Here is a 115343-nt window from a genome sequence, read left to right as displayed (position 1 = left end):
ATCCAAGTCATCAAGCAGCTCGTCAGCATAATCGGTGATATTAAAGTAATACATCGGGATGTCGCGTTTTTCGACCGCTGCACCACTACGCCAGCCTTTACCGTCGATAACTTGCTCGTTGGCTAAAACTGTATTATCAATCGGATCCCAATTGACCGTCGCCAGCTTCTTATAGACCAAGCCTTTTTTGTATAACTGTAAAAACAACCACTGCTCCCACTGATAATACTCAGGGCTACAAGTGGCAAATTCACGCGACCAGTCAATCGACAAGCCAAGCAATTTTAGCTGCGCGCGCATGCTATCAATGTTAGCGAACGTCCATTTGGCAGGCGGCGTCTGATTGGCAATCGCGGCATTTTCAGCGGGCAAGCCAAAACCGTCCCAGCCCATTGGCTGCATAACTTCATAGCCCTTGAGGCGATAGTAACGGCTCAGCACATCTGAGATGGTATAGTTACGCACGTGACCCATGTGCAGCTTGCCACTTGGGTAAGGGAACATCGACAGCATATAGCGACTTGGCTTATCGCTAGGCTCGTTGCCCACTTCATAACGCTTATCCGTTGCCCATTTGGCTTGTTGCGCAGCTTCAATTAGCTGCGGCTGATAGTAGGTGCTGTCATTGGTATGATTAGTATTAGAAGGTTCTGCTGTCACGGCGTTGCTCATAGTCGGCTCGAAATTGATTAATACGAATAAATTGGGTGAAATTTCACAATGCCATAGCATAGCGTAATTTGGCAAAAATTGCGACGATATGATGGTGCGCTTGCTCGATATGTTTGATGTTTTAAAAACTAACGATGGCTAAGTTTCCGCTCTCATGCTCGGTAGTGTTCGGTATAATAAAGACAATAATGATAATTGACTTGGAGCTTATATGACCATCACCATTTACGGTATCAAATCTTGTAGCACGATGAAAAAAGCTTTTACTAAGCTTGATGAGCTGAATGTAGGTTATGATTTTCATGACTATAAAAAGCAGGACATCGATAAAGAGAGTGTAGAGCGCTGGGTAAAAGAGTTAGGTATTGATAAAGTGCTCAACAAGCGCGGCACCACATGGCGCAAACTAACCGATGAGAAAAAGCAAACGGCTGATGCCAGTGTGGACAATGCGATTGATTTGTTGGTGGAAAATACCAGTATGATTAAACGTCCGATTATAGAAGGTCAGATCGACGATAAAAATCAAGCTCAGCAAATACTGCTATGCGGCTTTGATGCCACTGAATTTGAGGCAAATTTTCAATAAAAAGCTATCACTTTGGCAAATTATAAACTATGCTACTTATTAGTAGAATTAAGTTTGTTCGTTTGTAATAGTCAAGGATAAGATTATGAAAAATTTATTGTTAATGGCAGCGTTGGCGGTGAGCCCTTTAATGGTGACGAGTGTGCAAGCAGCTGACTCGTCTACCAAAATTACCTTTGCAGATAATAGCTATTGCGGCAGTTTTACCGGTAATATTAAAAATGGTAAAGTGTTTCGCTTGTGGCTCATGCCAGATCAAAATCTGGTCATTCGCAATGTGGGTGACGATCGTATCAATGTTGCTTATGTCACAGGGCCAAATGGTCGCCTCGATGGTGACCGTTACGAAGATAGCACTTCTTATTTTACCGAGCGTAAAGGCAATCACCATATGAAAGTATACGGGAATAGTAGTTATAGTTCCGTAGAGTTCTGCGCTTATTAAGGTCTGTTTAGCAATCAGCAGTCCTAATATTTGAATGTTCAACAGACCCTAAACTTGTTTGACTATGATTTGATTTCATAGCATTCAATCAATAAAGCCCGAACTTAGCATTGTCTAGGTTCGGGCTTCGTTTTTTGTACATCTGATTTGGTTAGTTGCTTGTTAGATCACCGTAGAATCTATCTCACGACTAATCAGCGTGCCGACACCTTCGTTGGTGAAAATCTCTAACAGCGTCGCATGAGGCACACGACCATCAACGATAACCGCACTTTTTACGCCACTGCGCACCGCATTGAGCGCACATTGAATTTTCGGAATCATACCACCTGAGATAGTACCGTCTTCAATCAAGCTGTCCACTTTCTTTGGCGTTAGTCCGGTGACGACTTCACCGTCACGACCCAATACCCCTTTGATATTGGTCAACAACATGAGCTTTTCCGCTTGCAAAAATTCAGCAACTTTACCCGCGACCAAATCGGCATTGATATTATAGGTATTGCCTTCGCTGTCGACCCCAAGTGGGGCAATCACAGGAATGAAATCAGAAGCAATTAGCATATTAATCACGTCTTTATTGACGCTGACCACATCACCGACAAACCCTAAATCGACAGGCACAGCGATACCATCTGCGCCAATTTTTTCCATCATTAGTTTTTTGGCTAAAATTAAATTGGCATCTTTACCCGTCAGACCAATCGCGCGGCCACCGTGCTTATTGATTAAGCTGACGATAGATTTATTAACGCCGCCGCCTAGTACCATCTCGACAATATCCATGGTGCTTTTGTCAGTGACTCGCATACCATCAATACGCTCAGATTTGCGTCCGAGCTCCTTTAATAAATTATCGACTTGCGGTCCACCGCCGTGTACCACTACCGGATGCAAACCCACTGTCTTTAATAATACAATATCACGTGCAAAAGAGCTCTCAAGCTCAGGATCAGTCATTGCATTACCGCCGTATTTTACGACGATGAGTTTACCGACGTAGCGTTGGATATAGGGCAACGCTGTAGTCAATACTTCAGCGGTGATTTTGGCTTCATCCAAATTAAGCGTCATGACAAGCTCCTAAAATTTAGTTCGAAAAGAGATGGGTTTAAAAAGTTGGTTTATTACGGCTGACTATCGTTAGACAGGCTTATCTTAGGGCGTGTTGAATATTCACAAATAGGCACTGCTGATTGCGAAAACTGTTCTAGACAAGGCGTAAAACGACGGTAATGCTCATGCCTTAACTAGGTTTACAACGCAGCATAGGACAGTTTTCGCATCAGCTCGAAGAGACAGGTCTATTTTTTGCCATTTCATGGTTAAAAATAGACGCTTAGAATGACTAAACTTACTGTTTTAACGTCGAACTGTCTAAAAAATAGTCTCTGTCAGTGCCATGGTCGAATGTTCAATACGCCCTAATTATTCTCAGATATGCTGGTCTTTATAATGATAAAAAACAATTTATACAAGGATTGGTAGCGAGATTTTATGTCAGCGGCTAGGCAATGATGATAATGAAACAAGTTAATTCAATCAAAGTCAGCTCAAAGAGCTATTCAGAGAGAAGTGCTGCAATCTGCTCTGCCAAGTTTTTATCAAATGGGCGACACAGCGCGACGAAGCGGGCTTGTATGTCTTTCAAATCTGTAAGGCTGTCACCAGCAAAGCGCACGGTCAAATGATGACTGGTGTTTGATTGGCGTAATACACCAAAACCATGAGCAAAATCTAAGCGCACGCCGTCAATACAGGTCAGCTGCGTGCCGCTCGGTAATAACTGCTTTGCTTGTGCTAACGTTGTGTGCTTGACGCTCGATGATACACAAGTGCATTGTGATGAGACATAAGCCGCAGTCAGTGTGCTGTCGAGGTCGTCAGAAGGCGCGGCAACCAAACACTGCAAATAACAACAAAATTCTGCCAATTGCTGCACGATTGGGCACTGCAAAGGCGCTCTACTGGGTAAAGGTAAATAATGATCTGCTGTACTGACCAACATCGGTAATTGATGGGTAATATCAGTCAAGCGAATAGGGCGTGACTGCTCAATCGGCTCACCCCATAAACCTACAGCAGCCGATGATTTGTCACGATGCGTTGCTGTATAGGCCAACCAATGTAGTAGGCGCAAGCCCGCGTACATCGCATCATCATGAGCAGTAAAATAACCATCGTTAAAAATAAAGTGCCCAGACAATTCGCCTGCGAATAAGATTTGACTGTCATCGGCCTGTAGCTGTTGACGCATTAAACTACTGCCAGTTTTACTCAGGATTGGAGTCGCTCCCAAATCGCTCAAGAGAATAGGCAGATGGTGTGAGCATTTGATATCGAACAGCACTTGCGGGGATGCGGTATGAGTTTGCCACGTCTCTGGACGCTCGCTCATGGCGACTGAGGCGAGCAAATACAGCAGATGATCGGGCATGACTATTTTACCACTGTTATCGACGATCATCAGTCTATCGCCATCACCGTCGAATGCTAGACCAATATCAGCAGTATTAACGATGACATTTTGTTGCAACTCTGCCAATCGATTCGGCTCAGTAGGGTCAGGGTTACCCATGGGGAAGTTACCATCAGGGATGTCATTGATGATGATGACGCGCTGGCAGAAAGTGGTAAATAAGGGCAGGGCAATCCTGCTAGTGGCCCCATGCATACAATCAATAACGATGGTGAGATCAAGCTTTTTAAAGGTTCGTTTGTTACTAGCCGATAGGTTTTGCTCTGGATAAATACTGACAAATACCTCGGCAATGGCATCAATATAAGGCGTTGCCACAGTGTCAGTCGGCAAGCCAATGACCGATAGCATTGAAGTTGCCTGTTTGTCATTACTTTGGCTAGCACTTGGAAGCTTAAGGCTGTCACTATGATTGTCTATTTGATTGTGGTGTTGGTTGGTATCAAACGCTATCAAATCTTGATAAAGCACCTGAATATCTTTAGCACTAGGAGAAGTATTGCCGACCAGCCATTTGAGACCTAAGATGCCTTTTGCAGAATGACTGGCGGTGACCATGATGCCATGACCAGCGTATTGCTCGGTCCAAAATGCCATCATCGGTGTCGTAATCAACCCTAAGTTAATCACTTGGAGGCCTTGCTTTTGTAGGATCGATGCCAACGACTGAGCCATACTGTCACTATCACAGCGCACATCATAGCCGATGATGACCGTGGTTTCTTTCGGCTTATGATGCGGTTTAACGTTGCTGCTAGCAATGGGGCTGTTAGAAATATGGCTATTAGCAATGGGGCTACTAGAAATGGGTTTGCTACGTTGTTTCGCATTATGGTTTTTATAAAGTCGCACAAATGCGGCGCCCAAAGCCTGTATAAAATTCGGAGTAAAGTACTGCTCGTCGCCGCGAATATCGTAAGCACGAAATAAGGATTGCTGCGTCGCAAAAAACGGCATGGCTTTACTCTCCTTATCGTCGTGGTTGATATTTTCGTGATGCATGCAAAATTGCTAGCCAGTGATTGTCTATACAGTGATTATCTATACAGTGATTATCTATACAGATTAATCGTTCTAGTGACGACCCGAATGTCCAAACCCGCCAGCACCGCGTACGCTTTCATCACTGAATTCTGCGACAACTTCAAACTCAGGACGGACAACAGGCACCACGATATATTGCGCCATACGTTCTGCTGGATTGAGCACAAAGTCGTCTCCACTACGATTCCAAATACTAACCATCAGCTCACCTTGATAGTCCGCATCAATCAATCCGACCAAGTTACCCAAAACGATACCGTGCTTATGCCCAAGCCCTGAGCGCGGCAAAATCATACCAGCATAGTTGGGATCTTGAATATACACAGCGAGACCAGTACCGATCAAATGCGTTGCGCCTGCTTTAATGGTCAAAGGCTCATCAATGCAAGCACGTAAGTCGATACCAGCACTGCCATCGGTGGCACGAGTCGGTAAGGAAAACGCTTTATCTTCAACGATTTTAGGATTTAACACTTTTACTTGTACAGCTTGCATAACGCACTCACTTAACGATTTGATGGTTTTTAAATTGTGATTTTGAACAAAAGTTATTCAAGATTCTTATGTAACAAGACCTCTATGTAAATAGCATTTCTATATGTTGACTGGGTAATTATTGATTCAGTCACTTAATATCCAATTAAAGTATCAGCACACTCGCCAAGCCCAAGAATGACATAAAGCCAACGATATCGGTTACTGTGGTCAAAATAACGGAAGCAGATAGCGCAGGGTCGATATTCATCCGCTTTAGCATCAGCGGTATACTAATACCTGAAACGTTAGCGGCGGTCATGTTAATCGCAATCGCAAAGCCAATCACGGCGCTGATTTTGATATCATCAAACCATAATTGAGCAATAAATGCCATGATTATCGCCCAAATGATACCGTTTATCGCACCAACCCACAGTTCTTTGTTTAGGAGCCAGACACGGTTAGAACCACCAATTTGACCCATTGCCATACCACGGATGACAACCGTGAGTGTCTGCGAGCCAGCGATACCGCCCATACTGGCGACTACTGGCATGAGGATTGCCAGTGCTACCACCTTTGCCAATACTTCCTCAAACTGTCCAATCACCGCTGCCGCTAAAAGCGCGGTACACAAGTTGATACCCAGCCAGACACTACGGCTTTTGGCACTGGTTAGGATGGGTGCAAATAACTCTTCATCTTGACTGACACCAGCGAGGTTTTTCATGGTGCTATCGACATCATCTTGGATGATTTCCATGATATCTTCGCCATTTAACTGACCAACCAATTCGCCATAACTGTTAATCACAGGCGCGAAACGAATGTCTTCTGAACGAAAAATCGCGGCGGCATCTTGAATGTCTAAACGATCATTGATCGTAATGGCTGTATCAATCAGCGCTGACACCAACGTGTTTTGCTCATGCTTAATCAAATCGACCAGACTCAGCAGTCCAAGTAATTGCTGGCTTTGATCGACGACCAGTAGCTCTTGGCTTTGGTCATCAAGCAAGTCGTCGTTTTCGCGTAGCCAATGCTGTACATCAGAAAGGTGGATATCATCTCTTATCTGGATAATGTCAGGATCCATGTAACTTCCCACTTCCCAGTCGGCATAAGTATCCAGTTTATTAACTTGGACACGAGTCTCTTCATCCAGCGTTGCCATGACTGAGGTACGCACGCTCTCAGTAACGGTGTCCAAAATTTCTGAGATGTCTTGGGCATCAAGGTCTTGGGTAAATAACGAGATTTCTTGAGAAGAGATATTCTCCATCAACGGCTGGCGCGTATCGTACTCTAGTTCTGCAAGCACTTCACCTTTGATGTTTTCTGGTACTTGCTCCCAGATTAGTAGACGGTTTTGAGTGGGAAAAGACTCGAGTAGGTTGGCAATTTCATATTCCGACTGCTTTTCTAAAAACTCAGTAATCGCCTCATAAGCTTTCTCAGCAACTAAACCCTGCAAGTACAGCAGTTTATATTCGGCGCTATATTCTGCCGGATTATAATCTCCTGATAGCATAGAGGGGCGTTCCTGATTGGGCGTCTGGGTAGGCATAAGGGTTCCAATGTTTTTAGAAGATAGAAATGATATCGTCAAAGTATCTGTAAATGATTACAGCGTTAACTTTGTTTAATGTGCTAATTGATGACACGCCCTAATATTGCTTTGCAGCCATCAATGGTGCTAATGCTGCGGTTAGCGCTTACCCAGTAACGCTCGAATATTGGCCAAATATTCATCAGCAACCGCTTCTGGGTCTTTAGTCGCCTTTTTCTTTTTCGCCTTGGCAGGCCAATCAATATGATCCTCAGGCAGCTCATCCAAAAATCTTGATTCTGAGGTGACGCGCATCTGTCCGCCAGCACGGCGCTGGGTCGCGAGCGTCAGTGTCAGCTCACGGCGTGCACGGGTAATGCCTACGTACATCAGACGGCGCTCTTCTTCGACCGTCTCGCTCATGATAGAGTTGCGATGCGGCAGCATTTCTTCCTCAAGCCCCATGATGTAAACAAAATCAAATTCCAGACCTTTTGCCGCATGCAAGGTCATCAAGTTAACTTTATTAGTGTTTTCTTCTTCTTGCTGCTGCTCAAGCATATCGAGCAATACTAGCTTACGAATAATGGTATCAATCGTCCGATCTTCATCTTCTTCAGCACGATTGATTAACGACTGAATACTGGTATAAAGCATATCAATATTATCGATACGGTTCTTTTCTTGTTGTGGCGTTTTGGCATCGCTACGAACAAAGTCAATATAACCGGTCTCATCAATCATCTGGCGCACGATTGGCACGGGGTCAGGATGTTGATCTAACTCGCGAGTATAATGCTCGATGAATTCACCAAACTCTTTTATCGTGCCATAAGCTTTAGACGGCAATACGTGAGCAAGACCAGCGTGCGTGCAAGAGGCCAATAATGAGATGCTATGCTCTTGCGAAAACAAACCAAGCTTTTCGAGGGTTGCAGGTCCCATACCGCGCTTAGGCGTATTGATAATACGCAAAAACGCGCTGTCGTCTTCGGGGTTCAAAATCAGACGCAGATAGCCCATGATGTCTTTGATTTCACTACGCGCAAAGAAAGACTGACCGCCGGACAACTTATAAGGCACTTGCAACTGACGCAATTGTGCTTCCAACATGCGCGCCTGAAAATTACTGCGGTAGAGGACAGCGTACTGTTCCCACTCATTACCAAAGCGCAGTTTATGGGTGACGATCTCTTTCGCCACGCGCTCGGACTCGTCGTCATCATTACGACAGTTGATAATGCGAATTTTTTCGCCTTGACCTTTGTCTGACCAGAGTTTCTTTTCGAATAAATGCTCGTTATTCATAATAACAGCGTTAGCAGAGGTCAAAATACGCGTGGTCGAGCGATAATTTTGCTCAAGCATGACGATTTTTAGTTTCGGAAAGTCTTCTTTGAGCAGCGCCATGTTTTCAGGCTTAGCACCACGCCATGCATAGATAGATTGGTCATCATCACCCACGACGGTAAAACGTCCTTGCGGTCCGACCAGATATTTAATCATTTCATACTGCGCAGTATTGGTGTCTTGATACTCATCGACCAATAGATAGCGAATGCGATTTTGCCATTTATCACGCAGCTCTCTGTTTTCACGCAATATTTTGGTGGGCAGTACAATCAAATCATCGAAATCGACGGCATTATAAGCGCGCAAATTACGCTCATAAAGCGCATACAAGGTCGCAAAAATCATATCTTCTGGATCGTCTAAGGTTTCCATCGCCTTGTCAGGTTCAATCAGATCGTTTTTCCAATCAGAAATCATTTTAATGGCTTTACCAACCAGCTCGCGACTTTCAGCCCCGCTTAAGTTATCGCGCATCATCAGCTCCATCAACAAGCGCTTACTATCGTCGCTGTCCATGATGGAGAAGTTGCCTTTTAGCGGCGTATGAATCAGCTCATAGCGCAAAAACTGCAAGCCAAACTGGTGAAAAGTTGACACGGTCAGTCCGCGCATTTTTTCACTTGGTAGCAGCTTGCTCACCCGCGCTTTCATCTCACGTGCCGCTTTATTGGTAAAGGTCACCGCCGTGATGCGCTCAGCTGGCATGTTGCATTCTTCGATCAGGTAGGCAATCTTACGCGTAATCACTGAGGTCTTACCGGATCCGGCACCTGCTAGTACGAGTAATGGACCAGATACGTAGAGCATCGCTTCTTGTTGTTTGGGATTAAGTTGACTCATAACGTGACCTGTAAGACAAAAGCAAAAAAGAGGGTAGAGCTGATAGTATCGTGGCTAAACGAACGCGGCGTGTATGATTAAAGTCGATATCGTGGCAATATTTTTAATCAAATTAATCAGTTAATTAAAGTAATAGAGTGTGCTATTTATTGAAAATGTGCCATTAAAATTGGCTGGGCTATTATAAAGCAAAAACCATAACTTTGGGTAAGGAGTTGGCTGATGACAATGGCATGATAAAGCATGCAATATTTAGCATCAACGCTACTGATGACGGTTGGTAATAAAAAGTAAGGATTTGGTGTTAATATAAGGTAACGTCTATATCATAATTTATAGATAAAAAAATATGTTTTTTTTGCTTATAAAGTGACCGTCCAATGCAGTTAAAAACTAGCTTTTGAACCATGATATGCGTATAGTACGTAAATAATTTATGCCAGTTGTCACGTCACTATTGACCACGTGTAATGAGCTATTAAATCAATTAAATAAAACATCAAATATGATATTGATTTAATACGTTGATCTTACGTTGTTAGAAGATGCGTTAGGCGACCAGCTTTCTCCGCGCGCGTATCGGGATTCTACAGTTGGGCACGTCTGACACCGTCGTCAATAAGCTTGATAATTGGTTATTACCAGCACAGTACCTATAATCATCATCGAATTACTGATAAAAAGTGACTCGATGACAGTTACTTTGTGTTTTCGTCTGCGTTACGCCTGTCGCAAAATTGCCTTAATGGGTGTATCTGCGCTGCGCTTGACACTCGATTGGGTGAGGAGCACGTATTATCATGTCTGCTTTTAATTGGTCAGCAGTTGCGTTTATTTTAGCCGCTATTGGGCTAGTTGTTTTTATGCTGGTCGTTCCGCGCTTGCTTGGCGGTCGCTCTCAGGGCTCACAAAAAGAAGAAGTATTTGAAGCGGGTGTTGTCGGATCTGGCAACGCCCGTATTCGTTTGTCTGCCAAATTCTACTTGGTCGCCATCTTCTTCGTCATCTTTGACTTAGAGGCGTTGTACTTATACGCCTATGCGGTCTCCGTTCGTGAAACTGGCTGGGCTGGGTTTATTGCGGCGGCAACCTTCATCATTGATTTGTTAATCGGTCTGGTATACGCTTTAAGTTTAGGGGCGCTAAACTGGGCGCCTGCTGACAAACTGCGTAAAAAAGCACGTCTCTATGCTGCGCCTGCGCCCTTTAATTGGGCGGATATCACTAAGTTTGATGGTGTCGATGAGCTGATGGTCGACCCGACGGGTAAGATACCAGCGCAGTCTTCAGGACAGATTAACGTCTCTAACAATATTGAGACCAATCGCCGTCATTTACAGAACATCGATCATATTAATACCACGGGTAACGTTACTTCTGTGGACTTTGCGACGTCTGCACAGCCAGACAAAGCGGGGCGTTAATGCCAGCTGTTGATCTTAGCTTATAGCGTTCGTAAAAAAGATGAGCAGCCAGATATAAAAACGTTTGTTTATATTGATGATCGTTGATGATTAGCCACTTATTAATAATAGAAGTTATGGCGCTAGTGCTGGCAAGATGATTGCCCTGCTGAGCCTAATATAAAGGTTGTATGTTATGAAATACACATTAACAAAAGCCAACCCTGATGCAGATGTCTATCCTGCACAGACCAGTCAAACGGTCAACGATCCTATCGAAGACGAAGTCAATAAAAACGTCTTTATGGGTCGCCTAGAAGACCTCGTTCACTCGACTGCAAACTGGGGGCGCAAGCACTCACTGTGGCCATTTAACTTTGGTACCTCTTGCTGTTATGTCGAATATGCCACTACTCTGACGGCGGTTCATGATTTGTCACGCTTTGGGGCAGAAGTTATTCGCGCCTCACCGCGTCAGGCAGATGTGATGATCGTCGCTGGTACTTGCTTTGTCAAAATGGCACCCGTTATTCAGCGTCTTTATGAGCAAATGCTTGAGCCAAAATGGGTTATCTCGATGGGCGCTTGTGCCAACTCAGGCGGCATGTATGATATCTACTCGGTCGTACAAGGCGTGGATAAAATCATCCCTGTCGATGTCTATGTACCAGGTTGCCCGCCGCGTCCAGAAGCGCTGATTCAAGGCTTGATGCTGCTACAAGAGTCTATTACTAAAGAGCGTCGTCCGCTGGGCATTCATGTCAATGAGCAGGGTATCTACAAGCCACAAATGACCCCTGAGCGTGACCGTAAGCAAGCCGACCGTATTGCGGTCAAAAACTTGCGTAGCCCTGACAGTATTTAGATTCTAGATAGTATTTAGATTCACAGTAACAACCTCAACGTTTTATACGCTCATCACAGTGTAGTTATGATGAATCAGTTATGATTAATGAAGGAATACATCATTCATGGTCACGGTAGTCGAAAACATAGATCCTAAGATTAAGCCTGTTCCAGCCGTCATCAAAGAGCTGGAGCATAAATACGCCGGTAAGTTCGTGGTACAGCACACTGTTGATGAGATTCCAACGGTTTGGGTAGCGCGTGCTGATTTGCTGGATATTCTCTTATTCCTACGTAAATTGCCTAAGCCTTACGTCATGCTATTTGACTTGTCAGCGATAGATGAGCGCTTGCGCCAACATCGCCAAGGCATGCCTGACAGTGATTTTACGGTGTTTTATCATTTAATGTCGTTTGAGCGTAACAGTGATGTCCGTATCAAGGTCGCGCTGAGCGAAGACGACGTCAATGTACCGAGCGCTACGCAGATTTGGCCAAATGCCAACTGGTACGAGCGTGAAGTTTGGGACATGTTCGGTATTGTCTTTACGGGACATCCGCATTTGACCCGTATTTTATTACCGAAATACTGGGAAGGTCACCCACTGCGCAAAGAGTATCATGCGCGAGCGACTGAATTTACCCCGTATTTCTTGAATACGGCTAAGCAGCAATACGAGCAAGAAAACCTGCGTTTCGTCCCAGAAGAATGGGGCATGAAGCGTTCAGGTCGTGATGAAGACTTTATGTTCTTAAACATCGGTCCTAACCATCCCTCTGCTCACGGTGCCTTCCGTTTGGTACTACAGCTGGATGGTGAAGAAGTCGTCGATTGTATCCCTGATATCGGCTATCACCATCGCGGCGCAGAAAAAATGGCGGAGCGTCAAACGTGGCACTCATACATTCCTTATACCGACCGTATTGATTATCTCGGCGGTGTGATGAACGAGCTACCGTACATTATGTCGGTCGAAAAGCTTGCTGGGATTACGATTCCACCGCGCGCTGAAACCATCCGCGTGATGATGAGTGAGTTTTTCCGTATTACCAATAACTTGCTATTCGTCGGTACTTTCATTCAGGATGCGGGTGGTATGACCCCTGTATTCTATATGTTTACCGATCGCCAAAAAGCCTATGACGTCATTGAAGCGGTGACTGGCTATCGTATGCATCCCGCTTGGTTCCGTATTGGCGGTACTGCTGCTGATTTGCCACGTGGCTGGCAGCGTCTGGTGCGTGAGTTCCTAGATTGGATGCCAAAACGCTTGGACGAGTATGTCAAAGCGGCATTACAAAACAGTGTGCTCAAAGGCCGTACTCAAGGTGTTGCACAATATAATGCCAAGCAAGCATTGGCTTGGGGCGTCACTGGCGCTGGTCTACGTGCCACTGGTGTGGATTTTGATCTACGCAAAGCACGTCCCTATATGGGCTATGAAAACTACGACTTTGAGATACCAGTTGGCTACAACGGCGATGCTTATGATCGCTGTATGGTAAAAGTTGAAGAGATGCGCCAGTCGTTACGCATCATCCGTCAGTGTATGGATAACATGCCACAAGGTCCATACAAGGCAGACCACCCATTAGCCGTGCCACCACCAAAAGACCGTACGCTAAACGATATTGAGACCTTGATTAATCACTTTATCTCCGTATCTTGGGGTCCTGTGATGCCAGCGGGTGAGTGTACGACGATTGTAGAAGCGACTAAAGGTCTGAATAGTTATTACATTACCTCAGATAAGGCGACGATGAGCTATCGCACCCGTATTCGTACACCGACATTTGCGCATTTGCAGCAGATGCCATCAGTCATTAATGGTTCGCTCGTCTCTGATGCCATTATGTATTTGGCATCGATTGATATTGTGATGGCGGATTGTGATCGCTAGTGCTTTAATCTAAACAGTGCTTTAATCTAAGAATAGTGCTTTGCTCAAAGAATTATAGTTTTGAAAAAAGATAAGTTAATCAATATATTACTGCCAAATGGCACACCAAAATGCTGTAATATTTCAGTGCAATGATAGTCAGTGTTTAGACCGTCAATGTAGTGTGATAAAGCGTGATGAGTGAGGAAAGATAGAAGATTATGAAAATTGTTTCCGACAAAATGCCAAAAGTAGATGTGGCAAGTATCCTCACTGCTGAGGAAATTGCTGCCATTCATGAGTTTATGCATCATTACCCACAGGCGCGTGCCGCCTCGCTAGATGCGCTGAAAATTGTGCAAAAGCGCAACGGCTGGGTCGATGATGCGCAAGTGAATGCTATCGCTAATATCTTAGATATTCCGATGTCAGATATGGACGGCGTTGCCACGTTTTTCAACCGTATCTATCGTCAGCCTGTCGGTCGCCACGTGATTCTTATTTGTGATTCAGTGGCTTGTTATTTGACCGGTTATGAGGCGTTATCGGCTGAAATCAGATCGCAACTAAATATTGAGTATGGTCAGACGACCACTGATGGTCGTTTTACGCTATTACCGATTTGCTGCTTAGGTAACTGTGATAAAGGGCCTGCGGTGCTGATAGACGAAGACACTTATGGCCCTGTCCAGCCCTCCGAGGTCGCGCAATTATTGGAGCTATACGCATGAGTTTAACGATTTCAGAGCAAATTGCTCGTCGCGGTCAAGGCCAAGCGCCAAGCCAGCTAAATGCACAGCGTGTTCCAATCTATGGTGATAAAGAGACAGCTACCAGCGAAACCAAGCCTTTGACTTGGCGTTTGGCGCATCATGATGCCGTGCTTGATTTATCCACTTATGAATCTCTAAAAGGCTTTACTGGTTTAAAAGAAGCCTTATCTAAGTCGCCTAAAGCAGTCGGTGATATGATTAAAGCTGCCAACGTCAGAGGTCGCGGCGGTGCGGGCTTTAACGCTGGTTTGAAGTGGACGTTCATGTCGCCGCCAGACGGTTTACCGCGTTATCTTATCTGTAATGCTGATGAGATGGAGCCGGGTACGTTTAAAGACCGTCTATTAATGGAGCGTCTACCACTTCAGCTTATCGAAGGTATGCTTATCACTGCGCATGCTATCGGGGCGACTGACGGTTATATCTTTATCCGCGGTGAGTACATTTTAGCTGCTCAGCGCTTGGTTACTGCTATCGAAGAATGCTTGGCCAATAATCTAATGGGCGATAACATTCTTGGCTCAGACTTTAGCTTTAATCTGCATGTACATACTGGCGCTGGGCGCTATATATGTGGTGAAGAGACAGCATTGATTAACTGTCTAGAAGGTCGCCGTGCTAACCCACGTACCAAACCACCTTTTCCGCAAATCTCTGGTGCATGGGGCAGACCAACGGTTGTCAATAACGTTGAGACTTTATGTAATATGCCAGCCATCCTGAATCATGGCGTTGAATGGTATCAGTCGTTGTCTGATGTTAAAGGTAAAAGTAAAACGCCAGGCACGAAACTGTTTGGTTGCTCAGGCTTGGTCAATGACCCCGGTTTGTGGGAGCTACCATTTGGTTATACCGCTCGTGAAATCATCGAAGATTTGGCTGGTGGTATGAAAGATGGTAAAACACTGAAAGCTTGGCTACCGGGCGGCGCCTCGACTGACTTTTTGACCGCAGAACATTTGGATGTGGTGGTAGATTTTGACACCATTCAAAATGCGGGTAGCCGTATGGGTACTGGTCTGATTATGGTTGTTGATGAATCACAAGACATGGTGCCATTACTGCGCAACCTTGAGATTTTCTTTCAACGCGAATCGTGCGGTTGGTGTACACCATGCCGCGATGGTCTGCCGTGGGGTGTCAAATTGCTTACCGCTATCAATGATGGTGAAGGGCAAGTGGGCGATGTTGAAAAACTAGAAGGCCTAACGCGTGACTTATGGATTGGTAAAACATTCTGTGCGCATGCGCCGGGCGCGATGGAACCACTGATGAGTGCGATTAAATATTTCCGTCCTGAATTTGATCAAAAAATCGCGCAGGCGGTTGGTGTCGATGTCATTGATGCGGCAGCCAATCAACAGCCAGAAGTGAAATAAGGAGAGCGGCATGGCAGTCATACATATTGATGGAACCACTGTCGAAGTAGATAGCGCAGATAACTTGCTACAAGCCTGCTTATCACTCGGCATTGATGTGCCGTATTTTTGTTATCATCCAGCCCTTGGCTCAGTAGGCTCGTGCCGTCAGTGTGCGGTCAAGCAATTTCAAAATAAAGAAGACATGGAAGCAGGTCGCGGTCGTCTCGTGATGTCATGTATGGTCGCTCCTGGCGATGACATGTACATCTCGGTCACTGACGATGAAGCCAAAGCATTTCGCAAGTCGATGGTTGAGTTACTCATGACTAACCATCCACATGACTGTCCAACCTGTGAAGAGGGCGGCCATTGTCATTTGCAAGACATGACTTATATGTCAGGTCATAGTCGTCGTCGTTACCGCTTTACCAAACGCACGCATCATAACCAAGAGCTTGGTCCATTCATCGCGCATGAAATGAACCGTTGTATCGCTTGCTATCGTTGTGTACGTTTTTATAAAGACTATGCAGGCGGCGAAGATTTGGGCGTTTATGGCTCAAACAATCGCGTCTATTTTGGTCGTGATAAAGATGGTCAGTTCGAAAGCGAGTTTTCAGGCAACTTAACGGAAGTCTGCCCAACAGGCGTCTTTACCGATAAAACGCATTCTGAACGTTATAACCGTAAATGGGATATGCAGTATGCGCCTAGCATCTGTCATGGCTGCTCGGCTGGTTGTAATATCTCACCGGGCGAGCGATATGGTGAATTGCGCCGTATCGAAAACCGCTATAACGGTGAAGTAAACCGTTACTTCTTGTGTGACCGTGGTCGCTTTGGTTATGGCTATGTCAATCGTGATGATCGTCCAACGCAAGCGCTTGAGCGTATCAATGATAAGCATGTCAAAATCAATATTGACTATGCACTTGATGAAACCATCAAGCGTATCAAAGATAAAAAAGTCATCGGGATTGGCTCACCGCGCGCCAGTCTAGAGACTAACTTTGCGCTAAAAAATCTCGTTGGCTTTGATAACTTCTCAACGGGTTTGAACCATCAGCAGCAAGCACTGGTCAATAAATGTATCGAAGTGCTCAGCACTGAAGGCATCTATAACCCAAGCATGACAGACATTGAAAGCCATGATGCGGTATTAGTATTGGGTGAAGATATCACGCAAACCTCATCACGTGTTGCACTATCAGTACGCCAAGCCGCAAAAAATGAAGGCCTTAAAATGGCAGCGGCATTGCAAACGCAACCTTGGCTTGCTGAACCTGTTAAGCGTATCGCGCAAGATGCGCTAAGCCCAGTTTATGTCATTGACGTGACGCAGACTAAGCTAGAAGACATCAGTAAAGTGAGCGTGGTCGCGACCCCTGAAGACATTACTAAACTTGGCTTTAAAGTCGCTGATGAGATTACCAACTTTGCTGATGATCTAGCAGAAATAGCAGATCCGCAAGCGGCTGAACAAGATGCCAATATTGATACCAGTACTGAGACTGACGGTATGCAAGCGTTAGCGAAGCAAATCGCTTATGACTTGATTCAAGCAGACAAGCCACTGGTCATCTCAGGTAGCAGCTTGTCTTCTACCGCATTGATAGAAGCGGCTGCACAGATTACTCAGGCATTAACGCAAAAACGCTCGGCTATCAAAGCGACTGAACAGCATCAAGTTGAGACGCATAACGCTAAAGTCAATGCGGCAACGCAACAAGCACAAACAGATCAGCCTGAAGAAGACCAAGAGCTATCAGCTAAGCCAAATAAACCTGAAACGGGTGTGAATACAGAAGTGCAGGACGATATAGAACGCGCCCCTGCTGAAAAACTTGAGCTGAAAGAAGTAAACAATAAGTATCAGGCACAAGCAGGTATTTACTTAACGGTTACCGATGCTAATAGCATGGGTGTTTGCATGCTCGGCGGTCAATCAGTAGAAGAGTTGTTAGCGACTGATTTCGATGTGGTTATCGTCGCTGAAAATCAGCTGACTGATGCCATCGATGCCAATAAACTGACGCAGTTATTATCTGATAAAACCGTCATTGCACTCGATCATCAGTTGCTTGATTGGCATAAAGATGTCGATATCGTATTGCCAGCCGCTAGCTTTGCAGAAGCAGACGGCACATTGATATCTGCTGAAGGCCGTGCTCAGCGCTTCTTCCAAGTCTATGATAACGAATATTATCATCCGATGAGCAGTATCAAAGAAGGCTGGCGCTGGTTGCATGCAGTGCATAGCAGCATCGAAGGTCGTGATGTCGATTGGACGCAGCTAGATGATGTCATCAATGCGTTGATTGCCACGCATCCTAAGCTTGCTGGTATCAAAGGCGCTGCGCCTGATGCTGATTACCGTATGACGGGTCTGAAAATTGCTCGTCAGCCACGTCGTTACTCAGGTCGTACCGCTATGCGTGCGCCGATTTCAGTGCACGAGCCAATGCAGCCAAAAGATTTGGATACTGGCTTAACCTTCTCAATGGAAGGTTATAGCGGTAAAGAAACGCCAAGCTCGATGATTCCTTTTGCCAATGCGGCAGGCTGGAACTCACCGCAAGCGTGGAACAAATACCAAGACAAAGTCGGCGGTCATCTGAAAAATGGCGATCCAGGTGTACGCTTATTTGATCAGCTAGCACGTTTAGAAACACGTCAATATGTTGCGCCAGAAGCGATGTCTGCGACGACGACTGATATGCAGCAAGGCCAAGCGAAGCTAGTGCCTATCTATAATATCTATGCCAGTTCAATGATGGCTTCTCGCAGCCCAATCGTCGCTGAGCAACTACCTGTTGCCGCATGGCGTATCGGTATGGATGATGCCAAAGACTGGAATATTGCTGCTGGTGATTACTTGGCGATTGAAATCGATAAACAACAAATTACCTTGCCAGTACAGATTGTTGGCTATTTAGCGGAAGGTTGTATCGGTTACCCAGTCGGGCAGGTGAGCATCATTCACCCATCGATGCCAGCGTCGGTACGTAAAGTTGATGCGCCAGTGACCATGATGGGTAGTATGGCTGACGATAGTTCTTTGATAAATAATGATGCTGGAAACGGCATGAACGATAATAGTGCCGCGCAAATGAATACAGCGCCGACCATCACACAGGAGGTGTAATATGCAAGTTACCCGTATTATCCCTGATGTGCCAAGCTTTTTGGCGAGTAGCATGAGCTTTGATGCTTGGTCTATTCTTTTTTTGGTCAGCCAATCGCTGGTCATCTTTTTGGTAGTGGTCATCGTTGCCGCTATGATGATTGTCTATGAGCGCCGCATGTTAGCTTTGTGGCAAGACCGTTACGGTCCAAACCGAGTTGGGCCTTTTGGCTCATTGCAGCTGGTCGCAGATATGCTCAAAATCTTCTTTAAAGAAGATTGGACGCCAAATTTTACCGATAAGTTTATGTTTACCTTGGCACCTGCGGTCGCAATGTTTACCGCATTGGCCTCATTTGCCATTATTCCTATCTCACCAACACTTGGTGTGGCTGATTGGGATATCGGTATCCTGTTCTTCTTTGCTATGGCAGGTATTGCTGTCTATGCAGTGATGTTCGGTGGTTGGGCTTCTGCCAACAAGTTCTCGTTATTGGGTGGCTTACGTTCAGCGGCGCAAACCATCAGCTATGAAGTCTTCTTGGGTTTGTCATTGATGGGCGTCGTCGCCTTGACCGGTTCTTTTAATTTACGTGAGATTGTCGAGTCACAAATTGACGGCTGGTATATCATTCCGCAGTTTTTTGGATTTTTAACCTTTGTGGTCGCTGGTGTGGCTGTGACGCATAGACATCCATTTGATCAACCAGAAGCAGAGCAAGAGCTTGCCGAAGGTTATCATGTCGAATATTCTGGCATGAAGTTCGGGATGTTCTTTATTGGGGAATATGTCAACGTCGTATTGATTTCGGCATTGATGACTTGTCTGTTCTTTGGTGGTTGGCTTGCCCCTTTTAATTTAGATATTCCATTTATTCCACCAGCTTTTTGGTTCATGATTAAGACGCTGTTCTTTATGACCATGTTTATTTTGGCTCGAGGCTCACTCATGCGTCCGCGCTATGATCAGGTGATGAACTTTGGCTGGAAAGTCTGCCTGCCAGTAACGTTGATTAATTTATTGGTTACTGCCGCAGTCATTTTGATCTTTTCGCCAACGTTGTAATCATTACTAGCCATCATTGATGAACTAGGGTAAAGCTGATAAGGATAATAATCCCATGTTTACTAGCATAAAAAAGATCGTCATTGGCCTATTTACCATTGTCCGCAGCATGTGGATGGTCAATAGTCATGCGATTAGACCGCGTGACACCATTCTTTATCCTGAAGAGCCGGTACCTGTACCACCGCGCTTTCGTGGACGTATCATATTGTCTCGCGACCCTGATGGTGATGAGCGCTGCGTTGCTTGTAACTTATGCGCCGTGGCATGTCCGGTCGGCTGTATCTCATTACAGAAAGCGGAACGTGAAGACGGTCGTTGGTATCCGGAGTTTTTCCGAATTAACTTCTCGCGCTGTATCTTTTGCGGCCTATGTGAAGAAGCCTGTCCGACAACAGCGATTCAAATGACGCCCGACTTTGAGCTGGGTGAATATAAGCGCCAAGATTTGGTCTATGAAAAAGAGCATTTGCTGATTTCAGGACCAGGTAAGTATCCCGATTATAACTATTATCGTGTGACGGGTATGGCAGTCGCGGACAAACCAAAAGGCGCGGCACAAAACGAAGCTGCACCGATTGATCTAAGGAGCTTGCTGCCATGATGAATATTTTGAATAGTCCTGAATTGGCAGGATTTTATGCACTTGCTGCCGTGGCTATCTTTGCCAGTCTACGAGTAGTCACCCATGCCAATCCGGTACATGCAATTTTGTCGATGATTGTGTCTTTACTAGCAGTCGCTGGCATATTTTTCGTGCTTGGTGCGCCATTTGCTGGTGCGCTAGAGATTGTCGTATACGCTGGGGCAATTCTGGTGCTTTTCGTTTTTGTCATCATGATGCTCAATTTGGGCATGCGTAATGACGAGCGTGAAGAGCGCTGGCTCGATGCGGGCACTTGGGCCGTACCGACAGGATTGACCATTATTATCGCGGTTGTGCTTTATGCGATGATTGGTCTCAATCACGACGAAGCTGCTGTTATTGGCGGGGTCAGTGTTTCCTCTAAAGCGGTAGGTACTGCATTATTTAGCAAATATATTATGTTGGTAGAAATCGCTGCTTTACTATTACTAGCGGCGCTAGTGGCTGCTTATCATGTGGGTAAAGAGTCATCTGATGATGAAATTGTCGGTAATGACAGTCAAGACTTTAAGCCCAGTGTGGGCAGTATCAAGCAATACGATAACGAAAGCACTCATACAGAATATGATGCGGTAAAAATGGCTAAACCCTACGAATATAAAGATGTCGATCCGCATGACTACGTTGGTAAGAAGGTAAGTATGCAAGTGGGTATGAAGAAAGTCACGCGCAAGGAGTCAGACTGATGGTACTAGCAGCAAGCGTGGCACAAGATGTGTCGAACGTGCCGTTTGCCCACGAGGTGGCAGGCTTAGTACAGCCGGTTGCTGAGGCGCAGAATGTACTGGGTATGATACCCATGAGCCATGGACTGATTTTGGCGGGTATTTTATTCGCCATTGGTCTGTGCGGTGTCATGGTACGGCGTAACTTTTTATTTATGCTAATGAGCCTTGAGATCATGATGAATGCAGCAGCATTAGCATTTGTGGTTGCAGGCAGTCGCTGGGTCGATCCAGATGGACAAATTATGTTTATCTTTATTTTGACGTTGGCTGCCGCTGAAGCCTCTATTGGTCTGGCAATATTATTGCGTTTTTATCATCAGCGTGGGCATCTCGATGTCGATAGCGCCAATGAGATGAAAGGATGATGTCATGAGTTTATTACCATTAACCTTTATATTCCCGCTCGTTGGCTTTTTAATTTTAGCCTTTATGCGTGACAAATTATCAGAGCAAGTGGCCGCGATGGTCGGTGTTGGCAGTATGCTGCTATCAGCACTATGCACATTGGTGGTCAGCTATACCTTTTTAACCAGCAATCCAGCAGGTACGGTCATTGAGATTCCGCTATGGACATGGTTCCAAGTGGGAGACTTTGCACCAAACTTTGGCTTGAGCTTTGACGGTTTGGCATTGACGATGACGGGTGTTATTACCGGCATTGGTTTTTTAATCCATCTGTTTGCCGCTTGGTATATGAAAGGCGACACTGGTTTTGCCCGTTTCTTTAGCTATATGAACTTGTTCGTCGCCAGCATGCTATTGCTGGTATTGGCGGACAATTTATTTTTGCTTTATCTCGGTTGGGAAGGCGTCGGTATCTGTTCTTACCTTTTGATTGGTTTTTATTATCATGATAGAGCCAATGGTCGCGCAGCGATGAAAGCCTTTACCGTCACGCGTGTTGGCGATGTGTTTTTAGCGTTTGGTTTGTTTTTATTGTTCCGTGAATTTGGCACGCTTAATATTCAAGACATTATTACGCGCGCGCCAGAAGTCTTTGACATCAATAATCCAACGATGATGCTAACCACCATGATGTTGGTCGGCGGCGCGATGGGTAAATCAGCCCAGTTGCCATTACATACTTGGCTTGCTGATGCGATGGCAGGTCCGACACCGGTATCAGCGCTGATTCATGCGGCAACGATGGTAACAGCAGGCGTTTATTTAATCGCCCGTTTGCACCCTCTGTTTGAGCTGACACCAGGTATTTTATTGTACTGGGTTGGCGGTGTAGGAGCATTGACGTTAGTCGTTGCTGGATTCTGTGCGCTGGCGCAAACTGATATTAAACGTATCCTTGCCTATTCAACCATGAGCCAAATTGGCTATATGTTCCTAGCGCTCGGTGTGGGCGCATGGCAAGGTGCTATCTTCCATCTGATGACGCATGCTTTCTTTAAAGCCTTATTATTCTTGTCATCAGGTGCGGTCATTCTTGCAGTACACCATGAGCAAAACATCTTTAAGATGGGCGGCTTACGTAAAAAGATACCGTTGGTATTTTGGTGTTATATCGTTGGTGGCGGTGCACTTGCAGCGATACCTTGGGTCACCGTTGGTTTTTATTCTAAAGAAGCGATTCTTTGGGAGACCTATGCAACCGGTCACATGGTCTTATTTTATATGGGTGTGTTCGGTGCTTTCTTAACGGCACTTTATACGTTCCGTATGATTTGGATCATATTCTTTGGCGAAGAAAAAACGCCTGCGCACAAGTTGTCAGGGATATCTTATTGGTTGCCGCTGACTGTATTGCTGGTGTTATCAACTGCGGTTGGCGCATTGATTACGCCACCATTGCAAGGGGTGCTGCCAGAGAGCGTTGGTCATTTATTAGAAGTTGCTGGTCAAGCGCATGCCAAGCACACCGCAGAGTATATCGCGATGGGTGCAATGGCGGCAGGTTTGATATTGGCGGCACTATTATATGTCGTGGATAAAGGTCGTCTGCTTACCAGCTTTAAGCGCTCACGTATTGGTGGGGCGCTATATCACTGGTGCTATCACGGTCTAGGCTTTGACGCGCTATACGATATAATTTTTGTAAAACCCTTTTTGTTCATCGGCCGCTTATTTAAAGCCGATCCTGTTGATAAAACGTGGCTTTTATTACCTAAGCTGGCTTCAGCAGGTAATAAGATATTGTCTGCGACGCAAACAGGGTCACTTCGAGGCTACGCTACAAGCTTTGGCTTGGGTATTGCTGTATTGCTGGTGCTGGTAATGATGACGGTGGTATAAGATGATAGAGTTACAACAAACGTGGATGCTACCAGCATTGATTGCGATTCCGTTTATTGCAGGATTGCTATGTTGGTTGGTAGAGCGAGTTAATAAACGTCTGCCGCGCTGGATTGCTTTAATCGGTATGACGTTGACCTTTGTATTGTCACTGGTACTGTGGCAATACGGTGATTTTGGCGGTATGAGCAAACAGGTGATTGCACCAGATTCGGCTGTGCCTTGGGTCGCTGAATTTAGTGTGCCGTGGATACCGACTTTTGGTATTAGCTTTCATTTAGCCTTAGATGGCTTGTCGCTCATGATGGTGGCCTTAACCGGTCTACTGGGTATTGCAGCGGTTGCCTGTTCGTGGAATGAGATCCAACGTCGTGTTGGTTTCTTCCATCTGAACTTGCTATGGAGCTTGGGCGGTGTCATCGGTGTTTTCTTAGCCATTGATCTGTTTTTGTTCTTCTTCTTTTGGGAGATGATGCTGGTTCCTATCTATTTCTTGATCGCCATTTGGGGTCATGATGTGGTTGGTGGCAAGACCAAAGAATACGCGGCAACCAAGTTCTTTATCTATACTCAAGCGTCTGGGCTTATCATGCTCATTGGCATATTGGTATTGGTCATTATCAGCTACGCGCAAAAAGGCGTGGTCAGCTTTAATTACAATGATTTGCTCGGTACGTCGCTCGGCGGTTGGGAATACCCCATCATGCTATGCTTCTTTATTGGCTTTGCGGTCAAGCTGCCGATTGTTCCTTTTCACGGCTGGCTACCTGACGCGCATGCGCAGGCACCAACGGCCGGTTCGGTTGATTTGGCAGGGGTACTGATTAAGACGGCTGCTTATGGTTTGATTCGTTTTGTCTTACCGTTATTCCCAGCAGCATCACAAGATTTTGCGCCGATTGCGATGACTTTAGGTACGATTGGCATCTTCTATGGTGCTTGGTTGGCCTTTATGCAAACCGATATGAAGCGTTTGCTGGCTTATACCAGTATCTCGCACATGGGTTTTGTGGTCTTGGCAATCTATGCTGGCAGCTTACTCAGCTTGCAAGGTTTGATGATTCAGATGTTAGCGCACGGCTTAAGTTCGGCAGCATTGTTCATCATGGCAGGGCAGTTATACGAGCGTCTACATACTCGTGATTTAACCTTGATGGGCGGCATGTGGGGACAATTCCGCTACTATGCACCCATATTGATGTTCTTCTGTGCCGCCTTATTGGGTATCCCAGGTACAGGGAACTTCATCGGTGAGTTCATGATTTTACTAGGCGCATTTGCCCAGTATCCTGTGTTTGTGGTATTAGCCACTTTTAGCTTGGTATTGGCAGGATTGTACTCGCTGATCTTGATCCATCGTGCATTATTTGGTACCAATAATATTGAAGCATTGGCCATGCGCGAGACCAAGTCACACGGTTTGCCGAACCGCAAATTAAAAGATTTAGGCAAACGTGAGCTGTCGTTATTACTGATGTTGGCCGCTGGTTTGGTCTGGCTCGGACTGTATCCACAGCCGTTCCTTGATACCTCAAGCCACGCTATGCAGTGGATCAATAATGCCTATATATATAGTCAAGTGACACAAGTAGATGCATCACAGCTGCTTGATGCAATGGAGGCACGTTAAGTCATGAATGAATTTACGATGAATGATTTGATGGGACTGATGCCTTATGCACCGATCATTGCCGTCGTCATTACGGTATTGCTGGTAATGATCGCTATCACCATTAAACGCTCACATATTGTGACGGGTACTATTACGGTCGTCGGCCTAAATATTGCTCTGTTTACCTTAATTGGGCAAATGGCAGGCATAATCACCAGTGGCTCGGAGTTGCCAATCGCTGAACAGCTTTTTGTGATTGATAACTTCGCGCAGTTCAATATGGTGGTAATACTGATCTGTGCGCTGGCTTGTTGTACTTTATCTTACGCCTATTTGGCCGATTTTAAAGACAATAAAGATGAGTTGTACTTGCTGATGCTGCTATCGACCACGGGCGCGCTGCTCATGGTGTGTGCTCAGCATATGGCATCGTTCTTTATGAGCTTAGAGCTGCTCTCAGTACCATTGTACGGTCTGCTGTCTTATACTTACATGCGCAACCGCTCGCTGGAGTCAGGGCTTAAATATCTGGTACTGTCAGCGACGGCATCGGCCACCTTGCTGATGGGCATGGCCTTTATCTATGCACAAGTTGGCTCATTGGCTTTCAAGCCGATTAGCATCATGCTGGTCGATGTATTTGAATCGCCACTATTAATACTTGGCGCGGCAATGATGATGTTCGGTATTGCCTTTAAACTGTCAGCAGCACCGTTTCATATGTGGACGCCTGATGTTTACGAAGGCGCACCTGCACCTATCGCGACTTTCTTAGCATCGGTATCCAAAGTTGCTATGATGGCACTGGCAGTACGATTCTTAATCGATACCTCTTTATTGGCGTTACCGTCGGTACAAATGCTATTGATGGTTATGGCGACCTTATCGATTTTGGCAGGTAACTTGTTGGCGGTTCGTCAAACCAGCCTCAAACGTCTATTGGGTTATTCTTCAATTGCGCATATGGGTTATGTGCTGATCGTGATCGTCAGTATTGGTTCAGCCGCAGATAGTATCTCTAGCATGTATATGGCGGTTTATGCCTTTACCTCTATCGGTGCCTTTGGTGTCGTGACCTTGATGTCAAGCCCGTATCGCTTGGCTGGTGAAGCGGATGAGCTGACCCACTATCAAGGACTGTTTTGGCGTCGTCCAGTGTTGACTGCTGTCATGACGATTATGATGTTGTCATTGGCTGGCATTCCACTAACAGCAGGCTTTATCACGAAGTTATTTGCTATATTAGCTGCTGTACAAGGAGCCAATTGGTTCTTAGCAGCGATGATTATTTTAGGTAGTGCGATTGGCTTATTCTATTACTTACGTGTCTTACTTACGCTGTTCAAACGTCCTAAGCAATTCATTGAGTTTGATGTTTCTGGGCAATGGGGTATTCGCACCGGTGGTATTATGGTGATAGCGGTGACTGCGATGATAGTCTTCTTTGGTATCTTGCCGAACACGCTGATTGAATGGGCAAGTCTGGCACGTATTTGGTAATACCATTATAGATGTAAGATAAGTCGCCGCATTTGTATGGTGCTGCTTATCTGCTGTTACGCTTAGAAAACCCAGGTGCGCCAGCTTTATGATAAGCTTGGCGCATCTTTTTTTATTGTTTAAATTCTTATAAAAATAAATTTAATAAAGTATAAGTGACGAATGATTATGAGTGACAATATCCAAACCGTAACTGTTCTGAGTAAGACTACTTGGACACCGAACCTGTTTAGCTTTACCGTTAGCCGTCCTGATAGCTTTAAATTTACGGCGGGGCAATTTGTACGTTTGGGTGTCAACCCGAGTCAATTACAGTATTATCAGCAGCAAGATGAGGCCTCTAGCGATGTATCTGATGCTGCATTAAATGAAGATATTTTTCGTGCTTATTCGATTATTTCCTCTCCCTTTGACGAGATATTAGAGTTTTTCTCTATCGTCATTCCCGACGGTGCGTTTACTTCGCAGCTGCAACATTTACAAGTGGGCGATGAGCTATTGCTCAATACGATGCCGTTTGGTTTTTTAACCTTAGCGCGCTATCAAAAACCATTGCCCAAGAATTTATGGCTGCTCGCAACAGGTACTGGCCTCGCACCGTTTTTATCCATGCTACAAGACTTGCAAACATGGCAGGACTACGAGCACATTGTATTAGCCTATAGTGCGCGGTCGATAGAAGAGCTGGCTTATGTGGACAAAATAGAAAGTCTACAAGAAGACTTTGGCACGTTAGTAGATAATCCAGCCAAATTAATCTTTATCCCCATCGTTACCCGTGAGCCAGTTGAGGGCGCACTGGCAGAGCGTCTACCAAAACTGTTATTAGACGGCACGCTACAAGAACGAGCAGGCATAGCGTTAGACACTGATAGCACGCATGTCATGCTGTGCGGCAATCCAGACATGGTAGAGGATACCAAAGAGACGCTAAAGTCATTAGGGTTGGTGATGAATCGTCGCGGTGAGGGTAATATTGCGGTCGAAAACTACTGGTAGTCGTCTTATTTTTTTACGCTAATGAAAATTGGCTCAATAAAAACAAAAACGCTGACTCTTAAAAGACCATAGTCTCCAAGAGTCAGCGTTTTTTTGTGAGCTAGAAGTATAGTCAGTGAAAAGTAATATTGATATCAGCAATACCGTAACGTTTTTAGGATATTTTGACCATAGTGGGTTCTAAACTTGACTCGGTTCGGTGGCATCATCAATCGGGTTGATTGGACCTTGCATGAGTTCAGGCTCATCATCGTCGCCAATGATGTCCTCGTTGCTGCTCGCTGCCAATAGATCGCGATAATTGATTTGCGTTTTCAAAATCATTTGCTCTTCTTCAATTTCGCCATAATTCACTTGTACCTTATGCAAAGCACTCATGATTTTTTTGTTCTTTTTTAGCCAGCGATTGATATCGAGATAAATAACTTCATCTTTTGCGCGCGCGATATTGATATAAGACAAAATAAAACCTAAAGGATCTTTTTTTAGGATGCGATGGTAGAACCAAATGAACAGCTTGACGCCTTGACGTTTGATAAATGACTCACAGCGTAAGTTGAGCACATCGGTATAAGTTTGTTGCCCAAACACAAAGCGCTGTACATTACGATCAAGTTGCACATGAACCAAACTGAAATTACTGGCGATTTCTACATAAATACCGGCTACGTTGATGGTGCAGTACAAGCGAAACCAATCATCATACATCTCAACACGCAGCTCTAAGATGGCTTTGACATTGTCGGTCACGAACTTTTGCAGAGCATCATTGACATAGCTCTGAGCGACTGGCAGAGACAGCTCATCTTCAAGTTTATCAGTCGTTCTATCGTATAGGTTCTTGATGGTTTGGGTTATGCGATCCCAACCATCGCTGAATGACTCGTCAAAACGATAGCCGATACTATCGAAAAAGTCATCAAAACTGTCTGAATTATTCACGTTATCAAAATCACTCAAACTTATTATCCTTATAAATATAGGGCAGCAACATCAAAGGCGACGCAAAGAATCGTTTATGAAGTATGGATGGTCAATGATGGTTTTTTAGTTGTTAGGCATACTAATAGTAGTCAAAAACACGACGCCATGGAACTTGCTTGGTTACAGCATTTTTTACTAAGCTCGCCGAGTGCTAGGTACTGCCTTAGCAAACACAAATGAAAAAGTCATGCTTAATAGGGTAATACCTAATAGTTGATAATGTTGTCATTAGAAACAGTATATAACAAAACAGAAGCATGCAAAATGAACACATGCGTTTTGTCGGTATTCATTTGATAAGCATACTTAATATCAATGAACCAATCACATAATCTTGTGGGGTTATTTTTTCTATACGACTAGGGTGTGTGATGACCCTAGTACCGCAAAATGATGCATAGGTGGCATAAGGTTGGTCAGCCACGGTTATGCTAGCGACATAATTATATGTCATGTTATGATAGCGCCAACATGTGCCACAGATAACGCGCCTTACTTTTATTCAGCATATTGTCTGCTGCCTTTATACTTATAAGCTTATATTCAGAAGCTGAGACCAATTGTGGCCTATATCAAAGACTCACAAAGCTACCACTTTTCAGCGCAAGCACCCAAGCGTGATATTAGTTTGCCTGTTGCTATTGCCATCGCGGTAGCCGTCCATGCGTTGATTATTTTTGGTATCAGCTTTTCTATGGGTAAAGATCCTGCAGCGATGATGCAAGACGTGGCTAAGGCGCTAGCCGATAATATGCAGCCAAATGAAGATGCCCATTTTATTGCCAATGCCTCTCAAGAGGGCGGTGGTACGGTACGTGAGCTTTTGAGGCAAGAGACCGATCAGAGCAGTCCATTGTCTGCTGAGCAAATGAGCGAAACCCAAGATGTGATCAGTTTGCAGCGTCAAGTTCGTCAGCAACGCTATCAAGAAAGCTATCTGCGTACCACGCTAAGCTGGCGGCAGGCTACGGTAGAGTCTGATAATGACAGTAAGCAAGTAAAAGATGATCTCATGGCACAAGAAGAGCGACTCCGTAAGCAAATTGCCACCCTAGAGGCGCAACTGTCTCAGCGTCAGCAGCTCTATGCAACCAAGTCGAAAGTAGTGACGGTCGATAGTAATTCAACGACGCGTGGTGCAGCCGCTGACTATATCAATACTTTTCGTGAACATGTCGAGCGCGTTGGTAATTTACAATATCCTGCTCAAGCACGTGCGCAAGGTATCACGGGTGAAGTTCGCCTCATGGTCATTATCAGTCATGATGGTAATATTAAAGCCATTCGCCTGCTTGAAAGCTCAGATTCTACGATATTGGACGAAGCTGCTAAGCAGTCAGTACGGCAAGCCGCGCCCTTTGGTAAGTTCACTAAAGACATGCATGATATAGTCGAGTTGCGTTTGATACGTACCTACCGTTATAGTGACAAAGTAGATGTGACTTATTAGGATAACAAGTTAAGATAACAAGAATCAGTTCGAATCCCTAATAGTACATACCCAAATTCATAAAATACAGCGATAGAATAAAGAGTCATTATGGAATTTTTAGGTTTTACAATAGATGTGGCCACGCTAACCAGCACTGCAATAGAGTTAGTCATCAAAGTGGCTTTGGCAATACTCATATTCATCATCGGACGCTGGCTGGCCAAAAAGGCAGTTGCTTTCTCTAATCGTCTTATGATGCGTAGCCATCTAGACGAGACAGTCGCTGGCTTTTTGAGCCGTCTGTTGTATGGCGTGTTACTGGTCGTGATTACCTTGGCTGCGCTAAGCAAAGTTGGTGTGCAAACCACATCAGTTGTCGCTATCTTGGGTGGTGCCGCCGTTGCCATTGGTCTGTCACTAAAGGATCAGCTATCGAACTTTGCCGCTGGTATTATGATTGTGACTTTTCGCCCGTTTGTACGCGGTGACTATGTCCAGATCAGCAGTTATACCGGCACGGTGACTGAGATTAGCTTGGTCAATACCCATTTAACGACCATTAACAATCACGATATCATCATTCCTAATAGCGATATCACCACGTCAGCCGTTGTCAACTATACCGCGCTACCCAATCGCCGCGTCGATATTACGGTTGGTATTGGCTACGATGCCGATATAAAAACGGCCAAAGAGGTGATGCTAAGTCTCGCAAGAAACAATGCATTGGCGTTTACTGATCCTGAGCCTATCGTGCGGGTGACCAATTTGGGTGATAATTCAGTGGATTTAACCCTAAACGTTTGGACGACCAATGCTGACTGGTGGTCGATGCAATGCGAGCTACTAGAGCAGTTCAAACATGCGCTTGATGATGAAAAAATTGAGATTCCATTCCCGCAGCGCAGTGTCCATGTTAAAGGCTTAGATCATATGATTAATCAGATGGGGCAAGCGCAGAAACTGCCATTGGCTAAAGACTAGTCCATAACGCCCTAGTGAGTAAAAGCGCCATATATTTAAATATAGGGATTTGGTAGGCTCAAGCCTGCCAAAATCTCAATCTCAAAGCTTTCCATCTCATCTTGCTCGGCTTGCCCAAGCTCATGATCAAACCCTAATAAGTGCAGTACACCATGTATCAATAGGTGACTAATATGCTGCGCGACGGTTTTGTCTTGCTCAGCGGCTTCACGTACCATGACTTCATGACAAATGATTAACTCACCCAGTGGCAGCGTTGGCATCAGCTCAATGATGGCAGCTGGCATATCGCTTGGGTAGGATAAAATATTAGTCGCATAATCTTTGCCACGCGCTTCCAGATTCAACTCGCGTCCTTCTATCTCATCCGTAATATATATATCGAGTGCTTTTGGCTTCTCTTGCCATTGCTCAGAGTCAATATCTGCAAAGTAGGGCAAAGTCATACCAGTGTTAATACGTTCATCGATATAATTCAGCGTTGCCATTATGACTGGTAACAGATTATCTGCACTATAAAAGCGATCAATCAAATTATCATCAATACTGTCAATCGCGCTGACATTGAGAGCTGCGCTGGTCAGATTATTTGCAGCTGTTTCAGTCATACTATTATCATTAGCTTGGTTCATTTTTCTATCCTTTAAAAAATAACACGCCCTAATAAAAAACCGAACGACTGTCTTTAGTAATCCGGTTTTCATTGTTTTGAAAGCTAATGTTTTAAAGCTTAACGTTTCATTACGGCTACAATTTATCAGCCATAGCTTCTCACTTATAACTTAGCAGTCGCGTTGCTGATCGCTTGTCTACGTTCTTGCTCAGCTAAGCGTTCTTGTTTGCGCTTTTCTTCTAGGATCAACTGCTCAGTGTCAAACACTTCATAAGCTTCAACGATTTGTTGTACCAATTGATGGCGTACCACATCTTTTGAATCGAATTTAGTGATATGAATCTCTTCGATACCGCTTAAAATTTCGAGCGCTTGCGTCAGTCCTGATTTGGTACCGCGTGGCAAATCGACCTGAGTAATGTCACCAGTGATGACCGCACGTGAGCCAAAACCTAAGCGTGTCAGAAACATCTTCATCTGCTCAGGTGTGGTGTTCTGCGCTTCATCCAAAATAACAAACGAATTGTTCAAGGTACGACCACGCATATAAGCAAGTGGCGCAACTTCAATGATTTGCTTTTCAATCATTTTGCCGACTTTTTCAAAGCCAAGCATCTCGTATAACGCATCGTATAACGGGCGTAAGTAGGGATCGATTTTTTGTGACAGGTCACCCGGTAAAAAGCCTAGCTTTTCGCCTGCTTCTACCGCAGGGCGCACCAATAAAATACGCTCAATCTCATTACGCTCTATCATATCGACCGCACAGGCAACAGCAAGATACGTCTTACCCGTACCCGCAGGCCCAATACCGAAGGAGACATCAGAGCTTAAAACGTTTTTCACATAACTTTGTTGATTGCCACCGCGCGGAATGATTTTACCTTTGCGCGTGCGCAAGCTGATCGGGGTAAACTCACTAGCGGTTTCTAAGTTGTTCTCATTTTCTTCAGCAGTAGCTTGCTCATCTTCCTCGTTATCTTGATCGCGCGCGATGCTTGACTGGATAATGAGGTGCAGCTCTTCTGCGCTAATATCTTTTGAGTTTTGAGCTTCATCGACCATTTTGTAAATGATGCGTTCGCCACGCTCAACGCCAGTGATATCACCACTCAGGCAAAAATCCCCTTGGCGTTGGCTGATTTTGATATCGAGGCGTTCTTGGATATATTTCATGTGGTTGTTATATTCACCAAGCACGGTTTTGAGCTGTGCTGGGGTCAATGATTCGAACTTTATACGGCGGCTCATGGAATCAGTCAATCGATTATCCTTATATTGGTAGCCCGATGCTATTCTTATTTATTGATAGAAGCATGGGTGTAATAGATAAAATAGTCAGTAATACTTTTAGAGAGTAGAGACAACAATGACGGTAAAATTATTATGTAATTTATCGATAGTAACAAGTGAATGGCCTTCCTTTATTATGGTAGATAGATTTTAAAATTCAAGCCATAGATGGCATGGACAGCCTTGTTTTTGTATGGCGATTGCAACCGCTGTGCCAATATTTTGCAAGCACTGCCGTTTAAGCTGATTAACTTTGTGCCTTAAGTAAGCTGGCGCTGTTATTTTAGATAGTCGATGCTTTTTGTACACGCTGTCTGTACCGTCAAGAGCACAGAATGACGGACAATTTGTGGTAATCTATCAGCCATATCATCACTATTTACATCGCTGTCTAAATAGCAAACTTAATACTGAGCTTCACCTCTTAATAGAACGATGGCGTTTTTATATAGAGTAATATAACTTCTATAATAATAAAGTTTTTGCTGATGACGGATAGCCAGCCAGCATACCAAACAGATCACAATAGGAATAATCATGATGCAAAATATGGATTCAAATTTATCGAATGCCAAAAACAAATTTGGCAATTCAAGGGCAGTCACTGATCAGAATGTTCTTATCGTTGGCGGTGGGCACGTGGGTTTGTCTTTTGCGTTGCTACTAGCGCATCATGGTATCGCCAGTACTTTGCTCGAAAAGATGGGCTATCCAACCATTAGCCCAAATGATGACAGTAATCGAAGCCATTATTTAGACAGCCGCAATACGGCACTATCACGGCGTACGGTACAGATTTACCAAGAGATTGGTCTATGGGATAAGCTACAAAGTCATGCTTGTCGCATTGATGCGGTGCAGATCAGTGAGCAAGGTAGTTTTGGACGCGCGCAGCTGAATAAAGACGAAGAAAAAGTAGAGTCATTTGGTCAAGTCATGGAAAATGCTTGGCTGGGACGTAAGCTATTGCTTGCCGCTCAGCAAGAGCCGCTCATTGCCTTGATTGATCATGCGAATGTCACGGCAGTTGCTCAGAAAAACGACATGGTGACGTTGAGCTTTAGCTACTATGGTAAAGAGGAACATGAGCAGCAGTTGCAAGCTAGCGTCTTGGTCGCTTGTGATGGTCGCGACTCTACGGTGCGTCAGCTATTAGGTATCGGCACGACGACTTATGATTATCAGCAAACCGCTATCGTCGGTGTGGTAGAGACTGATAAACCACACGGGCATGTCGCGATTGAGCGTTTTAGCCCAGCAGGGCCACTGGCGGTATTGCCATTGACAGATCCAGATGGCGATGGCAATGATGAGTATCAAACAGGTTATAGACGCTCGGTGGTTTGGGTCTGCCCAACAGGCGAAGAAAATAAATATTTAGAAGACGATGCGCATTTTTTAGCAACTTTGCAGAAAGCCTTTGGTGAGCGTGCTGGCACGTTTGTCACAGCTGGTCGTCGCGGTGCTTATCCACTAACACGAGTATTGGCAGACAAACAAGTCGATGGTCGCTGTGTGGTTATGGGCAATGCGGCGCATACCTTACATCCTGTCGCCGGTCAGGGCTTTAACCTCTGTATGCGTGATGCTCATGTGCTGGCGCAGATGATGAGTACGCAAGTGCTAAAAGGCGCAGACATTGGCGATACGCAATTATTAAAACGCTATGAAAAGGCACGTCAAACCGATCAAAAACGCGTCATTCGCTTCTGTGATGCCGTGGTACATGGCTTTACGCATCCTAACCCCGCCATTAAGCTGGCACGGAATGTGGCCTTGGTTGCCTTTGATAAACTGCCCAATATTAAGCCGCTAATCGCCAATTACGCGATGGGCTTGAAGTCGTAGTTTGTCATAGCACGAGCACGTTATATAAATTGTCTATACAAATGTTCTATACGATAGCACTTAAATGTAGGAATAACTTATGAAAAATAATCATACGCTGATTATCGGTAGCGGTATTGTTGGGGCGACATTGGCGTTAAAACTGGCACAAGCAAAAATGCCCGTGACGTTGATTGATGCACGCCCTGAACGTGATGAGTCAGAGTGGCAAGACATATTGAAGCAACGCGACGCTCGCGTTTATGCACTAAGCGTGGCCAGTATTAACTTGCTCAACGATGTCGGCGCGTGGCAAAAAATTGCTGCCTCTGAGCGTAAAGCGGACTACTCACAAATGCAGGTGTGGCAACTGAACGGCATGGGCGAGCTATTATTTGGCGACAGTGGTGATAATCATTCTAATACTACGCTACCGCAAATGCTCGGCAGCATGGTTGAGCCTGCCGTCATTGAACATGCGTTATGGCAGCGTTTATCTGAGGATGATGTCAGTGACTATCTAACCGTTATCGCTGGACATAAAGTTATCAATATGGATTGGCTGGGTACGCAGCAAGGCTACCGTGTGACTTTAGACGATCATACTAATATCGATGCAATGCTGCTGGTCGGTGCTGATGGTCGCGGCTCATTTGTGCGCCAGCAAGCAGCCATTGGGCTAGATACACTCGATTATAATCAAACTGCTGTTTGCTGTGCCATTCACACTGAAAAGCCGCATCAAGCAACCGCCCGCCAAGCGATGTTGCCTACAGGTACGCTGGCACTATTACCATTAGCGGATATCACTGATGAAGACAAAGCCAAGCCGCAACACTGGCAGTCGATCGTGTGGACACTACCACGCAATCAAGCATTGGCATTGATAGAGGAAGATGCGCGCTTTGTCGCTGATAAATTGGCTGCTGCCAGTAACTATGAGCTAGGTGCTATCACTCAGATTGAGTCCATCGCCAGTTTTCCATTGACTGCGCAACAAGCGAAAAGTTATGTCGCAGATAATTTGGTCTTAATCGGTGATGCGGCGCATGGTGTCCATCCGCTAGCAGGTCAAGGGTTGAATTTAGGCATGCTCGATGTGCAGACTTTAAGTGAGCAATTGGCACACGACTTTGAACGTAGTGGTGGAACCAGTTGGGGTAGCAATCAAACGTTGCGTAGCTACGAGCGTTTGCGCCGTCCGCATAACAGTCTAATGATGCATAGCTTTTCCGCGCTTAACTGGCTATTTGCAGGGTCGCTTGCACAGATGCGTCCTATTCAACAAATCCGCAGCGAAGGTATGTATCGAGTTGGCAAAATTAAGCCATTGATGAGACTGTTTGCTAAGCAGGCGAGTGGGGTTTAGGGTTTTGACTTAAAGAGTGAGTGATGCAAACTAAGTTATGGACAACTATTGTAGTTATGGTAAGCGCTTTGACATTGTCAGGGTGTCAAGCTCTCTCAATGCCTTCTTCTGAGCCAAATCCCGTACCTAAAAGTGCTAATAATTATGGTAATGAAATTTATGAAACTCTTACAACCTTAATTCCGCCTATACCAGATTCAGATGGTGATGGCGTTTTAGATGATATTGACAACTGTCCAAAAACACCAGTTAATACTGTAGTAGATAATGATGGTTGTCCTGTAACAAAGAATTTAATGGGACCTTTTGCATTAGAAATTAAAACTTACTTTGAACAGGGTAGTGCAGAGTTTTTGCGTGAAGGTTATGCTACAGATATAGACAAGCTTGCTGATAAATTTGCAGCTTATTCCTATTTACCAATTATTATCTTAGGGCATATCTCCAAGCCTGAAGCGCTGCTTATCCAAACTGCTAATAGTAAGCAAGCCACCAATAAGACTCCTATAAATAAGCAATTAGCACAGGATCGCGCGCAGCTTGTCAAAGATCGTTTAGTGAGCCAAGGTATCTCTGCAAGCAAAATATTTACTTATGATTGTGGAACGAGTTATCAGGTTATTTCAGATGATGCTGAGGCAAACATATTCATGAATCAGCGAGTATTCGGTTGGTCCGCTGTTGAGGATGAGAAGTACATTGTTCGATCCTATGGTTTGGAAGGCTATAAAGAGAAGTGTAAAGCTTTTCAAAGGTGATCAATTATGAAAGCTAAGTTAAGATTAACTATTGCGACTATTATAAGCGCTTTAACACTATCCGCGTGTCAAACGTCCAATCAAACGCCTGATTTGTCTAATCAAACAAGTCAAACTATCAACATGCCAACGGTTGTGGTTAATTTGGATAGCGATGGTGATGGCGTGCCTGATGAGCTGGATCAATGTCCAAACACGACAGAGAGCGTGGTAATAGACGAAAGGGGCTGTGCTGAAATTATGAGTCTTGTTGGTATGCCTCCAATGATGGAGTATCGTGCTTTTTTTACCAAGGACAGTAGTGAATTATTGCCAGAGTATCATGATGAGCTTGATAGAGTAGCAAAACAGATGAATAACTATGATACGGCTACTATAAAAATTGAAGCTCATGTCTCAGAGGACGAGGTCAGTAAAGCTTCTACCTCAATGTTGCAATCAAACTCACTGGCTAAGAATAGAGCGCTCATTGTTAAAAATTACCTAATTTTAAATCACCAAATCGAGTCTAGTCGTCTGACTACTCTCGATTGCGGTATTAAAGGTTCTATTGCACCTTCTGATACCGAGGAAGGTAGATCTATGAATCGTAGAGTTTATAGCTTAGTAACCGATTCAAAAAACCACAAAGCTGATTATTATCAAAATGACCTAGGCTCAAACAGATGTATCGAGTTTTAAAGGTAAAATACAATGAAAATTAAATTAAGAAATACAATTCTAGTTTGGGTAAGCGCTTTGGTATTAACAGGCTGTCAAACCGCCGACTTGTCTAATCAAGCAACTCAAATTATTGATATACCAGTTGTTGAAGCTATTTTAGATAGCGATGGCGACGGATATTCTGATGATATAGACATGTGCCCAGGTACTCCAATGAACATAGTAACAGATGAAAGGGGTTGTCCCTTTACTGGCATGGGGATAGGTCTAAAAATGGAATATCGTGCCTTTTTTGCCAAGGGTAGCAGCGAGCTATCGCCAGAGTATCAGCTTGAGCTTGATAAAGTAGCAGCAAAGCTGCAAGAGTACTATACGGCAACTATGCGTATTGAAGGGCATGCCACCACAGATGAAATATCCGCTACTGATACAGCCCTGCAACCTAATTCTTTAGCAAGGAATAGGGCGCTTATCGTCAAAAACTATCTGATAATGCAGCATCAAATTGATCCTAATCGTTTAAGTGCCTTTGGTTTTGGTGCTGAACAGCCTATTGCATCCTCTGATACTGAAGAAGGTAAGTCTATGAATCGCCGAGTTTATGGGGTAGCTACTGCAGATTTTGATACCGAAGAGGAGATGTCTATGCACCGCCGAGTTACTAGTATAACTACGGAGCCTGAAGATTAATTATTTAATATTCCATCAGCAGACTTTAGTTTAAAACAACTATCCAAAGGCAAACCGCATGCTTATCCCAAAATACTGGGCGCAACATAAACAGCGCTTTGAATCGCTAGAGACGTCTAGTAACTCCTCCAAGCAAGCCACTATTAAACGTTACGGTTGGTCAGATATCAGCCAGGCAGAGGCGTTAAGCCATGCTAAATCTCGCGTGAGTGAGGCGCATAACTGCTGGCTGGCAGGTGAAGATATCTTACGCCGTGAGCGAAGGGAAGAATATAACGCAAGTAATGGTATTCCCATTCGTGAAGAGATTATTTCTGAGCATGATCTTCCAGAAAATGAATTATCCAATAATAGTGCAGCAGTGACGAAGCTTATCGTTACGCGCAACAGTTACGGCGCACAGGTTGCTAACGTCGATAACATCGCAATCATTGATGTTGATAATGAAGATCTACTAGGCCATTTATATCCCGAACATTACAGCCCTAGTGGTTTTATGCCTGCTATACCCACTTATCAAAGTAAACCATCAAGCAAATTAAAAATTTGGGTTTTTATCCTTGTGTTTATTCTTATCGCCAGTGTCATCGCTTGGCTAGGATTGTCTTGGTTGTGGCTATTGGCAGTTATGTTTGGTGTGACTGCTTATCTATGGCAACAGGCCAGCCAAAGAGACAAAGCACACGCACAAAAATATACCGATGATATCGCCTCATTACTGCCTTACATGACGGATTTAATCAAAAAACGTGTTGCCAATCATCCTACCGAACGCTTTCGTTTATATCAAACGCCAGCAGGATTTCGCATTATTGCCACACACGATACCATTTCGCCAAGTGATGAGTTGGTCGCGGAGTGGTTTGAGTATTTTCATGCGGATGCCAATTACGTGCGTCTGAGTCAGGTGCAGCAGTGTTTTCGAGCGCGGCTCACTGCTAAGCCGTGGCGTATGAGTGAGGTTGAAAATAAGAAGTTGGCTAAAGATATCCCTGCTAAAAACTTTTGGTTTGGCTCTGATAATACCGATGTAGATAGTAGCATTGAGCAACGTCAAGATGAGTTAAAAGCGCGTAAACAGTGGATTGTTGACTATGATCGTTTTGCAAAAGGCTATCGTGCTTGTCATTATGTCGAGAGTTTTGCTGGCAAGGAAGCCAGCCATCAATTAGAGTCTGTAGCGATAAAGGCTTTTGTCGATTGGCATGATAGGGCTTGTCGAGTGGATAAAGCGTTACCGATGGCTTGATTATTAAATTTAAGATATTATCGGAATAATGTTTGCTTATTATTAGTAAAGTCTGTGAGGCCGTTATGATTATTAGAATACCAGTGTACTTAGCGATAGTAACTACTGTCTTAATAGGCTGCCAAAACACTACAACTGTGCCGTCTAAAGTTATACCTCAACATGAAGAAATCAGGACGATGCAAGCAGATAGCGATTTAGATGGCGATGGTGTACTTGATGCGATAGATGAATGCCCAGAAACACCGCTAAATGTGGTAGCAGATAAAAGGGGCTGCCCTGTATCTGTCTCTGCACCTATGGGACATTTTTATGGAGGCAGTTATTTATTTCCTATCAATAGTAGTCAACTTGACACTAGTGCTTATGAGGCGAATTTAAAAACATTTGCAAAGGTGATAACGCCTGACTGTGTGGTTAGACTGAGCGGGCATATAAGTAGGTATGAGAATACGGCGCGCAATAAAACGCTAGCAAGCGACCGCGTTGAATTTGTCAAAAATTATCTTGTGATGCAGTACAATGTCAATCCTGAGCAAATCATGAGGGCGCATTATGGTGATCAAAGACCTATAACCCCGCCTGATGCAAGCTATGAAGACAGTAAACTTGATCAGAGAGTGGATGCGGATATGACGTTTGATGATAGCTGTCCTAGAACAGCTGACTCTTAGTCAGCAACCCTTTTATATAGAAAAACAGACATTGAGGCACGAATGAAAAATTATAACTGCCATTGGGTGGCTTTATTATGTCTAAGCAGTTTGAGCCTTCTAGGCTGTCAAACCAGTACAACTGCGCCTTCTAAAGATTTACCTAAAGATGAAAATATCAGGACGATGCAAGCAGATATCCCTGATTCAGATTGTGATGGCGTATTTGATGCCATAGATGAATGCCCTGAAACGCCGCGTAACATAGTGGTCGATGTTAAAGGCTGTGAAATAATAATTGAGGGAGGCGAGGCACTGGAAATGGAGTTTAGTGGATTCTTTCCGCCTATGAGCAGTCAGTTACCTGCTACTTATGATGCAGATTTTGTAAAAATGGCAGAAAAAATCAATGAGTATCCAGAAGCCAGTGTTTTTATTTTTGGTCATGCAGCTACCAATGAAATTGATAAAGATGCTTTAGCGACGCTTAGTTTCGATTCTTTATCACGCAATCGCGCTCTTATTATTAAGAACACTTTAGTATTTCAACATCATATTGATGCTGAGCGTATCCGTACTTATGAGTGCTCAAATAAGATTCTAGTTACAGATGCAGCGTTTATAGATCCAAGTTTTGAAAAGCTTAATCTTAAAAATATTGAGGCAAAACAACGCCGCGCAACTTTAATGGCAAGTAGTACAGTCCATTATTTGATGAGTCTTGAATATGATTCCGATATACACAAATATGGTGAATATGCCAAGCACTGTGAACTGTTTGAGTAGTGATATCAATGGTGTAAGCGAGGGTTAGCCATTATTAAATATTAAAACTTATGGCTACCCCAACGCCGAAAATACCACCATCAACACTGGCGAGACAATATTAATAATAAAGCCAAAGCTAATCGCCAGTGGCACGACTTTTAGACCGCCGGATTGCTGGATAATTGGTAAGGTAAAGTCCAAGCTCGTCGCGCCGCCAAGTCCTACCGCTGCTGAGGGATATTTACGCATAAACACAGGGATAAATATCAGCGCAAAAAATTCACGTACCAAGTCGTTAAAGAGTGCCACACTGCCCCAAACCGCGCCATAGGCATCGGTCATGACGATTGCTGATAGCGAGTACCAACCAAACCCTGATGCTAGTGCCATTCCTTTAGTCCACGATACCTCACTGAACATCAGCGCAAATAGTAAGCCACCAACCAATACCGCTAGCGTAAAGATGACACTCATCTCAACGCCGCGCTTATTCAGCAGCACTTCTTTTAGAGTAATACCCGAGCCTTTTAAGCCAATACCGACCAGCAAAATTAATATCATTAACATCACCGTCATGGTGTTTTCGGGTGGCATATAATTGTCTGGTAGGAAATATCCAATCACCATACCAATGACCACACAAATCACTTGTGCCAAGCTACCACGGATGCTGACGCGATGTTCTTTAGATTTTACGCTGGGTTTTTTGGCGTGCCATGGGCGCAAATGATCGAACAACATCAGGGAAAATAAGCCCGTACCAATCGTCAGTATCGACAGTATAGTTACATACAGTGCAATCTCACCTATCTGACTGCCAAGCCCTTCCACTTGCGATAGCTCAATCCCAATCAGCGCTAAGATGATAAAAACCAAATAAGACAAGCCTTTATCCGCAAGCTTGGTCATTTTAGGATTAGAAGGAATGGCAAAACCAATAAACATTGGCATTAATACCAGAACAAGGGTAATCAGGCTTTGCATGGTGGCAGGCTCGTAGCATTTTTAAAGGTGTTTTTGAGAAGGTATTTCTAAGAAGCTGAGGATTGTAGCATATCAAGCGATTAATACTGACATGAGCGACTAAGATTCCTTGTGAAAACTGACTGTTTAACTATTAAATGTTGGCTTATAAGGTGAGCACCTTTGTAGCGAGATGGTAGGATAGGGTTTTATGCATGATAATACAGCTAACAGCAATACTTAAGTATTTACCTAACCAACTTTTGTTGCTACATTAAAGGACTGAATATATTTGGCTCGCCTTATGTCGCTCTATCAGCTCAAATCTCAGTTTCAAGATCAATTGCGCCCAATTAGCGATGCATTGGTCGAGCAAAAGGTTAACGCTAACCAAGTGACGGTATCAGCCATCTTATTGAGCCTTGGTACGGCTTATGTGATTGCCAAGCCTGCAACTGAGAAGCATGAATTATGGCTTTTATTGCCTTCATCATTGTTTGTACGCATGGCGCTCAATGCTATCGATGGCATGATGGCGCGCGAGCATGGGCAAGCCTCTAAGATTGGTGAAGTGCTCAATGAGGTGGGCGATATTGTGGCTGATACGGCGCTTATCGCAAGTCTTGCTCCGCATGTTGCGAATGCTAATTGGCAAGATTCGGCAGTCAATTTACCAAACCGTATATCAATTCATCAACCACATATTGTCGGTCTAATCGTGCTTAGTATCGGCACTGAATTGCTAGCGATAATTAGTAATAAAAGCTTAAATGTTCGGGCGAATCAAGGGCCTTTGGGTAAAAGCGATCGTGCTTTTGTGCTCGGTGTGCTTGGCACTTTTATGGCAAGTAAAGTACCGCCCGCGTTATTTCATATCAGAGTAGGGCAATTATTTATACTGACAGAGGCGCTGCTACTAAAAACTTGTCTCAATCGACTGCGTTATATGGCAGACTTATATTTGATGCGTAAACCACCTGTGTTACGCTCAAACCGCTTAGACAATATTGAATCAATAGCAGAATCATCGTATCAATCTATATTATCTATCGATTGCCAAGCGATTATTGATCAACCTGATACGCTATCTCCCAATACCTTTTCATCGAACTCTCTCTTATTAAATGCTCCTTCATCAAATTTCCCTTCATTAAATGCCCCTTTATCAAATTTTGCTGCTAAAACTTCCATTTTGGAGTCAAAGATAATGCCTGCTATTTCCAAAAATCCCCAGTCTACCACTGCCAAAGCTGCCCCAAACAAGGTTAGCGATGACCTTAATTTATTATCGTCCGAAGTTGTTAGCGGTGAAAGTTGCTACAACGCGTATGATGGCACGGCAATCTATTATCGCTATTGGTTGACGATGCCTTTAGAGGGTATAAAAAAAGCCAGTCAGCAACACACACAACAGCGCCAAGTCATTCTGTTACATCGTGGTCACGAACATTCTGGACGCTTAGCAGAACTTGGGGAACAATTTGCAAAAGCGGGCTATCAAGTATTTGCTTGGGATGCGCGTGGTAATGGGCGCTCAGGTGGTATCAAGGATCATGCTGAAAGCGTCACCGAGCTTGAGCGCGATCTAGACGGCTTTGTACAATTGATCATCGGGCAAACGGGCATTGCTATTGAGGATACATTAATCGTCGCCAGCAGTATCGGCGCGGTACTCGCAGCAGCATGGGTACATGATTACGCCCCCAGTATTCGCGGAATGATATTGGGTACGCCAGCGTTGAGTATTCGTTTGTACATGCCATTTGCCATACCATCGCTAAAGGTAGCTCGCGCGCTTGGTCTGATGTCACGCGTGAGCAGCTACGTCAAGGCGCAAGTCTTAACGCATGATAAAGACGCACAGCAAGCTTATAATGCCGATCCGCTGATATCGAATAGCATCTCGACCGACTTACTCATCGATACGCATGCAACGGGTCAACGCTTGCTCGATGATGCGGGTGCTATCACCGTGCCAACCTTTATATTATGTGCCGGTAAGGATTATGTAGTCGATAAGCAGGCAGAGCGCGATTTTTATGAGGCCCTTAATACCACTGACAAACGCTGGCAACTATATCCAGACAGTTATCATGCGATCTTTCATGAGACCAATAAGGCAGATATCTTCGCGGATTGTATCGAGTTCGCTGAGCAGGTATTCAGTAAGAACGTCAAAGCGCCTGATTTAAGCGCCGCTCATCTTAATAGTGCCAGTAAAGATAAGGTTGACCGTTTAGCGATTAAACCCTTTAACCCAAGCTTTGCCATCACTCGATTTGCCATGCAAAAATTTGGTCATGTCAGTGACGCGATTGCCACAGGACTGGAGCATGGATTTGATTCGGGGCATTCGCTCGATCACGTGTATTATAATCAGCCTAGTGGTCAGAATAAATTTGGTCAGGCGGTCGATAAGTTTTACTTAAGCAATATTGGTTGGCAAGGGATTCGTATCCGCCGCGAACATATATTAGAGCTGGCACGTGAAGCTTTAGCAGATATTAAGTCTGGAAAGCAAAACCAAGTTAGTCAAAACCAAGCTAAGCAAAACAGCACTGAGTTATTTCAGCCGAAACTACTCGATATTGCTAGTGGACATGGTTTTTATGCCTTTGATTTATTAACAGAGTTTACCAACTTGCACGCTGAGCTACGCGATTATGAGCAGCACAATATCCAAGCATTACAGGCAAAGGCGGAACATTTAGAGATTGCTGATCGAGTCCTTACTTGTCAAAAAGATGCGTTTGACCCTGCCAGTTATTCTCATGTGCAGAAGGGAAGTGGCGATGCTAAAGGTTTTGATGATAAAAAATTCGATATCGCCATTGCCTCTGGCGTGTTTGAATTGTTTTCTGACAATACGCTACCAGCGACGGCATTGGCGGGTATTTATGACAGTTTAAAATCTGATGGTTATTTACTTTATACCAATCAGCCTTGGCATCCTGAGCAAGAATTTATTAGTAAAACCTTAAACAATCATCGTGGTAGCAGTTGGGTGATGCGCTGTCGCTCACAAGCGGAAATGGATCAATTGGTTGAGAATGCTGGCTTTAAGAAAGTCGCCATGCGTATCGATCGCTTTGGTATCTTTACCGTGTCATTGGCAATTAAAGTCGCCTCAACCAATCATGAATAATACGCATGCCAAGCCTTATGAGCGCATCCAGCTTTTCTCCGGAGGTGGCTCGCGTTTTGGTTATTATTTGGGCAGTTATGCGGCATTGGTTGCCCATGATTTGACACCAGATATCATCGTCGGCACTTGCGGTGGTAGTCTGTCGGCTTATTTAGTCAATTTAGCGCCTGACCCCAAGGATTTGCAGGAGCTGATGTGCAGCCGTGAGTTGTATCGTGTCATTACTGCAATCAGACATGTCGCGCCAGACGAAGCCAATAGGCGACTAAAAATACGTTATATGACTCAGGCGCTTAAACGCTGGCGCTTGTCACGGCAGCTGTCCAACCGCCAAAAACAGCAGCAAGCAGACAGCTACAAACGACTATTAGATGAGCTGCAGCAGTTAGCGATGTTTCGGATAGATAACGAGGGGCAATGGCTTGACGAGTTGTCTCGTTTTTATCCCAAGCAGAATAATAATTCGTTTAATACCGCCGCGCCAGAGATAGCCATCATCGCTAGTCGACTGTATCAAGCGCCTACTGCTGATAAATCTGTCCACAATGAGTTTAAACTACAAGAGTTGTTATTTGCGCCACCGCGTTTGGCAGTATCAGAGCATTTTGATGAAATACTTAATTCACCTGCGCATACGTTTGCCGATAGGCGTATTCATCAGTCAGTAAATGTCGTAAAGCAGTGGGAATTTAATTCAGCGGTTCGGGCATCCATGGCAGATATGTATTATCTACCGCCAACGCCTATAGACGATTTGGGGTGGTGCTTAAGCGGGGTGATTAATCTTACGCCGATCGAGCTAGCATGTCAGCTAGGGCAGACTGTATTTGCAGAGACCAAGGCAGGATACGATACTTATCTTGCTTCGCCAGCGATTCAGCGCGTTTTTGGTTTTGACCCCAATGAGCGTTTGGCACAGGTGCATGGTTATCAGCCAATGGAAACGTCATCACTTGTGAAGTCAGAAAGAAATAGCCGTCAATTGCATTGGTTACCCTTTGCGGATAATGGACAACAGTTGGCAGGACAGCATGTACAAAAGCGTTTTAATATCAGACAAATGACAGTTGAGCTTATTCACAGTGACTATGACGGTTTTGTGCAGCAAATGCAGGCGCAATGGCAATATGGCTATCAGCGTACGACTGACTATATACAGCAGCAGGGTCTATGAACGCACAAATGAAAAACATCACACAATCTAATTCCACTCATAAGCCATCGCATCTTATCGTTTTTGGCGGTACGAGTGGACTTGGCTTGGCGTTGGCGCTGCATCATCAGGCGCTTGGCTGGCAAGTGAGCGTGGTTGGTCATAGTATGGAGAAGATAGATAATATCAATAGTCAGTATCCTAATCTTGTCACTTATTGCTGTGATTTGATGGATAGTGTGCAAACACTGACGTTGTTAGAGAGCTTGTCAGATATCAGCTTTCAAAGAGTGATTTATAGCGCGGGTAGTTACACCAACGAGCGCAACCACGATCTGAGTCAAGCGGATAGCGATCAAATGCTCGCGATTAATTTGCAAGCATTTGAGCAGGTTTTTAGGTGGGCAAGTGAGCAGTTAAAGCGCCAAAGTTGTTCATCAGATTTCAACGAAAATAACAGACTCAGCTTGATTTGTATCGCGTCTATCGCCGGTACTATGGATTATCCTTATGCCAGCCTTTACGCCAAAAGCAAACGTGCCATGATTGCGACTGCCAGCGCTTATCGACTTGCACTTGCACCTTATGATATCCAAGTGAATTGTATTGCCTCAGGCTATATTGATACCCAAGCCTTACGCGATTTGAATGACGGCGATGCTGGCCATAAGCCCTTTATAATGACGACTCAAACAGCAATTGACCATATCATGCAAGCGATTGATGATGATATGGAGCTGGCAATCTTTCCACGCTCCATGCGCTATATCACTCGCGCGCTCAATCATTTACCTAAGCCTGTGCTTAACTGGATATTGCGCAGTAGATTGGATAAACCTACTGGATATAGTTAGTCCTAAATAAAAGAAATACAACTATTATAACGTGCTACTGGTATCAATTTTTCTTGCTTGCTGTGCCTACGCCGACAGAGACTGCGAATAACTAACCCCAGTAGCACTGTATCTTTTAAAAGTGGATCGACTATAGTCATTCCACTATAAAAGTATTACAGCGTTAACCTCGCTTGAAGTATCACATATACATCTACACTCGGTTGCCTTGTACTACTTTTAAATTGAATCGACTATATAACAACTTAGCCGAGCAGCCAATAAAACAAGGTAAATAGCGGCACGCCAATCAGCAAGCTATCCACTCTATCTAATACGCCGCCATGTCCAGCGAGCATCGTACCCGTGTCTTTTACCCCGTGCTGACGCTTAAAGGCGGACTCTAATAAATCTCCAGCAATACCACTGACCGCTAAGCCATAAGCGGCTAATAAGCAAATCCACCAACTAAAAGGCGTGAGCCAAATGCCCAATAGCGTTGCCAATAGCGCCGCTAGCATACTGCCGAAAATAGCGCCTTCGATACTTTTATTAGGGCTAATGGTTGGGGCAAGACCGCGCTTAAACAGCTTGCGACCAAGCAATTGTCCACATAAATACTGGGCAATATCATTAAATTGACTGGAGAATAATACAAAAAATAAAACGCCATACTGCTCGCGTTGCCAGATTAATTGTTGTAAGGCAATGAGACTGACAATCAGTGCGATAAAAGCAAAACTAAAGACTAGGTCTAATAGATTTAAACGTGTGTAAGCTTGAGTAGAATGGTTAGGAGTTTTGCTAAAAGGCTGAGTATTTGCTTGTAAACCGCGCGCTTGGAGCTTGTTAATCAGCACAGCTTTGTTGCGCAGACACCATAAGCGTTTGATCTCATAGCTACCACGCAAACCAATTAAGACGAAAAAAGCGATGAGCATCCACTGGTAGGGGTAGGTAGGAGGCTGTGAGGGTTGGCTATTATCCGTTATCTTAGCGATAACATAACACGCGCAAAGCGCCGCTAACATCAGCCACCACGAGCGTGCAATCAGATAAATTTTTGGCAGGCGCTTACGCAAGCGAGGTAGGGCAAGCAAGGCCCACGTCAAACTGACGACCATCATAAGTCCGATCACAAACAGCGTATCAGTAGCCATATTTTAAGCACTTTGGGGTCAATAAAGAACGGCAATTTATCGTTTTTCATGGCTAGAATAACAATCTTCAATCGCTGTTAGACGTTAGCAACTGTATGCTGTTCCAACCTCTGTGTCACTGATTATAGGCTGAATCAACCAATCAATGCTACCTTCTTGCTGCTTTGGTAATGGCGCAATCACACTCGTTCGAGGTGTGGTTGCTAGATGTGGATAGTCTTGACGATAATGACCACCGCGACTCTCATAACGCTGATAAGCCGACTGAATAATCAATGTCGCTAGTTGTAATTGTCGTGCTAATTGAAAGTATGCCAAGCTGGCAAGGGTAGTTGTATCGCTCTTACTACTGATATTGGTTGAATTAGACTTGAGGCATCCAAGCTGCTGCTGCCAATTTTCTATTTGTAGCAATGCTTGTGCTAATTGCCCAGCGCTGCGAGTGATACCCATATGAGCAGTCATCAAAACTTTTAGTTTGGCGGTTATCCCAGCTATGTCCGCATCTATATTGACGTTATGATGAGTATTGCTTTTATAGTCAGTAGACGGTGGCAGAGTAATGGGCTGAGTATCTTTAAGCGTTGGTGGCGTCCAAATGCCAAGGGCTGATTGATTTACTTTATCAAAATATGTCGCTTGACTAAGCTCAGTCACGTCTTTTAAATAGCGCGGTAAGTCAGCAGCGATATTGCGCCCAACTACCACGCACTCCAAAAGTGAATTACTCGCCAAGCGATTCGCACCATGCAAACCTGTATAGGCAACTTCGCCAGCGGCATAGAGACCTGCCACATCGGTCATACCATTGACAGATGTGACTACACCGCCGCAGCTATAATGAGCGGTAGGGGCGACCGGAATTGGGCCAGTAGTCATATCGATGCCAAGCTCTAATAACGTTTGATAAATTTGCGGGAAGTGCTCTCGTAAAAACTGTTCTGGCAGATGACTGACATCAAGGTTTACGTAGCCAAGTCCATTCGTACTAATCTGCTCAGCAATGGCACGAGCGACGATATCGCGTGGTGCCAGTTCTGCACGCTCGTCAATGTCCAACATAAAGCGCGCACCGGTTTGTGGACAGGTCAGACGGCCACCTTCACCGCGTAGGGCTTCCGATATCAAAAAGCTACTGTCATCTAACGCCAAACCAGTCGGATGGAATTGAATAAACTCTAAATTCGCTAAGCGGCAGCCTGCTTGCCATGCCATCATCACGCCATCACCAACACAGACGTTGGGCGCACTGGCACGCTTAAATAACTGACCCAAGCCACCACTAGCCAGTACGACTGCGCGACTATAAAAAGTCAGTTGTTGTTGACTAATATGATCAAAAACTTGCGCCCCTTGGCACTGATTATCACTGTTTGTTAAAAGGCTCAGCGCTTCATGATAAGGCAAAATAGTGATATTGGCAGCAGATTGAGCCTTTATGGTCAAGGCTTCCATAATGTGTCGACCAGTCGCGTCATCTGCATGAGCCACACGGCGACAGCCATGACCACCTTCTTTGGTTAAATGTAAGTTAGCAGTCTGTAGTTCAGTGAAAGATTTTACATTATCATCTTGCTGTATCTGGGTAAAAGGCACACCTTGCTCACACAGCCATTGAACGGCCTGCTGTCCAGCACTTAAAATGCTACTGGTATTGTCAGCTTCGCATAATCCTGCGCCCGCAATTAGCGTATCAGCGATATGGTCAGCGACAGAGTCATTTTTATCTAGGCTGGCAGCAATACCACCTTGGGCATAATGGCTTGAACAAATTTCCAAGGCAGCTTTGCTCAATACGGTAATATTCAGCGATGTTGGTAATGCTAGAGCCGTGCTTAGCCCTGCCAATCCTGCACCGATAATTAGGACATCGGTTTGTACCGCTCCATCAAAATTATCAGCAATTAGTGTTTCCGCTGTAGACACCGCATTCATATTAGGCTGCTCCGACATTGGCGAACAGCTCGCGGTCTTTAACAATATTGCCACTGGCTGCCACTCGTTGTTTTTGTGATTCGGCAAAATCAAGCATACGTTGCAATGGCTTTTTGGCCGCGACTGCCAGATCAGGCGTCATCAAAACTTCACCGCTCTGATTGGTTAGGCATTGCTCGATACCTTTTAAGCCGTTCATCGCCATCCATGGACAAAAGGCACAGCTCTTACAGCTTGCGCTTTCACCAGCAGTAGGCGCTGCTAAGAAACGTTTATTTGGCGAGCGCTTTTGCATTTCATGCAAGATACCTAAGTCGGTGGCGACGATAAAGGTATCGGCATCCATCTCATAAGTTGATTGCAACAATTTGCTAGTAGAGCCGACCACATCGGCGAGTGCCACCACGCTATCAGGCGATTCAGGATGCACCAATACTTTGGCGTTTGGATGCTCCTCTTTTAATTGCAGCAGTTCGGTCGCTTTAAATTCATTATGTACGAGGCACGAGCCTTGCCAAAGCAGCATATCTGCGTCAGTCTCTTTGGCGATATATTTACCCAAATGGCGATCAGGGCCCCAAATGATTTTTTCACCATTATTATGCAAATGGCGAATGATATCGATGCCAACGGATGACGTCACCACCCAGTCAGCACGGGCTTTGACGGCAGCGCTAGTATTGGCATAAACCACGACGGTACGCTCAGGATGAGCATCACAAAATGCGGAAAACTCGTCAGCAGGGCAGCCCAAATCAAGCGAACACTCGGCTTCTAGATCTGGCATCAGTACTGTCTTCTCCATACTCAGTATCTTTGCCGACTCGCCCATAAAGCGTACGCCAGCGACCACCAATGTCTGTGCACTGTGTGCTTGCCCAAAGCGTGCCATTTCTAGCGAATCGCCCACACAACCGCCCGTTGCCAATGCCAAATCCTGAATAAAGGGATCGACATAATAATGGGCGACCAATACCGCATTATGCTCTTTTAATAGCTTCTTGATGTTTTCTTCAACCACGATGCGTTCAGCGCGCGGCAAGTCTGCTGGCATTTTAGCTTTGGCATATTCGATGTTCATTTGAGTGGCGATGCGATTGTCCGTACTCATGACAGGTGCGTCGTAAGGATAAGTTTTCATAAAGGCAAACCTTTTATACAGTAGCGACAAGTAATATGCCGCTAAAAATAAGTCAATTGAATATTGCTAATGAATAAGATGTTTTAATTATGCTCATTTTGAGCATAAATACAAGTGTTTTTTTATAACTGGCTCGATGAAAGTACTCATTTTTTAACTCATCAGACCGTAAAGTCGTTGAATAAGCCGCAGTTTTAGTTTTGTAGAATTACAACGGCAGGCTATGATAGTCTGGGATTCACGTTATACTCATCTACAGTATCAAAGCCGCATTTTATGAACTTATTATTCAATGACTACATTTAAAGGATTGTCGCCAAAACTATGACTTTGTCTTATTCACATGCGCATCAACAGGGAAGTGGCACCACTGAAGTGGTTGCGGTGCTAGTCGCCATCACTGACCACACAGCCCGTGTATTAACAGTGGATCAAGGCAAGCTGCTGCCCAATGGTCCTTTGATGCCGTTGCATCGCTCTTTGCAAGCAGGCGTGCGTCAATGGGTGGAGGAGCAGACGCAGCAACCGCTTGGCTATCTGGAGCAGTTATATACCTTTGTTGATACCAATAGACGTAATATCGATGGTCATGCGCTGGTTTATGTGAGCTATTTGGGTTTGGTGCAAGAGACGCAGATGCAAGAGCTACAAAGCGAGGCACTGTGGCGAGATTGGTATGATTATTTCCCGTGGGAAAATCACTTAGATGGTATGCCCAGTATCATCACAGATTTTATCGTGCCTGTGTTGTTGGAGTGGGCAAATACTGCCGAAGACTTGATTGTGCAACAGCGTCGACGCCAACGTATTGGCTTATGCTGGGGACTGAGTGAGACGTTTTTAGCAGGTGGCGAACTGACAGACAAAGAATTGGTTAGCGACCATGCTCATGAAAGTAGGGAGTGGATCGCAGAGCACGTACTGCTCCGCTATGAGATGCTGTATGAAGGGGGGCTGATACCCGAAGCGCCCAATTACCCGCCAACTTATCAAGCCGTCATCCTGCCAGACGATTGGTCACAACGTATAGGCGTACCGATGTATTATGATCATCGACGCGTGATTGCGACGGCTATTTCGAGGCTGCGTGCCAAGATTGAATACAGACCGCTTATTTTTGGTTTGATGCCAGATGTTTTTACCTTGTCACAGTTGCAGCAAAGCGTCGAGGCCTTATCAGGAGTGCGTTTGCATAAGCAGAATTTTCGCCGTTTGCTTGATTCACAAAACTTAGTAATGGAGACAGGAGAGAGTAGTAGCGCTCAGCGCGGTCGACCTGCCAAGCTCTATCGCTTCCGCCACGATATTGAGCTACAAAGCTTGCTAATGGACAGTAAATTGCCCAAACGAAACAAATAGTTGTCAGATTATTCCTACGATATTTCTGTCATATGCTGTGTTTATAAACGTTGACTAGGGCGTGTCCTCATTTTGAAAATGGTGATAAAAATGAGATAAATTGCAGCCAAACAAGAAAAATAGCACAGATAATATCATGATATTGACCAGCTATTTGACGCAGTTTGGCAAGATTTAGCCATTTTTAGCCCATTTAGGCGCTTTCGTTCAGATTGAGGGCACGCCCTAAACACATAAAATACCGACCTATCCTTGCGGGAAGGCTAACTTTGCGCTATATTTATGCTCATTTTGAGTTTAAATCAATCGAATTTATATTCATAGCATACTTATATAAGGGTTAAAGATGACAGTTGAACGAGAGCCAGCGTTGGATGAAGTATTGCTTAAGCCCTTGGTTGAGGCTGCCCTCACCGAAGACTTGGGTCGACGCGGAGATGTGACTTCGCAAGCCACCATTCCCGCCGATATGCAGGCGCAGCTCCAGATTAAAGCGCGCCAAGCAGGCGTGATCTGTGGTATGGATTTGGCGCGTCTGTCTTTTGCTTTGGTTGATGCGCAGATAGAGTTTATCGCTCAGGTCATCGATGGTGAGAAGGTTGATGCAGATACAGTATTGGCTATCGTACGCGGTAATGCACGTCATCTATTAACGGCAGAGCGTACGGCATTGAATTTCATGACGCATTTGAGTGGTATTGCGACGGCGACACAGAAGATTGTCGATACTGTGGCGGATTATCCCGCGCAAATTACCTGTACGCGCAAGACCATTCCCGGTTTACGTATCGTGCAAAAATACGCGGTGCGCTGCGGCGGTGGTCGCAATCATCGTTTGGGTTTAGATGATGCAATTTTGATCAAAGACAATCATATTGCTATTGCAGGCGATATTAAAACAGCTATCAAGCAAGCACAAAATTTCGCGGGTCATCTCATTCCGATTGAAGTGGAAGTCGATACGCTAGCACAACTAGAGCAGGCTTTGGACGCTGGTGTGAGCTTGGTATTATTAGACAATATGGCGCCTGAAATATTGTCGCAAGCAGTGGCCATGTGTAAAGGTCGCGCCAAGACGGAAGCCTCTGGTGGTATTACCCCTGAGACTGTGCAAGCGGTCGCAAAAACGGGTGTTGATTTTATCGCGATGGGTTATTTAACGCATAGTACCACTGCGCTAGATATCGGTCTGGATTTTAGTGCGTAGCGTTTGATTTTATATAGTCAGTTCAATATAAAAAATAGACAGTGTGACTGGTATAAATTTTTTGTAGCCTCTGTCTGCTGTAGGCACAGCAAGCAAGAAAAATTTATACCAGTCACGCATTATAATGTCGTGTATCTATTCTATTTAGTATCGACTATAACGGCGTAACGAGCCGTTTCTATTGGCGACTATTGATACGATTATTTATCCGTTAAAAGTTGCTGAGCGACCTATGGTAATCAGCTATTGCCGCTAATGCGCTTATATCAGAATGTTAAGCAAAGTTAATGATTTTATTAGCTTATCTGCCTATGCTACAATGTCACTGCTAACCGCCTATTGGTCATCGTTGCACTCGCACGATGGCCTTATCTTTTTGCCCAAGTTTTACCGATAGATAAGCGAGCGCTCAGTGGATACTGAAATTATTAAAATCATCTTAGCCTTTGTGGTTTTGATTAATCCTTTTGCAGCTTTGACGCTGTTCTTGGACTTGACGCGCGGCTACTCGATGATTGATCGACGTAAAGTAGCACGTATTGCCTGCTTGACTATTTTTATCACCATCAGCTTTTTTACTGTAGCAGGCGAGGTACTTCTAAAGGCACTTGGTATCTCTATTGGCTCGTTCCAGCTGGCAGGCGGTATATTGGTATTTTTGATTGCCTTGAACATGATGAATGGCGATGGTAACCCCGCTAAGCCTGATCAAGAAAATTTCGATGTTGAATACGATAAACATGCACTACCAAGTACCGCATCAGCAGTAGTACCACTGGCTATTCCTATGATGATTGGGCCGGGTGGTATTTCTACGGTCATTATTTATTCTTCTCAAGTTTCAGGCATATTGCGTGTTTCTGCGGTTATCGTTGCAGGCTTTTTAATCAGTCTTTTTTGCTATTTGGCATTGATGGCGGCAGGTCGTATTAGCCGTTTATTGGGTGATACTGGGCTTAATATCATGAGCCGAATCATGGGTATGTTATTGGCTGCAGTTTCTATTGAAATTATCGTCAATGGATTGCGTACGTTATTTCCTAACTTAATATAATAGCCTTTCTGAACATAGCTTTTGTTGAGCCTAAAAAAACCCAAACACGTTTATAGAATGTGTTTGGGTTTTTTGATTTTGACTGTACATTTATATGAATTTGACTATAGTCGGTTCAATTTAAAAGTGGTACAAGGCAACCAAGTGTAGATGTATATTTAATACCTCAAGCGAGGTTAACGCTGTAACGCTTTTATAGTGGATTGACTATAGCTGTTTTCTAACTTTGGTATAGATGCCAAGCCAAGTAAAACATCAATATACCCACCAAGGCATCAAGTATATTCCACGCTTTTGGCTTGGCAAACAGAGGTCTGAGTAAGCGTGCGCTATAGCCTAATGCAAAGAAGAAAAAGAATGAGGCACTGACAGCCCCAACCGCAAAGGCCAGTTTACTACTAGCGCCAGTTGAAACCATGCCAACGAGCACCAAGGTATCTAGATAGACATGTGGGTTGAGCCAAGTAAAGCCAAAGCAGAGCAATAGCGCCTTTTTTAAACTGGTCACAACTTGTCCGTCGACAGTCAGCGCATGGGATAGGCGTACACTGGCATACAAGCTTTGGAATCCATAGCCCAGCAAAAATATGACGCCTGCAATTTTGGCAATGTTGACGACTTGCGGATACTGAGCGGTCACCGCGCCAAAGCCCGCAACACCTGCAGAGATTAAAAACGCATCGCTGACCGCACAGAAGAGACAGATAAAAAAGATGTGCTCGCGTTTGAGTCCTTGTTTAAGCACAAAGGCATTCTGTGAACCAATCGCGATAATGAGCGATAATCCCAGCAAAAAACCAGAAATATAATCGGGTGCATTCATAACCATTTACTCAATGTTAAAGACCAAAACGTTGACGTTTGCTTACTGGCAGCGTGACAAAAAACTGTTAAGATAAGGGATTGAGTGGTCGAATGCAATCAGTAAATGGGCAAGGGGCAGAGCAGAACATGGTCGTAAGTTTGACAAGAATGTTACAGTCATTTGGGCAAGCTCAAGATGATTTGCCAACGCGAGCTGCCAAACATGTTCAGCAAGGCGCTATCGCTCCTAATGCAGAAGATGATGCCAGTCCTGCTGATAATATTATTCACAATGAAGACAGTGCTAGTGATGAAACTGCCATTAGTAAACGCCTGCCATTGACTCCTCCCGAGCGTGCTGATCGTATTTGTGAAGCCTTATCGCAAGTCAATGATATTCGTACGGCAACGCCACTGACCGATCGCTATTTGTCCAATCGTGCGGCAATGCGCCCGACCAATAGACCGCCTTTCGACCCCGATACCCTATGGTATCTCAAACATGGACGCTGTCCGATTATGACTGAGCTTATTGATGTGGTTGATGAGGCCACCCTAAATGCTATGCCTATAGAAGCTGTTGCGATACTAGATCGAATTAACGGCAAGCTCAAGCGTTACCGTGAGTGGAGCAGTGAGCTCAACGAGCAGCAACAGCAGCAACATAACGAGCGTCAGTTTGTCATCGACAAGCTGGTGTCAGAGAGCATTCCAGAAGCACTACATCATTATGAGCAATTGCAACGTTTTAGTCCACATCGCACCAAAAACACGATGATGCAGGGAAAAATGACGGCAGGCGACATGCTGACTGATTTGTTTTTAGAAATTGATTATGAGCTTGATGAGTTATTGGACGAGTTGCATCAAACGGTTATGAATCGTCTTGCCTCAACGCACCGTTATGTCAAAAGCCGTACGAAAAGCTAATGTGTATTTATTTTAATGACTGTTATTAATTATCAGCTATGAGCAGTTAAATACATAACAATATGGGGCTTTAATAAAGCCTTATTTTTTTGTTTAATCTCATAGAGTTTAGAGTTTAGAGTTTAGAGTTTAGAGTTTAGAGTTTAGAGTTTAGAGTTTAGAGTTTAGAGTTTAGAGTTTAGAGTTTAGAGTTTAGAGTTTAGAGATTAGAGTTTAGAGTTTAGAGATTAGAGATTAGAGGCTATCTAGAACAATAATAACCACGATGAATAATGAGGACAATCCTATGACCCAAGTAACGGCGATGTTAGTGATGTTTGTTTTATACGGGATGCTACCAGCAGCTGGGTTATATCTAGGATATCGTGGTATCAAAAAAGTGACCGCGCCCAAAATGCTTGAATATAAAGCGATGCCGCAGTTGGGTTATATTCCTGAAAAAAGCTTACCCATCGAAGTCAAAACAGCCCTTGACCAAATCAATGGAAAAGGCGAAAAGCTACGTGTCATTTATGGCGATACCAATAATGATGGCAAGATAGATGATAAAGACACAATCAACGAAACCTATATTATGATTCAAAACTTGATGGACAGGCACATTCCGCTAGCGGTAGCTGACTATCGACGCTTGCATGACTTAGATGTGGGGGATGGGGCGCTTGCTGATACCACTAAGATTAAGCATTCTAATGTCACTGGAAAAGAGGCGTTGCTAGACGTACTAAGTACCATTAATACTCAGTTTGATGATTTGCTCAATGCCTCATATCACCAAGATGGACAAAAATTGCTCGCAACCAATCGCTATTTGCAACAGCGTTTTGATAATCCAATAGCCAGTACCCAAATTGAGCACTCTAGCAATCAAGAGATAGGCAATCGCGACAGTGGTGATGCTACTGTCAGTGCAATAGAAAACCCGAGTAATAAAGGCCCTAAAGCTGAAGACATTAAGTTATAAAATATCAAACGATCGATAAAGAATGATCAGTGCTAAACCGTCAGCCAGATGATTGAGCGATAAAGAGTAAGTTACAAAGAGTAAATATATATGAGCATATTAATCGGCGTTGGGGTTGTGACAACCGTCACGGTCGTTTATTTGGGTAAAAAAGGCTGGCAAGCTTTGCATAAAGCCGTTGGTATTACGCCAGGTGTGCTTACTTATCAAGATTATGATGCGCCGCTATCACTATCTACGTTGTCACTATCTACTATAAAGTGGCAACAACTTGATCTAAACAACAAGCATCTTCAAAGCTTATCAGAACAACACTTGCGTCAACTAAAACGTATCGATGAAAAAGTAAATCACTATCAACGCTATCAAAAAGCCCTGCAAGCGCAACATAAAATGCCCGAACTCACAGAAGCGCAGTTTGTGTTGCATAAGCTGCTGCATACTCGTTTGCCTGAAATGCTCGCCAGTCACTACCATCTAGCGAATGTGAATATAAATGCTCACAAAGTGAGTAATGACAAGAAGGCAGAAGCGAGTGCGTTATTACAGAGTGTTTTAAATAATATTGAGCAGCGTTCAGATAATCTGTTAGCGCAAATGGACACGCAGCAGTTGCAAGATTTACGAGTGATGAAAAACTATATTAATAGTCATGATAGCTAAATATTGGGTTAGTAAAATTATTATAAAAAACCCATAAAAAAGCTGCCAATAAATATTCATTATGGGCAGCTTTTTTATGGTCTAATTTAAATCTATTGCAGGTTTAAATTAACGCTTGTCGTTGCGGTCACGGGTATTGCGTGTACCACGACTGGCAGGGCTAGCACTGCTTTTAGGCTTCGCGCTGCTGTTGCGATTGTCGCTACCACTGCGGCTGCTATCGCTACGACTGTCAGTCGTGCGACGTGCTTTAAGTGGTTTGTTTCTGATGCGCTCTTGCTTCTCTTTCGCCGCGCCATGTAGACCCGTACCATAACGTGGACGTAAGCTCACTAGATCAGTCAAGGTATTGATGTCTTTTCTGTCGAGCTCTAAGAAACGACCGGTACGCAACTCTTTTGGTAATGCAATCGTGCCATAGCGCGTACGCAGTAGACGACTCACTTTTAGGCCTTGCGACTCAAATAAGCGACGTACTTCGCGGTTACGACCTTCTTTTAGCTGGACGTGATACCATTTATTGACGCCTTCACCGCCGCCTTCTTTGATATCTTCAAACTTTGCTATACCGTCTTCTAACATCACGCCAGCTGTTAACGCACGCGCGATATCAGACGTCACTTCACCCAATACACGTACCGCGTATTCACGAGTGACTTCACCAGAGGGATGCATCAAGCGATGCGCCATTTCACCATCATTGGTAAACAATAACAGGCCCGTTGAGTTAATATCCAAGCGTCCGACCATGACCCAGCGGTCATGGGTCAGTTTTGGCAAACGCTCAAAAACCGTTGGACGACCTTCTGGATCATTGGCAGAGCACACTTCACCTTCAGGCTTATAGTAAGCCAATACGCGGCGACGCTTCTCATTTTCGGCGGTGTATTTAATCTGACGACCATCAACACGAATCTCATCGCCTGGTTCGACGCGATCACCGATGGTTGCTGGGCCGTTATTGACTGTTACGCGTCCAGATTTAATAACTTCTTCCATTTGACGACGTGAGCCAAGCCCCATGCGGGCGAGCGCTTTCTGTAATTTTTCATCTTTCATAATCATGTCCTTGAGTCGGTGGGTTTATTACATTTCTCAATGTAGAAATACAGCTAGGCTCGACAGTGGTGAAAAATAAATACATTACACTGCCGAGCCAAAAATTTGCAATGGCCATTTTACGCTATTTGTCGCTATTGTAGGGTTTTTTATTCATTATCAATTTATAGAATAAAATCGAGACGATAAATAGGTTATCTATGCTAAAATGGTACATTGATCAAGAGTTTAGTAGACAAAAGGTAATGTATTCGGTACAAGCGGTGAAATATAGGCTAGATATTCAAGATTAGATGACAGCTATTACTTTGAAAAACCAACAATTGTCTCTTGTGCGCTAAAATAATTTTTGCTATGCCAACTTCTACCCTCACAATGCTTTTTTATTAAGTGTTGTGGGAATAGAGGTTATTTTTTTTATGTAACAATTAGATTTGATGGCTATAGTTCATCGTTATGATTTGAAGGGTTTTTATTATGCGCCAGTCTCTTAAGTTGTTGAGAGCGTCAAGTTTACTACTGATTACTTTATGGTCTGCTGGATGTGCGACAACAACCATCAATTCTGGTCTACAAGCAGGAGAATTGCCTCCAGTAGGGGATTTTACCGCTGAGAATGGTTTGCAATTCAATATTCAGCCGCTCAGTTTAGCGACCTTACCGGCGCCGCAAGTAAAGCGGCCTAGCAATGATGTTTATCAGCTCATCGCAAACTCTAATAAAAAAGAATACCGTATCGCACAAGGCGATACTTTAAGCATTGTTCTAGTCGGTTACCCCGACATGGCAGCTGCCGGAGTCAATGGCTATCCTGTCGATCAGCAAGGCTTTGTACAGTTTCCTTTGGTAGGTCGAGTCAAAGCGTCAGGTCTGAGTGTCCCTCAGTTTACCGCATCTCTACAGAGTAAGCTTCAACGCTTCCTGAAGTACTCCGATCCCCAAATCAAAATTATCAACTATCGCGGTAATAAGTTCTTTATTGATGGTGAAGTCAGACAGCCTGGCGAGTTCGCTATTGATGATGCGCCCGTGTCGCTCTATAGTGCGATCTCTAAAGCGGGCGGGGCGACAGAAGTTGGAGATTCAAACAGCATTGTCCTAAATCGTAAGGGTCGCAATTACAATATTGGCCTAGCAGATTTGCGTCAGATAGGCGCCTCAGGTAATCAGATTTATATCCAAGACGGCGACTCTATTCATGTCAATAGTCAAAGCCGCAATACTGTCTACGTATTAGGCGAGTTTGGTCAAATAAAGCCTGTTCCTATCTTAGAGCAAGGATTGAGCTTGGCTCAAGTGTTGGGTGAGTCGCAAGGGCTCAATTCGTTTACCGCCAATGCCGCAAAAGTCTACATTGTGCGTGATAACTTAGAGTTTCGCCGCACCAATATCTATTATGTCGATATGCAGACCATCACTAATTTGGCACTTGCCAACCGTTTTGAGATGCAGCCCAACGACATTCTCTATGTCGATCCAACAGGGCTAACCCGCTGGAGTCGTGTTATCAACTCGTTGTTACCTTCTACTTCAGCAATCAGAAGCCTCTCAGGATTATAGGTACTCATCATGGCCTTTGACAATATTCTGGTGGTTTGCGTCGGCAATATTTGCCGTAGCCCTATCGCTGAAGCGGTATTGACACAACAATATCCTCATAAGACGATCGACTCTGCTGGACTCTCTGCTGTGGTCGGTAATGGTGCTGACCCTAATGCCTTAACGGTCATGTCAGCGCTAGGTATCGATATGTCGGCGCATATCGCCAAGCAAATTGATGAAGCGCTAGTGAAGCGTGCTGATTTGATTTTGACGATGTCTGATAATCAGAGTAAATGGATCGAGGACCGTTGGCCCCATTGCCGCGGCAAAACCTTCCGTATCGGGCACTGGATCGATCAAGATATTGCTGATCCGTATCGACATGAGCTCTCAGTATTTGAAGATGCTAGGCAAGATATCTTTGATAGCCTTAAACCTTGGGCTGATAAAATCAGCTAAGCATTTATTATCAATGGCTCGGTATCGAACCAACAATAAATAAGCCACTACTTTGAATGAATTGACCTTATGACTACAGATTCACCGAACACTTCCAAAACGACGATTGAAAAAGATGATGACGAGATCGATCTCATAGCGCTGTTTTTTGTACTATTACGGGGCTGGAAGATCGTGCTGTTCTTTGCATTGTTGGGACTAGCTATCGGCGTTTTGTACAGCCGCTATGTCAATCCTACCTTTAAGTCGGATGCGATGATACAGATAGAAGAAAACACTCAAGGCATTGCTGCTTTGGGCGAGAGTATTTCTGATCTGGTAGGCTCAGAGGCAAGTAAAGCGCAAACAGAAGCAGAGCTGATTAGATCGCGGATGATCTTGGAGCCTGTAGTCACTCTACTAAATTTACGTATTAAGCTGGCCGATCCTAATATCAGCGCTATCGATAAAATCAAGAATGATCGTATCGATACGCAGTTGAATACGCCTGAAGGGGTGTCCTTAGAGAGTGAAAAAGGACGCGTACAAGTCAGTCAATTCGAAGTGCCGCGTGCTTATCTTAATCGTGCATTTACCTTGACTCAGTCAGACACTGGATTTGTATTGAATGATGGCTTCGATGACTTTGAAGGTCAAATTGGCAAGTCGCATAGATTCAATGGTAATGAAGGTCAGATCTATATCACCGTCAATGAGCTACCTGATGAGAGCTATCCGATCACTATCAGTCAGCAATCGCTAAAAGCAACGACAGACAGTCTCAACAGTGCTTTATCGGTGGTCGAGAAAGGCAAGCAGACTGGCATTATCCAGCTGTCTATGACTGGTAAGAGCCAAGAGCAAGTCACTAACGTCCTGAATCAAATCGTCCTCTCTTACATCGATCAGAATCAATCGCGTGGCTCAGAAGAAACTACTAAGACGCTAACCTTTATGGAAACTCAGATTCCAGCATTGAAGAAAAAACTAGAAAACTCTGAGGCAGTATTCAATGAGTTCCGTAAAGAGTATGGCACTATCGATGTGGCCAAAGAAGCAGAGCTGCTACTCACTGAAAACTCGCAAATCGATACGCAGCTCAATGAGCTAAAGCTCAAAAAAGCAGATCTGACGACTTACTATACCAATGAGCATCCCTTAGTCGTACAAATAAACGAGCAGTTAGCGGTGCTCAACAGCCGTCAGCAAGAGATCGACGAGACGGTCGCCGACTTACCTGAGCTTCAAAGAGAGTTTTTGAAGCTATCAGAAGATACGGCGATCAATAGAGAGATCTACCTCACGCTCCTCAAAAACTATGAACAGCTCAAAATCGTCAAGGCCGGTCAGATTGGCTTTGCACGTATTGTCGATTTGCCTATTAGCACTTATAAGGCGATTGCCCCCAAAAAGCTACAAATCATTGTTTTGGCGCTATTACTGGGCGCTATGCTAGGCACAATGCTCGTGCTATTAAAGAATCTACTTAGAAACGTAGTTAAAGATCCTGAGCGTCTTGAGACTAAGACTAGTGTACCGGTGATTGCAACGATACCGCGCTCGCCACTATTATCGAGAATCGGGAAGAATAAACACGCCAGCACACGTCTATTGACTCATGTCGATCATAATAGCTTGAGCTACGAGGCAATAAAGAGCCTAAGAACGAGCCTGATATTCTCAATGCCAAAACAAGCCAACACGTTTAATGAGATGAGCGCTAGCAATCAGGCTGTTGTTAATCAGCGCGGCAAAGTGATCTTAGTCACTAGTGAAAGTCCAAACGTCGGTAAATCATTTATCACTGCTAACTTATCAGAAGTCCTCTCACAGCTAAACAAAAAAGTGCTAGTGATGGATGCCGATATGCGTCTAGGCGCGCTGCATAAAGTATTTAACTTGAGTCAAGATCAAGGTCTATCAGACTATCTGAGTGAAGGCAGCAGTCGTTTAGCCAAGATGAATACGGCCGCCTTAGCGTCTACTACTAGTGATTTGGATATTGAGAGCTTTATTCGTCAGACGGGTATCGATGATATCGACTTTATGCCGCGTGGTTGCCATCCACATAATCCAGCTTCGCTACTGATGAGTGAGAGATTCGCGCAATTGATGACGACACTAAAGGCTAAGTATGACTATATCGTCATCGATACGCCGCCAGTGCTCGCCGCTTCAGACGCGATAATCCTATCGCAGTACGTGGATAAAGTACTGCTGGTCGCGCGCTATGACAAGTCGATAGAAGGGCAGGTCACTTATGCGGTCAAGCAAATGAATAAATCCAATGTACAAGTTGATGGCATTATCCTCAATGATGTCCAGCAAGGTCTAATGGATAAGTATAGCTATCACTATCACTATACTTATGGTGATAACAAAAACTAATTATTAATTATTATTTCTGCTTCATTGTTCGTATGACGTTCTTCACTTAAATGGTTGTTTGTTATGTCTATAGAATCATCCTTGTATCAGACTGACCAAAGGGCAGATGTCAAAGGGCCACAGCGTATCGCGGACTGCTTGTTAGCGCTGTCACGCAATAGCAAACGAGCCGTTTTGTTAGTGGCTGACTTGGTGATGTCTGTGATCTGCCTATATTTGGCGATAGCCATGCGCTATGGCGATATGGATAATCATATCGGTTTGCTTGCGCTGTGCTTATACGCAGTAGTACCGATCATCAGCTTATATGCTATTGGCTTTTATAAGGGTATTGCTCGTAGTTTCTTCGGTGCACTGATGGGTAGCGTCTTACAGCTATTCTTTGTATTGATCGTCACCGCTCAAGTCGTCCTCTATTTCAATCCAATACCTGGTATGCCGCGCGCTGTGCCTATGCTGTATTTATTCTTATTCTTTATTTGGTTATGGAATAGTCGTCTGACTATCAGAGAGCTATTAGCCCGCTTGCAAGGGCAACGTCCACAGCGTCGTCATATAAATGACTATGACAATGTACTGATCTACGGAGCTGGTGAAGCCGGAAAAGAGCTGTTAGAGGGTCTAAGAAACTCGCATAAGTATCATATCGTTGGGTTTGTCGATGATGATGCGCAGCTTACGGATGCTTATTTACTCGGCAAACGTATCTATAATGCTGGCACGCTCGTAGAGACTGTCTCAAAGCTCGATATCGCGCAAGTGTTCTTAGCGATGCCGTCTATTAGCCGCGCCCGTAAGAGAGAGATCATCGATAAGCTCGCTGGTATCTCTATTAAGATCAAAGAACTGCCAAGCTTAAAGGAGATCGTCGATGGCAAAGTTACTGTCAGTAGTATGCGTCAAGTCGATATTCTCGATGTGCTCAATAGACAGACGGTCGAGCCTAATGAGCGCTTATTACGGCAGAATATTACGAATAAATGTGTACTCGTCACTGGTGCTGGCGGCTCTATCGGTAGTGAGCTGTGCCGGCAGATTATTAAGAATAAGCCTAAGTATCTGGTGCTCTATGAGCTGTCTGAATTTGCGCTTTATAGTATTCATCAAGAGCTCATCGCACTACAAGCGACACATAGCCGTTATCAAGAGATTGAAATCGTTGCAGTCATTGGCAATGTTACCAATGAAGATAATCTGCTTAGGATATTTAAACAATATCAGATAAAGACGGTATATCATGCCGCTGCCTACAAGCATGTGCCTTTAGTCGAGCACAATCCCTTTGAGGGTGTTATCAATAATACGAAAGGTACTTATCACTGTGCTCGCGCGGCGATTGCCGCCAATGTAGAGACCTTTGTACTGATCTCTACCGACAAGGCAGTCAGACCCACCAACGTGATGGGTGCGACCAAACGGTTGGCAGAGCTGGTTTGTCAAGGGCTGAGTAATACAAGTGGTAGTACCTGCATTAGTATGGTGCGTTTCGGCAATGTATTAGGCTCGTCTGGCTCGGTCGTACCAGTATTTACCAAGCAAATAGAGGAAGGCAGGCCAATCACGGTGACTCATCCTGATGTCACTCGCTACTTTATGACTATTCCAGAAGCGTCGAATTTGGTCATACAAGCAGGGGCAATGGCAACTGGCGGTGAGGTATTCGTCCTGAATATGGGCGAACCGGTAAAAATAGTTGATTTGGCTCGTCGTATGATTCATCTCAGTGGTCATGATACCAAAGATGCTGAAAATCCTAATGGTGATATAGAGATCGTCTTTACGGGGCTAAGAGCAGGAGAAAAGCTCTATGAGGAATTGATCATCGGTGAGGATAATGTTGAGCCCACTGATCATCCTCTCATCATGCAGGCAATGGAGCATAGCTTCCCGTTAGACGATATCGAAGTGACATTGTCTGAGTTGAATCAAAGAGCAAAAAAACATGACGTGATATGGTTAAAAGCGCAGTTTAAGTACTTTGTAGTGGGTTATCAGGAAGGCTCTACTCCCGAAGTTTCAAAATCTAAGAAAAAACTCATTGAAAATATTGGTTAACAGGATAAAACGATGGACATTAATAATATAAAAATCGCAGTGATTGGTCTTGGATACGTAGGACTGCCACTAGCGGTGGAGTTCGGTAAGCATCGTTCAGTAGTAGGTTTCGATATAAACAAAAAGCGAGTACAGGAATTAAAAAATGGCTTTGATATAACCCTTGAGGTAAGTAGCGACGAGCTTCAGATGGCCAACTCACTGAAGTTCACTACTGAATTAAACGATATCGCTGATTATAATTTCTACATAGTAACCGTACCTACGCCAATAGATGATAATAATGCTCCTGATCTCACGCCTTTAGAGAGCGCTTCTACTGCTGTTGGTAAGGTAATCAAAGTAGGCGATTTTGTAGTGTATGAATCCACGGTCTATCCGGGCGCTACCGAAGAAGTCTGTATTCCTATTATAGAGAAAGTGTCAGGTTTGAAATTCAATGAAGACTTCTACGTGGGTTATAGTCCTGAGCGCATTAATCCGGGTGACAAAGTTAATACGCTAACTAAGATTACCAAAATCACTTCAGGTTCAACACCAGAGGCGGCGGATCTAATTGATAGTCTCTACGCCTCTATTATTACTGCTGGTACTTATCGTGCAAAATCGATAAAAGTAGCAGAAGCTGCAAAAGTCATTGAGAATACCCAGCGCGATTTGAATATTGCTATCGTCAATGAATTTGCAAAGATATTCAATATCATTGGAATAGATACTGAAGCTGTACTCGATGCTGCTGGTAGTAAATGGAACTTCTTAAAGTTTAAGCCAGGCCTTGTAGGTGGTCATTGTATTAGTGTTGATCCGTATTATTTGACTTACAAAGCGCAAGAAGTTGGTTATCGACCTGAGGTTATCTTAGCTGGTAGACGCATTAATGATGGCATGGGACAGTATGTCGCTACTCAAATGGTGAAGAAGCTAGCACGAAATAAGATACATATTGACGAAGCAAAAGTATTAGTACTGGGCTTTACTTTCAAAGGTGATTGTCCTGATACGCGTAATACTAAAGTCATCGATGTGATCAAAGAGCTAAAAAGCTTCAATATCAACGTCGATGTCTATGATGATTGGGCGGATAAGCAAGAGGTTGTAGATCATTATGGTCTCGAATTAATCGATGATTTGCAGCAAGGATACTATGACGGCGTCATCGTTGCAGTTGATCATAGTGATTATAAAAAAATGGGTGTGGAGGCTATAAGAGCATTGGCTAAGTCAAATCACGTGATCTATGACGTAAAGCATGTATTTAAAGAAGAAGAAACAGATATTCGTCTCTAATAAAATTAAGGATAAAATAATGAAAAATTTTGCACTAATCGGTGCTGCTGGCTATATTGCTCCTCGCCACATGAAAGCGATCAAAGAGACAGGTAATCATCTAGCAGTTGCTTATGATATTAATGATTCAGTCGGTATTATTGATAGTATCTCTCCTAATAGCGAATTCTTCACTGAGTTTGAGCAATTCAGTGATTATTGCTATCGGCTCAAACGCGATCCTAGTAAAAAGATAGATATCGTCTCGATTTGCTCTCCCAATTACTTGCATTACTCTCATATCGCTGCTGGTCTGCGACTGGGGGCAGACGTCATCTGCGAAAAGCCTTTAGTTCCTACTGAAGCCATTCTCGATGAATTGATAGCAGTAGAAAAAGAAACGGGTCATAAAGCTTATAATATATTACAGCTACGCCATCATGACGCCATACTCAAGCTAAAAGAGCAAATCGCTGCTGCCAATCGTGAAGAGAAATACGATGTAGAACTGACTTATATCACCTCTCGTGGTAAATGGTATCTCGAAAGCTGGAAAGGCGATCTAAATAAGTCATTCGGTATCGCGACAAATATCGGTGTGCATTTCTTCGATATGCTGCACTTTATATTTGGTGATCTAGTGGCTAATGAAGTCTACTATACTGGTGAGACCAAAGCAGGCGGTTATCTAGAGTATGATAAGGCACGTGTCCGTTGGTTCCTATCTATTGATGCCGATGACCTACCTGAAAGTGTTAAAGGCAAACAACCTACCTATCGTTCTATTAATATCGAAGGTGACGAAATCGAGTTTTCCGGTGGCTTTACAGATCTACATACGATCTCATATCAGGAGATACTCGCAGGACGCGGTTATGGTTTAGAAGATGCACGGTTTGGTGTCAAAACCGTGGAGCACATTCGTCATGCGAAAGACTTGGTCACAGACGAGTCTAAGCTGCATCCTTATTTGAATAAATTTTTATTAGGATAGTAAGATGAATAATAATGTGCAAATACATCCTTCAGCAGTCATTCATGAAGGCGTTATCATTGAAGATGATGTTTATATAGGCCCTAACTGTATTATCGGCTATCCACCCGAAGATAAAAATGTGTTTCCTGAAACGCCATATACCGTCCATATAGGCTCAGGTACAAAGATTACTGGAAGTGTGACTATTGATGCTGGAACTGTCAGAAATACCCACATTGGAAATGACTGCTTTTTGATGAAAGGTGCTTATGTAGCACATGATGTCGTCATTGGAAATAAAGTCACTCTATCTAGCCACGTTATGCTTGGAGGTCATGTAGAAGTCATGGAGGGCGCTAACTTAGGTATGGGCTGTATTGTTCATCAGCGTCAAAAGATTTGGCCTTATTGCATGATAGGCATGGGTGCAATTGTCACTAAAAAACTCGTTATTGAGCCTTTCTCTATATACGTTGGTAACCCAGCAAAGAAAATAGGAACGAATGATAGAGGTATTGAAAAAAGTGGACTTGATGAAAGAGCAATGGCTTCTATACAAGAAGAATTCAACGCAAGCAGGTGATTATGATGCAATTTATAGACTTAGCGGCCCAACAGGCACGTATCAAAGATAAAATCGATGCTGGTATTCAAGCGGTATTAAGCCACGGTAAGTATATCCTTGGCCCTGAGGTCAGCGAGCTAGAAGAGAAGCTTGCCGCCTTTACTGGTGCAAAGCACTGTATCACATGTGCCAATGGTACGGATGCGCTGCAAATTGCGCAAATGGCTTTTGGTATTGGCCCTGGTGATGAGGTAATTACGCCTGGGTTTACTTATATCGCTACTGCTGAGACGGTCGCGTTGTTGGGTGCCAAGCCAATATATGTCGACATCTGCCCTAAAACTTATAACCTTAACCCCTCGAAACTCGAAGCGGCAATCACATCGAAGACTAAGGCGATTATTCCGGTGTCGTTATATGGTCAATGTGCTGACTTTGATACTATCAATGCTATCGCTGCTAAGTATAATCTGCCTGTGATAGAAGACGCTGCACAGAGTTTTGGTGCGACTTATAAAGGTAGAAATTCTTGTAACTTAACGACGGTCGCCTGTACTAGCTTTTTCCCTAGCAAGCCATTAGGCTGCTACGGTGATGGCGGTGCTATCTTCACCAATGATGAAGCACTAGCTACTGTCATGCGTCAAATAGCGCGCCATGGTCAAGATCGCCGCTATCATCATATCAGAGTCGGTGTGAACAGTCGCTTAGATACCTTACAAGCAGCGATACTACTACCTAAGCTTGAAATCCTAGATGATGAGATGCAAGCACGCCAACATGTGTCAGAGACGTACAATCAGCTGTTTAGTGAAGCTGGTATTACGACGATACCCTTTATCGAAACACACAATCAGAGTGCATGGGCGCAATATACCATCCAAGTTGACAATCGTGATGAGGTACAAGCTAAGCTAAAAGAGCAAGGTATCCCAACAGCGGTACACTATCCGATTCCATTAAATAAGCAGCCTGCTGTTGCAGATACGAATTCAATATTAACAATAGGTGATGCAGTGGCTGAGAGAGTAATGAGTTTGCCTATGCATCCTTATATGAAATTAGATGAGCAAATGAAAGTGGTCAAAGAAGTTATTAATGAAAAATAATTTCAGTTCTTTAGCTCATATCGTTTTTGGCGTTCTAGTGAGAGTACTAGGAGCTGTAGCTAGCTTTTTTTCAATACTGATTTTAACCAACTTTCTAGATAAAGATGATAATGCCAATTATTTTTTGCTTATAAGTTTAAGCATATTTATATCAGTTGTTTTTAGGATGGGAGCAGATAATCTTTTAATTAAAAAGGTTGCGCAAAGTGATTGCAACTCTAAGATAGATCTCAGTTTGTCCGCTAGTTTAATTCTTTATATAGTTTTAATAACATTGATTTTATTATTTTGTATTTTTGTATTCATCGATGATAGTTTGTTCTGGTTATACGTGTTAGGAATGTCAGCAGTTATAGCTATAAATATAGTGATAGGTTGTATCTTCAATGGTCTTAATAAAATAACACTATCAGTGCTTTTGACTATGACAGTGCCAAGTATATTATTCCTACTATTTATATATATTCTACAGTATATAGGAGACTTAAATATAGGAAATGTTTACTTTATAAGTTTAATGTCTAATATCGTTGCCTTATTAGTATCTGCATTTTCTTTATTGTTACTTTTGAGAATAAAGCGTATAAAATCTAATATAAAAATAGTAAGTTTAAGTACACTTTTGGTTTCATCGAAAAGCTTTTTTGGTGGTAGTGTGATTCAATCTTTATATAATCAATTGCCTATATTTGCTTTAGGAGTTTTCTCAACAGGTTCTGAAGTCGCTTTATTTGGTGTAGCAAGCAGACTATCAAGTATTCTCGGTTATATTAATAGTATAACGTCGAAATATATAGCTTTAATACATGCTAAGATTAAAACTAAAATTGAAAGTCCAACTAATATTTCAAATGCTATTAAATTTATTACAATGTTTCAGGTTCTTTCTTTAATACTATTCATTTTTTTCTCAGAAAGGGTTCTTGGGATTTTTGGTTCAGGATATGAAGAAGCTAAAATCACAGCAATACTTTTAATCGCTGCACAGGTTCTAAATTTATTCTTCCAAAATCACATTACTAGTTTCCAAGTTACTGACAAGCAATATAGAGCTTTATTGTTTATAATGTTAAATTTATTAATATTAGTTTTGTTTTTCGGATTTTTCTATGTTGTTTCTGATCTCAATTCTCAAAACGCAGCAATTTCAGTCTTTTTAGTTTTGGTTATATCTTGTGTATTGATCAGAATTAGGAAGTTAATATGAATACATTGAAAAGAATATCAATATTAATAGTTGTTTTTTCGTATCTATTCGTAGGTGATTATAGGCTGTTAGGAGTCCCAATATTTTTTTTGGTATGGATTTATGCAGTTATGCATAGGATTTTTTTTCAAATTAAATTCTCTATAAGAGAGATTTTAATTCAAATTGTTGCTACACTTTTTTTTGCCCCATTATTATTAAGAGGGGCAAACCTTGGCAATCAATACGAAATATCAATTATTTATGCTCTTCTTTTTATAAATATTTTTCCAATAATATTATTTGTTTTTAACGATGTCAGGTATAGAAGATATTTCCTGATTGTAAGTTGTTTATTTCTAATTTTGACCCTATTTATGTATTCGGTAAACATAAGGTCTCTAGTGTTCGGACCTAATATATTTTATAGAATTATTGGATTCTCATACACTTCTTTTATTATTATGTCGCTTAGACACAACAATGTTAAACCAGTTTGGATTTTACTAGCATATTCTTCAACATTAACAACCGCCTTAGCTACCCAATCTAGAGGAGCGTTACTACTTAGTGTACTATTGGGTCTTATGACATTTATTTTATTTTTAAAAAATTATAAATATAAATATATACTAATAATTATATTTACTTTATTTATTTATGAGTCGTACTTAAATTTAGACAAATTGTCTAAATTTTTTGGTCGTAGTGCTTATTTTGATACTAACAATGCGAGTGAAGCAGCCAGATTAGATTTTGTTTCTTATATTATTGATTACTATCAAAATTTATCTTTTAAAGAATTTTTATTTGGTTTAAGCTATCCCAATAGGTACTTCTATCTTCCTGGAGAATATCCACATAATTTTTTTTTAGAAATATTCTTAAGTTTTGGTGCAATGTATTTTATATTTTATTTACTAGTAATTATTTTTTCTATATACATGTATAGAAGAGATCAATGGTTAACTATCTTCTTATTCTTTCCAATCTATTTTGGAGCTATGTTCTCAGGATACCTTGGAGATCATGCTTACTTATTATTAATTCCATTGCTTATTGTTTTAAGTCCGGTAAGAGGTAGTATAGTCAATCTACGATAATAACTATAAAAGAAAACCGCGTGTAAGTGATATATGTGTATGGTTACCGAGGTTGATACCGTAGCGGTTTTATAGTGAGCAAACTATATAAGGTCATCATAAAGATAAATAGATTTACATCAAGTATTTTAAATACTATGTTGTTTCTATTAGAACTATTGTTCAAATATATAAGTGAGGAATCTGTGAGTACGCAAAAAATAATATGGATCATTAATCAATACGCATCAACACCAGAGACTGGCATTGGTGGTAGGCACTTTTATTTGGCACAAGAGCTTGCAAAGCAAGGTCATAAAATTTATATCATAGCTGGTAGCTATAGTCATTTATTGCATACCAGTAAAGAGCTTGATACTGACTTCTTGATAGAAAAAGTTGAAGATAACTTTCATTTTGTATGGGTAAAGCTACCTAAGTATGCGGATGCTCACAGCAAAAAAAGAATTATCAACGAGTTTTTATTTTCAAAACAATTGACCAAGCTCACCCAACAGATAAATGACACCCCAGATGTTATTTTACACTCATCTCCTGCACTGATTAGCTATTTTGGAGTAAGGTATCTGACGAATTATTACAAAGCGCCTTACGTATTTGAGGTGCGTGATATTTGGCCTCTTACCTTGATGAAGCTTGGCGGTTATTCCAAGAATCATCCCTTTATCAAGCTTTTGCAGTGGATAGAAGATCAAGCTTATCAAAAAGCAGATTATGTATTCTCTAACCTACCCAATGCAGTTGAACATATGCAGTCTAGAGGTATGAATAAAGATAAATTTACTTGGATAGCTAATGGTATCTCTTTAGCAGAGCTTGATAATAAAAAGGCTTTGAGTACAGAGGTGCGAGATCAGATACCTATCGATAAGTTTGTAGTAGGTTACACTGGGACACTTGGTGAAGCTAATGCTATGAACTATCTAATAGACGCTGCCAACATACTTAAAGACAAATCAAACATTCACTTTGTGCTAGTTGGTGCAGGGAAAATCAAAGCTGATTTGGTGAAAAAAATAGAATACTTAGGTCTAAATAACCTAACCTTTATCGATCCAATAGAGAAAACTCAAGTTCAATCCATGTTAGCATTATTTGATGCCTGTTATATCGGTTGGCAAAATAAGTCGATGTATCGTTTTGGTATCGCTGCCAATAAAATTCCAGAATATTTATACTCAGTCAAACCGATTATTCACTCATTTTCTGGCAAAGGTGACTTTATTCAGCAGTCAGGTGCAGGTATTACGGTTGCAGCAGAAGACCCGAAAGCTATTGCTAACGCTGTGTTAGAGCTACAGTCAAAGACTGCTATCGAACGTGAAGCGATGGGTGTAAAAGGTAAAGCATTTGTCATTGATCACCTAACTTATAAGAAACTAGCCAATAAACTAGCAGATACCTTATTTAAAGCGAGTTAAATCATGATAAAACGCCTATTCGACATCACCGCCGCCAGTGCCGCCTTAGTAGTACTCTCTCCGGTATATGCTATCACTGCTTACAAAGTCAGTAAAAATCTAGGTTCGCCTGTATTATTCCGTCAGACGCGCCCCGGACTGAATGGTAAGCCATTTGACATGGTGAAGTTTCGCACGATGAAAGATGCCATAGATAGTGATGGTAATCCTTTGCCCGATAGCGAGCGCCTCACCTCATTTGGGAAAGCACTGCGCAATAGTAGTCTCGACGAGCTACCTGAGCTATGGAATGTGCTAAAAGGTGATATGAGCTTAGTCGGACCACGCCCATTATTGATGGAGTACCTGCCGCTATATAGTAAAGAACAAGCACGTCGTCATAATGTGCGCCCCGGTGTTACGGGTTATGCGCAAGTGAATGGTCGTAATGCCATTGGTTGGGATAAAAAGTTTGCGCTAGACACTTGGTATGTAGACAACCAATCGCTTTGGTTAGATATCAAGATACTGTTTAAAACGGTAAAAAAAGTGCTGATTAAAGACGGTATTAGCGCCGATGGTGAAGTAACAATGAGTAAATTTACTGGAAGTAAGTAAATAATAAAATAAGAAAGGATTCGAAATGAAACAGCTAATCGGTATATATGGTGCAAGCGGTTTTGGCAGAGAATTGTTACCTTTAGTACGTGAGCAATATCCAGAAGCAAGCCTTTGTTTTGTAGATGACGGGTCACAAGATGAAGAGCTAAATGGTTATAAGATTTATAATTATGAAGCGTATTTAGGCTTAGCTCCTAAAGACAAAGCAGTGGTTTTAGCAATTGCAGATAGTAGGATTCGAGAAATATTAGTAGCTAAATGTAGCAAAGATAGTATCGCTGTTTTATCTACAAAAGCATCTAATAGTATTGAATTAGATGCCGTAGAAATAGGAGAGGGTTCAGTATTGTGTCATTTCACTCAGTTGACCTCGAATATCAAAATCGGCAAACAGTTTCACGCTAATATTTATAGCTATATTGCCCACGATTGTATCATCGGTGATTACGTCACCTTTGCCCCTAGAGTCAGCTGTAATGGTAATATCCATATCCATGACCATGCCTATATCGGTACTGGCGCAGTCATCAAGCAAGGCACTCCTGATAAGCCATTAATTATTGGTAAAGGTGCTATCGTCGGTATGGGTGCAGTCGTGACCAAAGATGTGCCAGCAGGTGCGGTAGTGGTTGGTAATCCTGCACGACCACTCAATAATTAAAAATAAGATTCACAATCAAATATTTAGTTGTAAGTCATTAATCATAAATTATAAATAAGCACCATTGAGGCAATTATGCTAAACACTCCGTTTTCACCTTGGCCCAGTTTTACCCAGCTTGAGGCTGATGCTGTCAGTCAAGTCTTGTTATCTAACAAAGTCAATTATTGGACGGGGCAAGAAGGCCGTCAGTTCGAGCGTGAATTTGCGGAGTGGGCAGATAGTGAATATGCGATTGCCATGGGTAATGGTACGCTAGCATTAGATGTGGCCTTACAGGCACTTGGTATTGGCGCAGGTGATGAAGTCATCGTCACCCCACGTACCTTTATCGCCAGTATCTCATCCGTTGTTAATGCTGGTGCTACCCCGATCTTCGCCGACGTCGATGCTGCTACTGGTAATATCACTCCTGAAACTATTCGAGCCGTGCTCACTGAACAGACCAAAGCCATCGTTTGTGTTCATTTAGCTGGTTGGCCTTGTGATATGGACGGTATCATGGCACTGGCAGATGAGCGTAATTTGTATGTGATCGAAGACTGTGCTCAAGCGCATGGCGCAAAGTATAAAGGTCATAGCGTCGGTAGTATCGGTCACATCGGGGCTTGGAGCTTTTGCCAAGATAAGATTATGACCACTGGCGGTGAGGGCGGTATGGTCACCACTAATGATGAATCGCTATGGCGCAAAATGTGGGCGTATAAAGACCATGGTAAGAGCTATGCGGCTGTCTATGAGACTGAGCATCCACCGGGTTATCGCTGGCTGCATGAGAGCTTCGGTACCAATTGGCGTATGACGGAGATGCAAGCCGTGATCGGGCGTATCCAACTGACGCGCATGAGCGATTGGACAGCTAAGCGCACTGATAACGCCCAAGCGATATTAGCGGCATGTGCTAAATGGCACTCCAAAGGCTATCTTTCTGTACCCAGATTGGAAGAGTCACTCGACTTTGTAGACTGTATTCATGCCTATTATAAGCTCTATGTCTATGTGCAGCCAGACAACCTACCTGATGAGTGGTCACGTGACCGTATTATTGAAGAGATTGCTAACCAAGGTGTGCCTTGCTTCTCTGGCTCGGCCTCAGAGGTGTATTTAGAAAAAGCCTTTGATGGCAGTGGTCTGCGTCCAGAGTCTAGATTACCAATAGCAAAGCAGCTGGGAGAGACCAGTTTGATGTTCTTGGTTCACCCTACGCTGACGACAGTAGAGATTGAGCAAACCGTTCAAGCGATTGATAGGGTGTTTGGCTCAATGACTGTGTGAACGTCAGCGAAAGTTTTACTAGGGCGTGTTTAAGCCCGCTAGTGACAGTTTTTTGATAAATATGTGATAAGCAGTATCTGTAACCTAACCTCCATAATCAAAGAGTGATTAATCAGGTATAAAAAGTTAAATGTGCTACTGGTTTTTAGGGTGTTATCGACAGCATCGATGCTGACGTCAGCACAGAATCTCTACATGAACGACCTAAAACTCAAGGAGGATCTTGATTGGTTAAATACCCAAGGTGTGACGCAGATCAGTACCAGTACTTGGCCATTGACGGCTAATCAGATTAAACGTGGGTTACCGTCTGCCAATGCGCAGACAGTAGCACAGCAGCAGGTATTACAGTCGATACAGACTAGGCTTGCGCAAAACCGTGACTCTCTTGTCAAAGCCTTTGCTGGAGTGTACCTACAGACAGATCGAAAGCTGTTTCCACAGACATTCACAGATGATCAGCTCGCTGGTCAACAAGCCACCGTAGGGGTGTCGCTTAGCGAAGCACAGTGGGAGTTTAATCTGCAAGCCAATGTAAAGAACGATGAGCTGATCGACGATGGCGATAACAATAACGATGTCAGTTTTGAAGGGTCATATATCGCCGGTACAGCAGCCAATCAATGGCTGATAGCGGGTAAAATACCAGCATGGTGGGGTCCAGGGCAGGATGGTAGTCTCATTCGAGGAGATGCTAGCATTCCAGTTACAGGGATTACTATGCAGCGTGATACGCAAACCGCACCGAATTATAAATATCTGAATTGAGTCGGTCCTTGGCAGTATCAGCTGTTTGCTGGTCAGCTCGACGATTATGAGGCCATTCCAGACACCAAGCTGTTTGGGGCACGACTGACTGCTAATCCATTACCTTGGTTAGAAGTAGGCGCGTCCCGTACGTTTATGTGGGGCGGCGAAGGTCGACCTGAGAGCTTAAGCTCATTTGGTGATGCACTACTAGGAACTAGAGACAATGATACCTCAGTAGGTGACACTGATAACGATCCTGCCAATCAGCTAAGTGGCTTTGATGCACGACTGAGTCTTATGCCTTTGGTTAACATACCCGCTGGTGTCTACGCTCAGTATGTGGGTGAGGACGAGGCAGGCGGTCTGCCATCTAAAAACATGTATCTCGCTGGTGCAGACTATGCTGATAAGGCTTATGGTAAGCCTTATCAGCTTTATACTGAATATGCAGATACGCGTACTGGCGGTGAATCACGTGGCATATCTTATGATCATGGTACTTATACCGATGGCTACTATCAGCAAGGCTATCCACTGGGGCATGCGTTAGGCGGCGATGCTGAGAGTATTGCGGCTGGTGGTCGATTGTGGCTGGTGGTCGATTGTGGCTAGATGAGCGTATGACTGTCGACTGAATTGAGGACATGCCCTAATACAGGCTAGGATTTTTAGACGTAGGCAGGTACAATATCAGTATAAATCACACCTTGATTAAGGATAAGACAGGCATGCAAAGTATTTGCGCGCGCTGTCTTTATTTTTTTATATCGTACCCTCTATTGGAGTTCCTATGTCTACCGCGCCTACTGCCCAAGAGTCCGCCACCGTTTTAGATGGCAAAGCACTTGCCAAACAAATAGAACAGCAACTACGCGTGCGCGTGGATACGATCAAGGATAAGACGGGACGCACCCCAAGCCTTGCGACGATATTGGTCGGTGATGATCCAGCTTCTGCCACTTATGTCCGTATGAAAGGCAATGCTTGTAAGCGTGTTGGTATGGACTCTATACGTGTTGAGATGCCGAGTATCACGACTACTGAGCAGCTCTTGGCTAAGATAGATGAGCTCAATAATAATCCTGATGTCCACGGCATCTTGCTACAGCATCCAGTCCCTGAGCATATCGATGAGCGTGCTTGCTTTGAGCAGATCGACTTGGCAAAAGACGTCGATGGCGTGACTTGTCTTGGCTTTGGTCGTATGGCGATGCAGCAGTCTGCTTATGGCTCATGCACACCGCAGGGCATCATGCATTTATTAGAGCATCATGGTATCGAGCTGGCAGGTTTGGAGGCCGTGGTCGTAGGGCGTAGTGCTATCTTAGGTAAGCCAATGGCGATGATGCTATTAAATGCCAACTGTACCGTAACTATCTGTCATTCAAGAACTCAGGATTTAGCGGCACATATCAAGCGTGCAGACATCGTTGTTGGGGCAGTAGGTGTGCCTGAATTGATTAAAGCAGAGTGGATCAAAGCTGGAGCAGTAGTTATTGATGCAGGCTTCCATCCTACAGATGATGGCGGTGTTGGTGATGTTGAAATGCAAGGTGTGGAAAATATTGCCAGTGCTTATACACCAGTGCCAGGCGGCGTTGGCCCAATGACCATCAACACGCTGATTCGCCAAACGGTCGATGCAGCTGAAAAATCAGCTGGATTGAACGCTGGCTAAAAAGATAGTCATACGAATACTGATTGCCGATAGATAAGGGGTTTGAGTCTCCACAGTACAAAGACTCAGGCTAAATCAACCACATCTCAGTTGATAGGACTTAAACATGGCTAAAAAAAACGTAGGTATTCACGAGCGACTGCAAGGTATTGGCAGAGAGTTTGTCGATATCTGTCATTACGTTATTTTATTTTTAATCAGTGTGGTTGTCGTCTGGACCGCCGGTAAAGAGTTCGTTGGTATTATTCAAAAAGGCTCAGCAGATTTAAAAGATATCTTGATGTTATTCATCTATCTTGAGCTGTTGGCAATGATAGGTATTTATTTTAAAACCCATCGTCTGCCAGTACAGTTTTTGATATTTATTGCTATCACCGCTTTGTCACGACATTTGGTGGTTGATGTGCAGGCGGTCTCAGACTATTTTCATTTATGGCTATTAGCGACGATTTCTGTGGCCATCATGCTATTGAGTGGCTCTATCGTGGTACTAACGTGGACGGCAAAAACATTCGGTCGTCCAGAAGATAATCTCGATAAACAGCATGCCAATCTAACGGTTAAAGCACTATTGCCTGATAATGCCCAAGCGCCTGATAGTCATACCAAGCACCGCCGTGAATAATATCAGTAGTACGTGATGGTTCGATATTACTTTTCACTGACTATAGTTGTTGAGCATCATAAAAAAGGCTACCAGTGGTAGCCCTTTTTTATGCACAGCACTTTATGTCACAACCATTTAAGTCTCTTAAAGTTGTAGTACAAGTAGCTACACAAAGCGATAATAACAGTCATGATAACAAGGTACGAGTACTTCCAATGCAGCTCCGGCATAAAGTCAAAGTTCATACCATAAATACCAGCGATCGCTGTGGGTACGGCTAAGATACCCGCCCACGCCGCAAGCTTACGCACGACTTCGTTCTGTCCCATATTGACCATGGCCATATAGGTATTCATCACCACGCTGAGCATTTCATTGAGACCATTGATGGCATCTAGCGAGTGCAAAAGGTGATCGTTGACATCGCGAAAGTAAGGTTTTGCCGCTTGAGAAAACCCTGAGACCAGCTCACTTTTTTTGTGATTAATAAAAAAGCTACAGATGTCTTGCACGGGCAGAATAATGGCGCGCATATGTACTAGCTGAGATTTGAGCTCATAAAGATTTTTTAGCGTGCCTTTGTCAAACTCGTAGGTAAAGACATAGCGCTCTTGCTCGCGCAAATATCGACCCAACCGATCGGTGATCGGCATATAATTATCCACGATAAAATCGAGTATGGCATGCAGTACAAATATCGGGCCCATACGCAGCTTTTCAGGGCGACGGTGACAATGCTCGCGGACAGGCGCGTAGGAGTTTGACGGACCATTACGGATGGTAATCAGGTAGTTTTTGCCCATGAATATCGCGGTGGTGCCATAACGAATGACATTGTCCTCTAACTTCGCCGTACGCAGTACCACAAACACCATGTCATTGTCGTAGTTTTCGACTTTGGCACGTTGATGATCGGCAAAAGCATCTTCAATCGCCAATTCATGTAGACCAAAGGCTTCTTTTACCTTGACCATGGTCTCTAGACTGGGATCGTAGAGACCGAGCCAAATAAACTGACCATTATTGTTTAGCGCCCGACTGACATCATTGAGCGCTACTGTATCGAGATTTTCCCCTGTTTTACGGGAGTAGGCATAGCAGCTGACCACCTCATCCCCACTTGATGAGTCAATATCCTCATAGCGTTCAGAGTCGGGGTCATAGACCGTCATGGTCTCGATGGTGTCCTCAGTCGTGGCAGCGGCATCACCATAGATATAGCTATCATCATCGTCTAGATAGAGATGCTTGTCACTCATGCTGGCATAGATATGATCCATGTTGGAGTCAGGTGCAATATGAGCCGTTTTTTTAATCAATTGATTATTATCATTTTCCATATACTTTCCTGTCATATAATAAAAAACTTCAATAATCCAAATTTGTCGTAAACGCTGCTATCGTTTGCTCACCTTAGCTATAGGGCATAGCTTTTTAGGGTTTCAATATCGACTAAGCTTAATAAGCTTTCGTGACAAGCTTCTAGCTTTATTTGTGGCGCGATATCGAAATCTAACGCTTCGACCCAGCGCAGCGCACAGATACACCAGTAATCACCGGGCTGTAAACCAGCAAAATTGTACTCAGGTAGCGGAGTGATAAGATCGTTGCCACGGCTGGCGGAGAAGTTTAAAAACTCGCTGGTCATCTTGGCACAAACGGTATGTTGACCGACGTCGTGATTGCCAGTGTGACAAAAGCCATTGCGATAAAAGCCGGTAATAGGATCAAAGCAACAGCTGGCAAGAGCAGTGCCTAAGACGTTGCTTTGGTTAATGGCTGGGTTTGGGTGGTAATCAGATGACATAAGGCTTCCGAGATAAAAGTATAGGGTAGTGTACCATGAGTCTGAGTCGAAAACGTGGTTCTCACCATGCTTATGACAGTCTTCATTATACCAAGGCGATATTAACATTTTTAGTTGAACCACAACGTATCTAACACGATTATAATCGCCGTGTCTTTGACAGTAATGACCAGCAATTAGATAGTGATTGTGGCGAATTGTCACTAGGCGAACCTTAACTGCTATGCTAAACTAAAGCATAAAGTGCCTTGGTGATTTATTAAGGTTTATTAGCTTATCGCGGTTTATTAACGCATAAAGATACTCGTCTTATCGTCCTAACTTATACTTATTACTCACCCTTTTGCGGTTACCTAGTTTGTTCATAAATAATTGGGTCAATGATGTTGCGCGTTAAAAATAAAAATGCACAGTGTCAATGCAATTGTAAAGATAACCTTTAAGTACTGCATAAGTACCGCATCAGTACCGCGTTTTTGGTAAGCGATACGCCAAACAAGGATTTATTGTGTCTGTCAGTTCTGATTCTGCAAAACTTGCCCAGTTAAATACGACAAATGAAGCGGTGGCTCAGCCTGCCGAAAACACGGCTACCTCCACTAGCATGCCATATTTGAATAACTTTGCCAGCGACGTTGCCAATAGTTGGTTGTTGCCTGATGGGGTGGTGGATGTGCTGTTTGAAGATGCCCAAAAGCAAGAAGTGCTCAGGCACAAGCTTACGCAGCAGCTGATTACTCACGGCTATCAGTTGGTCAATCCACCAATGATTGAATTCACCGAGTCGCTGCTGAGTGATGCCTCAGAAGATCTAAAGCGCCAAACTTTCAAAATTATCGATCAGCTAACTGGTCGCTTGATGGGCGTGCGCGCTGATATTACCCCGCAGATTTTACGTATCGATGCGCATCACGGTGGCACGGGTATTGCTCGTTATTGCTATGCAGGTGATGTGATTCATACCTTGCCGTCAGGGCTTTTTGGCTCACGGACGCCATTGCAATTGGGTGCTGAGATCTTTGGTTGCGGCGAACTGGCTGCCGATATCGAACTGATAGATGTATTGTTTAGCATGGTGAATAGCTTGGATATGAGCGCCACCTTGCACATCGACTTGGGTCACGTAGCGATATTTAAGCGTTTGGCTGAATTGGCTGAACTGCCAGTGCACGATACTCAGCAGTTGATGAACTTGTATGCCAATAAGAATTTGCCAGAACTAAAGCGGGTTTGCCAAACACTACCGATGGGTGATGATTTTTACGCATTGGCGCGCTTTGGTCATGATATGGCGCATTTATTGGCAAAACTGTCAGCGACAGCACAGCAGGATACGCAAATCGCAACGGCTGTTGATGAGTTGCAACGCCTCACTGCCCATCTACAAGAGCAATGGCAATGTCCGGTCAGTATCGATGTGACAGAGTTGTCAGGCTATCATTATCACACGGGTATTGTCTTTAACGGTTATATCAATAGTGAAACCCAGCCGTTGGTACGGGGTGGACGTTTTGATGGTATGCAGAGCTATACCCAACAGCCGCGTCAAGCTACCGGCTTTAGTATGGACGTCAGCCGTTTACTCGCGCATACGCAGCTTGATACGCCAAGCATTGTGCTGGTGGATTATACCGCATTGCACAATGCCGATAAGACCCAGAAGCAGACGCTGTTACAACAAGTGGAAAGTCTACGTCAGCAGGGCTATCGCGTTACCATGCCATTAGATACTCAAGACCATCCAGCAGATGTCACGCATCGCTTAAGTTTCGCAGACAATGAGTGGCAGTTACAGAGCGTGTAAACACAGCTTTATTAAGCCATACTTAATGTTGCTATCGTGACTGTTATTTTTTGACGTTATCAAAATCATTTTAGTTTTTTAAACCGTTATTGCACACACCTCAATACATAAAGGTAAGGATTGATCATGGGTAAGAATGTCGTAGTTTTGGGTAGCCAATGGGGCGATGAAGGTAAAGGTAAAATCGTTGATTTACTAACCGAAAAAGCCTCAGCAGTTGCTCGCTTTCAAGGCGGTCACAACGCAGGTCACACGTTAGTTGTCGATGGCAAAACCACCGTCTTGCATTTAATCCCATCAGGTATCCTGCGTGAAGGCGTCACCTGCTTCATCGGTAACGGGGTGGTGTTAGCACCTGACGCACTGTTAAAAGAAATGAAAGAGCTGGAAGACAATAACGTACCAGTACGTGAGCGTCTGCGCATTTCACCAAACTGCCCACTTATCATGCCTTATCATGTCGCACTTGACCAAGCACGCGAAGCCAAGCGCGGTACTGGTAAAATCGGTACGACGGGTCGCGGTATCGGTCCTGCGTACGAAGACAAAGTAGCGCGCCGTGCCATCAAGCTTGCTGATTTATTCCGTGATGATTTAGAGGAAAAATTACGCAATCTTATCGAATATCATAACTTCCAATTGACCCAGTATTATAAAGTTGAAGCGATTGATTTTGATGAGACATTGAAGCTTTGTAAAGAATGGAAAGAAGAAATTAAAGGTATGGTTACCGATGTGACCGAAGACCTTAATCAATTGCGCCTTGCTGGCAAGAACCTGATGTTTGAAGGTGCTCAAGGTACATTACTTGATATCGATCATGGTACTTATCCGTTTGTGACCAGCTCAAGCGTCACTGCTGGTGGCGTATCGACTGGTACTGGTATCGGTCCATTGTATTTAGACTACGTACTGGGTATCACCAAAGCTTACACCACGCGTGTTGGTAGTGGCCCGTTCCCAACTGAATTGTTTGATGATGTTGGTGCACATTTAGCCAAAGTCGGTCATGAGTTTGGTGCCACCACTGGTCGTGCGCGTCGCTGTGGTTGGTTCGATGCCGAAGCCTTACGTCGTGCAGTGGTACTGAACTCCCTATCAGGTATTTGCTTGACTAAGCTTGACGTGTTGGATGGCTTAGAAGAGCTGCTTATCGGTGTGGGTTACGACTTGCCTGAGACTGAATGTAAAGGCGCGCACGATGCTGAATTCTATGAGTCAGTTACGCCAAAATACGAAACCTTACAAGGCTGGAGTGAGTCAACCGTTGGTATCACCAATTATGACGACTTGCCAGAAAATGCGAAAAAATACATCAAGCGTATCGAAGCATTGATCGATTGCCCTATCGATATCATCTCAACTGGCCCTGACCGCGAAGAGACCATCGTATTGCGTGACCCATACGACGCGTAAGTATAGTGAACCAAATATAAAGCTGTGACTGTGTCAGACTCGTTTAATGTACTAATTGTACAATTCGCACTCGTCTTCCTTGTATCAGCTTTATATTTGTCCCACTATGAATAGGTAGATTGAATGATAAAACCCCAGTGCTGAGCATTGGGGTTTTTACTTTTATGCAAGGTACGGTCATAAATTAACCCTATCATTTATAGTCTTAATCATTATAATAGGCAGCAATCCTATGTTGGCGCTCATATTATCGTATTGATAGACAATGAGTTATTTAAGTTTGCCCAAGCCAGCATTGTGGCCAAAGATAAAACAAAGCATTGACCATTTTATTTTTATTGAATTTATCATTTATTAGGAGCTTTTCATGGCTAACGAACGTACTTTATCTATCATCAAACCTGACGCAGTTGCTGGCAACCACATCGGTGCTATCTATAGCCGCTTCGAGCAAGCTGGTCTAAAAATTGTTGCAGCAAAAATGATGCAACTTGATGACGAAAAAGCAGGCGGTTTTTACGCTGAGCACGCTGAGCGTCCATTCTACAACGATCTAAAATCTTTCATGATGTCAGGTCCAGTATTGGTATCAGTACTAGAAGGCGAAAATGCTATCGCTCAGCATCGTGAAATCATGGGCGCTACTAACCCAAAAGACGCTGCTGAAGGTACTATCCGTGCTGATTTCGCTAGCAGCATCGATGAAAACGCCGTTCATGGTTCAGATTCAGCTGAATCAGCTGCACGTGAAATCAGCTACTTCTTCAATGAAGATGAAGTTTGTGCACGTACGCGCTAGTAGCAGCAATTATTAATATCCGTTTATAGTGTTGGTTATTAATAATTAGTTTTGCAAGACGGCTTATATCTTATGGGTATAAGCCGTTTTAGCTATTATAATAATCCTATAGTCAAAGAATTACTAAACTGCTACGGCGTTACCCTCCTTAGATGTACTACTTGTACAATCTGCAGTCGGCTGCCTTGTATCCGCTTAGAATTCTGTGACCATATTATTCATTGAAATCTTTAACGACTTGCCTCATTATTGGTTTTACGTAGCGTTATCAATCCCTTATCAGCATGTTTTTATCAAATGCGCTCATAACGGATTGCTCATGCACTCATATATTATGTATGTATGACAACATCCATATAAACAATTGCACCGCTTATTTAAGCTTATGCAAAAAGGTTATCTATTATGTCCACTGTTCAATCACCTATCCAACATATCCCTACTAAACTAACAGATAGTATCAAGCTAGTAGATGAAGCGCAGGCAAAAACCAACCTGCTAGGAATGACGCAAGCCCAACTTGCAGAGTATTTTAAGAGCATTGGCGAAAAGCCTTTTCGCTCAACGCAGGTGGTTAGGTGGATATACCAGCAGGGCGTGACCGATTTTGAGCAAATGACCAATCTTAGCAAATCATTGCGTGATAAATTATCAGCCAATGCTTGCGTCGTTCCGCCAAAAGTCATTCATCGCCAATACAGTGATGACGGCACGCGGAAATGGGTGTTCGAAGTGACTGGTGGCTCATTGGTTGAGACGGTACTGATTCCAGCAGATGACAGCAAGATAAATGGTCGTAAGACTTTATGCGTGTCTTCACAAGTTGGCTGTGCGCTGGATTGTAGTTTCTGTAGTACTGGCAAACAGGGTTTTGAGCGCGATTTAACGGCGGCTGAAATCATCGGACAATTATGGGTAGCTAATGCCTCTTATATGACTGACGACAATGACAGCTTAGAAAACGTCGATCATAGCTTATGGGAAAATAACGTCACCAACGTCGTGATGATGGGCATGGGCGAGCCACTACTAAACTACAAGCCAGTGGTTGGTTCGATGGAGCTGATGCTGAGCGATCACGCCTATGGTTTGTCAAAACGTCGAGTGACATTATCAACCTCAGGTGTCGTGCCAAAAATGTATCAGTTGGCGCAAGATATCGATGTGGCGTTAGCGATTTCACTGCACGCACCCAATGATGAGCTGCGCAATGAGCTAGTGCCGATTAATAAAAAGTATCCGCTAGAAGAGTTGATGGCAGCCGCTCGCAATTATGTTTATGACGTCAATCCGCGCCATAAAAAGCATGTGACGATTGAATATGTAATGCTAGATGGTGTCAATGATAGCAATGAGCACGCTCATCAATTGGTGGCTTTATTAGGTGATTTGCCAAGCAAAATTAATCTGATACCGTTTAATCCATTCCCACATGCCAATTACGATAAATCAAGCAATAATCGTATCCACGCTTTTAGCAATATTTTAAGTGAAGCAGGATTTGTGTGTACGATTCGCCAAACCCGTGGTGATGATATCGATGCGGCCTGTGGTCAATTAGTCGGACAAGTTGCTGATCGTACTAGACGTTCGGCAGCGTGGCAGCAAAGCATCAAAGATCGTGAAAACGTGTAGGGTAATATGGTTTGAGGTAGCATAGAAGATTTAGAGTGGTATTGATAACTGAAGACGGTATTGATAGAAATGATAAACAGCCTATAAAGGTTTGATAATTAGCTGTCTTTTATCCATCACAACGGTAATAAAATTGTAGTCATAACTGCTAATAACCATGAAGGTAGCAATTAATAGTAACTAAATTGTACTTATGGGGGCTAAATCTATTAAACTGATGCTTCTTTGATCCCCTGTACTGAACCACAGTTTTATGATGGCGGCTATGATGACTTCTAAAGATTCTTGTCAGTTCAAATATCAAAAACCATTTCTTTCAGCGTTCAAACCGTTGATATCAGCGATTGAGTCACTGGCTACGCCAAAGCGTATGCTGCTGGCAAGTGCATTGGCAGGCTTGCTAGTGAGCGGCTGTCAAAGTACGACGACCAATGATCTAACGGGTAGCACCCCTTATCAAACGTCCACGCGACCGACTAGCGATCGCAACTTGGATCAACAAGAGATTGCTCGTGTGCGCACCTCACTTGCCGCGCAATATATCCGCAAAAACGAGCTTGATACCGCGCAGCGTCAGCTAGAAAAAGCCTTTGCTGCGGATAGCCGTTACGCGCCAGCCTATGATATGATGGGCGTTTTGTTGCAGCAAGAAGGCAGCCGCATCAATCTTGAAAAAGCCGGCCAGTATTTTAAAAAAGCCATCGCGCTTGATAAAGATTTTGAGCAGGCGCACAATAATTATGGCGTTTATTTGTCGCAGATGAAGCGCTATAAAGAAGCAGCGGCGCAGTTTGAAATCGCCGGTGCAGCATTAGGCTATGAAGGCCGTATTGGGGCATTAGAAAACTTGGGTCGCACTTACCTGCAACTCGATGATCATCCGGCAGCCGCCAAAGCATTCTTGCGGGCGTTAGATGGCAATCGCAACAGTATTATTGCCCATATTGAATTGGTGGATTTATTGCTTGAGCAGCAGCGTGTGCAACAAGCACAGCGGCTCTATGATGAGACTTTGATACTGGTACAAGGGCAGGGCATTAGCCCGCGCTTACTATTGCAAGGCATCAAAATTGCCGCTGCACAAAATAACAAAACAACGCGCCAGCAATTGGCACAGCAGCTTTTATCCGCTTATCCATTAAGCGACGAGGCAAAACAACTTAAGACTTGGCTTAATAATCCAGAGGCACCATGGAAATGACCACCCCATCATCAAACACTCAATCTAACCAGCAGGGATCATTTGGTGCTGTATTGCAACAAGCCCGAAAAAATAAGCAAGTCAGCTTAGAAGAGGTGGCAGCTGAGCTATTTATTTTAAAACGACATCTACAAGCGCTAGAGAGTGAGAATTTCTCTGAGCTACCGCAAGCCGCTTTTGCTCGTGGTTTTGCGATTAATTATGCCAAATTTTTGGATTTAGATCCGGTAAAAATTGCAAGCAGCTTTGATGCCGCTTATCCCAAAGAGCTCAAAGCTCAATTGGCAAACAATACCGATACGCCTTTGCGTCCAATGGGTACATTGCAGCGTGATACGCATAACCGTATTCGTTTTAACCCTTTGTTAATCATAGGCGTTATCGGGTTAATCATCTTAGCGATATTTCTATTTCGTATGGTGAGCAATGCGAGCAAAGAAAATAACCAAGAACCAACCGTCGCTGTCGAGGACATATCAGCCGTCGAGCAAGCACAAGGTGCAGCGATTAATACGAATGCCAATGGGGTCGGCGCGTCTGGCTCTGCGCTCAATTTAGGCGGTGATGCCAATACCAATGTGGCAGTTTTAGACGTCAAACTGACAGATGACGCCATTATCAGCATTACTGACGCTTCTGGTAGCAACTTGATGAATGGTGCGCAGACCGCTGGTGACTATAAATTATCAGGTATGCCACCATTTAATGTACAGATTGATAATGTCGATAATGTTAGCTTAATGCTGAATCAAGAAGCCGTCGCTCTAGATACTTATGCAACGGATAAGCAGGCCAGTTTTGAGTTGGCTCCTTAGTATTTTTTGTATTTGAGCCTATTGCTTTTTAGTTTTAATTAAAGGATTTATGTATGTCAATGCCATCGCCTATTAACCGTCGTTTGACCAAAAAAATCTATGTCGGTGATGTCGCGATTGGTGGCGATGCACCGATAAGTGTGCAAAGCATGACCAATACGGACACCTGTGATGTGGCCGCGACCGTGGCTCAAATCGAACGCTGCGTTGAAGCTGGTGCCGATCTGATGCGCGTATCAACGCCAACGATGGATACGGTCAAAGCCTTTGGTGAGATTCGAAAGCTGGTCAGTGTCCCATTGATAGCGGATGTGCATTTTGACCATAAGATTGCGCTAGCGGTTGCCGAAGCGGGTGCAGATTGTCTACGTATCAATCCAGGTAATATCGGTAGCGATGCCAAAGTACGTGAAGTCGTCGCTTGTGCCAAATATCATAACATTCCTATTCGTATCGGCGTCAATGCTGGCTCATTAGAAAAAGACATTCAACGCAAATATACAGAGCCGAATGGCGCGGCGATGCTAGAATCGGCGATGCGTCATATCGATATTTTAGAACGTCTGAACTTTGATCAATACAAAGTCTCGGTCAAAGCCAGTAATGTATTTTTGACTATGGATGCCTACCGTCTTATCTCTGCCCAAATCGACAATCCGCTGCATTTAGGTGTCACCGAAGCTGGCGTTTATCGTACCGGTTCGGTCAAGTCCGCCATTGCTCTCGGTGGCTTATTATTGGACGGCATTGGCGATACCATTCGTATCTCGTTGGCAGCAGAGCCAGAAGAAGAAATTAAAATTGGCTTTGATATTTTAAAATCGCTCAATATTCGTTCTAATGGCGTGAACTTTATTGCTTGTCCGAGCTGCTCACGTCAAGAGTTTGATGTGATTAGAGTGATGACCGCATTAGAGTCACGCTTAGAAGATGTGCGCGAACCGATGAATTTGTCAGTGATTGGCTGTAAAGTGAACGGCCCAGGTGAGGCGAAGGAATCTGATATAGGTATCGTTGGCGCTGCACGTAAGTCATTGGTCTATCGTATGGGTGAAAAAAGCCATCTTATCGACACTAATAACTTGGTTGATGAAATAGAAAGTATGGTTCGCGCGCATGCAGAAGAGCTGGCCAAAAAACGTGAGAATGAGATCATTCGGGTAAAATAAGCTGGGATAATTCAGATTCCGATAGCGCTCGTTGAAGCGTCACAACAATAATAGAATACTTGTTAAAATTTTTAAGGATATGACCGTACCATGATTAAAGCTATTAAAGGGTTTAATGATATTTTGCCTGACCAATCCGCAAAATGGCTGCATCTAGAGGCGATATTGGCTGATGTGCTGGGTAGATACGGTTATGAACATATTCGTTTGCCAATTGTAGAACAAACTGATTTGTTTGCCCGTGCTATTGGCGGAGCAACCGACATTGTCGAAAAAGAGATGTATAGCTTTACGGATAAGTCTGAGCCACCAACACCCTTAGCATTGCGTCCTGAAGGCACAGCTGGCGCGGTACGGGCTGTGATTGAGCATAACTTGCTGCGCGGTGATACACCAAAATTATGGTATATCGGCCCGATGTTCCGCTATGAACGTCCACAAAAAGGTCGCTATCGCCAGTTTCATCAATTGGGTGTCGAGAGCTTTGGTAGTGCACTACCGGATGCCGATGCTGAACTGATTGCCATGACGCATCTGATGTGGCAAGAGCTGGGTCTAAAAGATGAGATGCATTTGCAGCTGAATAGCTTGGGCGAGCTGGATGAGCGTCATGCTTATCGCGAGGCGCTAGTTGCTTATTTAACCGACAAACAAGATCAGCTAGACGATGATAGCAAACGCCGCTTGACGACCAATCCATTGCGCATTTTAGACAGTAAAGAGGCGAGCACCCAAGCGGTATTGGCAGACGCGCCAAAGCTTGCTGACTTTTTAGGGGCAGAGAGCGTGGCGCATTTTGAACAAGTGCAAGCGTATTTGACCGACCTTGGCATCAGTTTTGAGATTAACCCGCATTTAGTGCGTGGTCTTGATTACTATAACAAAACCGTCTTTGAGTGGGTAACCGACAAGCTTGGTAGTCAAGCGACGGTTTGTGCTGGCGGGCGTTACGATGGTTTGATCGGGCAGCTAAAGTCTATCGGCGGACGTGATGATAAAGACGACAAAAAACCAGTAAAGTCTGAGCCTGCGGTTGGTTTTGCTATGGGACTTGAGCGTTTATTATTGCTCATGGAAGCTGTTGCTCCAATTGCTGATATGCCAGCTTGCGATGTCTTTGTCGTGGCTCACCCAGATGTTTATAGCGCGGGTATTGGTTATGCGCAAAACTTACGCTATAGCCGTGCAGACTTACGGATAAAAATGGCCAGTGCGACGAGTCTGAAAGCGCAAATGAAAAAGGCGGATAAATCTGGTGCAGCGCTGACCGTTATTATTGCGCAGCAAGAGCTGGACGATCATACCATTAGCATCAAAGACATGCAGACAGGCGAGCAAAAGACCGTTATGCAAGACTGGTTGTTAAGTAAAGATAATTTTTCTCGAAAATAATCAGTTTTGGCTTTTTTGGTTTTTAATATCAGTAATTTAATAACAATTATATCAGGTAACTACCTATGGCTCTGACACCCAATTCGCCGAATGCAGACAACTCAATGCAAGCCCTAAAGCAGTACGGCAGTTATATTGTCACTGCGATTCTATTGGCACTGGCTGCCTATTTTGGCTGGACGTATTGGCAGGACAATCATGCCCGTGTGGATACGGTTGCTGCTGATCATTATGCGGACATCCAGCGGTTGAATGAAGAAGTCAGTCTGGCATCACAAAACCCAGATTTAGAAGCAGAGGCGAAAACGGCACTGGCAGAGAGCCGTACGCAGTTAGACAAAGATATTGATACTTTGGTGAGCACGCATGGTGAGTCAGTTTATGCGTGGCAAGCACTGATGATTAAAGCGCGCCAGCAAGTTGATAGTGATGACTTTACAGGGGCAAGCGAGACGCTAAAAAAAGCACTGGCAATCGATTTGGGTGATGCAGGTTTAACAGCAATTACCCGTCTGCGTTATGCCAAAACGCTATTGGCTGCTGGTGATGCAGATGCAGCCTTAGCCGAAGCCAACAACGATATGCCAAGCTCATTTGAAGCCAGTCAGCAAGAGTTATTGGGTGATGTGTATTTGGCACAAGACAATAAAGACTCAGCGATTAAGTCTTATAACAATGCTTGGGAATTATTACGCAGTCGTCAAGAAACACGTGCGGTATTGGCTTTAAAAATGGAAAGTCTTGGTATCGTGCCTGAGCCTATCGAGTCGCAAGCTAGCCTAATTCAAGAGTCTGCCACTGCTGAGCAGCCATTAGTGATTGAAAATACGACAGCTGCTACTGAACAACCCTCTTAGTTTTAATGATTTATCTGATAACTCAATTATCGAATGACTAAAACCGTTCTACAAACTAAGTAGCGCAGCAAGTCAGCAGGGTAGTATTCAAAGTTAAGGTCAATATACCGAACTTTTTTATTACGGATCAATTGCTTATTTACTGATGGCTAATTTATTAATTGTTAATTTATTTGTAGTGAGAACTTATAATGACTCAATCTATTCGCTCTAGCAACACGTTAAAGGCTAAAACCATTAAGATGACGATCATGCATGTCGCCGTCATCGCAGCGATGGCAACAGCTGTCGCTGGCTGTAATCGCGGTATCAAACCCGTCGTCAACGATCCTGTTAAACTGGTGCAAATTGCGCAGCCTATTAGCGTGCTACAGCCTGTGTTTAGCACTGATGTCGGTAACAAAAAAGCCAGCAAAAAAGATCCACTTGATTTGCAAGTGGGTTACGCCAACTCGCAAATTGTTACTGCTTCGCGCGGTGGTGATTTGACTGGTTTTAATAATGCCGGTCAAGAGCTGTGGTCAGTCAATGTAGGTGATCAAATCACAGGTGGTGTCGCAATAGATGCCTTGAGTCAAACTGCGATTGTCAGCACGCGTGGCGGTCAAATTATGGCCTTTGATAGCACTACTGGCGCAAAACGCTGGCAGCAGCAGTTATCAGGATCGGTATTGTCACCAGCACTTATTACTAATAATCGGGTGATTTTGTCAGCTAATGATGGTTTCTTGCACGGCTTATCACTACAGACTGGCCAGTCAGTATGGCAGTTTGCTACCCAAGTACCCGCTATCAGCGTACGTGGTAGTGCGGCACCAACTTTGTTAGATGATAAAACAGCATTATTGGCTACGGCTGATGGGCGTTTACATGCTGTGACCACCGATAGCGGTCTACCGCAGTGGTCAAGACGTGTTGGTGTTGGTGCAGGCAGTAGCGAAGTTGAGCGTATGAGCGATGTCGATGGCAAACCTGTCGTCAGTGACAATCAGCTGTTTGCCATTAGCTATAGTGGGCAATTATTAGGCATTGATTTAGCATCACGTCAAGTCATGTTTATTAATGATCTTGCCAGCCTAAAAGCGCTTACAGTAAACAACCAGCAAGTTATTGCCACCAGCTTGGACGGAAAAGTGGTCGCTTATGATCGCAACAGTGGTGAGATGTTGTGGGAAAGTGAAGAGTTGGCTTATCGCCACTTAACCAACCCTGTTATGATTGGAAACTATATTGCAGTGGGTGATTATGATGGGGTCGTGCATTTATTTGACCCTGCCAGCGGAAAAATCGTCAGCCGTGTAGAGACCAAAGGCGCGCTCACCAACTTGCAAGTAGAAGGTAGCCGTTTGTTGACCCAAAGTACCTCAGGTCAAGTTGCTATTTGGCAATTGGCTCGCTAAGATTTTATGGGCAGGCGCTTTATTAATAAGGTTTTTTTAAGCCTGTGATTAAGCGTACTGCTCAATGTCGATGCTATGATGAGGCTATGTCGACATTATAAGGAATAAACGCTGCTTCGTCGGCGTTTCGTGCCTTTTGCAAATGGCTTGTTTAACGCTGAGGTTTCGCGTACTCTATGCGACCGATGCGCTGCCAACATTATCTCTATATAATGGCGGTATGTAGTGCCTGTATATGATGTCTATTAGATGACATCTATACCCAGTATTTGGTAATAATGCAGCCACTAGATATATCATCTATTATTGTAAAATAGCCAATAATTCATTTTTATTGCTATAGTCAGTTTAATATAATTTAGATACAAGAAAGGCGAGTGAAAGTACTACAAATAGTAGACTAAGCGAGCCTGACACCGTATTTGATTTATAGAGTATTGACTATATCGTTTTATATTTATCATTCATTTTAGTTTACGGTCAAGCGCAGTATATTTACTCATATTATTAAACGAGTAGCTGTCTTATCCGTCATTGTACCCTTCACTGAGAGTAACCCATGAGTATCAAGCCTGTGGTCGCCTTAATTGGTCGTCCAAACGTCGGTAAATCTACCTTATTTAATCAGTTCACTAAAAGTCGGCAGGCACTGGTTGCTGATTTGTCAGGGCTGACTCGTGACCGTCAATACGGCGATGCGGTATATGAAGGCAAAGCCTTTATTGTCGTCGATACGGGCGGTATTGGTGAAGCTGATGATGGTAGCGGCAACATCGATGATTATATGTCTGAGCAGTCGCATACTGCTATTCACGAAGCAGACATCATCGTATTTGTGGTTGATGCCCGTGCTGGTATGATTGGCGCTGATGCCGAAATCGGTAAATTCTTGCATACCCTTGGTAAACCCGTTTATGTGGTTGCCAATAAAGTCGATGGTGTACATGACTCCGCGCCTGCAGAGTTTTATGCTTTAGGCTTGGGCGAGCCGTATCCAATGGCTGCCAGTCATGGTCGCGGTGTCGGTAATTTACTAGAAATACTGACCGCTGACATGCCTGAACAAGATGCGATGGTAGAACCAAGAGGCTTAAAGCTTGCCATTATCGGTCGTCCAAACGTTGGTAAATCTACCTTGGTAAACCGCTTATTGGGTGAAGATCGCGTCGTGGTGTTTGACATGCCTGGCACCACACGTGACAGCATTTATATCCCTTATAAGCGCGATGGCAAAGACTACGTATTGATTGATACCGCTGGTGTTCGTCGCCGCGGAAAAATCGATGAAAAAGTAGAGAAATTCTCGGTTATCAAAACCTTGCAAGCGATTGAAGATTCTAACGTCACGGTTATTGTCATTGATGCCCACGAAGGTATCGTTGACCAAGATTTGCATATGATCGGCTATGCACTCGATGCAGGTCGTGCCTTAGTGGTGGCAATCAATAAATGGGATGGTCTGACACAAGATCAAAGAGACTATATCAAAATTGAGATGGATCGCCGTTTTAACTTCATTCCGTATGTAAAAGTGCATCTAATCTCAGCATTACACGGTACTGGTGTGGGTAATTTATATCCATCTATCTTACGCGCTTACCAATCTTCTATGTTTGAAGTGTCAACCAACCGTTTGACCCAAATTTTACAAGATGCAGTGACCGCCAATCCGCCACCGACGGTTGCTGGTCGTCGTATCAAGCTACGTTATGCCCATATTGGTGGTCACAATCCACCCGTGATTGTTATCCATGGTAACCAAACTGGCTCGCTGCCTAAAAGCTATCAGCGCTACCTAGAAAACCAATTCCGTCAGGTGTTCAAGCTCGAAGGTACGCCACTTAACGTAGTCTTTAAGCTGAACGAAAACCCATACGCCAACAAAAGCGACACGCCGACCAAAGCGAAGGCGCAGCAGTTGCGTCAGCGTGAGCGCAATCGAGCGCAAAAGTTCACCACCAAAGATAAAAAACCTCGTTAAAGCGGTAGGCTTATTACCTTTCGGTTCTTTATAAAGCCCCAAAGTATACCCTGCTGCAGCTTTGTTATAACAAGGCTGCAACAGAGTATACTAATGTTGCTCTTATCATATCTTGCAAATACCTGTAATATAAATAACCAGTCGTCTTAACTCAGTTGAGTGACATGAACAACCAGCCGTTGCAAATCCTTCCTAAGTTTATCTGGCGCTCTGTCGTGCAGGCCATCATTTTGGCTGTGCTGGTAGGTATTCTATTGTCTTTTGTCTATGGTTTTGTGTATCACTATCAGCAAAAGCATCGGCATATTCAGCAGTTGGCTGCCTTACTGACGAGCAGTGCATCGACGATAGACGGTGCAGATACTGTTGCCAAGCAAGTCAGTATTGTGTTGTCGGCAGAACCAAATATCCAAAGTATTTTATTTTATTCAACGCCGCAGCCTATTGCAGATATAGATAGGTTCACAGCCTACCAGTCACACGATGATTGGCAAAACGCTTTGTTCGCTGATACGGTCAGCTTCAATTATCCGGTTGTCAGTGACGATATCACTACCGATAGCGCTGCAACGATAGCCGCGACTGAGCAAACAGACAAGCCTTTATCAGATAACATGATCGATCCGCTAGACCCTGAGGCGCTAACTGATGATAGTACCTTGGTTGGCTATATCAATATAACTTTGGACGTAGATAAACTGCGTGCCAACTGGTTGCGCAGCAATTTACTATTATGGCTTATCACCACTATATTGGCTGTCATCTGGATGCTATATATTCTGCGCAAACTTAGCTGGCCTGTCAAAGATATTGCAGCGCTAACCGACGTATGTGAAATCGTTAGCAAGCACCCAGAGCTTGAACAGCTGCCCGTTATTTCGCAGCAGTTTAAGTTTCAAGAACTGCTGCAAATTAAGCAGACTTTCACTGTTCTGTTTGATCGCTTGCAAAAGGCACAACAAGACTATGAAGCACTTGCTGTTTTTGAGCAGCAGTTACATCATAAGGATTTGTCTTTAAATGTACAGCTGCATAATTTTCAAAGTATGATTACCCATGAGTTAAAAACCTCGCTGAATGCTATTGTGGGCGGCTTACAGATATTAGATGATGAGCGACTAAGTGATGAGCAAAAAGACGCGTTAGATATCATTCGTAATGGCAGTGAAAAATTGGTATTGTCGCTTGACCAAATCATTCAGTTGAATCAAATACAAAAAGGTCAGATTAGCATCCATTCGAGTGAGTTTAATCCGCTTCAGTTAATTGCTGATCTGTTGGTGGATTTTGAGTCTATTGCTAAACAAAAAGGCTTGACGTTACTCAGCCATGTCTATCATATAGACTATACTCTCGAAGGCGATGTCGAAAAAATAAAACAGGTACTATCGATACTCCTTAGTAATGCGATTAAGTTTACCCCAGTAGGGCAAGTTAGTATTACCTCGCAATTGACCCACTTTGACAACAGTAACCGTTGGCAAATCACTATTAAAGATACCGGTATTGGGATCGATAGTGATTATATCGAGGATATTTTCAACCCATTTTTTCAGGTAGATTCATCACAAACCCGTCAATATGAGGGGACGGGTATCGGCTTGCCAGTGGTCAAACAAATCGCTCAGCTAATGAGCGCGACTATCGAGGTTGAGAGTACCTTAGGCGTCGGTACACAGTTCATGTTCACTATTCCTTTGCCCAATAAACACCAAGTTCATCAGAAAAACCTGTTGGCTGGTTTGGTTGTGGTTTATTATTATATTCATGAGACAGGGTTTTTGGTGGATGAGCTACAGCGTTTGGGAGCAGTGGTCATCTGTCATCAGCAGGGGCATCTCGTTATCGATGAGCTAAATACGAGAAAAGTCGATATGGTGATGTTTGCAGAAGACGTGCCATCGAGTAATGCTGAAGTCATAGCCAAGCGTATACGCCAGTTCGAAAGCTACGAGAGTGAGTACCGTGCTTTATTAGTGTATTGGTACGTTCCAGATCAAGCGCAATATTTAGACAGTTTTGAGCATGGGCTAAAAGCGGCTGGCATCGATTATTGCCATAGCGCCGCCTATGATGATAAAGCCTTAAGTGATCTGCTAAAAAGTTGGCTAATATGGGCATAGCTTATACCAAACGCCAAAAATACGATTAGCTGTGTCAAAATCGCTTAGCCTATAATAGGTAGTACTTGCACTCTTCTTCCTTGCTACTCTATTTTTTGTGAATGGTATTACTTCAAAAGTGGCTTGAAATTAATTGATTTAAAAGCAATAGATATAAGTATTAATTAGTATAGCTATAACTCAGTATAGAAACAAAAAAGACGCCCAAATTTGAGGCGTCTTTTTTGTTTCTATACTTTTATAAAATGATTTTGCTAGCAGACAGCGTCACTTTAAAATAAGTTCTGTACCCAGCGTACCGCATGTTGCCACATACGACTCATAAAGCCTGATTGCTCGACATCATTGGTCGCGATGATAGGCACTGATGCGACTGCTTTACCATCAATGACAGCCATCAATTTGCCAACTTCTTGACCCTTTTTGATAGGTGCTTCTAGACTTTCAGGGATATCAACCACGGTCGTGATTTTATTTTTCTGTGTTTTGCTGGTCAAAATTTGTAGATTGTCACCCGTGGTTAGTTCTACTTCCTCAGCTTCTCCAAACCATACAGGGATTTTGCTTACGAATTGGCCAGCAGGTGCTTTGGTTACGGTAGTAAAATGACCAAAGCCCCAGTTGAGTAGCTCACGTGACTGATCGGCACGTGCTTGCTGGCTTTCTGTACCCATAATGACAGAGATTAAACGCATGCCTTCGCGGTTGCTTGAGGCGACTAAGCAATAGCCAGCGGCATCGGTATGACCTGTTTTTAGACCGTCAACAGTAGAGTCGGTGCTGAGTAGGGCGTTACGGTTACCTTGAGTAATACCATTATAGGTAAACTCTTTTTCGGCATAAATACCATAATAGTCACCGCTATTTTTGACGATAGCGCGCGCCAACTTGGCCAAATCCAATGCAGAGGCTTCATGACCTTCGTCAGGCATGCCCGTAGAGTTAACGAAGTGGGTGTTCTCCATACCAAGCTTTTGCGCTTGCTCATTCATTAAGATGGCAAATGAGTCTTCGCTGCCAGCAATATGCTCTGCCATCGCTTTTGAGGCATCATTACCTGATTGAATGATAATACCGCGCAGCATATCGATAACGCTGGCCGTCTTGTTTACCGGCACATACATACAAGATTGACTGCTACTACCGCGACACCAAGCATTTTTGCTCATCAATACTTGTTCTTCTTCTTTGAGATCACCTGATGCTAAGCGCTGCTCAATGATGTAACTGGTCATCATTTTTGTTAGAGACGCTGGTGGAAGAGCTTGATTGGCATTTTTTTGTGCCAAAATTTCACCAGTATTGTAGTCCATTAGCACATAGGCTGTATTTTCCATTTCAGGTGGCTGAATGGCGGCGCTCGCCATCACTGCACTCATAGAAATACTCATGCCAACTACCAGCTGCACCAGCTGTTTTTTTACACGCTTTACTGTCATAGATTGTTACACCGCATCATGGAACCAAATGTATCTGTCGCATCATAGCTGGTACTAAACCTCACACCTTCTATCAAACCGTATATGTTAAATATAAAGGTTTAAAAGAGTATGTGAATGAGGAAAACCATGCCTGAGCGACGGACATAAAATTAACGCCTTATCTTAGCAAAATGCCAACCGATGGGGAATCGATAAATACAAAAAATAGGACGCGACTAAAAAAGAGAGACAACGCTTATAGAGCGTTTCGATATATCAGGATTTATGCATATTTTTCACGTACCACAAAAAAGCTTGCCGCACCCACTGCAATTGAACAGTCGGGTGACAGCAAGCTTCTTCTAAGCGCAATGAGCTTATTCATTAAGCCCATTACGCTATCATTCCAGTTATTGAATTTGATAGAGCAAAAGCAGCAATATCTGTGCTTTTTATGGTTATTTATTGCTGCTTATATCCGATTGAATAATAGAGCTGGTTATATCGAGTAGTATTTTTAGGTTTAGTAAAGTCTGCGTTTTAGTCATATAACTAAAAGCATCGTAATTAATATTCAGCATTTGCCAAATCTTCACACAAGGCTTTGTTCTCTTGCTTGGAGAAGCCCATGGTCCAGCTACGGATGCCTTGTAATATTTGGCGATAATCCTGCTGTGTTGATAAATATTGAATCGCCGCTTTTGGATCTTCTAAAGACGGCATCAATTCATGCAACTGAACGGTATAAGACTTATAAAAACGCTGTTTCTGTTTGCCATTTAGCATCGGTGGACAAATCTCAGACAATACTTGCATCACGGCAATTTCATGCTTGGTGATATTCATACCAGACATATCCAATGGGATAGTGGTTGCTGGATTGGGTGCAGCATTGGTCGCTTGAGACAGCATGGCAACAGACGTTATCAGTCCTGCAAAACCAATTTTTGAGGCGGTCTTTGCTATCACAGAAGCTATAGATAATATCGATTGATTATTCATTCAGTATCACACTCGCTTATCTTTATTTAATGGTCATATGTTAATGGGTAAAAAAACAAAAGTCACATAAAATATTGATTTATGTGTAGATATATTGTGAGCCAAAGGCATTTTGCAGCAACATATCAGTAGCATCAGCTTATAAGTTACGTCAGCATAAAAGTATAAGTTTATATTGTTGTGCGTTGTTGTCTATTGTAACGTGTTACCGACCAGTTTTACTTTCAAATTGCGATTTGACTGCTATGAAAGATCAAGGATCATGCCAAGCAACAGGCGAATTCAGTGCAAAGAGTGGGTTCGTGTCTCTCTACGATTAAGGTATAATCGCCTACAATGTCGTTGCACCTAACACCGTTATAAGGGTAAGGTGCTACTTAATAATGACCATTGCTATAAGAAAACTGAGTGATAACAATCGTTTTTAGCCGTCCGTCAGTGTGAGTTGCGCTAAGCAATAAACCGTCAAATAACGGGCTGAGTATAACAATTTTATCGTTTTAAAGTAGACAAGCAGACAGACGGTCAAACCTAAATATATTGAGTGCAAATGAAATTTTTAGTGAGTAACGATGATGGGGTACATGCGCCAGGATTGTTAGCGTTGGCGCAAGCCTTATCAAAGGTTGGCGAGGTGATGGTAGTTGCCCCAAACAATGAGCAGAGTGGCTGTGGTAGCGCATTGAGCATTTCTCAGCCGTTATATACTCATCAATTACCCTCGGGATTTATCGCAGTTAATGGGTCGCCTGCGGACTGTGTTTATTTGGCGTTACACGAGCTATATCAAGACACACACTTTGACTGCGTGATTACCGGTATTAACTCAGGGGCTAACTTGGGGCAAGATGTATTGTTTTCGGGCACTTTTGGCGCGGCATTGACCGCGCAGCTCTTTGGTTTACCTGCAATTGCGACTTCTCTGGTAGGGGCAAGGATGACAGGCAATGGACAAGATCAAACGAGCCGCTATCAAATGGCCGCCGATGAAATCGTCAAACTGCTAACCGAAACATCTATAGTAGAGGCATTCAAAAGTTTGCCCTATCATGTATTAAACGTTAATATCCCCGATGTAAATGATGCCGATGATATCAAAGGTCGAAAAATCACCTGTCTGGGACATAGCCAAATAGCACGGCCTGTACATCATGTGGTGGATCCGCGCGGTCGAGATGCCTATTGGCTATCGCTACGTAAGCAGCAATACAAGTCGCCATCAGAAATTGAAGACACTCAGTCATCGGCAACTAATATGACGGATGACCAAGCGGTGGCAGCAGGTTATATTAGTCTATCACCAGTACGCTTGCATCACACGCCAGCAGACACTCTCAATAGGCTGTCGGCGTTAATGCTATAATTTAGCGCTGCCAAAGATTAGAAAAATCATTTATTATCGAGTTGTTGATGATGGTATTTGACAAAAATTAAACGGTATAAAAGTTAGCAAAATGCTTGTGATTAGCACAAGGAGTTTGTGAGTAACATAAAGAATAGGAAATCTTGTATGAAGAAGCTTATTGCTGGATCGCGCTTGGCAACGGTAGCATTGATAGGGACGTTGACAGCAGCATCGTTAGCGATAGTCGGCTGTGCGACGAAGCCTACTTACCAATCAGCTAACCAAGCGGGGTCTAAGATTATTACCAATGCTAAAGGCGTTCCTAACTATCATCGCGTGCAGCGTGGCGATACGGTCAGTCAAATCGCTGAGCGCTATCGCTTGAGCTATCGTCAAATTGGGGCGATGAACGGTTTGGATAGTAAATATACTATCTATAGCGGTCAATGGTTGAAGCTATGGGAAGGCGCGCCAGTAACGGCAGCTAGCAACAATCGCTATAACACTTATAATGGTGCTAATACCTCTGCTCCTTCACAGCCGACTTATACGCCTCCTGTCACCAGCACGCCAACGCCAGCATATGAAGTAACGGCCAACGCGACATCAGGCTATGACTATCCAAGTCGCAACCAAGTGGTTCGCAACTTTGATGCGGCAGCGGGTAACATGGGCATGTGGTTTGCTGGTAACGAAGGTGATCCTGTGCTTGCCAGCCAATCTGGAACTGTGCTGTATTCGGGCAGTGGTCTACCAGAGTATGGCAACCTCATCATGATTCGCCACAGCGATAATTACATCACCGCCTACGCTCACAATAGTCAATTACTGGTCAAAGAAGGCGAGCAAGTACAACTTGGCCAGCGTATTGCCAGTATGGGTAGCAGTGGTCAAACCAACCAAGTCGGCCTAGAGTTTCAAGTACGCTTGAATGGCAATCCTATCGATCCACGGGCTGTACTTGGACGTTAAATGCCTTGACGTTAAATGCTTAGACGTTAAATTTGATGAACTGCTGCTAATTGTTGCCGCTAATCGCTAAGTCACTTATTCATAATTGAGAGTTTTTATGATGTTAAAAAAACAGTATATTGCCCTTTTTCCTGCCTTAGTGATGGTAGGTTGTACCAGTCAACAGGCGATGCAGAAGCCTAGCAAGCCTGTGCGTCAAGGTAATGTACAGATTACCCAGACCCAAACCATTCAAGTAAAGCCAACACCAGCACCGGTTATCAAGCCGCAGCCAGTGGCAAAACCAAGCTACAACAGCTTTTCTGATTGGAAGTCTGACTTCTCCATGCGTGCGCTGTCATCAGGCTACGATGCCTCAACGGTTCGACGTCTGATGGATTCTGCTTACTTAAATCAGCAGGTCATCTCGCTTGACTCAGGACAGCCAGAGTTTTCAAAGATGCCGTGGGAATATGTTGATTCTGCGGTATCAGATGGGCGTGTGAGTACGGGTAAGCGCAAGTTTTCTGAGCAACGGGCATTTTTGTCACAACTAGAATCGCAGTATGGGGTAAGTGCCGAAACCGTCGCTGCGATTTGGGGCATGGAGTCGTCATATGGTGTGGTGACTGGCAATAGCGATTTGCCAAGCGCGCTCTCTAGCCTTGCTTATGATGGTCGTCGCCAAGAGTTCGCCGAAACGCAGTTGCTGTCATTAGCGACGCTATTGCAGCGCGGTGACGTGTCTTGGTCGCAGTTAGAAGGCTCTTGGGCTGGCGGTATGGGACAGACGCAGTTCATCCCAGGTACTTGGTTAGAGCATGGTGTCGATGGCGATAATAATGGTCATCGTAACCCATGGTCAACGGGCGATGCCTTGGCCTCTACCGCCAATTATCTCAGCAATTCAGGCTGGGTTCGTGGTCTGGCGCCTTTTTATGAGGTAACGGTTCCGGCTTCATTTGATTACTCAGTTGTCGGTAGCAAGCAACCTGCGGCCAGATGGGCAGCGCTTGGCGTTGATACCATAGATGATATTTATCTCGATGCCAATACGCAAATGGAGCTATGGCTACCAGCGGGTAAAGATGGCCCAGTGCTACTGTTAAGCCCAAACTTTGATGTGATCAAAGTCTATAACAACTCATCGAGCTATGCGCTGGGTGTGAGCTTGCTCGGTAAAGCACTGGCTGGGCAAAGTGGTCTACGAAAATCATGGCCGCGCTATGAAAACCCGTTATCGACTTCTCAAGTGACTAGATTGCAGCAGCGCTTAACTGGTGCAGGTTATGACACCAAAGGCACAGATGGTATTATCGGTACCAATACCCGCAAAGCATTCCAGCGCTGGCAAGCCGATAATGCTCAAACGCCAGACGGTTTTATCAGTCAGCGTAGTGCTTCTTCATTGACATCATGGTGAAGTTGGTTGCTGGCGTTATTATGCAATAATCAACGCCATCGTTTTTGACGACTGTGTTCATGGTTATAAATAAGTATGAACACAAAAAAGCACCTCAATCTAGGTGTTTTTTTATGCCCTATCTAAAGGCATTGATTTACCAGTAGCAGCTTACTTAAAAGGCACTGAGTTAAATGGTACTGAGTTAAAAGGCTCGCATTGAAAATTAAGCAGTTAAAATTAAGTACTCACTATTCGGGCATGTCATCATTTTAAAAATGGCGATAAAAACGAGATAAAATGAGATAAACGGTAGCCAAACAAGAAAAATAGCGTAGATAATATCGAGATATTGACCAGCTATTTGATACAGTTTGGTAGTATTTAGCCTGTTTAGTCTCTTCCGTTCAGATTGAGGACATGCCCTAATGTCGATTATCTGTTAGTGTTTAACGAGCAGGGTGCTATATAAACCTATTTGTATGATGCTATCAAAAACTTAAGTACGCATACATTGACGTTATATAAAATCGACTACAACAACAAGTATAAAGGATGCAATTGTAGAAGGGATGCCATTAATGCTGATAGCAAAAAATACAGACTGCAGATGATAAACTGTCAGCAATGCCTCACTATAATGAATAATTATAATGTAATACTAATAATAACCGACAAACTGAGTGTGCTCTTATGATTACGATGGAAGCGTTACAGGCAGCGATAAAGCTGCGCGTAGATACTTATAATAATAATGACTTTCCATTGCCAACAAGGGTGCTCAACACCTGTGAGCTGCTAGCCAGTCGTAACCAAATACTGGCGCAAGATATCACCGCAACATTCGATATACCAAGACAGAATCTATCGGCGATGGATGGTTATGCCATTGCTCATGGCAGCGATATATCAGATACCAGCATCATTCAAATCATTGGCGAATCACAAGCGGGCAGTGCTTATACTGGTGACTTAACAGCAGGACAAGGTGTACGTATCTTTACTGGTGCTGTCGTTCCAAATAGCTGTGACACGGTCATTATGCAAGAGAATACTAACTTTGCCGCTATTAGAGACTCAATCGATAAATCAAAACCTTACACGGTGACGCTGTCGCAAACGGCTCAGATCGATAGCAATATTCGCAAACAAGGTGAAGAAATCGAATCGGGCGAGACCGTATTGAAGGTAGGTAAACGCCTAAATGCTGCTGATATTAGCTTACTGGCTAATTTAGGAATTAGCCAAGTTAAGGTATTTCAGCCGTTGATCGTAGGCTTGTTAGCAACTGGTGATGAGCTGGTTGCTATTGGCAATGAGCTGACAAGCTTGGCGCAAATATATAATTCCAATACGCCCACACTCAAAACCATGCTGGCTGATCTGCCGATGACCATTCGTGATTACGGCATTATCCCTGATAATCTAGAGCAGACGACTGCCGCTGTCCACAAAGCGATGCAAGACTGCGATGTCCTGATATCCACGGCTGGCGTCTCGGTTGGTGATTATGATTTTTTGACCACCGTGATTGAACAGCTGGGTCAGATTAACCACTATAAAGTCGCGATGAAGCCGGGTAAGCCGTTTGTGTTTGGTGAATTAAATAAAGATACAGCTAAACCCGTGTTATATTTTGGTCTGCCGGGCAATCCATTATCGACGGTCGTTGGGGCACTACAGTTTGTGATACCAGCATTGTGGCAAATGTCAGGCGCTGATCTAGCAGAGCGACCTATGCAACTGAGTGTCAAAGCGACACTCACAAACGATATCAGAAAATCAGCCGGTCGTAAGGACTTTCAGCGCGGCGTTCTCACACAAAACGATGCTGGCAGTTATCAAGTTGAGTGCTTCTCAGGTCAGCAATCACATAGAATCAAACAGCTTAGCCGAGCGAATTGCTTTGTTGTTTTGGACAAAGACAGTGGTAATGTGGCATCAGGTGATAGCGTCATTGTGCAGCCGTTCCCTTGGCTACATGCGTAGTGACAGTTTTCTAAATCTCTATAAGATGAATACAAAAAAACTGAAAATAAATCATACAATGGTAGGCCAAACACGAATAATAAAGTAATGCTGCCCACAAGCACTACTGATGGTAGGAAAATATGAGTGATGACAACATTAAGATAGGCCATGCACAACTGTATTCGCCTAGTATGTCTACATTAACAGCCACTACGGCTTTTGATAATTATCAAGCCCCGTCTGTAGCAGCACCTACCGAGCAAGATATTGAGTACTCTCAACCGTTAACTGATGGTTTCGCTCGACGTCTCACTTATCTGCGTTTGTCTATTACTGACTTCTGTAATTTTCGCTGTGAATACTGTTTGCCGAACGGCTATCAAGGCAAACGCCCTGATGATGAGCTCAGCGTCCCTGAGATTGCCACACTGATACGCGGCTTTGCTCAAGTCGGCACCAAAAAAGTTAGAATCACTGGCGGTGAGCCATCGATTCGTCGCGATGTCGTCGAGATTATTGAAACCATCAAACAAACTGATGGCATTGAAACGGTGGCGATGACCAGTAATGGTTATAAGCTGGGTAAGCATTTAACCAGTTGGCAAGCAGCTGGGCTCGACCAGTTAAATATCAGCATGGACAGCTTTGATGCCGCTACTTTTCACAAGATGACAGGCTTTGATAGCTTGCCACAACTACTTGCTGACATGGATACGTTGCTGCAAACCACGGATATTAAGCTTAAAATTAATAGTGTGTTGATGGCAGAAACTGCCTTTGAAAATCTGATAGATGCCATTGATTATGTCAAAGATAGACAAGTGACTTATCGATTTATTGAATTCATGCAGACCAGCGACAATAGCGATCTGTTTTTTGCTCAGCATGCCCAGTCCGATATTATTACCGATTATTTATTAGAGCATGGCTGGCAGCCACATGAGCGCGGCAGTAGTGATGGTCCAGCGGTAGAGTACAGCCATCCTGATTATATGGGACGCATTGGTATGATTGCCCCTTACGCGGCGCATTTCTGTGATACCTGTAATCGCCTGCGGGTGAGCAGTCAAGGCAAAGTGCATCTGTGCTTATTCGATCAAGGCAACTATGATATTCGTCAGCATCTACAGACTAACGATGTGCAAGGTTTAGTCAATGATCTATATAGCTTTATGCCGATTAAACCTGAGCACCATCATTTGCATGATGCCAATAGCGGCATTATGCATAACCTGTCAATCATTGGCGGTTAAATTAATAAGCACGTTACGCTTTTTTAAACATTAACATCACCTTCTCGAGGAAACTCTATGAGCAAACCCGCTACAGCATTTACACCGCTTAATATTACCGTATTAACCGTCTCTGACAGTCGAACACTTGCAGAAGATACCTCAGGACAATACTTGGTAGACAGCTTAACCGAAGCAGGGCATCATTTAGCAGACCGTCAATTGATCTCTGATGATATCTACCAGATAAGAGCGGTGATCAGTGGTTGGATTGCAGATCCAAAGGTTCATGCAGTGATTACGACGGGCGGTACGGGATTTTTTATCAGAGATAGCATGCCAGAAGCGGTAAAAGTACTGTTTGATAAGTCGATCGATGGCTTTGGTGAAATGTTTCGTCTCATCTCAAAAGATGAAATTGGCATGTCTACGGTACAATCACGAGCGGTTGCTGGCATGGCAAATGGCACCGGTATATTTTGCTTACCGGGCTCATCAGGCGCGTGTCGTACTGGCTGGGAAAATATCTTAAAAGAGCAGTTCGATAGCCGTACTCGTCCATGCAATTTTGTGCCGCACTTTTTGGCACAAAATCCTAGCCATGACTGATATTCAATGATGGTTGATACTGCACCACATCTAAATAGCTTGGCAGGCGTAGTCATCTTAGCGGGTGGTGCGTCCAAGCGTATGGGCACGCCCAAAGCGGAGCTCACTCTGTCGACAGGTGAGCGGCTATTAGACTATCATGTGCGTCATGCCCTTGAACTAAAACCAGCTGCGGAAAACGCAACTGGTTTCAATATACCGATCATGATTGCAGACCATGAGCGCGGTTTTACGGTTGATTTAGATTTAACTGTTAGTAATATACAATCTTCAATTATGCATATTACTGATTACACTCCTATGAAAGATGACAAACAGAGCGATAATGGCGGGGCTTTGGTTGCTATTGAATCAGCTCTGCAGACATTAGCTAAGCTCACTGATACAACGCCAAACCAAAAATCCGGCTCCTCATGGTTACTCGTTATTAGCTGCGATAGCTTAATACCGGCAACTGATTTGTGGCAAAAATTACAACCAGTGATTAGTCAAGCGGCCGATAAAAAAGTGGTTTGTCTAACCGATGATAGCCATCTATATCCATTATTGGGGCTGTATCAATTAAGTGTTGAGCCTGATCTGAAGGCTTATGTTGATAGCGGTCAACGCCGCGTCATGTCATTTATCAAGCCTCTTACGCAAGCGGTGCCTTTGACAGAAAATTGGCAGCATCTGACCAACTTTAATACCCCTGAAGATTTTCAACGTGCCTGCGCAGTGTTAAGCGATTTATAAAATTTTATCAAGAGACTTTATCAAGAGACTTTATCAAGAGACCTTATCAAGAGACCTTATCAAGAGACATTAGCAATGAATAGCAATAATCAGGAAAGCAGACAATCTAGCTTATCGCATCTAGACGGCAACGGCGATATTACCATGGTTGATGTCAGTGGCAAGACGGCAACGACGCGAGAAGCCAATGCAGTCGGACAAGTGCGTTTCCCAAGCGAGATTTATGCGCAAATCAAAGCTGCTGATGGTATGACCAAAAAGGGTAGCATTACTCAGACGGCGCATATCGCCGGTATTATGGCCGCCAAGCGCACCCACGATTTGATTCCACTGTGTCATCCATTGCCGCTAGACAAGATTGGTCTAGCCTTTGCTTATGATGACGACCTAAATGCCATTATCGTCAGCGGCACTGTCAAAGTCACGCATAAAACTGGGGTCGAGATGGAAGCCTTAACCGCCGTTAGCATTGCTTGTTTGACCATCTACGATATGACCAAAGCGCTATCGCATGATATCGTTATTGATAATATTCATTTGGTGACAAAAACAGGTGGAAAATCAGACTATCGTCATGCTTAAAATCACACTTAGAATAATGAAGTTTTTTATAACGATGAGCATTACCAGATAAGCAGTAATATATAGTCAAAATATCCTAAAATCGCTACGGTACTGCTGATATCAATTTTTTGAAGCCTCTGTCTGCGCAGGCATAGCAAGCAAAAAAAATAGATATCAGCAGTGCGTGATGTGTCGATATTACTTTTAACTGACTATAGTTATAAAGCTCGATAGTTTGCACAGAATGGAAGGTTTTTATGAGTAATATTGACGTAGCACCAAACACTGAAGCAACGATGACTATCAACGTCTTGTATTTCGCCAGCTTAGCGGACGAAGCCAATTGCCAAGAAGAAGCGGTCAGCGTTGAGCAGTCGACCTCATTGACTGAGCTATACGAACAACTCAGTCAAAAGCATCGCTTTAGTCGCCCGCAGGCAGAGCTACGCGTGGCGGTAAATGATTACTTTGCTAAATGGACAGACCAGATCTATGATGGTGATAGTGTGGTATTTATCACCCCAGTTGCGGGTGGTTAAATTTTAGTAGATCGCTTCCTAATTAAAAAGACAGCAAATAGAGACATCAAATGACAGATAACGTCCACAGCCACTCAATGAGTATCAAGCGTAGTATCGATGAAGCCTACCTAATCGCTGAGCGTGATGGCTTTGCGTTATTGGATGTGGTGATTGATGAAAACCGACTCAAAAACACCCTCGATGATGATAGCTGCGGTGCTTTTGTTTGCTTTGAAGGCAGAGTGCGTAATCATAATAATGCCACTAGTGTTGAACGCTTGACCTATTATGGTTATGAAGACTTAGCGCTGAATCAAGGTCGCGCAATTATCGAAGAAGCTAAAAAGCGTTTTGAAATCACTCATGCCATTGCCATTCATCGTATCGGTGCTTTAGAGATAGGCGATGTCGCTGTGTGGGTTGGTGTGGTTTCTGCCCATCGTTATCCCGCTTTTGATGCTTGCCGCTGGATACTCGATACAATTAAGGCAGATATTCCGGTTTGGAAGCAAGAATACTACGACAATGATGTTTCCAAGTGGCTTAGTAACAATGGTTAAGAACGAGGATGGTTAGTAATGGCTAAGTTGATGGCGGTGACACCTATCTCTGCGTTTTTACTAGTAGCGTTAAGCGCTTGCACAGCAGAAAATACGGTTGACACGGATTCTGCTAGCCAGACACCTGAGCAAACCCAAACCCTACGTATTGCTGCTGCTGCCAATTTATCGGATGTGTTGCCTCAAATTGTTGATGGTTATAAAGCAGATAAAAACTTAACGGCGCAGGATATCGACGTCACTTATGCCTCGTCAGGCAAGTTATACGCGCAAATAAAAGCAGGCGCACCTTACGATATATTCTTATCTGCCAATCAAGAATTCCCTGCCAAACTGGCGGCTGAAAGAGTCGTTAATAACGCTAAAAATAATGAGAGCTATACAGCGTTTACTTATACGCAAGGCCAGTTGGCACTATATAGCGTCACTAAGTCGTTGGATAAATCGAGTCCAGCAATGCTGAGTGATTTACTCATAAAAGACGCTAATGGCAAGATAGCCATCGCTAATCCTGAGCTTGCCCCTTATGGCGCATCGGCACAAGCCTATTTACAGTCGCAAAATTTATATAACACTTTAAATAAGCAAAAACGCCTGATACAAGCAGAAAATATCGGCCAAGCATTTCAATACGCACATACGGGCAGTGTGGACTATGGCTTTGTTGCACAGTCACAAATCATCGCTATCAAAGCCAAACCTGAACAATTTATCACGTTAGCACCAGCCTCTTATCCAGCGATTTTGCAAGATGGTATCGTCATTAGTGACGCGCCCATCGCCGCAGATTTTACAGATTATTTACGTTCAAAAGCAGGACAACACTATTTCTCGCAAGCGGGCTATTTAATGGTTAAATAACCAAGCATTATCCTTATACCAAACCCAAAAATACAATTAGCTGTGTCAAAATCGCTTAGCCTACAATGCGTAGTACTTGTACTCTTTTTCCTTGCTACTCTAATTTTTGTAAATGATATAGTCAGTGGAAAGTAATATCGATACATGACGCACTGCTGATATCAATTTTGCTTGCTGTGCCTGCGCAGACAGAGGCTACAAAAAACTGATATCAGCAATAGCGTCGCGTTTTTAGTGTATTTTGACTATATTACTTGTTACGATCAGTAACGGCTAGCAACGACCAAGAAGAGCAATGACGTTATGATAGCCCAATCTCTTATGGCAGACATGCTCAGTCCATTGTGGGTGAGCATTAAGCTCGCTAGTGTGACGACCTTGTGCTTATTACTGTTTGCAACGCCTGTCGCTTATTGGCTTGCCAAACCGAGCCGTGGCCGAGTACTTAGCCGTTTTAAAGTCTTATTAATGGGCGTTATCGCGTTGCCGTTGGTATTACCGCCTACCGTGATTGGCTTTTATTTATTACTGCTATTAAGCCCCAACGTCGGTATCGGTAGATGGCTCGCTGAGCATGATATCAGCCCATTCATCTTTACCTTTGAAGGGCTTGTCATCGGCTCTATTATTTACTCGTTGCCCTTTTATATTCAGCCTGTCTACGCTCAGTTTTTACGCATTCCAGCCAGCGTCATCGAAGTGGCGCATTTATTGGAGCCAAGTCGTCTGAGGCGCTTTATGAAAGTGGCATTGCCACAAGCGCGCGTTGGTATCATTCTTGGCAGCTTAATTAGTTTTGCCCATACTATTGGCGAGTTTGGAGTGGTACTGATGATAGGTGGGAGTATCTCAGGTGAGACCAAGGTCGTCTCGATTGCTATCTATGAGCAAGTGGAGGCACTGAATTATGAAGCCGCACATATGATGTCCGGCATTCTTATTATCATTGGTATCATCATGGTCGCCTTGATTGCCACTGTCAATAAGCTAAATCAACGCTGATGCTGGACCAATGATGATGCTCAATTAACACCGATAGAAGCGACGCAAACAGCATTTTTAACATACTCTAATTTCTAGCGGTTCTCATCTGAGCACTTAATACTGTCTGGGCTTGCTTGATAAACAGCATCCAGCTCATCCTCTGTTAGATACTTTTCCACAATGGGATACAGTTCGCGCTCTTCAAAACGAATATGGTCGTATAATAACGTGCCAAGCTCTCTGACTTGTTTTACCGTTATAGAATTACTGACCGTTTTTTGACCCGCATCTATCAGGGTCTGCAAGCGTTTATGCTGACCAGCAAGCGCCGCTAATACCGATGCTACTTCAGGTTGAGATGCGCGATAAGGCTCTAACGCATTAGCAATTAAGTTGTCTTCAATCTGAAAATGATCTTCAGTCTGAAAATGATAATGCATATCGTCGATATAAGCGGTGAGATTATGCCAGTGCTTGGCAATCTCTATAGCCGTGTCAGTGCATTCTTTCGCATGACGAGACAAGTTAAGACCAAGGTGATGCTGGCGAGATAATGGCTGTAATTGATTGGCACGTTTCATATTTAAATACCTTGATGAGTCAGGGCGTGTCCTCAATCTGAACGAAAGTGACTAAGTGGGTTAAAAACGGCTAAATCTTGCCAAACTGCTAGTTAATATCCTGATATTCTCTGTGCTGTCTCTTTCTTGTATTGACCTGATTATAGTCATGCTCTAACCACCAAGCATGCTTTTTGACACCCCACTCAATTTTTTAATGTGGGGGTCAAAGTATCAAAATATATAAGCCTTATTTATTACCTTTTCTATTGATTGGTTTATACGTCAGGACGGTTATCAAATTCAGCCAGCATAGCGCTAATACGCTGATCTTTTTGATGCCACATTTCCTCTATCCAAGCAAACATTTGCGCCTTGATGGCCTCATCATTCTCATAACCACCGTTTTTGACCGCATCAAATAGTGCATCAGGTATCTCGACATGTCGCACGTCGACACCCAAACGCTTAATGTTGCCCTTCCACAGATCACTATACGTCGGCACCCCGTCAGGATAAACGATGGTCATATCCAAGATGCCATCCATCTCTTTACCCAATGCATTGATCGCCAATGAAAGACCACCTGCGCGAGGCTTGAGCAGATGCTTATAAGGTGACTGCTGTTTGTCATGCTTGTCTTGGGTAAAGCGCGTCCCTTCTAAATAGTTCAATAGGGTAAAGGGTTTGTCTTTGAGGAGGGCACACGCGCGTTTTGCTTCCTCAATATCCTTACCTTGTAAGGCTGGGTTTTTAGCAATCGCTTCTTTAGAGTGCCGACGCATCATAGGAAAGTCTAAAAAGTAAAAAGCTTGACCAATAACAGGAATATATATCAGCTCAAACTTGGTGAAAAAGCGCGTCAACGGTAAGCGATTTTCACTAATATATTGCACGATACTGGTATCTACCCATGATTGATGATTACTCATCAGTAGGTACTTGCCTTGCATATTGACGTCATCAGGTAGGCTGATACGCCAGTCTTTCTCCGGCAAGATATTATCGATTAAAGCGTTATTACTGTTTATCCAATAATTGGTCACCTTGATCATCGTGTCATCAGCGATCGCCGCACCGGTCACGACTTTGGTGGCACCCATCAGCCATACGGGTAGCGCAACGATTAAGCTATTACCAGCAAGCACACCTGTTGCTGTTGCAAGCGAGGCGACTTTGCCCAGTTTAGGGTTGCGTTTGTGCATTTTTTGCATGAATGATGACAGTCGCATGTTAAATCCTTTTATTCTACTAACTGATAATGACTCCAGTTCACTGAACGCTCGTTAACCATAGTCGGTTTAATATAGTTTGGATACAAGGAAGGCAAGGGAAAGTACTACAAATAGTAGACTAAGCGAGCCTGACACCGTATCTGATTTATAGAGGACTGACCATATTTGGTTTTTATGAGCGTATAAACTGGAATTGAGAAGATTCGACCTATCATTATCCACTTGTTGGCGGTGTTTTCTAGCGTTTTTGAGTAATTTCTAACGCCATTGACTCAGTAAATAAAATCGGAACACCATTTGTGTATCAAAATAAGATATAAATTTCTATTGCCCTGCCATTTAACGCCGTTCAGAATATAAAAGTGCCATAAGGTGCTGCTAATTTTCGCTTATCTATGCCCTTATCCACGCGCTGAGCTGATAGAAAAAGTATTGTGCTTGTTCTGAGCTATTGTGTCATTAAAGTTTAGGGCGTGTTTGAACATTCGACCATGGCACTGACCGTGTCTATCTGTGAATATTCAACAGACCCTAATATTAAATTCGTAATTGGGCACTGCCATTTAGCAGTGTTTCCGACCTCTATTCTGTCCATAATATTATTAGCTATGACACTGACATTAGATTGTAAGTTGTTTTAGATCATATATGAGTCAGGACAATGTTTAAGGCATCTTTCAGTCAGCTACCACCAAAAGCTCCGGCGCTAGTGCTTACGTCCTGTAAAGCACTTTAACCACGTGCCAGCCAAATTTGGTTTTCACTAAATGTGGGGTGAAGAGTTCGCCGCTAAAGCAGACTTTGTCAAATGGCGGTACCATGTCGCCTTTTTCAAACTCACCTAAGCTGCCGCCTTTTTTACCTGATGGGCAGGTTGAGTATTTTTTAGCCAGTACATCAAACTTGGCGCCTTTTTTGAGCTTGGCAATAATGTCTTCAGCCTGCTCTTTGTGTTTTACTAAAATATGCAATGCGCTAGCTGTACGAGCCATAATGTAAACCTTTCATAAAATATCGATAATTGGGACATTATATCACTACTTACCTTGGTTGCTAACTGCACTTGTATGCCCTGCATCATCAAAAATCATTGCCTACACAGGCGTGACTATATGGATGAGAATCGGTGCCTCTTGAATATCGCTGTCAGTACATCACTGTATTGTTTTTATTGCTTATTCTCTGCGTATAATTGATAAAAATATGAAGCGTATTACCTGTGTTCATGCGCATTCAAATTAAATTCACTGAAAATGAAGGTCATACACTTGCAACTGTACCTTTAAAAAATTGTACCTTTAAAAAAAGATACGAGTCTTTATTGGGTTGCCAGTACTGAAGCCTATTTTAAATAGTCAGCGGTGAATCGCCCCGATCATTAAAGCGTAGGAGTTTTAGAGGTCTATACTTTAATGATTACCTAATAACCTAGTCAAAAAACCATCAAGCCAGCTCATTGAGTACATTCAGATGTACACTAATTCAATATAAAAGCCTGTACCCATTGGGATTACGTGGGCTACAGCCAGACATTCAATTCCTCATTAGGGAATTACATCCTTAGAGCGTGACTGACACCGTATCCAGTTTATAGAGGATTGACTATATTACAAACTCGAAAGCAGAACACTGGTTTCACTATTCAGAATGCCGTCAATTTCTCTTACTTGACGCAGTACTTCATCAAACTCTCTCAAGCTTGTCGTGTGTATCTCTCCTACCAAGTCCCATGCCCCATTGGTCGTATGCAGCTTAATCAATTGCGGGATACCCCGCAGTTTCCTAATCACTTGTGATGTAGATTTTCCTGTCACTTCAATCATCATCATCGCTTTGACAGTTTCTTTATCTAGTGCCTCATGTACTCGAATCGTAAATCCTAAAATAGCGCCGTTATGCATCAGTCTATCCAATCTGTTTTGGATAGTGGCACGAGAGACTTTGAGTTTTTTAGCAAGGTTTGAGATGGTTGCTCGACCATCTTGTCGAAGTTCAGATATCAGTTCGCTATCTAAAGAATCATAAGTGTAATACGCCATAAAAACGCTTCCTTCATTGAATTTTGACATTATGCTAAGTAATACCTAA

General features: G+C 43.7%; 98 protein-coding genes and 1 pseudogene (1 of these 99 only partly in view). 76 read left to right on the top strand and 23 right to left on the bottom strand.

The window, feature by feature from the left end:
- Window positions 1-672, bottom strand: the 5' end (the start) of a protein-coding gene (gene leuS / locus ACTQ9T_RS10940; RefSeq protein ID WP_440465058.1) for a leucine--tRNA ligase. 2034 nt of this gene lie to the left of the window's left edge; the window shows 672 of its 2706 coding nt (coding positions 1-672); it begins with the start codon at window positions 670-672; its stop codon lies off the left edge, out of view.
- Between the two features lie 211 nt (window positions 673-883).
- Here leuS and ACTQ9T_RS10935 point away from each other — a divergent pair, with 211 nt between their 5' ends.
- The gene (locus tag ACTQ9T_RS10935; protein WP_440465057.1) at window positions 884-1261 is read left to right on the top strand and encodes a Spx/MgsR family RNA polymerase-binding regulatory protein; all 378 of its coding nucleotides are present in this window, start codon (window positions 884-886) and stop codon (window positions 1259-1261) included.
- A gap of 85 nt (window positions 1262-1346) precedes the next feature.
- A complete protein-coding gene (locus ACTQ9T_RS10930; RefSeq protein ID WP_413190099.1) occupies window positions 1347-1706 on the top strand; it encodes a hypothetical protein in 360 nt (119 codons plus the stop codon).
- Window positions 1707-1868: 162 nt separating this feature from the next.
- On the opposite strand, the gene argB is transcribed toward ACTQ9T_RS10930, so the two are convergent.
- The 5 genes from argB to ACTQ9T_RS10905 form a co-directional block, all read right to left on the bottom strand.
- Window positions 1869-2780, bottom strand: coding sequence for an acetylglutamate kinase (gene argB / locus ACTQ9T_RS10925; RefSeq protein WP_440465056.1), 912 nt, complete (start codon window positions 2778-2780; stop codon window positions 1869-1871).
- Between the two features lie 487 nt (window positions 2781-3267).
- Window positions 3268-5187: a phosphomannomutase gene (locus tag ACTQ9T_RS10920; RefSeq protein WP_440465055.1), complete on the bottom strand. Its 1920-nt coding sequence runs from the start codon at window positions 5185-5187 to the stop codon at window positions 3268-3270.
- A gap of 72 nt (window positions 5188-5259) precedes the next feature.
- On the bottom strand, window positions 5260-5724 hold the full coding sequence (gene dut / locus ACTQ9T_RS10915) for a dUTP diphosphatase (protein ID WP_010198884.1): 465 nt from the start codon (window positions 5722-5724) through the stop codon (window positions 5260-5262).
- A gap of 145 nt (window positions 5725-5869) precedes the next feature.
- Window positions 5870-7273 (bottom strand): magnesium transporter, encoded by a 1404-nt coding sequence (gene mgtE, locus ACTQ9T_RS10910; RefSeq protein WP_440465054.1) that lies wholly within the window; start codon window positions 7271-7273, stop codon window positions 5870-5872.
- Window positions 7274-7414: 141 nt separating this feature from the next.
- Window positions 7415-9448 (bottom strand): UvrD-helicase domain-containing protein, encoded by a 2034-nt coding sequence (locus ACTQ9T_RS10905; protein WP_194620361.1) that lies wholly within the window; start codon window positions 9446-9448, stop codon window positions 7415-7417.
- Between the two features lie 800 nt (window positions 9449-10248).
- Here ACTQ9T_RS10905 and ndhC point away from each other — a divergent pair.
- The 14 genes from ndhC to ACTQ9T_RS10835 all read left to right on the top strand — a co-directional run bounded on the left by ndhC (window position 10249) and on the right by ACTQ9T_RS10835 (window position 27630).
- Window positions 10249-10872, top strand: a complete 624-nt coding sequence (gene ndhC / locus ACTQ9T_RS10900) for an NADH-quinone oxidoreductase subunit A (protein WP_010198891.1) — start codon at window positions 10249-10251, stop codon at window positions 10870-10872.
- A gap of 175 nt (window positions 10873-11047) precedes the next feature.
- Window positions 11048-11716 carry a NuoB/complex I 20 kDa subunit family protein gene (locus ACTQ9T_RS10895; protein ID WP_010198893.1) on the top strand — a complete coding sequence of 223 codons (669 nt, stop codon included), beginning with the start codon at window positions 11048-11050 and terminating at the stop codon, window positions 11714-11716.
- A 106-nt stretch (window positions 11717-11822) separates the two neighbouring features.
- Window positions 11823-13598, top strand: a complete 1776-nt coding sequence (nuoC, locus tag ACTQ9T_RS10890; protein ID WP_189586443.1) for an NADH-quinone oxidoreductase subunit C/D — start codon at window positions 11823-11825, stop codon at window positions 13596-13598.
- A 200-nt stretch (window positions 13599-13798) separates the two neighbouring features.
- Window positions 13799-14308: an NADH-quinone oxidoreductase subunit NuoE gene (nuoE, locus tag ACTQ9T_RS10885; protein WP_240216825.1), complete on the top strand. Its 510-nt coding sequence runs from the start codon at window positions 13799-13801 to the stop codon at window positions 14306-14308.
- Window positions 14305-15729: an NADH-quinone oxidoreductase subunit NuoF gene (gene nuoF, locus ACTQ9T_RS10880; protein WP_440465053.1), complete on the top strand. Its 1425-nt coding sequence runs from the start codon at window positions 14305-14307 to the stop codon at window positions 15727-15729. The genes nuoE and nuoF overlap by 4 nt, the downstream gene beginning before the upstream one ends.
- 10 nt (window positions 15730-15739) lie before the next feature.
- Window positions 15740-18856 carry an NADH-quinone oxidoreductase subunit NuoG gene (nuoG, locus tag ACTQ9T_RS10875; protein WP_440465052.1) on the top strand — a complete coding sequence of 1039 codons (3117 nt, stop codon included), beginning with the start codon at window positions 15740-15742 and terminating at the stop codon, window positions 18854-18856.
- 52 nt (window positions 18857-18908) lie between these two features.
- On the top strand, window positions 18909-19901 hold the full coding sequence (gene nuoH, locus ACTQ9T_RS10870; protein WP_189586605.1) for an NADH-quinone oxidoreductase subunit NuoH: 993 nt from the start codon (window positions 18909-18911) through the stop codon (window positions 19899-19901).
- A gap of 55 nt (window positions 19902-19956) precedes the next feature.
- Complete coding sequence (gene nuoI / locus ACTQ9T_RS10865) at window positions 19957-20505, top strand: NADH-quinone oxidoreductase subunit NuoI (RefSeq protein WP_189586455.1); 549 nt, start codon at window positions 19957-19959, stop codon at window positions 20503-20505.
- Window positions 20502-21233: an NADH-quinone oxidoreductase subunit J gene (gene nuoJ, locus ACTQ9T_RS10860; RefSeq protein WP_194620353.1), complete on the top strand. Its 732-nt coding sequence runs from the start codon at window positions 20502-20504 to the stop codon at window positions 21231-21233. The genes nuoI and nuoJ overlap by 4 nt, the downstream gene beginning before the upstream one ends.
- A gap of 98 nt (window positions 21234-21331) precedes the next feature.
- A complete protein-coding gene (gene nuoK / locus ACTQ9T_RS10855) occupies window positions 21332-21640 on the top strand; it encodes an NADH-quinone oxidoreductase subunit NuoK (protein ID WP_025653102.1) in 309 nt (102 codons plus the stop codon).
- Window positions 21641-21644: 4 nt separating this feature from the next.
- Window positions 21645-23519, top strand: a complete 1875-nt coding sequence (nuoL, locus tag ACTQ9T_RS10850) for an NADH-quinone oxidoreductase subunit L (protein ID WP_210541344.1) — start codon at window positions 21645-21647, stop codon at window positions 23517-23519.
- Window position 23520: 1 nt separating this feature from the next.
- Complete coding sequence (nuoM, locus tag ACTQ9T_RS10845; protein ID WP_010198913.1) at window positions 23521-25149, top strand: NADH-quinone oxidoreductase subunit M; 1629 nt, start codon at window positions 23521-23523, stop codon at window positions 25147-25149.
- Window positions 25150-25152: 3 nt separating this feature from the next.
- Window positions 25153-26631, top strand: a complete 1479-nt coding sequence (locus ACTQ9T_RS10840) for an NADH-quinone oxidoreductase subunit N (RefSeq protein WP_010198916.1) — start codon at window positions 25153-25155, stop codon at window positions 26629-26631.
- A 165-nt stretch (window positions 26632-26796) separates the two neighbouring features.
- The gene (locus ACTQ9T_RS10835) at window positions 26797-27630 is read left to right on the top strand and encodes a ferredoxin--NADP reductase (RefSeq protein ID WP_440465076.1); all 834 of its coding nucleotides are present in this window, start codon (window positions 26797-26799) and stop codon (window positions 27628-27630) included.
- Between the two features lie 180 nt (window positions 27631-27810).
- Here the strand turns inward: ACTQ9T_RS10835 and ACTQ9T_RS10830 are convergent, their stop codons facing one another.
- On the bottom strand, window positions 27811-28590 hold the full coding sequence (locus ACTQ9T_RS10830; protein ID WP_440465051.1) for a hypothetical protein: 780 nt from the start codon (window positions 28588-28590) through the stop codon (window positions 27811-27813).
- Window positions 28591-29176: 586 nt separating this feature from the next.
- Between ACTQ9T_RS10830 and ACTQ9T_RS10825 the strand changes: the two genes are divergently transcribed.
- Window positions 29177-30064: an energy transducer TonB gene (locus ACTQ9T_RS10825; RefSeq protein WP_010198926.1), complete on the top strand. Its 888-nt coding sequence runs from the start codon at window positions 29177-29179 to the stop codon at window positions 30062-30064.
- Window positions 30065-30154: 90 nt separating this feature from the next.
- On the top strand, window positions 30155-31030 hold the full coding sequence (locus ACTQ9T_RS10820; protein ID WP_010198929.1) for a mechanosensitive ion channel family protein: 876 nt from the start codon (window positions 30155-30157) through the stop codon (window positions 31028-31030).
- A 35-nt stretch (window positions 31031-31065) separates the two neighbouring features.
- On the opposite strand, the gene ybeY is transcribed toward ACTQ9T_RS10820, so the two are convergent.
- Entirely contained in the window at window positions 31066-31662 is a 597-nt protein-coding gene (gene ybeY / locus ACTQ9T_RS10815) for an rRNA maturation RNase YbeY (protein WP_440465050.1), read from the bottom strand.
- A 143-nt stretch (window positions 31663-31805) separates the two neighbouring features.
- Entirely contained in the window at window positions 31806-32894 is a 1089-nt protein-coding gene (locus ACTQ9T_RS10810) for a PhoH family protein (protein WP_440465075.1), read from the bottom strand.
- Window positions 32895-33485: 591 nt separating this feature from the next.
- Between ACTQ9T_RS10810 and ACTQ9T_RS10805 the strand changes: the two genes are divergently transcribed.
- From ACTQ9T_RS10805 to ACTQ9T_RS10770, 8 genes are all read left to right on the top strand, one after another.
- A complete protein-coding gene (locus ACTQ9T_RS10805) occupies window positions 33486-34784 on the top strand; it encodes a UbiH/UbiF/VisC/COQ6 family ubiquinone biosynthesis hydroxylase (RefSeq protein WP_440465074.1) in 1299 nt (432 codons plus the stop codon).
- Window positions 34785-34863: 79 nt separating this feature from the next.
- Window positions 34864-36132: an FAD-dependent monooxygenase gene (locus ACTQ9T_RS10800; RefSeq protein WP_440465049.1), complete on the top strand. Its 1269-nt coding sequence runs from the start codon at window positions 34864-34866 to the stop codon at window positions 36130-36132.
- Window positions 36133-36155: 23 nt separating this feature from the next.
- Window positions 36156-36890: an OmpA family protein gene (locus ACTQ9T_RS10795; RefSeq protein ID WP_440465048.1), complete on the top strand. Its 735-nt coding sequence runs from the start codon at window positions 36156-36158 to the stop codon at window positions 36888-36890.
- A gap of 6 nt (window positions 36891-36896) precedes the next feature.
- On the top strand, window positions 36897-37571 hold the full coding sequence (locus tag ACTQ9T_RS10790; RefSeq protein ID WP_440465047.1) for an OmpA family protein: 675 nt from the start codon (window positions 36897-36899) through the stop codon (window positions 37569-37571).
- A gap of 12 nt (window positions 37572-37583) precedes the next feature.
- Window positions 37584-38243, top strand: coding sequence for an OmpA family protein (locus tag ACTQ9T_RS10785; RefSeq protein WP_440465046.1), 660 nt, complete (start codon window positions 37584-37586; stop codon window positions 38241-38243).
- A 58-nt stretch (window positions 38244-38301) separates the two neighbouring features.
- Entirely contained in the window at window positions 38302-39492 is a 1191-nt protein-coding gene (locus ACTQ9T_RS10780) for a hypothetical protein (RefSeq protein WP_440465045.1), read from the top strand.
- Window positions 39493-39557: 65 nt separating this feature from the next.
- Complete coding sequence (locus ACTQ9T_RS10775; RefSeq protein ID WP_440465044.1) at window positions 39558-40166, top strand: OmpA family protein; 609 nt, start codon at window positions 39558-39560, stop codon at window positions 40164-40166.
- A gap of 42 nt (window positions 40167-40208) precedes the next feature.
- Window positions 40209-40931, top strand: coding sequence for an OmpA family protein (locus ACTQ9T_RS10770; protein ID WP_440465043.1), 723 nt, complete (start codon window positions 40209-40211; stop codon window positions 40929-40931).
- 54 nt (window positions 40932-40985) lie between these two features.
- On the opposite strand, the gene ACTQ9T_RS10765 is transcribed toward ACTQ9T_RS10770, so the two are convergent.
- Window positions 40986-41897 carry a lysine exporter LysO family protein gene (locus tag ACTQ9T_RS10765; RefSeq protein ID WP_201593081.1) on the bottom strand — a complete coding sequence of 304 codons (912 nt, stop codon included), beginning with the start codon at window positions 41895-41897 and terminating at the stop codon, window positions 40986-40988.
- Window positions 41898-42168: 271 nt separating this feature from the next.
- Between ACTQ9T_RS10765 and ACTQ9T_RS10760 the strand changes: the two genes are divergently transcribed.
- From ACTQ9T_RS10760 to ACTQ9T_RS10750, 3 genes are read left to right on the top strand one after another with little or no spacing between them, the layout of a single operon-like run.
- Window positions 42169-45021, top strand: a complete 2853-nt coding sequence (locus tag ACTQ9T_RS10760; RefSeq protein WP_440465042.1) for an alpha/beta fold hydrolase — start codon at window positions 42169-42171, stop codon at window positions 45019-45021.
- Window positions 45014-46195, top strand: a complete 1182-nt coding sequence (locus tag ACTQ9T_RS10755) for a patatin-like phospholipase family protein (RefSeq protein ID WP_440465041.1) — start codon at window positions 45014-45016, stop codon at window positions 46193-46195. The genes ACTQ9T_RS10760 and ACTQ9T_RS10755 overlap by 8 nt, the downstream gene beginning before the upstream one ends.
- Window positions 46192-47028, top strand: a complete 837-nt coding sequence (locus ACTQ9T_RS10750; RefSeq protein WP_440465040.1) for an SDR family NAD(P)-dependent oxidoreductase — start codon at window positions 46192-46194, stop codon at window positions 47026-47028. Before ACTQ9T_RS10755 ends, ACTQ9T_RS10750 begins: the two co-directional genes overlap by 4 nt.
- A gap of 245 nt (window positions 47029-47273) precedes the next feature.
- Here the strand turns inward: ACTQ9T_RS10750 and ACTQ9T_RS10745 are convergent, their stop codons facing one another.
- From ACTQ9T_RS10745 to nadA, 3 genes are all read right to left on the bottom strand, one after another.
- The gene (locus tag ACTQ9T_RS10745; RefSeq protein ID WP_440465039.1) at window positions 47274-48167 is read right to left on the bottom strand and encodes a phosphatidate cytidylyltransferase; all 894 of its coding nucleotides are present in this window, start codon (window positions 48165-48167) and stop codon (window positions 47274-47276) included.
- 84 nt (window positions 48168-48251) lie between these two features.
- A complete protein-coding gene (nadB, locus tag ACTQ9T_RS10740) occupies window positions 48252-50102 on the bottom strand; it encodes an L-aspartate oxidase (protein WP_440465038.1) in 1851 nt (616 codons plus the stop codon).
- A gap of 1 nt (window position 50103) precedes the next feature.
- Window positions 50104-51243, bottom strand: coding sequence for a quinolinate synthase NadA (gene nadA, locus ACTQ9T_RS10735; protein ID WP_440465037.1), 1140 nt, complete (start codon window positions 51241-51243; stop codon window positions 50104-50106).
- Between the two features lie 324 nt (window positions 51244-51567).
- On the opposite strand from nadA, the gene ACTQ9T_RS10730 reads away from it, so the two are divergent.
- The 3 genes from ACTQ9T_RS10730 (at window position 51568) to ACTQ9T_RS10720 (ending at window position 54863) form a co-directional block, all read left to right on the top strand.
- Window positions 51568-52602, top strand: a complete 1035-nt coding sequence (locus ACTQ9T_RS10730) for an NUDIX hydrolase (RefSeq protein ID WP_440465036.1) — start codon at window positions 51568-51570, stop codon at window positions 52600-52602.
- A 346-nt stretch (window positions 52603-52948) separates the two neighbouring features.
- Window positions 52949-53809, top strand: a complete 861-nt coding sequence (gene nadC / locus ACTQ9T_RS10725; RefSeq protein ID WP_440465035.1) for a carboxylating nicotinate-nucleotide diphosphorylase — start codon at window positions 52949-52951, stop codon at window positions 53807-53809.
- Window positions 53810-54221: 412 nt separating this feature from the next.
- Window positions 54222-54863 (top strand): MarC family protein, encoded by a 642-nt coding sequence (locus ACTQ9T_RS10720; RefSeq protein ID WP_194620308.1) that lies wholly within the window; start codon window positions 54222-54224, stop codon window positions 54861-54863.
- Window positions 54864-55083: 220 nt separating this feature from the next.
- On the opposite strand, the gene ACTQ9T_RS10715 is transcribed toward ACTQ9T_RS10720, so the two are convergent.
- Window positions 55084-55686, bottom strand: a complete 603-nt coding sequence (locus ACTQ9T_RS10715) for a LysE/ArgO family amino acid transporter (protein WP_194620306.1) — start codon at window positions 55684-55686, stop codon at window positions 55084-55086.
- 92 nt (window positions 55687-55778) lie between these two features.
- Between ACTQ9T_RS10715 and ACTQ9T_RS10710 the strand changes: the two genes are divergently transcribed.
- From ACTQ9T_RS10710 to ACTQ9T_RS10700, 3 genes are all read left to right on the top strand, one after another.
- Entirely contained in the window at window positions 55779-56597 is an 819-nt protein-coding gene (locus ACTQ9T_RS10710; protein WP_227679650.1) for a hypothetical protein, read from the top strand.
- Window positions 56598-56883: 286 nt separating this feature from the next.
- On the top strand, window positions 56884-57561 hold the full coding sequence (locus ACTQ9T_RS10705) for a hypothetical protein (RefSeq protein ID WP_440465034.1): 678 nt from the start codon (window positions 56884-56886) through the stop codon (window positions 57559-57561).
- Window positions 57562-57651: 90 nt separating this feature from the next.
- A complete protein-coding gene (locus ACTQ9T_RS10700; RefSeq protein ID WP_440465033.1) occupies window positions 57652-58224 on the top strand; it encodes a hypothetical protein in 573 nt (190 codons plus the stop codon).
- 108 nt (window positions 58225-58332) lie between these two features.
- Here the strand turns inward: ACTQ9T_RS10700 and rluB are convergent, their stop codons facing one another.
- Window positions 58333-59283: a 23S rRNA pseudouridine(2605) synthase RluB gene (rluB, locus tag ACTQ9T_RS10695; RefSeq protein WP_415196282.1), complete on the bottom strand. Its 951-nt coding sequence runs from the start codon at window positions 59281-59283 to the stop codon at window positions 58333-58335.
- 477 nt (window positions 59284-59760) lie between these two features.
- Between rluB and ACTQ9T_RS10690 the strand changes: the two genes are divergently transcribed.
- From ACTQ9T_RS10690 to ACTQ9T_RS10610, 17 genes and pseudogenes are all read left to right on the top strand, one after another.
- The gene (locus ACTQ9T_RS10690; protein ID WP_440465032.1) at window positions 59761-60843 is read left to right on the top strand and encodes a polysaccharide biosynthesis/export family protein; all 1083 of its coding nucleotides are present in this window, start codon (window positions 59761-59763) and stop codon (window positions 60841-60843) included.
- A gap of 9 nt (window positions 60844-60852) precedes the next feature.
- Complete coding sequence (locus ACTQ9T_RS10685) at window positions 60853-61284, top strand: low molecular weight protein-tyrosine-phosphatase (protein ID WP_440465031.1); 432 nt, start codon at window positions 60853-60855, stop codon at window positions 61282-61284.
- A gap of 69 nt (window positions 61285-61353) precedes the next feature.
- Window positions 61354-63651, top strand: a complete 2298-nt coding sequence (locus ACTQ9T_RS10680; RefSeq protein WP_440465030.1) for a polysaccharide biosynthesis tyrosine autokinase — start codon at window positions 61354-61356, stop codon at window positions 63649-63651.
- Window positions 63652-63714: 63 nt separating this feature from the next.
- Window positions 63715-65706 carry a polysaccharide biosynthesis protein gene (locus tag ACTQ9T_RS10675; protein ID WP_440465029.1) on the top strand — a complete coding sequence of 664 codons (1992 nt, stop codon included), beginning with the start codon at window positions 63715-63717 and terminating at the stop codon, window positions 65704-65706.
- 12 nt (window positions 65707-65718) lie between these two features.
- On the top strand, window positions 65719-66993 hold the full coding sequence (gene tviB, locus ACTQ9T_RS10670; RefSeq protein ID WP_440465028.1) for a Vi polysaccharide biosynthesis UDP-N-acetylglucosamine C-6 dehydrogenase TviB: 1275 nt from the start codon (window positions 65719-65721) through the stop codon (window positions 66991-66993).
- Between the two features lie 19 nt (window positions 66994-67012).
- On the top strand, window positions 67013-67966 hold the full coding sequence (locus ACTQ9T_RS10665) for a Gfo/Idh/MocA family protein (RefSeq protein WP_440465027.1): 954 nt from the start codon (window positions 67013-67015) through the stop codon (window positions 67964-67966).
- Window positions 67967-67970: 4 nt separating this feature from the next.
- The gene (locus ACTQ9T_RS10660; protein WP_440465026.1) at window positions 67971-68531 is read left to right on the top strand and encodes a hypothetical protein; all 561 of its coding nucleotides are present in this window, start codon (window positions 67971-67973) and stop codon (window positions 68529-68531) included.
- A gap of 2 nt (window positions 68532-68533) precedes the next feature.
- The gene (locus ACTQ9T_RS10655) at window positions 68534-69622 is read left to right on the top strand and encodes a DegT/DnrJ/EryC1/StrS family aminotransferase (protein ID WP_440465025.1); all 1089 of its coding nucleotides are present in this window, start codon (window positions 68534-68536) and stop codon (window positions 69620-69622) included.
- The gene (locus ACTQ9T_RS10650) at window positions 69612-70829 is read left to right on the top strand and encodes an oligosaccharide flippase family protein (RefSeq protein ID WP_440465024.1); all 1218 of its coding nucleotides are present in this window, start codon (window positions 69612-69614) and stop codon (window positions 70827-70829) included. Before ACTQ9T_RS10655 ends, ACTQ9T_RS10650 begins: the two co-directional genes overlap by 11 nt.
- On the top strand, window positions 70826-71911 hold the full coding sequence (locus tag ACTQ9T_RS10645; RefSeq protein ID WP_440465023.1) for an O-antigen ligase family protein: 1086 nt from the start codon (window positions 70826-70828) through the stop codon (window positions 71909-71911). The genes ACTQ9T_RS10650 and ACTQ9T_RS10645 overlap by 4 nt, the downstream gene beginning before the upstream one ends.
- A gap of 74 nt (window positions 71912-71985) precedes the next feature.
- Window positions 71986-73332, top strand: coding sequence for a glycosyltransferase family 4 protein (locus ACTQ9T_RS10640; protein WP_440465022.1), 1347 nt, complete (start codon window positions 71986-71988; stop codon window positions 73330-73332).
- A 3-nt stretch (window positions 73333-73335) separates the two neighbouring features.
- Entirely contained in the window at window positions 73336-73929 is a 594-nt protein-coding gene (locus tag ACTQ9T_RS10635; RefSeq protein ID WP_440465021.1) for a sugar transferase, read from the top strand.
- Window positions 73930-73954: 25 nt separating this feature from the next.
- Window positions 73955-74593 (top strand): acetyltransferase, encoded by a 639-nt coding sequence (locus tag ACTQ9T_RS10630; RefSeq protein WP_440465020.1) that lies wholly within the window; start codon window positions 73955-73957, stop codon window positions 74591-74593.
- A 75-nt stretch (window positions 74594-74668) separates the two neighbouring features.
- A complete protein-coding gene (locus ACTQ9T_RS10625) occupies window positions 74669-75868 on the top strand; it encodes a DegT/DnrJ/EryC1/StrS family aminotransferase (protein ID WP_440465019.1) in 1200 nt (399 codons plus the stop codon).
- A gap of 168 nt (window positions 75869-76036) precedes the next feature.
- Window positions 76037-77230: pseudogene (locus ACTQ9T_RS10620) on the top strand (capsule assembly Wzi family protein).
- A gap of 178 nt (window positions 77231-77408) precedes the next feature.
- Window positions 77409-78296, top strand: coding sequence for a bifunctional methylenetetrahydrofolate dehydrogenase/methenyltetrahydrofolate cyclohydrolase FolD (gene folD, locus ACTQ9T_RS10615; protein WP_440465018.1), 888 nt, complete (start codon window positions 77409-77411; stop codon window positions 78294-78296).
- Window positions 78297-78402: 106 nt separating this feature from the next.
- Entirely contained in the window at window positions 78403-78921 is a 519-nt protein-coding gene (locus ACTQ9T_RS10610; protein WP_010199010.1) for a phosphate-starvation-inducible protein PsiE, read from the top strand.
- A 107-nt stretch (window positions 78922-79028) separates the two neighbouring features.
- On the opposite strand, the gene corA is transcribed toward ACTQ9T_RS10610, so the two are convergent.
- Together corA and ACTQ9T_RS10600 are read right to left on the bottom strand one after the other, a co-directional pair.
- Window positions 79029-80183: a magnesium/cobalt transporter CorA gene (corA, locus tag ACTQ9T_RS10605; RefSeq protein WP_413191364.1), complete on the bottom strand. Its 1155-nt coding sequence runs from the start codon at window positions 80181-80183 to the stop codon at window positions 79029-79031.
- Between the two features lie 137 nt (window positions 80184-80320).
- Window positions 80321-80710: a DUF2237 family protein gene (locus ACTQ9T_RS10600; protein ID WP_010199013.1), complete on the bottom strand. Its 390-nt coding sequence runs from the start codon at window positions 80708-80710 to the stop codon at window positions 80321-80323.
- 508 nt (window positions 80711-81218) lie between these two features.
- On the opposite strand from ACTQ9T_RS10600, the gene ACTQ9T_RS10595 reads away from it, so the two are divergent.
- The 12 genes from ACTQ9T_RS10595 (at window position 81219) to ACTQ9T_RS10540 (ending at window position 97302) form a co-directional block, all read left to right on the top strand.
- Window positions 81219-82514, top strand: a complete 1296-nt coding sequence (locus ACTQ9T_RS10595) for an ATP phosphoribosyltransferase regulatory subunit (protein WP_440465017.1) — start codon at window positions 81219-81221, stop codon at window positions 82512-82514.
- Window positions 82515-82640: 126 nt separating this feature from the next.
- Window positions 82641-83930 (top strand): adenylosuccinate synthase, encoded by a 1290-nt coding sequence (locus ACTQ9T_RS10590; RefSeq protein WP_010199020.1) that lies wholly within the window; start codon window positions 82641-82643, stop codon window positions 83928-83930.
- Window positions 83931-84297: 367 nt separating this feature from the next.
- Window positions 84298-84729: a nucleoside-diphosphate kinase gene (ndk, locus tag ACTQ9T_RS10585; protein ID WP_189586527.1), complete on the top strand. Its 432-nt coding sequence runs from the start codon at window positions 84298-84300 to the stop codon at window positions 84727-84729.
- Window positions 84730-85134: 405 nt separating this feature from the next.
- Window positions 85135-86364 carry a 23S rRNA (adenine(2503)-C(2))-methyltransferase RlmN gene (gene rlmN / locus ACTQ9T_RS10580; protein ID WP_189586531.1) on the top strand — a complete coding sequence of 410 codons (1230 nt, stop codon included), beginning with the start codon at window positions 85135-85137 and terminating at the stop codon, window positions 86362-86364.
- A gap of 265 nt (window positions 86365-86629) precedes the next feature.
- Complete coding sequence (pilW, locus tag ACTQ9T_RS10575; protein ID WP_440465016.1) at window positions 86630-87565, top strand: type IV pilus biogenesis/stability protein PilW; 936 nt, start codon at window positions 86630-86632, stop codon at window positions 87563-87565.
- Window positions 87562-88380, top strand: coding sequence for a helix-turn-helix domain-containing protein (locus ACTQ9T_RS10570; protein WP_240216797.1), 819 nt, complete (start codon window positions 87562-87564; stop codon window positions 88378-88380). Before pilW ends, ACTQ9T_RS10570 begins: the two co-directional genes overlap by 4 nt.
- A gap of 53 nt (window positions 88381-88433) precedes the next feature.
- Window positions 88434-89549 carry a flavodoxin-dependent (E)-4-hydroxy-3-methylbut-2-enyl-diphosphate synthase gene (gene ispG, locus ACTQ9T_RS10565; protein ID WP_010199030.1) on the top strand — a complete coding sequence of 372 codons (1116 nt, stop codon included), beginning with the start codon at window positions 88434-88436 and terminating at the stop codon, window positions 89547-89549.
- 90 nt (window positions 89550-89639) lie between these two features.
- Entirely contained in the window at window positions 89640-90941 is a 1302-nt protein-coding gene (gene hisS / locus ACTQ9T_RS10560; protein WP_440465015.1) for a histidine--tRNA ligase, read from the top strand.
- Window positions 90942-91006: 65 nt separating this feature from the next.
- Window positions 91007-91798, top strand: a complete 792-nt coding sequence (locus ACTQ9T_RS10555) for a YfgM family protein (RefSeq protein WP_010199032.1) — start codon at window positions 91007-91009, stop codon at window positions 91796-91798.
- Window positions 91799-91989: 191 nt separating this feature from the next.
- Complete coding sequence (bamB, locus tag ACTQ9T_RS10550) at window positions 91990-93198, top strand: outer membrane protein assembly factor BamB (RefSeq protein WP_440465014.1); 1209 nt, start codon at window positions 91990-91992, stop codon at window positions 93196-93198.
- Between the two features lie 559 nt (window positions 93199-93757).
- Window positions 93758-95179, top strand: a complete 1422-nt coding sequence (gene der / locus ACTQ9T_RS10545) for a ribosome biogenesis GTPase Der (RefSeq protein ID WP_010199034.1) — start codon at window positions 93758-93760, stop codon at window positions 95177-95179.
- A gap of 164 nt (window positions 95180-95343) precedes the next feature.
- Window positions 95344-97302 (top strand): sensor histidine kinase, encoded by a 1959-nt coding sequence (locus ACTQ9T_RS10540; RefSeq protein WP_440465013.1) that lies wholly within the window; start codon window positions 95344-95346, stop codon window positions 97300-97302.
- A gap of 272 nt (window positions 97303-97574) precedes the next feature.
- On the opposite strand, the gene ACTQ9T_RS10535 is transcribed toward ACTQ9T_RS10540, so the two are convergent.
- Together ACTQ9T_RS10535 and ACTQ9T_RS10530 are read right to left on the bottom strand one after the other, a co-directional pair.
- Window positions 97575-98741, bottom strand: a complete 1167-nt coding sequence (locus ACTQ9T_RS10535; protein WP_189586550.1) for a D-alanyl-D-alanine carboxypeptidase family protein — start codon at window positions 98739-98741, stop codon at window positions 97575-97577.
- A 549-nt stretch (window positions 98742-99290) separates the two neighbouring features.
- Window positions 99291-99725 carry an MCR_0457 family protein gene (locus ACTQ9T_RS10530; RefSeq protein ID WP_010199041.1) on the bottom strand — a complete coding sequence of 145 codons (435 nt, stop codon included), beginning with the start codon at window positions 99723-99725 and terminating at the stop codon, window positions 99291-99293.
- Window positions 99726-100275: 550 nt separating this feature from the next.
- Between ACTQ9T_RS10530 and surE the strand changes: the two genes are divergently transcribed.
- The 12 genes from surE (at window position 100276) to modB (ending at window position 111478) form a co-directional block, all read left to right on the top strand.
- The gene (gene surE / locus ACTQ9T_RS10525) at window positions 100276-101088 is read left to right on the top strand and encodes a 5'/3'-nucleotidase SurE (protein WP_440465012.1); all 813 of its coding nucleotides are present in this window, start codon (window positions 100276-100278) and stop codon (window positions 101086-101088) included.
- A 147-nt stretch (window positions 101089-101235) separates the two neighbouring features.
- Window positions 101236-102042, top strand: coding sequence for a LysM peptidoglycan-binding domain-containing M23 family metallopeptidase (locus tag ACTQ9T_RS10520; protein WP_440465011.1), 807 nt, complete (start codon window positions 101236-101238; stop codon window positions 102040-102042).
- A 97-nt stretch (window positions 102043-102139) separates the two neighbouring features.
- On the top strand, window positions 102140-103444 hold the full coding sequence (locus ACTQ9T_RS10515) for a lytic murein transglycosylase (protein WP_440465010.1): 1305 nt from the start codon (window positions 102140-102142) through the stop codon (window positions 103442-103444).
- A gap of 672 nt (window positions 103445-104116) precedes the next feature.
- Entirely contained in the window at window positions 104117-105412 is a 1296-nt protein-coding gene (locus ACTQ9T_RS10510) for a molybdopterin molybdotransferase MoeA (RefSeq protein WP_440465009.1), read from the top strand.
- A 122-nt stretch (window positions 105413-105534) separates the two neighbouring features.
- Entirely contained in the window at window positions 105535-106647 is a 1113-nt protein-coding gene (gene moaA, locus ACTQ9T_RS10505) for a GTP 3',8-cyclase MoaA (protein WP_440465008.1), read from the top strand.
- 57 nt (window positions 106648-106704) lie between these two features.
- Window positions 106705-107235, top strand: a complete 531-nt coding sequence (moaB, locus tag ACTQ9T_RS10500; RefSeq protein WP_025650567.1) for a molybdenum cofactor biosynthesis protein B — start codon at window positions 106705-106707, stop codon at window positions 107233-107235.
- A gap of 6 nt (window positions 107236-107241) precedes the next feature.
- The gene (gene mobA / locus ACTQ9T_RS10495; RefSeq protein ID WP_440465007.1) at window positions 107242-107970 is read left to right on the top strand and encodes a molybdenum cofactor guanylyltransferase; all 729 of its coding nucleotides are present in this window, start codon (window positions 107242-107244) and stop codon (window positions 107968-107970) included.
- A 75-nt stretch (window positions 107971-108045) separates the two neighbouring features.
- Window positions 108046-108552, top strand: a complete 507-nt coding sequence (gene moaC, locus ACTQ9T_RS10490; protein WP_025650565.1) for a cyclic pyranopterin monophosphate synthase MoaC — start codon at window positions 108046-108048, stop codon at window positions 108550-108552.
- 239 nt (window positions 108553-108791) lie between these two features.
- Complete coding sequence (locus ACTQ9T_RS10485; RefSeq protein ID WP_025650563.1) at window positions 108792-109073, top strand: MoaD/ThiS family protein; 282 nt, start codon at window positions 108792-108794, stop codon at window positions 109071-109073.
- 50 nt (window positions 109074-109123) lie between these two features.
- Window positions 109124-109615 (top strand): molybdenum cofactor biosynthesis protein MoaE, encoded by a 492-nt coding sequence (locus tag ACTQ9T_RS10480; RefSeq protein WP_440465006.1) that lies wholly within the window; start codon window positions 109124-109126, stop codon window positions 109613-109615.
- Window positions 109616-109633: 18 nt separating this feature from the next.
- Window positions 109634-110476, top strand: a complete 843-nt coding sequence (modA, locus tag ACTQ9T_RS10475; RefSeq protein ID WP_440465005.1) for a molybdate ABC transporter substrate-binding protein — start codon at window positions 109634-109636, stop codon at window positions 110474-110476.
- A gap of 303 nt (window positions 110477-110779) precedes the next feature.
- Window positions 110780-111478 carry a molybdate ABC transporter permease subunit gene (gene modB, locus ACTQ9T_RS10470; protein WP_240216786.1) on the top strand — a complete coding sequence of 233 codons (699 nt, stop codon included), beginning with the start codon at window positions 110780-110782 and terminating at the stop codon, window positions 111476-111478.
- A gap of 74 nt (window positions 111479-111552) precedes the next feature.
- Here the strand turns inward: modB and ACTQ9T_RS10465 are convergent, their stop codons facing one another.
- From ACTQ9T_RS10465 to ACTQ9T_RS10450, 4 genes are all read right to left on the bottom strand, one after another.
- Window positions 111553-112041: a hemerythrin domain-containing protein gene (locus ACTQ9T_RS10465; RefSeq protein ID WP_440465004.1), complete on the bottom strand. Its 489-nt coding sequence runs from the start codon at window positions 112039-112041 to the stop codon at window positions 111553-111555.
- 257 nt (window positions 112042-112298) lie between these two features.
- A complete protein-coding gene (locus tag ACTQ9T_RS10460) occupies window positions 112299-113252 on the bottom strand; it encodes an acyltransferase (protein ID WP_189586591.1) in 954 nt (317 codons plus the stop codon).
- Window positions 113253-113968: 716 nt separating this feature from the next.
- On the bottom strand, window positions 113969-114247 hold the full coding sequence (locus ACTQ9T_RS10455) for a peptidylprolyl isomerase (protein WP_440465003.1): 279 nt from the start codon (window positions 114245-114247) through the stop codon (window positions 113969-113971).
- Window positions 114248-114862: 615 nt separating this feature from the next.
- Window positions 114863-115294, bottom strand: a complete 432-nt coding sequence (locus tag ACTQ9T_RS10450; RefSeq protein WP_149492220.1) for an Lrp/AsnC family transcriptional regulator — start codon at window positions 115292-115294, stop codon at window positions 114863-114865.
- Window positions 115295-115343: the final 49 nt, after the last annotated feature.

This window comes from Psychrobacter sp. ASPA161_6 (assembly GCF_051970285.1).
In the GTDB taxonomy this organism is placed as follows: domain Bacteria; phylum Pseudomonadota; class Gammaproteobacteria; order Pseudomonadales; family Moraxellaceae; genus Psychrobacter; species Psychrobacter glaciei.
Note: the sequence above shows the minus strand (reverse complement) of the source record. Positions and strands in the feature narration are given on the sequence as shown.

What these genes read in the sequence shown, in the direction of transcription:
- ACTQ9T_RS10935 (WP_440465057.1), top strand. Translation starts at nt 884, where the DNA reads ATGACCATCACCATTTACGGTATCAAATCTTGTAGCACGATGAAAAAA.
- ACTQ9T_RS10930 (WP_413190099.1), top strand. Translation starts at nt 1,347, where the DNA reads ATGAAAAATTTATTGTTAATGGCAGCGTTGGCGGTGAGCCCTTTAATG.
- argB (WP_440465056.1), bottom strand. Translation starts at nt 2,780, where the DNA reads ATGACGCTTAATTTGGATGAAGCCAAAATCACCGCTGAAGTATTGACT.
- ACTQ9T_RS10920 (WP_440465055.1), bottom strand. Translation starts at nt 5,187, where the DNA reads ATGCATCACGAAAATATCAACCACGACGATAAGGAGAGTAAAGCCATG.
- dut (WP_010198884.1), bottom strand. Translation starts at nt 5,724, where the DNA reads ATGCAAGCTGTACAAGTAAAAGTGTTAAATCCTAAAATCGTTGAAGAT.
- mgtE (WP_440465054.1), bottom strand. Translation starts at nt 7,273, where the DNA reads ATGCCTACCCAGACGCCCAATCAGGAACGCCCCTCTATGCTATCAGGA.
- ACTQ9T_RS10905 (WP_194620361.1), bottom strand. Translation starts at nt 9,448, where the DNA reads ATGAGTCAACTTAATCCCAAACAACAAGAAGCGATGCTCTACGTATCT.
- ndhC (WP_010198891.1), top strand. Translation starts at nt 10,249, where the DNA reads ATGTCTGCTTTTAATTGGTCAGCAGTTGCGTTTATTTTAGCCGCTATT.
- ACTQ9T_RS10895 (WP_010198893.1), top strand. Translation starts at nt 11,048, where the DNA reads ATGAAATACACATTAACAAAAGCCAACCCTGATGCAGATGTCTATCCT.
- nuoC (WP_189586443.1), top strand. Translation starts at nt 11,823, where the DNA reads ATGGTCACGGTAGTCGAAAACATAGATCCTAAGATTAAGCCTGTTCCA.
- nuoE (WP_240216825.1), top strand. Translation starts at nt 13,799, where the DNA reads ATGAAAATTGTTTCCGACAAAATGCCAAAAGTAGATGTGGCAAGTATC.
- nuoF (WP_440465053.1), top strand. Translation starts at nt 14,305, where the DNA reads ATGAGTTTAACGATTTCAGAGCAAATTGCTCGTCGCGGTCAAGGCCAA.
- nuoG (WP_440465052.1), top strand. Translation starts at nt 15,740, where the DNA reads ATGGCAGTCATACATATTGATGGAACCACTGTCGAAGTAGATAGCGCA.
- nuoH (WP_189586605.1), top strand. Translation starts at nt 18,909, where the DNA reads ATGAGCTTTGATGCTTGGTCTATTCTTTTTTTGGTCAGCCAATCGCTG.
- nuoI (WP_189586455.1), top strand. Translation starts at nt 19,957, where the DNA reads ATGTTTACTAGCATAAAAAAGATCGTCATTGGCCTATTTACCATTGTC.
- nuoJ (WP_194620353.1), top strand. Translation starts at nt 20,502, where the DNA reads ATGATGAATATTTTGAATAGTCCTGAATTGGCAGGATTTTATGCACTT.
- nuoL (WP_210541344.1), top strand. Translation starts at nt 21,645, where the DNA reads ATGAGTTTATTACCATTAACCTTTATATTCCCGCTCGTTGGCTTTTTA.
- nuoM (WP_010198913.1), top strand. Translation starts at nt 23,521, where the DNA reads ATGATAGAGTTACAACAAACGTGGATGCTACCAGCATTGATTGCGATT.
- ACTQ9T_RS10840 (WP_010198916.1), top strand. Translation starts at nt 25,153, where the DNA reads ATGAATGAATTTACGATGAATGATTTGATGGGACTGATGCCTTATGCA.
- ACTQ9T_RS10820 (WP_010198929.1), top strand. Translation starts at nt 30,155, where the DNA reads ATGGAATTTTTAGGTTTTACAATAGATGTGGCCACGCTAACCAGCACT.
- ybeY (WP_440465050.1), bottom strand. Translation starts at nt 31,662, where the DNA reads ATGAACCAAGCTAATGATAATAGTATGACTGAAACAGCTGCAAATAAT.
- ACTQ9T_RS10810 (WP_440465075.1), bottom strand. Translation starts at nt 32,894, where the DNA reads ATGAGCCGCCGTATAAAGTTCGAATCATTGACCCCAGCACAGCTCAAA.
- ACTQ9T_RS10805 (WP_440465074.1), top strand. Translation starts at nt 33,486, where the DNA reads ATGGATTCAAATTTATCGAATGCCAAAAACAAATTTGGCAATTCAAGG.
- ACTQ9T_RS10800 (WP_440465049.1), top strand. Translation starts at nt 34,864, where the DNA reads ATGAAAAATAATCATACGCTGATTATCGGTAGCGGTATTGTTGGGGCG.
- ACTQ9T_RS10795 (WP_440465048.1), top strand. Translation starts at nt 36,156, where the DNA reads ATGCAAACTAAGTTATGGACAACTATTGTAGTTATGGTAAGCGCTTTG.
- ACTQ9T_RS10790 (WP_440465047.1), top strand. Translation starts at nt 36,897, where the DNA reads ATGAAAGCTAAGTTAAGATTAACTATTGCGACTATTATAAGCGCTTTA.
- ACTQ9T_RS10785 (WP_440465046.1), top strand. Translation starts at nt 37,584, where the DNA reads ATGAAAATTAAATTAAGAAATACAATTCTAGTTTGGGTAAGCGCTTTG.
- ACTQ9T_RS10780 (WP_440465045.1), top strand. Translation starts at nt 38,302, where the DNA reads ATGCTTATCCCAAAATACTGGGCGCAACATAAACAGCGCTTTGAATCG.
- ACTQ9T_RS10775 (WP_440465044.1), top strand. Translation starts at nt 39,558, where the DNA reads ATGATTATTAGAATACCAGTGTACTTAGCGATAGTAACTACTGTCTTA.
- ACTQ9T_RS10770 (WP_440465043.1), top strand. Translation starts at nt 40,209, where the DNA reads ATGAAAAATTATAACTGCCATTGGGTGGCTTTATTATGTCTAAGCAGT.
- ACTQ9T_RS10765 (WP_201593081.1), bottom strand. Translation starts at nt 41,897, where the DNA reads ATGCAAAGCCTGATTACCCTTGTTCTGGTATTAATGCCAATGTTTATT.
- ACTQ9T_RS10755 (WP_440465041.1), top strand. Translation starts at nt 45,014, where the DNA reads ATGAATAATACGCATGCCAAGCCTTATGAGCGCATCCAGCTTTTCTCC.
- ACTQ9T_RS10750 (WP_440465040.1), top strand. Translation starts at nt 46,192, where the DNA reads ATGAACGCACAAATGAAAAACATCACACAATCTAATTCCACTCATAAG.
- ACTQ9T_RS10745 (WP_440465039.1), bottom strand. Translation starts at nt 48,167, where the DNA reads ATGGCTACTGATACGCTGTTTGTGATCGGACTTATGATGGTCGTCAGT.
- nadB (WP_440465038.1), bottom strand. Translation starts at nt 50,102, where the DNA reads ATGAATGCGGTGTCTACAGCGGAAACACTAATTGCTGATAATTTTGAT.
- nadA (WP_440465037.1), bottom strand. Translation starts at nt 51,243, where the DNA reads ATGAAAACTTATCCTTACGACGCACCTGTCATGAGTACGGACAATCGC.
- ACTQ9T_RS10730 (WP_440465036.1), top strand. Translation starts at nt 51,568, where the DNA reads ATGACTTTGTCTTATTCACATGCGCATCAACAGGGAAGTGGCACCACT.
- nadC (WP_440465035.1), top strand. Translation starts at nt 52,949, where the DNA reads ATGACAGTTGAACGAGAGCCAGCGTTGGATGAAGTATTGCTTAAGCCC.
- ACTQ9T_RS10715 (WP_194620306.1), bottom strand. Translation starts at nt 55,686, where the DNA reads ATGAATGCACCCGATTATATTTCTGGTTTTTTGCTGGGATTATCGCTC.
- ACTQ9T_RS10710 (WP_227679650.1), top strand. Translation starts at nt 55,779, where the DNA reads ATGCAATCAGTAAATGGGCAAGGGGCAGAGCAGAACATGGTCGTAAGT.
- ACTQ9T_RS10705 (WP_440465034.1), top strand. Translation starts at nt 56,884, where the DNA reads ATGACCCAAGTAACGGCGATGTTAGTGATGTTTGTTTTATACGGGATG.
- ACTQ9T_RS10700 (WP_440465033.1), top strand. Translation starts at nt 57,652, where the DNA reads ATGAGCATATTAATCGGCGTTGGGGTTGTGACAACCGTCACGGTCGTT.
- rluB (WP_415196282.1), bottom strand. Translation starts at nt 59,283, where the DNA reads ATGAAAGATGAAAAATTACAGAAAGCGCTCGCCCGCATGGGGCTTGGC.
- ACTQ9T_RS10690 (WP_440465032.1), top strand. Translation starts at nt 59,761, where the DNA reads ATGCGCCAGTCTCTTAAGTTGTTGAGAGCGTCAAGTTTACTACTGATT.
- ACTQ9T_RS10685 (WP_440465031.1), top strand. Translation starts at nt 60,853, where the DNA reads ATGGCCTTTGACAATATTCTGGTGGTTTGCGTCGGCAATATTTGCCGT.
- ACTQ9T_RS10680 (WP_440465030.1), top strand. Translation starts at nt 61,354, where the DNA reads ATGACTACAGATTCACCGAACACTTCCAAAACGACGATTGAAAAAGAT.
- ACTQ9T_RS10675 (WP_440465029.1), top strand. Translation starts at nt 63,715, where the DNA reads ATGTCTATAGAATCATCCTTGTATCAGACTGACCAAAGGGCAGATGTC.
- tviB (WP_440465028.1), top strand. Translation starts at nt 65,719, where the DNA reads ATGGACATTAATAATATAAAAATCGCAGTGATTGGTCTTGGATACGTA.
- ACTQ9T_RS10665 (WP_440465027.1), top strand. Translation starts at nt 67,013, where the DNA reads ATGAAAAATTTTGCACTAATCGGTGCTGCTGGCTATATTGCTCCTCGC.
- ACTQ9T_RS10660 (WP_440465026.1), top strand. Translation starts at nt 67,971, where the DNA reads ATGAATAATAATGTGCAAATACATCCTTCAGCAGTCATTCATGAAGGC.
- ACTQ9T_RS10655 (WP_440465025.1), top strand. Translation starts at nt 68,534, where the DNA reads ATGATGCAATTTATAGACTTAGCGGCCCAACAGGCACGTATCAAAGAT.
- ACTQ9T_RS10650 (WP_440465024.1), top strand. Translation starts at nt 69,612, where the DNA reads ATGAAAAATAATTTCAGTTCTTTAGCTCATATCGTTTTTGGCGTTCTA.
- ACTQ9T_RS10645 (WP_440465023.1), top strand. Translation starts at nt 70,826, where the DNA reads ATGAATACATTGAAAAGAATATCAATATTAATAGTTGTTTTTTCGTAT.
- ACTQ9T_RS10635 (WP_440465021.1), top strand. Translation starts at nt 73,336, where the DNA reads ATGATAAAACGCCTATTCGACATCACCGCCGCCAGTGCCGCCTTAGTA.
- ACTQ9T_RS10630 (WP_440465020.1), top strand. Translation starts at nt 73,955, where the DNA reads ATGAAACAGCTAATCGGTATATATGGTGCAAGCGGTTTTGGCAGAGAA.
- ACTQ9T_RS10625 (WP_440465019.1), top strand. Translation starts at nt 74,669, where the DNA reads ATGCTAAACACTCCGTTTTCACCTTGGCCCAGTTTTACCCAGCTTGAG.
- folD (WP_440465018.1), top strand. Translation starts at nt 77,409, where the DNA reads ATGTCTACCGCGCCTACTGCCCAAGAGTCCGCCACCGTTTTAGATGGC.
- ACTQ9T_RS10610 (WP_010199010.1), top strand. Translation starts at nt 78,403, where the DNA reads ATGGCTAAAAAAAACGTAGGTATTCACGAGCGACTGCAAGGTATTGGC.
- corA (WP_413191364.1), bottom strand. Translation starts at nt 80,183, where the DNA reads ATGGATCATATCTATGCCAGCATGAGTGACAAGCATCTCTATCTAGAC.
- ACTQ9T_RS10600 (WP_010199013.1), bottom strand. Translation starts at nt 80,710, where the DNA reads ATGTCATCTGATTACCACCCAAACCCAGCCATTAACCAAAGCAACGTC.
- ACTQ9T_RS10590 (WP_010199020.1), top strand. Translation starts at nt 82,641, where the DNA reads ATGGGTAAGAATGTCGTAGTTTTGGGTAGCCAATGGGGCGATGAAGGT.
- ndk (WP_189586527.1), top strand. Translation starts at nt 84,298, where the DNA reads ATGGCTAACGAACGTACTTTATCTATCATCAAACCTGACGCAGTTGCT.
- rlmN (WP_189586531.1), top strand. Translation starts at nt 85,135, where the DNA reads ATGTCCACTGTTCAATCACCTATCCAACATATCCCTACTAAACTAACA.
- pilW (WP_440465016.1), top strand. Translation starts at nt 86,630, where the DNA reads ATGATGACTTCTAAAGATTCTTGTCAGTTCAAATATCAAAAACCATTT.
- ACTQ9T_RS10570 (WP_240216797.1), top strand. Translation starts at nt 87,562, where the DNA reads ATGACCACCCCATCATCAAACACTCAATCTAACCAGCAGGGATCATTT.
- ispG (WP_010199030.1), top strand. Translation starts at nt 88,434, where the DNA reads ATGTCAATGCCATCGCCTATTAACCGTCGTTTGACCAAAAAAATCTAT.
- hisS (WP_440465015.1), top strand. Translation starts at nt 89,640, where the DNA reads ATGATTAAAGCTATTAAAGGGTTTAATGATATTTTGCCTGACCAATCC.
- ACTQ9T_RS10555 (WP_010199032.1), top strand. Translation starts at nt 91,007, where the DNA reads ATGGCTCTGACACCCAATTCGCCGAATGCAGACAACTCAATGCAAGCC.
- bamB (WP_440465014.1), top strand. Translation starts at nt 91,990, where the DNA reads ATGACTCAATCTATTCGCTCTAGCAACACGTTAAAGGCTAAAACCATT.
- der (WP_010199034.1), top strand. Translation starts at nt 93,758, where the DNA reads ATGAGTATCAAGCCTGTGGTCGCCTTAATTGGTCGTCCAAACGTCGGT.
- ACTQ9T_RS10540 (WP_440465013.1), top strand. Translation starts at nt 95,344, where the DNA reads ATGAACAACCAGCCGTTGCAAATCCTTCCTAAGTTTATCTGGCGCTCT.
- ACTQ9T_RS10535 (WP_189586550.1), bottom strand. Translation starts at nt 98,741, where the DNA reads ATGACAGTAAAGCGTGTAAAAAAACAGCTGGTGCAGCTGGTAGTTGGC.
- ACTQ9T_RS10530 (WP_010199041.1), bottom strand. Translation starts at nt 99,725, where the DNA reads ATGAATAATCAATCGATATTATCTATAGCTTCTGTGATAGCAAAGACC.
- surE (WP_440465012.1), top strand. Translation starts at nt 100,276, where the DNA reads ATGAAATTTTTAGTGAGTAACGATGATGGGGTACATGCGCCAGGATTG.
- ACTQ9T_RS10520 (WP_440465011.1), top strand. Translation starts at nt 101,236, where the DNA reads ATGAAGAAGCTTATTGCTGGATCGCGCTTGGCAACGGTAGCATTGATA.
- ACTQ9T_RS10515 (WP_440465010.1), top strand. Translation starts at nt 102,140, where the DNA reads ATGATGTTAAAAAAACAGTATATTGCCCTTTTTCCTGCCTTAGTGATG.
- ACTQ9T_RS10510 (WP_440465009.1), top strand. Translation starts at nt 104,117, where the DNA reads ATGATTACGATGGAAGCGTTACAGGCAGCGATAAAGCTGCGCGTAGAT.
- moaA (WP_440465008.1), top strand. Translation starts at nt 105,535, where the DNA reads ATGAGTGATGACAACATTAAGATAGGCCATGCACAACTGTATTCGCCT.
- moaB (WP_025650567.1), top strand. Translation starts at nt 106,705, where the DNA reads ATGAGCAAACCCGCTACAGCATTTACACCGCTTAATATTACCGTATTA.
- mobA (WP_440465007.1), top strand. Translation starts at nt 107,242, where the DNA reads ATGATGGTTGATACTGCACCACATCTAAATAGCTTGGCAGGCGTAGTC.
- moaC (WP_025650565.1), top strand. Translation starts at nt 108,046, where the DNA reads ATGAATAGCAATAATCAGGAAAGCAGACAATCTAGCTTATCGCATCTA.
- ACTQ9T_RS10485 (WP_025650563.1), top strand. Translation starts at nt 108,792, where the DNA reads ATGAGTAATATTGACGTAGCACCAAACACTGAAGCAACGATGACTATC.
- ACTQ9T_RS10480 (WP_440465006.1), top strand. Translation starts at nt 109,124, where the DNA reads ATGACAGATAACGTCCACAGCCACTCAATGAGTATCAAGCGTAGTATC.
- modA (WP_440465005.1), top strand. Translation starts at nt 109,634, where the DNA reads ATGGCTAAGTTGATGGCGGTGACACCTATCTCTGCGTTTTTACTAGTA.
- modB (WP_240216786.1), top strand. Translation starts at nt 110,780, where the DNA reads ATGATAGCCCAATCTCTTATGGCAGACATGCTCAGTCCATTGTGGGTG.
- ACTQ9T_RS10465 (WP_440465004.1), bottom strand. Translation starts at nt 112,041, where the DNA reads ATGAAACGTGCCAATCAATTACAGCCATTATCTCGCCAGCATCACCTT.
- ACTQ9T_RS10460 (WP_189586591.1), bottom strand. Translation starts at nt 113,252, where the DNA reads ATGCGACTGTCATCATTCATGCAAAAAATGCACAAACGCAACCCTAAA.
- ACTQ9T_RS10455 (WP_440465003.1), bottom strand. Translation starts at nt 114,247, where the DNA reads ATGGCTCGTACAGCTAGCGCATTGCATATTTTAGTAAAACACAAAGAG.
- ACTQ9T_RS10450 (WP_149492220.1), bottom strand. Translation starts at nt 115,294, where the DNA reads ATGGCGTATTACACTTATGATTCTTTAGATAGCGAACTGATATCTGAA.